Genomic DNA, 111034 nt, shown 5'->3' on the forward strand with positions numbered 1-111034 from the left:
CCAAGCTGTGGACGCGGGGAGATCGCGGGCAAAGAAAACCCCCGCCTCCTTGTGGGAGACGGGGCGTGCATAGCGGATCGGCGTTTGATCAGTTGGGGCTTGCCCCTGATCCCATCGATCGGGCCTGCTTCAGATAGTTCGCCGCCAAGGCAAGGTGCACCCGTTTGGCGGATGGATCATTCATGGTGCTGGCTTTACGGATCTCGCTCCTGGCGCGGCGCTCGTAATAGGCCTTATCCGAAATATCGCGCATTTTGCTCCTCCTTGAGTTGAACAAAAGCGGCCACATTGGGTGGCCACTATCCCGAGGAAGCGAGCCTCGGAACACGGCAAGATTTATCAGATTTGGGCGTGATTATTCAAGAGGTTGGAGCTCCGATTATAAACCGTAGCCCCGCCTCCCACCCCGGAGGCGGGGCAGCAGGAGCAGAATGACTATAGCGCCGGGCGCTGGCCACATCGATATGGCGCACGATGTATGCCGGTCGGCCGCCTGCAATTCCGGATTATATCCATAGCCGAATGTACGAATCGGGCGGGGTGGGCCATGATGTCCTTCCCTCTCCCTTGGAGGGTCCCGTAGCCCCGCATCAGCCCCCCTTCATGATGCGGGGCTAATCGTATTTCCGCCCTCTGTTTTATTCGGGCACGTCTATTTCCCTCTATTTTAGAAAAGCGGCGACAGCCCTTTGAAACCGGATGATTGTTTTTCACCTGTTATTTTATTCAGCCCGCACCATCGGCAATATCTCCGCTTCCGGCAGCACGCCCACCAATTCAATGCGTGTCACCGGACCGTCTGGCTTTTGCTGCTCGCGTGCAGCCGCCTCGCTTTTCGTCAGCGTCGGCCCGCCCACAATCTCGATGGTGTACGGCCCGGTATACGGTCCGATAATGGCAGCGAATTTATCGCGACCGCCGTCCAGCAATGGCTGGGGCAGATCGGTGTGAAGACGCTCTACATCACGCCGGGATCACCATGGGAGAATGGCTATAACGAAAGCTTCAACGGGTCGCTTCGCGACGAACTGCTCAACGGCGAGATCTTCTACAGCCTCGCCGAAGCCAAGGTGCTGATCGAAGCATGGCGGCGGCATTACAACACCGTCCGCCCACATAGCAGTCTGGGATACCGGCCACCGGCACCGGAAACGGCGACACCGCCATATCCGGCCTCCGGTTCCGCTACGCTCCACCTCCGTCCGGATATGGCGGCGATGGGCTTAATCCACTAACAAACCTATCGGTCCACTCGGTGGGGGCAGATCAGCCAAGCCCGTGCCCTTGGGCACGGCCGCGTGGCTAGGTGACTGGGAGGAATCGTTGATGTCACGTTGAACTCTATGTTGAACCAGCGTTGAAGTCACATTGAAGTCTGCTAATCGGCGGTCTGCCGTGCCCAGTAGCTCTGGGCGGCCATCCTGGATGATCTCCCGGTAGCGCTCAATGTATTCTCGTCCCTCAACATGAAGCTGTTGAAGCCAGCGCGCTGAATTGCTGGTTTTCGCACGGTATCGTAGCCGAGGAACCCCGAAAAGTTGCACCTTCCGCAGTAAGCGTTCCGCAGGCAGCAAAACCTTCGATGTGCACCTGTCCTCATAGAACGCAGCAAAATATTCCTGCTCGGAAGTCGTGTCATCATAGAGAGCGACTGCAGCACGGATCGCGTAGCTGCCTAAGATCGTCTCAAATTCCTGCCAATCGACGCCACCCTGCCGTTCAACTGCAACAGGATGAATCAACAGTGACGTGTCGGACTCATCCTCAGCCAAGTAATAGACCCATTCAATCAGCCCGGCATCCTTAAGGATGCGCAGGCGATCGAAAAACTCGACAGCATGGTTCTTGCCGTCAACAGCTCTTCAGTGATCCAGTAGTGCTTGGCACCAAAGCCATTCCCAACTCTTTGGTGGTACCGCTTCCTGAACGCCTCGATCGCGGGATTGAACTGAGCCATCATTAGCAGCGCGTCACTGACCTGCGGCAGGTCAGCATCTTCCAGCTGCGCCTGAACTCGGCATATTTCTTGACGATCACGTCGAGCGGGTCGCGCTGTTTGCTGTCGAACACCTCGACCATCTGCTCGAGATCGGCATCGGTGAGCGTCACAATCGCCTTGCGCTGACCCGACCAGAGATCAACAATCCGCTGGTTGATCGCCCTCTTCGGCTGATGCCGGGTCACGAATACCCCGAAGTTGCCAAGCTCGGCGGCGAGATAGCGGTTCAGCTGATCGACATGGGTTCGTTCCAGTTCGGCGACATTCTTCAGCTCGAACGTGATCTGGCGTGACCCGTAATCCGTGTGGACTTCTTTCAGGAACGGCGCGCGCTGGGTATTGTAGAAAATGAGGTCGCGAATGCTGACTCCGCTGTCGGTGCGTGCCTGCGCCTGCGCGAAATCGAGATTGGGATAGAGCAGGGAAGGCAGTAATTGCCCGACCGCGTTCTCATATTTGAGGTCGGCACCATCGGTCTTGCCGGTCGGCAGTTTCTTGATCTGCGCGAGCTTGCCGCGTGCCGAGCGCACCGGAATCTGCGCGAACAGCGGATCGTTGGCGGCGTCGGCGAACGATCGTTCCTTGGCCTCGATATAGGCGGCGACCACCCCGTAATTGTCGCGATTGTAGGTCAGCACTTCGACGCGGGTAAGCTCCTCGGCCACATGCGTGATGTCGTCCTGCGGGCAGTGTTTCTCGTAATAATCCTCATAATTGATCCAGGGCACATATCGCAGCCAGCGCTTGGGCACGAACAGCAACGGGCGACCATCGGTCGGATCGACCGGGAGGTCGGTCGTGATGCTTGCGAACTGCTTGCGGCGGACATCCCACACGCTGGAAATGGTCTGGCTCTGTGTCGGGATGCCGAGCCGGGTGCATTGATCGATCGTGTAATCGATCAGGAAAGACTTGAGGAAACTGCACGCGAAGTCGCTGATCCGGTCTTTCGAGATACCCTCGACGAAGAACTGCAGCTCCTCGATATGGCCAAGGCCATGGGTCGCGTAGCGGGGAATGCGGTGGAAGATGTCGAGAATCTCGCCCGCCTTGTCCCGCCCGATTCGTTTGCCCTTGCGCTTGGATGACGACCCCAGGCCGACTTCGTCGCACTCCGAGGCGACTACCAGCATGTCGATTGCCGCATCACGGCCGCCACCTTGGGCGAGTTTGCCGAGGTGGTTGAACGCCCCCATCAGCATCTCGTGCAGCGAATTGTCCTGCATCGAGGGCGACCGCCACATCAGGAACGGATCGACGTAGAGCGGAATGTCCTCGTCGAAGAACGGAATCGCGAAATCCGCGTCCTCCTGTGCGAGCGTAATGCCGTGATAGTCGGTGAGACGCGGTCGGATGAGGAGCGTATCGAACTTCATAGTAGGTCGATGCTTTCCTTCAGCATCGAAGCGAGCTTGGGCAGACCCTTGGCCTGGAGATCGAAAATGAATTCGCCCGGCGAGAATGGCGGATTGGCATAGGCGCGGCGCATGGCGCGCATCGCCCGGAATGCGTCGCCGGGGTAGAGCTCGAAGGTGCTCGACAGGAAATCATCGGCAGTCACCGCGGTGATACCGAAAGGTTCGAGCGCCCCGTCGGGGAAATCCTTCAGATTCTCGGTTACGATATGCTCGGCACCGGTGCGGATCGCGGTCGCCAGCACATGCCGGTCATTGGCATCGGGCAAATCGAGGCTGGCGATCAGCGCGTCGCCGCCGGTCACACAGCTCTCGGGAAACGCGCCTGCCATCGCCCGGATCTGCGCGTCGATACTGCCTTCGAGTTCGGGGCGCCGGGCAAGCAGACTGCGCCGCCACTCGTCGAGGATCGCCGGCGACCAGCGCGCGCGGAACAGCCCTGCCTCGGCGAACCTGAGCAGGGCGTCCCGCATCCGATAGGGGTAGAGGACATTGGCGTCGAGAACGACGACGAACCGGTCCGATACGCTCCTCAATTCCCCCCCGATTCCTTGGCGTCGAACTCCTGGCCAAGCCGCTGAAGCTCGTCGAGCGCCGCGGCGCGTTCGGCATCACGGGCGTTGCGGAACGCCAGCAGGTCGCAGGCCCGCACCCGGCGGTGCGAACCGACCTTGTGGAACGCGATCCTGCCCTCCTCCAGCATCGACACCAGAAACGGGCGTGACACGTTGAGGAGGTCGGCAGCCTCTTTGGTGGTCAGCTCGGCGCCATAGGGCACGAACGTCACCATTTCGCCGCGCGCGACATGCGTCAGCACATCGAGCACCAGCTGGCCGAGCGCCGGCGGCAGCTCGACCTCGGTCACATCACCGTTCCGGCTGACGCTGAACGGCAGGCCCTGCGGTGTCAGCGCCGTTGCCAGCGCACGCGCCGCCTCGGACGCCTGCCGGACCTCATTCTCGGTCGGCGGCCGTTCAGAGAGAGCCTGCTCGCTCATGCCTTACTCCTTACCTGGCTGCTGCTGTGCCCATATAGGGAACAGACCCAGTAAAAGCAATAAACGAATTAAGTGAAATAAGTGTCACGGCATCAACGAAGGGCCGCTTTCCTCGATCTCGGCCCAAGCCCAAACAGTTCCGTACGCCCAACAGCCCGGACCTAGGTGGAAGGGCTTAGGCTGATCCACAAATGGCCGGTGTCGGCGTAACCGGACGTTCCCGGTCGCGGCGACGAACGGCAGGATTGTCCCAGACCCAGTCAGATTTAGATGTCCACTTCGGGGCGCAATCGCACGCATTATCGCCGATCAGGCACTAATCCAGGCGTGACACGCGCAGCCCCGGCGATACTATCGCGCCTTGGGGGGAGAATGATGGCGCGAAAATCGGACAATAGCGGGTGCAGTCTGTTGGCCATATGCCTCCTGCTGATAGTCGCCATCGCCAAATGTGTCGGTGGCCCAACGCATGACAGCGACAGCACACCGGCGGCAGAATCGTCGGAAGCAATCACCGGAGCGGCTTCAGAAGCCGCTACGATGTACGTGGCCACCTCTACCCTGAATTGCCGCGCAGAACCTCAGAAGGATGCCAGGCCGGTCGAGAAACTGACCCGTGGGGCCATGGTGTCGGCCGGCGAAACACGCGGTTCGTGGGTCATGTTGGACCGCATCGGCGAAGACTGTTGGGTCGCGCAGCGCTTCCTGTCGGAGAACGAGCCGGAACCGGAGCCCGAGCCGGTGTCCGCGTCCAGACCCGCGCGATTGCTGTCGCCAGCGTCTTCAGACCCGCTGGATGCGGTGTCGTCGCGGCGATCTGGCCCCAGCTGTGGCAGCAAGTGGAAGTGCGGACAGATGGATAGCTGCGCGGAAGCGTATCACTATCTGAATGAATGCGGCGTCGGCCGGCTTGATGGAGATGGGGACGGGGTGCCGTGTGAGAGCATATGCTGACCTGCTGCGCATTAGAGCGCTGTCCATTCCGGTACGCGCTGATCCTGCAAAAGGCGCAGTCTGCGCCAATCAAGAGCAGAGTATATATCGGCAAGGTCGTCATTCCCTGCGGTCGGTAGCGCGGCGGAAACTTCGCGCCTGAATCTCGCATTCAGGGCATCGTCGGCAAGATAGGCGCCTTTCCACCAACTGATAATGCGATCCTTGCTCGCGGCAAAGATTGCCGCGGATGGCAGCTTGTCCCGCTTCTGATGCTGGTTCACCTTTCGGTCGCACGGGCCGAGATTCCAAAGATCGCTGCAGGGCCAGGCAGCCCATGGCAGGCAATGGTCGATGTCCAATCGCGCAAGAGACAGCTTCTGCCCGGTCCAGATGCATTCGATCTGCCCCTTGGTCCGAGAAAGGCGTTCAGCCGCCATACGGGCGATCGAGGTGCTGCGTAACGGTTCACGCCATTCCAAGGCGGCCTCGGACATTCCGGGAGGGACGGGCAGGCTCATCCGATCGGCATAAGCGCGAATGAGGCGGCTCCATTCGGCAATGAGCATCGGTTCGATCCAGGCGCCAAAGCGGGACAAGGCCCGCCAGAGATGGCCGGGTATCACCAGCGTCCCCCAGGTTTGGAGACGCTGGAGATCAAGTTCCAGTCCTGCCGCCTTTGCTCGACGCTGCCGGACAACTTCAAATATCCGCTGATCGGAATTTGGGAAGCGCGTGAAGTTTGCCGGCATCGCCGCGATCGTGGGCGCAGCCTCGCCCACCGCTGCGAGGATGACGGCGGCGCGCTCCTGTTCGAACACGGCGCCGACGCGTAATTCGGCCGGATCGATGCCGTCGTCCAGCAGTCTGCGAAATCCTGCCTTTGCAAAGCCAAGTCCGTCCGGTCCGCGATTCTTGGGCAGCTGGGGGAGGTCCAGCCTTACCAAGGGCAGATACATCCTGATCCAATAGAGCGCGACGAGGCCGAGCGGCAGTTCAACGGCATCCGGTTGATCGGGCGCGGGAAGGGCCGCCGCCGGCGACTGTTCCGCGACGCGTGCCACGGCGCGCAATAGTCCGAGCTTGTAGGTGGAGGATTTTTCATCGCCCAGGACGATACCCCGGACCAGGGGCAGCGCCCCGGTCCCGTCATCGGGCATGCGGAGGGCGACGCTCGTCCAGGAGACGCCATCCCGCTTCTGAATGTCGTTGGATGCCTCAACCTTCAGCACTTCCATGCCATGTGCACGCGCCAGCCCCTCAATCTCCCCGCTGGAGGTTGGATGCATTGGGCGATCGGCTGGAGCGGGGCCGGACCGCAGCGTCATGGCGAGAACGCCGCCGGGACGAAGGAGCGTCACCAGTTTGCGGAAGGCGCGAGCGCGATCGTCCGGGATGATGTGCTGCCAAACCGCCGAAAGGGAGATCAGATCGAAAGACAGCGCCAATCGGTGCACTCGATCGAGCGATGGCAGCCGATCGTCGAGCCAGCGAATGCCATCATTCTGCTTGGTCGCGGCATGGGCGCGGAATCCTTCCGCGGGCTCGACCGCAACGACGTCGAAGCCAAGACTTCGGAGCCATCGTGCATCCCGGCCTGAGCCCGCGCCAACGTCGAGCGCGAGGCCGGATGACGGAAAGAGCGGATGGAGCGCGTGAAATGCCGCATCCGCCGGCAAAGCGTCGTAGTGCTTCGCAAGGTCACGGGCCGCATCATGATAGGCGGCGATCGTCTGATCGTAGCTGTTCAGCGTCATTCCCCGTTTCGACCAGGTTCAATAGCTTGAAGCCGTCCGCACGCCAATCGGGATCTCCGGCGTTCGATCTGAGATCAGTGATGTTCGCAATAGGGTTGGCAATCGATCCCGTCGTTATCGCCATCCATATGAGGGCCATATTTTTGATGGTGGTGACGGAATGCAGATAGCGTCGGCGAGGTTGAAGACCAAATGAAGAGCTTCAGTTCCTTGGTCCGGTCGCTTTCAGCTGATCGATGCAACCGGCGATTGTCTTCCACATGGCGACGCCATTCTCATCGCCGAGCGCCGACAGTTCCGCGATCCTGTTGTCCGCAAAGGCTTTTGCCTGATCGCCATGGCTGCGCAGGAGCATAGAGGCCGCGCCCCAGGGTATTTGTTTCTGCGTCAGCGTCATTTGGCTGTGATCTTGTCAGCCGCGACAATGTCATGTCCGTCCCGCGCACCCTCGACACGCACATGGCGGCCGAGCAGATGATCCTGTTTGCCGAGCGCCAGCAGGCGCCACTGACCGCCATCGGCCATGCGCAGGACGAGTTGGCGTCCCTCGTGCATCAGCAGGCCTTCCAATATGATCGGACGATAGCGGGCCATGTGGGCGGAAGTTCCTTGCAGATATTTGGGATCAGACCAGGGCTGGACGGAGTGCATGTCAGATCGCTGATGTGGCTCCATAATCCCCGCCCGCATCATTGCTTGAAGACATTTTCACGATGCCAGGCAAGGAAATGGGGATGGGGGCGATCAATCGCACGGAGCGGCAGGTTCCCTATGGGAAGCGCTTTGGGTTTATGATTCGGCGGGACTGAAGTTGGTCACCCTGTCTTTGCATCGGCGTTGAGAGGTTAGAGGCATTCGCCCAATCTTTGCTCTGCGCATGAGGTTGCCAAGCATAGCCAAAACCGAACTTCATGCTAAAAGCCATAGTTCAAACGCGAACTCGTGGTCTGTTGACTGCGGGCCGATGCATCAGAGGTAACTCGACCTTGCCAATATGCTGATCGGGGCGACCCGGCAGTTGCAATCGGACGATGCTGGCTCACTCACGAAACTCGACCGTCTTGCCCATCTTTTGCGCAATGCGAAGGCAAAACTGGACACCTCGAAAAACCGGTGGCGTCTGACGGCTTGAGGTGATTCACTGCGCGTACGCGACAGCGGAGGCAGAGATGGCAGTACAGCCGGGTTTCTTTGATCTTTCGGACCGATACGAGGCGCTGAGCGCGGCGGGCGATCCCCTGGAACGGTTGTCCGCCGTGGTGGACTTCGAGCTATTCCGGGGACCGCTGGTGGCCGCGCTGCGACGCGGCCCTCGTAACAAGGGCGGACGACCGCCGTTCGATCCGGTGCTGATGTTCAAAATCCTGGTTCTACAGGCATTGTATTCGCTGTCCGACGAGGCGACCGAGTTCCAGATCAAGGACCGGCTTTCGTTTCAGCGCTTCCTGGGCGTTGGCCTGGAAGGCACCGTGCCCGATGCCACCACGGTCTGGCTGTTCCGCGAACGGCTTGTGAAGGCCAAAGCAATCGACCGGCTGTTCGTGCGCTTCGATACCGCTCTCAAGGATCGGGGCTATCTGGCCATGGGCGGGCAGATCATCGACGCTACCGTCGTGCCCGCGCCCAAGCAACGCAATACTCAGGAGGAGAAGGCGGCGATCAAGGAAGGCCGGATCCCTCAGGACTGGAACCCCGCCAAGACCCGACAGAAAGACCGCGATGCGCGCTGGTCGATCAAATATACCAAAGCCAAGGTCAGGGAAGGCGACGATCCTAAGGCGACAAAGCCGGTCGATCTGGCCATCCCGATGTTCGGCTATAAAAACCATATCGGCATCGATCGGGTCCACGGACTGATCCGCACCTGGGATGCGAGCGCCGCCAATGCCCATGATGGCGCGCGACTGCCCGATCTGATCAGCAAGGAGAACACCGCCTCAGGCGTTTGGGCCGATACCGCCTATCGATCCAAGAAGAACGAGGCGTTTCTCGCCAGGGGCATGTTCACCAGCAATATCCACCAGAAGCGCCTGCCCAAGCGGCCGCTGCCCGAACGGATAGCCAGGGCCAATGCAAGGCGCTCAAAGGTCCGCGCCGCCGTGGAGCATGTCTTTGCCGGGCAGAAACACCGCATGGGCCTCGTCGTCCGCACCATCGGCATCGCTCGCGCCAGGATCAAGATCGGCATGGCCAACCTGGTCTATAATTTCCAGCGTCTCGCCTGGATCGAGGGCAGAGCTGCGCCTGCATGACATGGAATTGGCGCCCAGAACTCCGCCGACACGGCGATCACCCCGCCAATGCCGCCGAAGCGGTGCCTTTCATCAGCGCCGCGTGCCCCTTCCTACGCCATCAGACCAAAATCACCCGGTTTTTCGAGGTGTCCAACTGGAAAGCGGCTTTGATCTTTCAGCAGAGGAGGTCCACCAGCTTAACGAAGCATTGGATAAGCTGACACAATAATGAAGGTGGCGATCTGTTATTTCAGCGCTATCGATTGATTGAGACAGTCGTCAATTCCTATTGTTCCGCGTCAATTCTATAGTAACGCAACCTGAAAATCAGAGGGTTTCGTGGGCATTGGAGGAGGGCGGATTGACTTTTTCTCCGTCGACTGCCATATGAGGCGGGCTAAACGTCGCCTGCGACGGAATTTGCCCCACTGGGTGCTCCTTCCCTTCTCGCGCTATCAGCTCCGCTCGTGCTTTTGCGGGCGGGTATCCTGTTTTCGTGAAAGGAAACATCCCATGCCCATCGGCATCGTCAAATTCTTCAACGCCGACAAAGGCTATGGTTTCATTGCGCCCGAGGACGGTGGCAGCGACAGTTTCGTGCACATTTCCGCCGTCGAACGCGCGGGCATGGCGACACTGCAGAAGGACCAGCGGCTGAGCTATGAGGTCGAGACTGACCGTCGCGGCAAACAGTCCGCCGTCAATCTCGCCAGCGCCTGACGGGACGGTCAAGCGGACCGTTCGCTTGACATCAATTCCCCCCGGCACGATCCCCTTTGGTGCCGGGGCTGTATTCCCCGCTTTCCTGCCCCTATGGCTGGCAAGAGTGCGGGGAATGTTCAGGGACTTGAAGGAGGGCAGGACGCCTCTCCTGTCGCCGAGCCCGATTGCGGTTTGGCGATTTCCATGTGTCGGATGACAGAAACTCGTCTCGATACATCCAGCCCGTCCTTATGAAGGAGGGCACAGGCCGCACCGAATATGCGCCATTCTCAATCATTGTGCGCCCATAGGCGTTCATCAGGATCATCATGAATTTCAAATTTCCGAATATCTGCACCCTTTCCAATCGGCCTTCCCCCTTTCGCAAGATGCGTAGGGCGGACCATAGGCCCACGCCCGCGGGTATATTGTCGGCCCCGGACCTGCGCCGCATCGTGGCCGAAATGCTCGGCTGAAATACCGCAGCCCGACTTCATCCGGGAGATTGCCCATGTCCGTCACCAGCGATTTCTATCTCGCGCGAGTCGCCCAATGCGATGGCGAGGCAAGCGAAACCGATCTGTCCAATGTGCGGGACCGCTGCCTGCGCGCAAAGGCGGCATGGCAGGCCATGGCCGACCGGGTCCTGAAAGGCGAGGGGAACCGAAAACGACAGGCCGCCGACAAGGCGGTCCACCAGGAGCGGCCCTTTGGCTAGACAATCAGGCAGACATTTCAGCGGTCCCCGCCTTTCTCCGGAACAGGCCGCACGGCAAGGCCGTATTTCCCAATTGGCCATCGCCCGGCTAGGCGCGCGGGAGGCCATCGCCTTTCTCAACGGCAATGACGAGAAACTGGGCGGAAGGCCACTCGACCTGGCCATAGAAAGCATCGAAGGTCTGCGCGCTGCGGAGCAGCGTCTGGACGAATGGGCGGAAGCCTGACGTCTTCCCGCCGGGATTTTCAGAATTCGGGCGGCAGCAAATCCTGATCGGCGTCGAGGCGCCGGTCTATCTCTTCGCCCAATTCATCGAGTTGATCGAAGGATATGCCGATGTCCAGGATCGTGCCGTCGTCCAGGGTCAGCCTCAGCCGATAACGTTCCGCCTCGGCCTCGATCGCGAAACTGGCAAGGTGGGCGGTCATGATGGTCTCCAGCAAATGGGGTTCCCAGGCGAGGAGGGAAAGATGCCCTTGCCCTTCACTTCAGGAGGCGGTGTTCCGTTTCCGCGAGAGCAAGCCTTCTTCCCGTGACCAGCGTCTGGCCGATGAAGAGGACGATCAGGATCGAACCGACCGTCCCCACGAAGAGATCGAAGCCCGACCAGCGTCCGAAGAGGCCGGGAGCCGTGCCCAGCACCATCATCATGACGGTCATTCCGATCAGCATGAACCGAAGTTCGGTCGGTCCGGCGGAAAGATAGGACAGCTTCAATTCGCCCAGCACCCGCGCCGACAGAAAGGCGTGGATCGACAGCAGCAGATAACCCGCAAGCGCGATCATGGCGACATTCATCGTGACGAACGGGCTGAGGCCGATCCCGGCAAGGATGAGCAATGTCGCCAGCCCGTCGCAGCTATGATCTATGAAATATCCGTAGGAAGGACGCTCGATACGCCGGTATCGCGCCAGGCTGCCATCCATGGAATCGCCGAACCACTGCACGGCATAGCCCGCAATGGCGAGCAGCAGCCAGGACGAGGCAATGTTGCTGGCGGCATATCCGGCGAAGATCATGACCGCGCCCGCCATGCCCGTCGCTGTCAGTCGATCCGGCGTTACCCAGGGCGGCATCCGGTGGCACAGCCAGTTGAGCACCCGCCGTTCATTGGCGGCAAGCCAGTTCTGTTGAATTCTGGAGAGCGATTGGGAAGATTGGGGCTGGATCGTCATGGGCCTTCGATCATGGTCTTGAACAACCGGCGCATCTGCGGCGCCATTGCAGGGCAAGTATCAACCGCCGCGTCCGAAAATACGCCAGCCAAGAAAAAGCAGAACGACGACCGATGCGATCAGTGCTGCCTGAAAAGAAAGATAATCTTCCTGCATGAGATGCTCCCATATATGCGGGAGCACTCAAGTCTCTCTGTCGGATCGTGCGGAAGGAAGACCCGATAGCCTTTTGTAGCAGCCCTCATGCGAACCGAACAGAATTTTCTGAAATCTGTAGACTTTTCCAGCGAGACGGGAAGGACCTTCCATGCTATTAGGCCATTATTGCGCGAAATTTGCTGCAAGCATTCGCCGTGACAGAGAGACCATCGTGCTCCCGCTTGCCAGCCGAGGAGCATCGCATGGAAGACCTGAATTATCTGCTGAAACGCGAGCAGGAGGAGTTGCTGCGCGCCCGGAACGCGCATAACCCGGCTGCACGTCGCGCCCATCAACGGCTTGCACAGGGATATGCGGCCCGTATCCGCCGTCATCCTCACCCCTACCGCTCACGGCGAGCGGATGGTTCCACCCCATTCAATCCCTTTCCCTTCAACGTGGAAGGCGGTGCGGCATGAGCAGGGTCGTCAACGTCTGGGCCACTACGGACGTCATCAAGGAGACATGCGCGAAACACGCATTCCGGATATCCGCTGTGGAAGCGCTGGTTTCCGGCGGCGCAAGGGTCGTCATGCTGGATCCAAGGGATGCCGACGCCTTCCGCATATTGATGAAGGACAAGCTTATCGAGGGCACCGTAACGCGATCCGCTTCTCACATGGCCCGGCAATGGGCCCCTTCGCTCCATCGGAAATAGGCCGTGGATCGCTTCGATTATCTCGATCGTCGCAGGCAAGCGGAACTGAATCATGCCGATCTCGCCATATGTCCTGTCGAGAGAAGGAAGCATGAAGAACAGGCGCGCGCCTATTCCAAGATCATCTCCGTTCTGCGCCGGGAGGAAGAGGCTTCACTGCACGCTCGATAGCCGGGCGAGGTTGCCCGGCTTGGTCGCGAACCAGATATTATGCCAACGCTCCGTGCTGCCGACATAGGCGGGCAGGATGATTTCATCGACGTCGAAGCCCGATTCCTCAAGCCTCCCCGCAAAGCAGTCGTCGGCATAGGACGACCAGACGGAGAGGAGCCCGCCCGGCCGTAACGCGGCGTAGGCAGCGGCCAGACCGGCATGGGAATAGAGCCGATCATTCCCGGGCGTGATGAAGCCGTCCGGCCCGTTATCGACATCCAGCAGGATGGCGTCGAAGCGATCGGATGTTTCCACGATGACATCATAGACGTCGTGCAAGCGGATGCTGACGCGGGGGTCGGCGAGGTTTTCCTTGAACAGATGCGCCAACGGCCCCTTGGCCCAGACGACGATCTGGGGAACCAGTTCCGCCACGGTCACGAAAGCATCGGAAGCCCAGGATGCAAGGACTGCGTCCAGGGTGAAGCCCATGCCAAGCCCGCCTACAAGGACGTGCCCGTCTTTCCTGGCCAAGCGCTCGCTCGTGAGGGTAGCCAGCGCCATTTCCGAGAGATGATCCTGACTTCCCATCAACTCGTCGCGGCCGAACTGGATGGAGAATTCCTTGCCGCATTTGAGCAGATGCAATTGGCCACCGCCCGGAATATCCGCGACATCCACCGTTTCTATGGGCAGACGGCTCGTTTTGGCGGTCCTGGTTTGCCGGTCATCGCTGATGCCAGTCTGTGTGGCAGAAGACCGCCTTGACGAAGCGTTGTCACGATTCATGCTGTTCCTGTCGGATTCTCGGGATCAATCGCGACGTAAACCAGTGCGGCGTCCATTGCGCGGTGACGTTGTGCAATGCCCGGCCTTCATGCCCTTTGCAAGGCCATGCAGCATAGTGGGGCGGAGAGAGGGGGCTCATCGATCAGGTGCAGGCCCATGACATGTTGCCGGATGACCTGAAAGGCAGAGATTGAAGGGCTGGAGATTGTTTGCCAGCTTTGCGTCAATCCCGGCTACTCGCGCCATGCAAGCAAAAGCAAAATTCGCACGCTTCGGGTCGGCGATATTGAAAAGTCAGTATGGCCTCGCCTTGATACGGATTATCCCCTGTTGTTCACCCGATCGTCCTTTCGTAACGGGGCACGGGGCGAAAGGTTCTGAATATTTCGCCTTTCGGTGCGCTTTACATCCTTGGTCGTGACAATGAAGAAAGGCAGGCACAAAGCCGGGGCAAAGCGCGCACTTGAACCGCACCGGATCTGGCCTTCGGAGAAGGCATCATGCGCTCAATTCAGCGCAAGGCCTCTGATCAGGGCGAGGACGCTGCTGAGCGTGGACACATCAGGCGTGCGCATGCGGTCGCCGCCAAATTGGAAATGTGTGAGCGCCACCTGCTGCTGGGGCGAAAGGAGAATCTTCGCTCCCACGATATGATCCGTGATTCGCGCGATGATCGCCGGAACCTCGCCCAGTTCCCTGATGGAAATAGTGCCTCTGTCGCCTATGCGCCAATTGCCTTCATTGGCGAAGGCTACGCCGCTTGATGAAATATCGAGCAGCCGGACCGGGGTGGCGCAGTCCCCTGCGTTGAAAAGTGCTGTTCCGCTGATGGGAGCCCGCTCTTCCGCCCTTCGCGGTGTTTCGACGCAGACGATGATGGCGATGATGCAGACGAGGACGTTGTACATGCTCCAGAGCGCCACAATGTCCTTCTGGTCCGAAAAGAAAGTCGGCGCCAGTGGAGAGCCATAGCTGAACAGCATCCCGCCGACGGTCAGCAGCAGAATGGCCGCAAAGCGCGATAACAATTTCCAGTGGACCACCGTCCGGGAACGGTCGCCGCCCTTGTTTGTCACCTTGAACGGACGCTCTCCGGGGAGCAGCAGGGTGTGGCAGGATGCGGCCACAATCTCGGGCGCGACCAGCAACTGGGACGTGTCGGTCAAAAGCGGCAGGATGCGGCCGTTGGAATACCAACTGATGGCAAAGGCTTCCACCAGGAGCCGGGGCAGCAGGAATGCAGCGAGCTCGCCAATCGGCGCATCCATGATGGTGAGGCCCGTCATCCAATAGAGGATCGGCACCAGCAGACAGGCGAGGCGAAAGGGAAAGCTGCCCATCCAGTAGAGAAGGGTTTCGAGCAGGCTCATCCTGTCGATCCAGCTCAACCCCTTGCGCGAAAACAGGCCATCGGGGCTGCGCATGATCTGCATCGCGCCGATGCACCAGCGAATGCGCTGGGTGCAATATTCGCCGATTCCCTCCGGCGCGAGCCCGAGGCTGAGCTTTTCGTTCAGATAGGCCGTGACAAAGCCATGCTCTTTCATGCGGATCGACAGCAGCATGTCTTCGGTAATGCTGTCTGTCGGAAATCCCCCGATTTCGGTAAGTGCGCTGGTGCGGACGACCGAGGACGTCCCGCAGGAAAAGGCGGTGCCCCATCCATCCTTGGCGGGCAGCAATGTGTCGAAGAAGAAGCGCTGCTCGTCGGGCAGGTCCAGATGACCCTTGATCCTGTGCTGCAACGGATCGGGGTTGAAGAAGTGCTGCGGTGTCTGGACCACCCCCACGGCGGGATCCTGGAACAGTGCCATGCAATGGGACATGAAATTGGGCAGGGCGACGAAATCCGCATCCAGTATGGCGACGAAATCCGGCATCTCGCCGCGGGCCGCCAAAGTCGCCACGCCTGCATTCATATTGCCGGCCTTGGCATGAACATTATCCGGGCGCGTCAGCCATTCCACCTCGCGACGGCGGCACAGCGCCTCGACCTCCGGCCGTCGCCCGTCATCCAGCAGATAGACCTTTGCCGGATAGTTCTGGTTGAGCGCGCCGGTGATCGTGCGGTCGAGAATCCCGATATCCTCATTATAGGTGCAGATGAAGATCGCCGCGCTGGGCCTGTGGGCATGCAGCCAGCGCATGTTGCCGCTGACGTCCTCCAAGCGGTCGCGCCTTCTCGTCAGCACGACCAGCACCAACACCCCGCCCAGCGTGGAACAGACCTCCAGGATGAAGAAGCCCACGGAAAGCAGAGCTGAGCCGGACGTATCCAGATCGAGCGTGGCGACCATACGCCATATCATATAGATGAGGATCGATCCGACCGCGGCGCCGCTGACGATCAACCGATGCAAAGGGTTGCCCGGGTTGAGTTTGGGAAACAGCAGCAGGCAGAGGCCCAGGGTGGCGAGGCCCCAGAAATAGGACGGGATCTCGACGCTGTTCATGGCCGCGTTACAGCACAACCCGGCCTGCCGTGCCGACCGGGCACTGCTTCTGGCCTTGCGCATCCAGCATGATCCGCGCGCCGATCAGATATTCGCCCGCGGCTGGACTGGGAACATGGCTGGTGACGCGGATCTGGGAAGGATCGCTCACGCCCATGTTGACGATGGTCCCGGGCCAGCGATCGCCGCTCGAAAATGCGATGAACGTCACGGGCGAACCGAGGCTGAGCTTGCTGTAGGCGCTGCGGCCGACGGTGAAATAGGCGAAGAAGGACGAACAGTCCGCGAGCATGTAGATCGGATCGCCTTCACGCAGCGCTTCCCCAGGGGCGGCGACCTTCGCCCACACCCGGCCATTGATGCTCGCCCGCAACGGAAGCTGCAGCCGCCGCATGGCGCCGACCTTGCTGCCGTCGCTCCACTTTTCCGCATTGGCGAGCGCTGCGGTGAGGTTCTCCCTCTCGCCCTGCAATTCGCTCAACGCCAGATTGAGATCGCTCAGGCGCTGGGTCGAATATTGGACGTTGCTGTAGCCGTTGTTGAGGAACAGGCCTCGACCTGCGGCGCGCGCCTCGATCAGGTTGGTGCGCCGGCGTGCCATCGCCGCATTCTGATCGGCCAGGGCGGCGCGCTGATCCTGTTCCGCCCTTTGAAGTCCGGCTGCGCTGATGAAGCCCCGGTCGGCGAGAGAGCGGGTGCGATCCAACTGCTTCTGCGCAAAGGCCAGTCGCGCCTGCGCGGCGGCCAGTTGGGCGGAGCTTTCGTCCGCGACTGCATCCATCTGTACCAGCTTTTCAGACCGATAGACACCCGCTTCGCCGCGGATGTGGTCGGCATCGGCCCTGAGAGCAGCCATGCGCCCGTCGATACTAGCCAGCTTCACCCGTAGCTGATCCACATCTTCCGATCCGGCACGGACCGCCGCCGACAAACCCACCGGAGCGGCAAAGCCTCCCAACGGCTGGTTCCGCGTCACGCGGTCCCCGACATTCGCGCCAAGCCGGTCGACTTCGCCGGACACCGGAGCCCTGACGACACCCATATCCGCCACCAAAGTTGTATTGTAACCAGCTGTGAAGACGAAGCTGCGCACTAGCACGGCGCAGGCCATCACCAACAGCAGGCCGCCGACCAGCATCCGGCGCGGCAGGTGGAACCATGGCCGCTTGGGCTTTTCGGGTAGCTGAAGTTCTTCTGCACCTTCAGTGGAAAGTTTGGTTTCTACGCTCATTTCGCCCTCGATCTCACGGGCGTTTCTTACGCGGATATGGTTAAGAAAGGCTGGATAACCCCGGCTTCCGAAAATGTTGGAGGGCAATCAAAATCAACCGCAACCGGAACGGGCCAGTTTCGGCCGATAGGTTGGACGCCGATCCATGTTCATTTCTGGGCAGCTGAATAGATGAATCAGGAGGAGTATGCGTTCCTCAGCCGGACAGACCATGCTGCTGCCCCACATAAGCACAAGGCAATATGCCCGCCCGGTCGACGAGTGGGTCACCGGAATGGGTTTGCCCAGCGCGGACGATGATCAACGACCTCGGCTCCGCCAATCGCTTCCCCGGGATTGTCCGGAAGGGACTTTACCGCGGGCATGCTCAATGCATATGGCGGTTCCATGACAGATGGTGTTTCAGAAAGCCGTGAGGCTGCGACGGTGGTCATCTTGCGCGATTGTCCTGGTTCCGCGCCTGAAATCCTGATGATGGAACGGGCATCGAGCATGGCCTTCGCGGCGGGTGCCCTGGTCTTTCCCGGCGGTGCGTTGGATGCGGGCGATCACGCCTTGGCGACAGCGATCGGCGGGCAACTGGCGCTTGACGAAGCCGCAGCGCGCATCGCGGCGATCCGTGAAACGCTGGAGGAAAGCGGCCTCGCCATCGCCTTTACCCGGCCTGTCGAAGCGGATCGGATCGTGGCCATGCGCCGGGCCTTGGCGGAAGGAATGGGTTTCGGCGAGGTCCTGAGCGTCCACGGGCTGGAGCTTGCACTGGATGCGCTCGTGCCCTTCGCCCGCTGGCAACCCGCCCCGTTCGAGATGGCGCGTCGCGTGTTCGATACCCGCTTCTATCTCGCCCGCGCGCCGGAAGGGCAGGTGGCGAGCGTCGATGCCACCGAAAATGTGAGGCTCTTCTGGAGCGGCGCTGCCGACACGCTGGCATATTGCGACCGGGGAGAGGCGCGGATCGTCTTTCCGACGCGGCGCAATCTGGAGCGGCTGGCGCAATTTGGCAGCTATGGCGCTCTGGCGGCCCACGCCTGGTCGATCCCGGTCGAGAAGGTGACGCCCTGGTTCGAGGACAGGGATGGGGAGCGGCATCTGTGCATCCCCGCCCATCTGGGCTATCCGGTGACGTCGGAATCCATAGGGACCGTCCGACGCGGCTGAGGCACGGCGACCTGTGATCGGCAGACCGGATTCGCCACGCCTGCCGTGGAAGCCTACCCCGATATCGCCTCTCGAACCGGGGGCGCAAAAGGCGTACACTCCCCCGGCCCTCAGACGGGGAGGATATCATGCCGCAATATGTGATCGAACGGGACATGCCGGGCGTCGGCCAATTGTCGGGCGAGCAGCTCAAGGGCGCGTCGCAGGGGTCTTGCAATGTCCTGCGCCAGCTCGGCCCGGACATCCAGTGGGTGCACAGCTATGTGACGGACGACAAGATCTACTGCGTCTATCGCGCGCCCAGCGAGGATCTGATCCGCCAACATGCCGAGATGGCGGGGTTCCCGGCCAACAGCATTGCCGAGGTGCGCGCGACGATCGATCCGACGACGGCGGATTGAGACCTGATTTACTGGCCGAAGCCGGATTGACGGGCCAGCGCGACCGCTTCCCGCGCCGCCGCGAGCAGCGCGCCGCTCTTCGCCTCGCATTCGCGCTGCTCATATTCGGCGGTTGAATCCGCGACGATCCCGGCGCCCGCCTGGACATGCATCACGCCGTCCTTGAGCACCGCGGTGCGCAGCACGATGCAACTGTCCATATTGCCGTCCGGCCCGAAATAGCCGACGCCGCCGGCATAGGCGCCGCGCGTTTCCGGCTCCAGCTCGGCGATGATCTCGCACGCCCGCACCTTGGGCGCGCCCGAGACGGTGCCCGCCGGGAAGCCCGCGAACAGGGCGTCCAGCGCATCCTTTTCCGGCGCCAGCCGCCCGACCACGTTGGAGACGATGTGCATCACATGGCTGTAGAATTCGACGGTATAGCTGTCCGTGACCGTCACGCTGCCCGCCGTCGCGACCCGGCCGACATCGTTGCGGCCAAGGTCGAGCAGCATCAGATGTTCCGCCCGCTCCTTGGGGTCGGCCAGCAGGCTTTCGCGGTTGGCCGCGTCCTCCACGGCATTCCTGCCGCGCGGGCGGGTGCCGGCGATCGGACGGATCGTGACTTCGCCGTCGCGCGCCCGGACCAGGATCTCCGGACTGGACCCGATGATCGCAAAGCCCGGCAAGTCGAGATAATAAAGGAAAGGCGAGGGATTGATTCGCCGCAGCGCGCGGTAAAGCGCGATCGGCGGCAGGGTGAAGGGGCTGGTGAAACGCTGTGCCAGCACCACCTGGAAGATGTCGCCCGCGACGATATAGTCCTTCGCCCTGTTGACCATCGCGGCATAGCGGCCCGGTTCCAGCACCGGCGTCACCGCGACATCGGCGATCTCGGCGGGAGCGGCCTGTGCGGGCAGGGGCGCCGCCAGCCGCGCGGCGACGGCGTCGATCCGCTCCAGCGCCTCTTCGACGGCGCGGTCGGCATCGGTGAAGCTGCCCTTCCAGACCGGCGCGACCAGAAAGAGGGCGTCGGCCAGCCGGTCGAACACCAATATGACGGTCGGCCGCACGAACAGCATGTCGGGCAGGGCCATGGGGTTTTCCGGCGGACGGGGCAGCTTTTCCACCAGCCCGACCGTTTCATAGCCGAAATAACCGACGAGGCAGGCGAGGGCGGCGGGCAGTGCCGGATCGAGCGGCGCCCGGCATTCCGCGACCAGTGCGCGCAATGCGTCCAGCGCCCCCCGGCTTTCCGGCTGGAATGCCTCCCTGTCGGTCGCCCATTGGCGGTTGATCTGCGCCACCTGTCCCTGCGCCCGGAAGACGAGATCGGGGGCCAGGCCGATCAGGCTGTGACGGCCGCGCACCGCGCCGCCCTCGACCGATTCGAGCAGGAAGTCGCCGCGATCGGCTTCGAACAATTTGAGGGCGGCGGAAATCGGCGTGTCGGTGTCGGCGATCTGGCGCCGCCACACCAGCGCGGATTGCCCCGCCGCCAGTGCCTTGCGCGCGCTGTCGATGCCATCCATTCCCGCCGTTCCGCCCGCCATCTTACTGGCCGCTGCCATTGCTGCTGGTCAGCGCGCGCTGGACGCTGGCGACGGCCGCCGGGTTGCGCTTGACGCCCATCTCCTTTTCGACGGCGCGCTCGAACTGCTGGCCATATTCCTGGCCGACGACATCGCTGAGCTGGTCGCGGACCTGGTTCAGCAGCGCCTTGTCGTTGCCCGCGTCGCCGCGCTTGATGCCGTTCAACTGCACCACGAAATAGCCGCGATCCTCGCCGATCGGCAGCATCTTCACGCTGTTGGCCGCCATCGAGAAGAGCATCGCGACTTCCGCCGGGGGGCGTTGCCCGCTGCGCATGATGTCGGCCCGGCGGCCGCCTACGGTCTGGGGTGCGGGCAGGGCGACGCCGGCCGCCGCGATCGCGTCGGACAGTTTCGTGCCCTTGGCCACCTTGGCCCGGATCTGTTCGGCGATGGCCTTCGCCTTCTCATTGCCCTGGGCCAGCTTGTACTGCATCACCACCAGCGTCCTGATCTTGGCGAGGGGCGGCGGCGCCGCGGCCTGGACGTCGCCGGGCGCGGCCAGCGCATAGCGCTGGTCGGCGGCGATCGGGATCAGTTGCGCATCGTCGTCCTGGCTCATCGCGAAGACGGGGGCGAGCAACGGCTTCACATCGGCCGGCAGCTGATAGGCCGCATCCTCGACCTGCTTGCCGGTGGACACGAGGAAGGGGGTGGTTTCCAGCTTCAGGCCATTGTCCTTCACCACTTCCTCGAAGCTGCCGCCATTGGCGATCTGGTCCTCGATCTTGCCGGTGAAGTCGCTGAGCAGCTTCTTCTCCTTCTGCGTGCGCAGCGTGGCGACGATTTCGCTGCGCACCGCTTCCAGCGTGTGGACAGGGGTCGTCTTGACCGCCGTGACGCGCAGCAGCACCCAGCCCAGCGATCCGCGCATCGGCCCCACCAGTTCGCCCTGCTTGGCGGCAAAGCCCGCATTGGCGATGGCGGCGGACGATGCGGCGGTCAGCGCCTCGCGGCTTTCGTCGCTCAGTTCCGAGACGGAAAGGCCCGCGCCCTGCGCGGCGGCGGCCAGCGACTTGCCGCCCTTCACCTGATCGGCAATGGCCTTGGCGCCCGCCTCGGTCGGAAGGATGAGCCGCTCGAAGCTGCGGCTGTCCTTGGCGGCATAGGCCGTCTTGTTCTGGTTGTAATAGGCGGCGATCTCCGCATCGGTGGGTTGCGCCGCCTGGGCGAAGCGCTCCACGTCGATCACGGCATAGCGGATGCGGCGCTGTTCCGGGATCGTGTAGCGCGCGGCATTGCTCTTGTAGAAATCATTGAGCTGCGCGTCGATCGGATCCTTGATGTCCTTGAACGCGCTGGCCGGGACCGCCGCGATCGTGCCCTGCCGTGCCTCCAGCAGCAGCGAGGCATAGGGCAGAACCATGGAATCGCTCAGCTTCACGCCAAGGCCGAGCGGCGCCAGCATCTGCCGCTCCAGTATCTCGCGGCTGATATCGTCCCGCAGCGCCTGCTCGGTGATGCGCTCGCGCATCAGCAGCTGGCGGAAATTCTCCTGGCTGAAATTGCCGGCGGCATCCTGGAAGGCCGGGATCTGCGCGATCTGCGCATCGACCAGCCGCTTGGAGATATGGATCTTCTGGTCGCTCGCATATTCCTTCAGCGTCAGCGAGGAGACGAGCTGGTCATAGACCTGTGCCGCACCGCCCTGCGCCAGGAAATCGCCGATCTGTAGGCCAGGATTGGACCGCCGCGCATTTTCGAACACACGTTGCACCCGTTCCTGCAATTCCGTCACCGTCAGGCGCGATCCGCCCGCTTTCGCCGCGGTTTCCCCGGCGCCCAGCGACGAGCCGAACTTGCCGCTGGTGATGTCCCCCAAGATGAAGGCCGCCGCGACGATTCCGAGGAAGATCAGGGCCGCGAAGGCGCCGAATTTGGAGTGGATGAAACGGCGAAAGACTGAAAGCATGGAGGAAAGTCCGTAAATGCGGCTTTGATGGCGGCCCGCTTTAAGGGCGGATCGTCGCGTGGGCAAGGGGCGCGACGGGCGCAAGGCTGGACAAATGCCCGTGCGCCGTTCATCGGCTCGGCCAACCCGGCGGTCCTGTTGGAGAGCGGCGCTGTCGGGGACCGTGCAGCAATAACCATAAGGGGAAAGATCGATGGGCAGGCGGAAGCTGGTTGTCGGTAACTGGAAGATGAACGGCCTGCGCGCCCAATTGGGCGAGGTGGAGGCGATCGGCGGCCTGGCGCAGGAGCATCCGGCGGTGGAAGTCGGCCTGTGCCTGCCCGCTACGCTGATCGCGGCGGCGGACGGCGTGAAGGGCGCGGCCTTCCTCGGCGCGCAGGATTGCCATATGAAGGCCAGCGGCGCGCATACCGGCTGCCTTTCCGCCGCGATGCTGGCGGAGGCGGGTGCAAGCTGGACCATCGTCGGCCATAGCGAGCGGCGGCAGGACCAGGGCGAAACCGACGCCGACATCGCGGTGAAGGCGCTGGCGGCGAAGGCGGCAGGGCTGAAAGTCATTCTCTGCGTCGGCGAAAGCCTGGACGTTCGCGATGCGGGCAATGCCGAAGCGGTGGTCTCGGCGCAGTTGCTGGCGTCTCTGCCGGAAGGGGCAGCTGCGGACTGGTTGGCCATCGCCTATGAGCCGATCTGGGCGATCGGCACGGGCCGAATCCCCACCATGGAAGCGGTCGCCGCCATGCATGCCGCCCTGCGCGCCGCGCTGGCGAGCCGGATCGGGGTAGAGGCCGACGCCATGCGCATCCTCTATGGCGGATCGATGAACGGCGAAAATGCGGCGGAACTGCTGGCGCTGGCCGATGTCGATGGCGGGCTGGTCGGCGGTGCGAGCCTGACGGCGGAGAAATTCGCGCCGGTGATCGCGGCCGCGGCCTGAATTAAACGCCCCATCGCAGGCGCAAGGCGCCGGGGGCGGTTGCCCCCGCGCCTCATCATCGCTATGTGCGCGGCAACGCACCCTTTACCGGACATTATTCGCTAGCCATGTTCACCTTCATCCTTGTCGTGCAGGCCATTGTCGCCGCCTTGCTGGTCACCGTCATCCTGATGCAGAAGTCGGAAGGCGGCGGCCTGGGCGTCGGCGGCAGCCCGGCGGGGTTCATGTCGGCGCGCGGCGCGGCGGATTTCCTGACCCGTTCGACCACGATTCTCGCCGGCATCTTCGTGACGCTGTCGATCGTGCTGGCGGTGATCGCTTCGGTCCAGCATCGTCCGAGCGACATCGATACGTCGCTCGTCAAGCAGGCACCGACGGCTCCGGCGACCGCTCCGGCACCGGCGACGGGCAACGATCCCCTGGCCGGCGCTGCGGGTGCGGCGAGCGGCAATGCCGCCAACGGGGCGGTTCCGCTCGCTAACTAAATCCCGTTAACGATCATTTCGATCTTTTTTCGCACGCGCGATGATTCGCGCGCTTGCCCAACTCGTTTGTAAAAGGCTAAGCCTCTCCTCCCATGGCGCGGTATATTTTCATCACCGGCGGCGTGGTCTCCTCGCTTGGCAAGGGCCTGATGGCCGCTTCGCTTGCAGCTCTGTTGCAGGCGCGAGGTTTCCGTGTTCGCATTCGGAAATTCGATCCCTATCTCAACGTCGATCCGGGCACGATGAGCCCGTATCAGCATGGTGAGGTCTATGTGACCGACGACGGGGCGGAAACCGACCTCGACCTTGGCCATTATGAGCGCTTCACCGGCGTTTCGGCGCGGCAGTCGGACAATGTGACGCAGGGCCGGGTCTATCAGACCATCATCCAGCGGGAACGGCGCGGCGACTATCTGGGCGCGACGGTGCAGGTGATCCCGCACGTCACGGACGAGATCAAGGCCTTCGCCACCGCCGACACCGAAGACCTCGATTTCGTGCTGTGCGAGATCGGCGGCACGGTGGGCGACATCGAATCGCTGCCCTTCATGGAGGCGATCCGCCAGTTGCATAACGACCTTGATCGCGGCCAGGCGATCTTCGTCCATGTGACGCTGGTACCCTATATCGCGGCGGCCGGCGAGCTGAAGACGAAGCCGACCCAGCATAGCGTGCGCGAACTGACCTCGCTCGGCATCCAGCCCGACATATTGCTCTGCCGCTGCGAACATCCGCTGCCGGAAAGCGAGCGCAGGAAGATTGCGCTGTTCTGCAACGTCCGCCCCGAAGCGGTCATCCCCGCGCTCGACGCCAGCAGCATCTATGCCGTTCCGACCCAATATCATGCCGAAGGGCTGGACGACGAAGTGCTGCGCGCCTTCGGCATCGACAATGCGCCCGCGCCCAGGCTCGACCGTTGGCACGACATCATGGACCGCCAGCAGAATCCCGAGGGCGAAGTCACGATCGGCGTCGTCGGCAAATATGTCGGCCTGCCCGATGCCTATAAATCGCTCCACGAAGCCTTGCACCATGGCGGTTTCGCCAACCGGGTGAAGGTGAACATCAAGTGGATCGATGCCGAACTGTTCGAGGAGGAGGGCGCCGACATCGCCGCCCGCCTGGAACCGATGCACGGCATCCTCGTCCCGGGCGGCTTCGGCGTGCGCGGGTCGGAGGGCAAGATCGCCTCGGTCAAGTTCGCTCGCGAACGCCATGTGCCTTTCTTCGGCATCTGCCTGGGCATGCAGATGGCCTGCATCGAGGGCGCGCGGAACACGGCGGGCATCGAAAACGCCTCGACCACGGAGTTCGGGGAAACCAGCGAACCGGTCGTCGGCCTCATCACCGAATGGATGAGCAAGGAAGGCCTGCAAAAGCGCACCGCCGAGACCGATCTGGGCGGAACCATGCGCCTGGGCGCCTATCCCGCCAAACTCACCGGCAACAGCGTCGTCGCAGGCATCTACAACGCGACCGACATCAGCGAACGTCACCGCCACCGCTATGAAGTCAATGCCGGCTATCGCGAGCCGCTGGAGAAAGGCGGCCTGATCTTCTCTGGCATGTCGCCCGACGGCATGCTGCCTGAGATCGTCGAGCGGCCGGACCATCCATGGTTCGTGGGCGTGCAGTTCCACCCGGAACTCAAGTCGAAACCCTTCGACCCGCATCCCTTGTTCGCGAGCTTCATCGAAGCGGCAGTCAAGCAGAGCCGGTTGGTGTAAGAAAACGGGGCCGGACAGGCCCCGTTTTTCGTTCGCGGTAAAGGGGATTAAACAACAACGTGCTCCTGCGAAGGCAGGAGCCCAGTCCCGCCGTCTGAATAAACACGCACCGCTTGAACTAGAGCGCGCTGCGTTAAATCGTACGCAAGCCGCGCGCTCTAAGTTTTTGTTGTCGCATCGTTTTAAGCGCAAAACCGGTTCCCACTTTGCGCACGATGCTCTAGGTTCCCGCCTGCGCAGGAACACGGGGGTCACCCCTGGGCAGGCGTCAATTTCAATAACCGCCCCTGCGACCCTTGCCCGCCATCCTCCAGCAGCCACAGCGCCCCATCCGGCCCTTGCTCCACCTCCCGGATGCGTGCGCCCATGTCCCACTGGTCGGCCTTGGCGGCATTCTCCCCATCCAGTTTCACCCGCACCAGCGACTGGCTGGACAGCCCGCCGATGAACAGCGAATCCTTCCATTTCGGAAACAGGTCGCCCGAATAATAGGCAAGCCCGCCCGGCGAGATCACCGGATTCCACCAGAGCTTGGGCGCTTCGAACCCATCGCCCGGCCTGTGGTCGGGAATGTCCCGCCCGTCATAATGGCTGCCATTGGAGGCGAGGGGATAGCCGTAATTCAATCCCGGCTTGATGAGGTTCACCTCATCCCCGCCCTTCGGCCCCATTTCCTGCTCCCACAGCCGCCCGTCCTTGTCGAAGGCGATCCCCAGCAGGTTGCGATGGCCATAGGACCAGACCGCCGGATGAAACCCCTTCGCCGCCAAGGGATTCCCAGCCGCCGCCGTGCCGTCGAGATTCAGCCGTAACACCTTGCCCAAGGTGGATTTGGGGTCCTGCGCCGGATCGAATTTCTGCCGTTCGCCATTGGCGAAGAACAGATATTTCCCATCCGGCGAAAAGGCGATTCGCCCCGAATAATGGCCATTGCCGTCGACATAGGGACTGGCGCGGAAAATCACCTTCACGCCGTCGAGCTTCGTCGTCCCGTCGCTCGCCTGATGGAAAGTGCCGGTAGCGAGCGCCACCCCCTTGCCGCCCTCGCCAGCCTCGGAAAAACTGAAATAGACCTTCTTATTGTCCGCGAAACCGGGCGCCAGCACGACATCCATCAGCGCCCCTTGTCCCGCGCTGTCGACCGCCGGAATCCCCGCGACCGGGATTTTCGTCCCGTTCTTCGGATCGAACAGGATCATCTCACCTGCCTTCTCGGTGATCAGCATCCGCCCGTCCGGCAGGAAGGTCATCGCCCAGGGAGAATCGAAATCCGCGATCACCGACGTCTTGAACGGCTTGTCCGCAGTGGCGTTTTGCCCAGTGGCATCGTCCGCCGAACAGGCGATCAGGGCCAGCGGCAGGGCGGTCAGGGCGAAATGGCGCATCTTTTCTTCTCCTCGTCGGGTGCTGCAATGCCCCACAACAAATGTTGTTGCAGCTTTGCGGCATCGCGCCTATATCGCCCTTGCTTCCTTACATCGTCAAACATGTCGGGGTCGCGAGCGGATCGCTTGCGGCGACGGGGAGGCTGCACATTTGTTTCTGGAGAATCCATGGCGGACATCGCCGAACTGACAGCCCTGATCGAACCGGAGGTGAAAGCCCTGGGCTTCGACCTCGTGCGCATCAAGCTGTTCGGGTCGGGTGACGAATATACGCTTCAGATCATGGCCGAACGGCCCGCAACGAAGCAGCTCGTCATCGAGGATTGCGCCACCATCTCCCGCCGCCTTTCGGACGTGCTCGATGAAGCCGACCCGATCGAGGAGGCCTATCGCCTGGAAGTCAGCTCGCCCGGCATCGACCGCCCGCTGACCCGCCTCACCGATTTCCTCGAATGGGCCGGGCATGAGGCGAAGATCGCCGCCACCGAAACCGTCTCGGGCCGCAAGAGCTTCCGGGGCGTGCTGAAGGGTATCGAGGGCGAAGATATTTTGTTCACCGACGCCAAGGCCGGTGAGGTGGTCATCCCTTTCGCGCTGGTCGGGGATGCCAAGCTGATACTGACCGACGCGCTGATTGCTGCTAGTATGCCGCTCTCCTCCGATGGGGCGGACGAGTTCGAAACCGAAGAATAAGGGTTTACGACCATGGCCAACGCCATTTCCGCCAACAAGGCCGAACTGCTCGCCATTGCGAACAGTGTCGCCAGCGAGAAGATGATCGACAAGGCGATCGTCATCGAGGCGATGGAAGACGCGATCCAGCGTGCCGCCCGTGCGCGCTATGGCGCGGAAAACGACATCCGCGCGAAGCTGGACCCGGACACCGGCGACCTGCGCCTGTGGCGCGTCGTGGAGGTGGTCGAGGCGGTCGACGATTATTTCAAGCAGGTCGATCTGCGTCAGGCGCAGAAGCTGAAGAAGGACGCCGTGATCGGCGACTTCATCGTCGATCCGCTGCCCCCGATCGATCTGGGCCGCATCGACGCCCAGTCGGCCAAGCAGGTGATCTTCCAGAAGGTCCGCGATGCCGAGCGCGAGCGCCAGCATGAGGAATTCAAGGACCGCGTGGGTGAGATCATCACCGGCGTCGTGAAGTCCGTCGAATTCGGCCATGTCGTCGTGAACCTGGGCCGCGCCGAGGGCGTCATCCGCCGCGACCAGCAGATTCCCCGCGAAGTCGTCCGCGTCGGCGACCGCATCCGCTCGGTGATCCTGAACGTGCGCCGCGAAAACCGTGGCCCGCAGATTTTCCTCAGCCGCGCGCATCCCGAGTTCATGAAAAAGCTGTTCGCGCAGGAAGTGCCCGAAATCTATGACGGCGTGATCGAGATCAAGGCCGCCGCCCGCGATCCGGGTTCGCGCGCCAAGATCGGCGTCATCAGCCGCGATTCGAGCATCGACCCGGTCGGCGCCTGCGTCGGCATGAAGGGCAGCCGCGTGCAGGCCGTCGTGCAGGAAATGCAGGGCGAAAAAATCGACATCATCCCCTGGAGCGAGGACACCGCGACTTTCGTCGTCAACGCGCTCCAGCCCGCGCAGGTCGCCCGCGTCGTCATCGACGAGGAAGAGGAACGCATCGAAGTCGTCGTTCCCGACGATCAGCTCTCGCTCGCCATCGGCCGCCGCGGCCAGAATGTCCGTCTTGCTTCGCAGCTCACCGGCAAGGCCATTGACATCATGACCGAGGCCGACGCGTCCGAGAAGCGCCAGAAGGAATTCGTCGCCCGCTCCGAACTGTTCCAGAACGAACTGGACGTCGACGAAACCCTCTCGCAGCTTCTGGTGGCCGAAGGCTTTGGCGAGCTGGAGGAAGTGGCCTATGTCGGCATCGACGAACTGGCCGCGATCGAGGGCTTCGACGAGGAATTGGCGCAGGAGCTGCAAAGCCGCGCGCAGGAAGCGCTGGACCGGCGCGAAGCCGCTGCGCGCGAGGAGCGCCAGGCGCTGGGCGTCGAGGACGCGCTGGCCGATATGCCCCACCTCACCGAAGCCATGCTGGTGACGCTGGGCAAGGCGGGCATCAAGACGCTCGACGATCTGGCCGACCTTGCCACCGACGAACTGGTCGCCAAGAAGCGCGTCGACCAGCGCCGCCGCCGCGAGAACAAGGAAGAGGACAAGGGCGGGATTCTCGCCGAATATGGCCTCAGCGAAGAACAGGGCAATGAGATCATCATGGCCGCGCGCGCCCATTGGTTCGAAGACGAGGAAGCGTAAGCCCAGATGCCTTTCGTCGACATCCGTCTGGCCGGAAACGCCACCAAGGAGCAGAAGGCGGCCATCGTCGCCGACGTCACCCGGTCGCTCGTCGAGCGTCTGGGGAAGTCGCCCGCTGCCGTCCAGGTGGTGATTTCCGAGATTTCGACGGAAAATTACGGGTCTGGCGGTCAGCTTATCGCTGATCGCGATGCGCCCAAAGCAGGGGAGGACGCCCATGCTGCGGTCACTTCCCGATGAGAGGTTAAGCTCCAACATCGCCGTTCGGGAAACGTGCTCCTGCGAAGGCACTCGCACGAGACGAGTGGCTCGTAAGAGCCCAGTCCCGCCGTCGCATCTTCGTGATAGCGCTGAACTGGATTCCTGCCTGCGCAGGAATACGGCGCTTAATGAGGAGGCGCGCCCATGACCGAACGCAAATGCATCCTGTCGGGCGACCGCGCCGATCCGGACATGCTGGTCCGCCTCGCTTGCGGTCCGAACGGCGAAATCCTGCCCGATATCCGCGCCAAGGCCCCCGGCCGAGGCGCGTGGATCGGCGTCTCCCGCACCGAACTCGAACAGGCGCTGGCCAAGGGCAAGCTCAAGGGCGCGCTCGCCCGCGCTTTCAAGACCGGCGACCTGCACATCCCCGACACGCTGCCTGCTCTTATCGAGGACGGCTTGCGCAAGGCGTTGCTCGACCGCCTCGGCCTGGAAGCGAAGGCATCCATGGTCCTGACCGGCTCCGAAAAGATCGATGTCGCCTGCCGCAAGGGCGACGTGACGCTGCTGCTCCACGCCGCCGATGCGGCCGCCGACGGCAACCGCAAACTCGACCAGGCGCTGCGCGTCGGGCAGGAGGCGGAGGGCACGGATTTGGCGGGCATCGTCTTGCCTGTGGACCGACACGCCCTATCTATGGCAATGGGGCGGGACAATGTCGTCCATATCGCGGTGACCGACTCGCGTGCGGCGTCACGTCTGCGCGGCGCCATAGGCCGCTTGGAAAGCTATCTGGGTTGCGCTAACGGAGCGCCGGTGCATGGGGAGCGGGACTCCGCCGGTGTGCTGGGCGCCTAACGTAATCTGTCGATAGCAGCTTATTGAATGAAGGCGCCGACGGGCCTTGCCGGTCGGGTTGATGTGAAGGGTATAGTTCAGTCGTATGAGTGACAGCAAGGAAGACAAGCCGGTTCTGGGCCGCAAGCCGCTGGGGATCAAGCGCACGGTCGAGTCCGGTCAGGTGCAGCAGCAGTTCAGCCATGGCCGCAAGAATACGGTCGTGGTTGAGGTGAAGCGGCGCCGCATCCTGGGCAAGCCGGGCGAAGCCGGTCACGCTGCGCCTGAGCCGCAGGCCGATCCCAGGCCCGTCGCCGCCGCCCCGGCCGAGCCCACGCCTGCGCCGCAGCAGACCCGCGCGCCGCAGCCTGCCGCCCCCGCGCGCCCGGCCCCGCCGCAGAGCCTGATGTCGCGTCAGGAATTGCAGGCGAAGCTGCTGCGCGAGGCGGAGGAAGCCCGCATGAACGCGCTGGAGGAAGCGCGCCGCCGCGAAGACGCCCAGCGTCAGGCCGCGACCGAGGAAGAAAAGCGCCGGGCCGAGGAAAATCGCCTCGCCGCCGAAGCCGCTGAGGCCGAAGCCGCGCGTCAGGCCGCCGAAGCCGCCGATGCTCCTGCCGCCGCGCCCGCGCCGGTCGAGGAAGCGGCGCCTGCCGCCGCGGCCGAACCGGCCCCCGCCGCCGAGGCAAAGCCCGCCGCGACGACCACCACCTCTTCCACCATGCCGCCGCCGCGCCGCTTCACGCCGGTCGCGCCGGTCAAGCGTCCCGAACCGGCCAAGCCCGACCGCGCCAAGCGGGGCGACGACAATCGCCGCCAGGCCGGCAAGCTGACCGTCACCCGCGCCCTTGCGGACGACGACAGCGCCCGTGCCCGCAGCCTCGCCGCGCTCAAGCGTGCCCGTGAGAAGGAACGCCGCGCCCATTATTCGGGCGGCGCCCAGCAGCGCGAAAAGCAGTCGCGCGACGTGGTCGTGCCGGAAAGCATCACCGTTCAGGAACTCGCCAACCGCATGGCCGAAAAGGGCGCGGATCTGGTGAAGGCCCTGTTCAAGATGGGCACCGCCGTCACGCTCAACCAGGCGATCGATCAGGACACCGCAGAATTGCTGGTCGAGGAATTCGGCCACCGCATCCAGCGCGTGTCCGACGCCGACGTCGAAATCGGTATCGAGGGTGAGGCTGACGCGCCCGAAACGCTACAGCCCCGTGCGCCGGTCGTGACCATCATGGGCCATGTCGACCATGGCAAGACCTCGCTGCTGGACGCCCTGCGCGGCACCAATGTCGTGTCGGGCGAAAGCGGCGGCATCACCCAGCATATCGGCGCCTATCAGATCAAGACGAAGGGCGGCGATCTCATCACCTTCCTCGACACGCCGGGCCATGAGGCTTTCTCGGAAATGCGCGCTCGCGGTGCCAACGTCACCGACATCGTCATCCTGGTGGTGGCGGCGGACGACGGCCTGATGCCGCAGACGGTCGAGGCGATCAACCATACCAAGGCGGCCGGCGTGCCGATGATCGTCGCGATCAACAAGTGCGACAAGCCCGAAGCCAATCCGCAGAAGGTGCGAGAGCGCCTGCTGAGCGAGGAGGTCGTGGTCGAGGATATGGGCGGCGACGTTCAGGACGTGGAGGTTTCGGCGCTCAAGAAGACCGGCCTCGACGAACTGCTCGAGAAGATCCTGCTCCAGGCCGAACTGCTCGAACTGACCGCCAACCCCGATCGCGCCGCCGAAGGCAATGTGATCGAGGCGCAGCTCGACAAGGGCCGCGGTGCGGTCGCGACCGTGCTGGTCCGCAAGGGGACGCTGAAGATCGGCGACACCTTCGTCATCGGCTCGGAAAGCGGCAAGGTCCGCGCGATGATCAACGACAAGGGCCAGCAGGTGAAGACCGCCGGTCCCTCGACCCCGGTCGAGGTGCTGGGTCTGTCCGGCGTGCCGATGGCGGGCGACCAGCTCACCGTCGTCGAGAATGAGGCCCGCGCCCGCGAAGTCGCCGCCTACCGTCAGGAACAGGCGACCAAGAAGCGGACCACGGCCGCCCCGACCAGCTTCGAACATATGTTCTCGGCGCTCAACACGACGGTCATCGAATATCCGGTGGTGGTGAAGGGCGACGTGCAGGGTTCGGTGGAAGCGATCGTCTCGTCGCTCAACAAGATCTCGACCGACGAGATCAAGGTCCGCATCCTGCATTCGGGCGTCGGCGCGATCACCGAAAGCGACGTCACGCTGGCCGCCGCCAGCCGCGCGCCGCTGATCGGCTTCAACGTGCGTCCCAATGCCAAGGCGCGCCAGCTTGCCGAGCGCGAGAAGATCTCGCTGCGCTATTATGACGTGATCTACGACCTGCTCGAAGAGGTTCGCGGCGAAATGGCGGGCCAGCTGGCTCCGGAGCGCATCGAAACCATCGTCGGCCGTGCCGAGGTGCTTCAGGTGTTCCCGGCGGGCAAGAAGGACAAGGCCGCCGGTCTGCTCGTCCTCGACGGCATCATCCGCAAGGGGTTGTCGGCGCGCCTTACCCGCGACGATGTCATCGTGTCGCGCACCCACATCGCCTCGCTCCGCCGCTTCAAGGACGACGTGTCCGAAGTCCGTGCGGGCATGGAATGCGGTGCGGTGCTTCAGGACACCAACGACATCAAGCCCGGCGATACGCTCGAACTGTTCGAGGTCGAGGAACGCGCCCGCACGTTGTAAGTGGATAAAACCCTCCCTCCGGAGGTTTGTTTTACATGATTGCCGGGTCGGCAGGTGGTTCCACCTGCCGACCCGGCAATCACTCTGGGGGAGGGAGGAATTTTGGCTATGGCTCAACAAAATGAAGGCCCCTCCGTCCGTCTGCTCCGCGTGGGCGAACAGGTGCGCCATGTGCTGTCCGACATCCTCCAGCGCGGCGACGTGCATGACGATGTACTCGCCAGTCATGTGGTGAGCGTCACCGAAGTGCGCATGTCGCCCGATCTGCGCCATGCGACGGTCTTCATCAAATCGCTGCTGGGGCAGGATGAGGCTGCGGTGATCAAGGCGCTGCGCACCAACACCGCCTATCTCCAGCGGGAGGTCGCGACCCGCGTGCGCCTCAAATATGCGGCGAAGCTCAAATTCCTCGCGGACGAGAGCTTCGACGAAGGCACGCATATCGACCGGCTGCTCCGCGATCCCAAGGTCGCCCGCGATCTGGAACAGCCCGACGAGGAATAGGGCGCTCCCCAATCCCATGCGCCACTTCCGTGCGGGCTGAGCCTGTCGAAGCCTCCCACTTCCTTATGCGGGCGCGCAAACGGAGGAGAGGGGAAGCGCTCATTCTTCCCGTCGACGGGACGGCGCGTCCGGGCTAACAGCGTCTCACCCGCAATCGGAAAAAGGGGGCAAGGCGCATGAAAGGCATCGCAATTCTCTTGGGCGGAATATTGGCTCTCGCCACGCCCGCCGCCGCCAGGGAAGCGCCGGTCCATCCCGCCGTCATCAGCGACCCCGCGCCCGACGCCGCCTATCCCCCAGGCATGAGCGCCTTCGCCATCCCCTCCGAAGACGGCGCGCTCAACGCCGTCATGTACACCGCTGCGGGTTCGGGCCTTCATCCGACGCTGCTGCTGCTCCACGGCTTCCCCGGCAATGAGCAGAATCTGGACCTGGCGCAAGCCGCCCGCCGCGCCGGGTGGAATGTCCTGACGCTCCATTATCGCGGCAGTTGGGGCAGCCCCGGCAGCTTCTCCTTCAACCACGCTTCGGAAGATGCGTGGAACGCGCTGCAATTCCTCCAGCAATCGGCCAATATCGCGCGATATCGCATCGACGCCGGCACCATCGTCGTCGCGGGCCACAGCATGGGTGGTTTCATGGCCGCCGATGTCGCCGCCGCCGAACCGCGTGTCGCGGGCCTGTTCCTGATCGACCCCTGGGACCCCGCCGAAACCGTCGCCGCGCTCGCCACCCTGCAGGGCGAAGCGGCATGGAAAGCCGAAGTCGCCGGCGACCTCCCGCCGCTGCAAGGGGCGACCTATGACAGCCTGACCGCCGAAATCCGCACCAATGGCGAGAAATTCGACCTCGGCCGCCGGCTGGTCGGTTACGGCCGCCGTCCGCTCAGCATCATCGGCGCGGAACGGGGGATCGGCGCCATGGCGCGCAAGGTTACGGCCGACGCCCAGTCGGCCAATCCCGACACGCGGCTGATGGTCTGGCCGACCGACCACAGTTTTTCCGACAAGCGGATCGCTCTGGCCGATGCGCTGGTGCGTTTCCTCAAGCAGATCGCGCCTCTGGCCCGTTGAAAGCCCACGCAGATGGCGAAGCTCTATTTCTACTATAGTTCGATGAATGCGGGGAAATCCACGACCCTGCTGCAATCGAGTTTCAACTATCGCGAACGCGGCATGGAAACCATGTTGTGGACCGCCGCGCTCGACGACCGCTACGGCCAGGGGCGCATCGTCTCGCGCATCGGGCTGGAGGCGCAGGCCCATCTGTTCGATACCGCGACCGATCTGTTCGCCGCCATCGCGACTGAACATGCCCAGAACCGCCTGTCCTGCGTGCTGGTCGACGAAGCGCAGTTCCTGGACATGGGCCAGGTCTGGCAACTCGCCGCCGTGTGCGACCGGCTCGGCATTCCCGTCCTCTGCTATGGCATCCGCACCGATTTTCAGGGGCAATTGTTCGAGGGCAGCGCCGCGCTGCTGGGTCTGGCCGACACGCTGACGGAGATCAAGACGATCTGCGACTGCGGCCGCAAGGCGACCATGAACCTGCGCGTGGATGCGCAGGGACGCCCGATCCGCGAGGGCGAACAGACCGAAATCGGCGGCAATGACCGCTATGTCGCGCTTTGCCGCCGCCATTTCGTCGAACGGCGATCGGGCCACTGATCCGCCGTACCCTGCCGCGACGACCCGATAACGGCTGACAATGGCGCACAGGACAGCTAGAGCGCGCCGCCATGCACGGCTGGATCATCCTCGACAAACCTCATGGCCTCGGCTCCACCCAGGCGGTGAGCGCGGTGAAACGCGCCCTGCGCCAGAGTGGCGCGGGCAAGTGGAAGGTCGGCCATGGCGGGACGCTCGATCCGCTGGCGACCGGCGTGCTGCCGGTCGCGGTCGGGGAGGCGACGAAGCTTGCCGGGCGCATGCTCGACAGCGACAAGATCTACGATTTCACGATTGGGTTCGGCGTCCAGACCGACACGCTGGACCTGGAGGGCAAGGAAATCGCCGCCAGCGACTATCGCCCCACGCTGGCGGAGGTGGAAGCGATCCTGCCCCGCTTCACCGGCCCGGTCGAACAGGCGCCGCCAGCCTATTCCGCCATATTGATCGACGGCCAGCGCGCCTATGACCTTGCCCGCGCGGGCCAAGATGTGGAGATGAAGACGCGCGCCGTCACCATCCACGCCCTCACGATTACGGGGCAGGAGGCGGCAGAGGACGGTCTGGCGTCCGTCACCCTCACCGCCCATGTCTCCAAGGGCACCTATATCCGTTCCCTCGCCCGCGACATCGCTCTGGCACTCGGCACAGTCGGCCATGTCACCATGCTCCGCCGCGTGAAGGCCGGTCCCTTCACCCTCGAATCCGCGATTTCGCTGGACAAATTGGACGAAGCTGCTAGGGGCGGCGACATCGCGCAGCTTATGCTGCCGTTGACCGCAGGGCTGGACGACATCCCGGCTCTCGCAGTCTCTCCCGACGATGCGCTGGCTCTCCGACAGGGGAAGGTGCTCGTGGGGAAACCGCATACCGGCTTGTTACTGGCGATGGAGGGCGACACGCCCGTCGCGCTGGTGGAGGCCAGTGGCCCTGAAATCAGGGTGGTGCGCGGCTTTAATCTCTAGTTACAGAAAGGAAGCCGATGTCGATTACTGCTGAGCGCAAGGAAGCGCTGATCAAGGAACATGCCCGCGCCGAAGGCGATACCGGTTCGCCGGAAGTCCAGGTTGCGATCCTTTCGGAGCGCATTTCGAACCTGACCGAGCATTTCAAGGGTCACCACAAGGATAACCACAGCCGTCGCGGCCTGCTGATGCTGGTCAACAAGCGCCGTTCGCTGCTGGACTATCTCAAGAAAAAGGATGCGGGTCGCTATACCGACCTCATCACCAAGCTGGGCCTGCGCAAGTAAGTCTGCTAAAGAAGGGACGGCCCCCCAGCGGGGCCGTTTCCGATTCTGGGGTTTGGAGCTGCCGTGCTCCTGCGTAGGCAGGAGCCCAGTCCAAACGTTGGAACTGGGTTCCTGCCTCCGCAGGAACACGAAGAAGGGAAGGTCGCGCAATTCGGTGTCGATTTTCCAAGGGGCCAGACGATGCCCTGAAACCGCCGCGCGCCGGATAGCGCGCAACACAGGCCCCGCCCGGCAATAGGGCCAGGCGGGCGAAGGAAAAAACCAATGTTCGATGTAAAGAAGGTATCAATCGAGCTGGGTGGCAAGACCCTGACGCTCGAAACCGGCCGTATTGCGCGTCAGGCCGACGCCGCCGTGCTGGCGACCTATGGCGAAACCGTGGTGCTGTGCGCCGTGACCGCCGCCAAGTCGGTGAAGGAAGGACAGGACTTCTTCCCGCTGACCGTCCACTATCAGGAAAAATATTCGGCCGCCGGCCGCATCCCGGGTGGCTTCTTCAAGCGTGAGCGTGGCGCGACGGAAAAGGAAACGCTGGTTTCCCGCCTGATCGACCGGCCGGTCCGCCCGCTCTTCCCCGAGGGTTTCTATAACGAAATCAACGTCATTGCCCAGGTCCTGAGCTTCGACGGCGAAAGCGAGCCCGACATCGTTGCGATGATCGCCGCTTCGGCTGCGCTCACACTGTCGGGCGTGCCTTTCCTTGGCCCCATCGGCGCTGCCCGCGTCGGTTACAAGGATGGCGAATATCAGCTCAACCCGTCGCTCGACGAAGTGAAGACCGGCGAACTCGACCTGGTCGTCGCCGCCACCGGCAATGCCGTGATGATGGTCGAATCCGAAGCCAAGGAACTGTCGGAAGACGTCATGCTCGGCGCCGTCCTGTTCGCCCATGAAGCGTCGAAGAAGGTCGTCAACGCGATCATCGACCTCGCTGAAAAGGCCGCGAAGGACCCGTGGGACGTCGCCAAGGGCGATGATCTGGATGACCTCAAGAAGAAGCTCAAGAAGCTGATCGGCAAGGACATCACCGCCGCCTACAAGCTGACCGACAAGTCGGCCCGCTCCAACGCCCTCAACGAAGCCCGCGCCAAGGCGAAGGCCCAGTTCGCGGCCGACGGCCTCGACGCCCAGACCGTCATGGCCGGCATCAAGCTGACCAAGAAGCTGGAAGCCGAAATCGTGCGCGGCGCCATCCTGAAGGACGGCAAGCGCATCGACGGCCGCACCACCACGCAGATCCGCCCGATCGAGGCGATGGTCGGCTTCCTGCCGCGTACCCATGGTTCGGCGCTGTTCACCCGTGGCGAAACGCAGTCGATCTGCACCACCACGCTGGGCACCAAGGACGCCGAGCAGATGATCGACGGCCTGACCGGCGTTCATTATGAAAGCTTCATGCTGCACTACAACTTCCCGCCCTATTCGGTCGGTGAAGTCGGCCGCTTCGGCGCGCCGGGCCGCCGCGAAGTCGGCCATGGCAAGCTCGCATGGCGCGCCCTGCACCCCGTCCTGCCGAGCAAGGACGAGTTCCCCTACACCATCCGCGTCCTGTCCGACATCACCGAGTCCAACGGCTCGTCCTCGATGGCGACGGTCTGCGGCGGTTCGCTCTCGATGATGGACGCGGGCGTTCCGCTGAAGCGTCCGGTGTCGGGCATCGCCATGGGCCTGATCCTGGAAGGTTCGAAGTTCGCCGTGCTCAGCGACATTCTGGGCGACGAGGATCATCTCGGCGACATGGACTTCAAGGTGGCCGGTACGGAAGCGGGCATCACCACGATGCAGATGGACATCAAGGTTGCCGGCATCACGCAGGAAATCTTCGAAGTCGCGCTGCGTCAGGCCAAGGAAGGCCGCGCCCATATCCTGGGTGAGATGAGCAAGGCGCTGTCCTCGACCCGCACCGAACTGTCGGCCCATGCCCCGCGCATCGAGACGATCCAGATCGACAAGTCGAAGATCCGCGACGTCATCGGCACCGGCGGCAAGGTCATCCGCGAAATCGTCGCGGAAACCGGCGCCAAGGTCGACATCGATGACGAGGGCATCATCAAGATCAGCTCGTCCGACATCGCCCAGATCGAAGCCGCCAAGAAGTGGATTCTCGGCATCGTCGAGGAAGCGGAAGTCGGCAAGATCTACACCGGCAAGGTCGTCAACATCGTCGATTTCGGTGCGTTCGTGAACTTCATGGGCGGCAAGGACGGCCTCGTCCACGTCTCCGAAATGAAGAATGAGCGCGTCGAAAAGCCGACCGACGTCGTGTCGGAAGGCCAGGAAGTGAAGGTCAAGGTCCTCGAGATCGATCCGCGCGGCAAGGTTCGCCTGTCGATGCGCGTCGTCGACCAGGAAACCGGCGAGGAACTGGAAGACACCCGTCCCGCCCGCGAACCGCGTGAACCGCGCGGCGACCGTGGTGATCGCGGCGAAGGTCGCGGCGATCGGGGCCGTGGCCCGCGCCGTGACGGCGGCGACCGTGGCGGGCGTGGTGGCGACCGTGGTGATCGTGGCCCCCGCCGCGACCGCGGGGGTGATCGTGGCCCGCGCGGCGAAGGCCGTGGCAATGGCGGCGGCGATGACGACGGCGGCAATGCCGGTCTCCCCGACTTCCTGACCCAGGATTGATCGCAAGCCATCCGGTTTGACACATGAAAAGGGCGCCCGGCTTTCCGGGCGCCCTTTTTCGATGAGTTGGGATTTTTCTGATCTCCATCAATTGGCAGCCGGAGAAGTTATGATACTGTAACAAGAAGGGTTCGGGGGGACATATGCAGCGCAGAAACGAAAGATTCGTGGAGCGCCTGCCGCTCGTCCTGCGCCGCCCCTGGCAAGCCTATTTCCTGACGACCTGCCTGTGCCTGACGGCGCTCGCCATCCGCAGCGCCGCCGAAATCGCCATGCCCATGGGCTATCCCTTCGTTTCCTTCTTCCCCGCGGTCATCCTTTCCTCCTTCCTGTTCGGCGTGCGGCCGGGCATTTATGCGGGCCTGCTATGCGGTCTGCTGTCCTGGTACTTCTTCATCCCGCCGCGCATGGGCTTCTCCTTCCAACCCAGCGTCATCCTGGCGCTGGCCTTCTACGGCGCCGTGGTGGCCATCGACGTCGCCCTCATCCATTTCCTGCAAAAGGCCAATTTCAACCTGGCGGTGGAACGCGAACGCAGCCGCGTGCTCGCGGAAAATCGCGAATTGCTGTTCCACGAATTGCAGCATCGCGTGTCCAACAATCTCCAGGTCGTGGCCGCCATGCTCTCGCTCCAGCGGCGCCATGTCGATCATGACCTGGCCCGCCGCGCGCTGGACGACGCTTCGGCCCGGCTGGCGCTGGTGGGCCGCATCAGCCGTGCGCTCTACAATCCGTCGGGGGAGGGGCAGAATATCCGCGCTTTCCTGACCACGCTGACTGCCGATGTGGTGGAGGCAAGCGGCCGGGGTGACATCAGCATGGCGGTGGAGGCGCCCGAGGACCTGATTCTCCAACCCGATGTCGCCGTGCCGCTGGCGCTGATCGTGACGGAGGCGGTGAGCAATGCGATAGAACATGGCCTGCCGCACCGGGGCGGCAGCATCCATGTCGGCCTGGATGCATCGGAGGAGGGGATCGCGCTCCACATCACGGATGACGGCAACGGCATATCGTCCGATTTCGACCATAACGGCGCCACCAACCTCGGCCTGCGCATTTCCAACGCTCTGGCCGGCCAGTTGAACGGCCGCTTCTCGCTGAAGCCCTCGGCCCAGGGCGGCGCGATTGCGCGGCTGGACCTGCCGGCCCGCCTATAGTGAACGACATGCGCATCTGCCGCTTGGCGAGGCGCATTCGCTCGGCTATGACCCGGCCATGCTGACGAAAAACATGACGCGCATCGGCGCGGCCACTGCACCGCTTCTGCTTGCCGCTCTTCTTGCCGGATGCGCCACGTCGAAGAACAAGGCCGACACCCAATATGTCGCCCGCGACGTGTCCACGCTCTACAATGCGGGCAAATACCGGCTGGATCGCGGCCAGTACAAGCTCGCCGCCGCCCTGTTCGACGAGGTGGAGCGCCAGCATCCCTATTCGCCCTGGGCGCGCCGGGCGCAGCTCATGTCCGCGTTCAGCTATTATATGAACAAGGATTATCCGGAATCGATCAGCGCGGCGCAGCGCTTCCTGTCGATCCACACCGGCAACAAGGACGCGCCCTACGCCTATTATCTGATCGCGCTCTGCTATTATGAGCAGATCGCCGACGTCACCCGCGACCAGAAGATCACGAGCCAGGCGCTGGACTCGCTGGGCGAGCTGATCCGCCGCTATCCCGACACGCGCTATGCCGCCGATGCCCGGCTGAAGCTCGACCTCGTCAACGATCACCTTGCCGGCAAGGAGATGGAGATCGGCCGTTTCTACCAGCGGCGCGGCCAGTGGCTCGCCGCCACGCTGCGCTTCCGCACCGTGATCGACAAATATCAGACGACCACGCATACGCCCGAAGCGCTGGAACGTCTGGTGGAATCCTATCTCTCCCTGGGCATCCCCGCCGAAGCGCAGAAGGCCGCCGCCGTGCTGGGCCGCAACTATCCGGGTTCGAAATGGTATGAGCGCAGCCACAAGCTCATGCGTGAACATCCCAACAAGGCGTAACCCGACCTTATTCCCCTCCCGCAAGCGGGAGGGGCTAGGGGTGGGTCGCGAGCGAAGCGAGCGTTCCGCCCTTGCGTTGAAATGCGCCGCTGGCGCGGCGCATCCACCCTGGAAGGGCAAAGGAAGTCGCGCGCCTTGCTGACCAATCTCTCCATCCGCAACGTCGTGCTGATCGAGGCGCTGGACCTGGATTTCGGGTCCGGCCTCGGCGTGCTGACCGGCGAGACGGGGGCGGGCAAGTCGATCCTGCTCGATTCGCTCGGCCTCGCGCTGGGCGCCCGCGCCGACAGCGGGCTTGTCCGTACCGGAGAGGCGCAGGCCAGCGTCACCGCCACGTTCGAGGCACCCCGCACCGATCACCGCGCAACCGACCTGCTGGCCGACAACGGCATCGACCTGGAACCGGGCGAACCGCTCATCATCCGCCGCACGGTCAAGGCCGATGGCGGCAGCCGCGCCTTCGTCAACGACCAGGCCTGCTCGGCGGCCTTGCTGCGCGATCTTGGCAGCGCCCTGGTCGAAATCCACGGCCAGCATGACGATCGCGGCCTGCTCAACCCGCGCGGCCATCGCGCCCTGCTGGATGCCTATGGCCGCTGCGACACGGGCGCGGTCGCCCATGCCTATCACGCCTGGCGCGCGGCCGCCGACCGTCTCGCGGAAAGCCGCGCCGCCGTCGAAAGCGCCGCCCGCGACCGCGATTACCTGACCCATGCGGTGGAAGAACTCACCCGCTTCGGCCCCGAACCGGGCGAGGAAGCGACGCTGGCCGAAGAACGCGCCACCATGCAGAAGGGCGCGCGCCTCTCCGACGACCTGTCCGCCGTCACCGAATGCTTCACCGGCTCCGACGGCGGGCTCGCCCAATTGCGCCAGGCCGCCCGCCGCCTCGACCGCATCGTCAGCGAATATGAACCGCTGGCCGAAGTCCTCGCCGCCCTCGACCGCGCCGTCATCGAGGCGAGCGAAGCCGAGGACCGCCTCAACGAAGCCGCCGAGGCGCTCAGCTTCGATCCCGCCCGGCTCGACGCCATAGAGACTCGCCTGTTCGACCTGCGCGGCCTCGCCCGCAAACATCAGGTCCAACCCGACGACCTCGCCGCCCTGCGCGACGAGATGGCCGCGAAACTGGCCGCCATCGAAGGTGGAGAGGAACATCTCGCCGCCCTCGAAACCGAGGTGAAGGGCAGGGCCGCCGCCTATCGCACCGCCGCCCAGGCCCTCTCCGCCGAACGCCAAATGGCGGCCGGAAAGCTCGACGCCGCCGTCGCCGCCGAACTCGCCCCGCTGAAGCTGGACGCCGCCCGCTTCCGCACCGTGGTCGCGCCGCAGGAGGAGGGGCAATGGGGCGCCCACGGCATGGACCGGGTGGAATTCGAAATCTCCACCAACCCCGGCGCGCCCTTCGCCCCGCTGGTCAAGATCGCCAGCGGCGGCGAACTGTCCCGCTTCATCCTCGCGCTCAAGGTCGCGCTGGCGGAACGGGGCGGCGCGGACACGCTGATCTTCGACGAGATCGACCGGGGGGTAGGGGGCGCCGTCGCGTCCGCCATCGGGGAGCGCCTGTCCCGCCTGTCGCAAACCAACCAGATCCTCGTCGTCACGCACAGCCCGCAAGTGGCCGCAAGAGGCGCAGGCCACATGCTGATCGCCAAATCTAGCGACGGCACCGTCACCCGCACTGGCGTCCACGCGCTCAGCGACGGCGAACGCCGCGAGGAAATCGCCCGCATGCTCTCCGGCGCGGAGATCACGGCGGAGGCCCGCGCCCAGGCCGAACGCCTGCTGGAAAAGCTATAAATCGGCCACCAGCCAAAGCCGGATATTTGCGCCCCCCCCGTCACCCCGGACTTGATCCGGGGGTTCCGCTTTTCTTCTTTCATCTACGACTGCAAGCGACCAATGACGGCCAAACTGGCGAGCTTCCAGCATTCCCGATAGCTGCCGTTTGCAATCGCCGTTATCGTCTCGTCATGGATACTGAAACGCGGTGCTCAATGATACCTGGCAGTGCAGGAAAATCGTTTTACGTCGAACCGGATTGCTGCCTGCTGTGCGGCGTTCCAGAGTCGATCGCACCCGAACTCTTCGAGACGGGAGAACAATATTGTACCGTGAAGCGCCAGCCCGCGAATGCCGCCGAGATTGATAAAATGGTGCGTGCTATGTGGTCTAGTGAAGTGGGTTGCATCCGATACTCCGGGACAGATGAACTGATCCTCAAGAGGTTGGGTAAAGCAGGGATGTCGGGATATGCTGATGATCTGAGAGCAGCCGAAGCCGTACCCCTGAAACGGGATCGCGTTACATTCATTCCACCAGCCTCCCTTGTCGAAACAACCGTAGCCGCTACGATTGCGGAGCCGTTCCGCCGCCATCTGAGGGAAGAAGGAAACATTGTTCTGCCCGCCTTCTTAGGCCGCAAAACTGTTCGATTGTCTTGGTATGGGCGCCAATTTCATTCGGTCAGATTTGAATACGCTCAAAGGGAACGGGCTATGATCGCAACCCTCAAGTCGAAGAATGCGTTGGTTGGCCTCGCATGGCTCGTTGACGCCTGGCTTCGATCTATTGGTGCCACAATGATCGAGTGGCGCACAGACGGTAGCGCCTCGAACGACGAAAACCGCTCGACCCCGATCTAGCTAAATTACAGCATGACCGCTTTTCGGTGCGCCTGCTCCGAAACCCGACCGTCTCGAACCCACCCATGCCTACCCCAACGCTCCGCCTCCCACAACCTCCCCGAATATCCGCTACCCGCCGCCAAGGCCCCGCGCTAAAGACAGCCGCATGACCGACCCCAAGTCCATGACCGAAGCCGAAGCCGCCAACCGCCTGATGCGGCTGGCGCGCGAGATTGCGCGCCACAACCGCCTCTACCACGACCAGGACGAGCCGGAGATCGCGGACGCGGACTATGACGCGCTGGTCCGCGAGAATAACGCGCTGGAAGCCGCCTTCCCGCACCTCATCCGCAGCGACTCCCCCAACGCCCAGGTCGGCGTCGCGCCCACCTCCGCGCTCAGGAAGGTCCAGCACGCCGTCCGCATGATGAGCCTCGACAACGGTTTTGCGGATGAGGACATTGCCGAATTCGTCGCCCGCGTCCGCCGCTTCCTCGCGCTCCCCGAAGACGCGCCTGTCGCCCTCACCGCCGAGCCGAAGATCGACGGCCTGTCCTGCTCGCTCCGCTATGAGAAGGGTGAACTGGTCCTCGCCGCCACACGCGGCGATGGCACGACGGGAGAGGACGTCACCGCCAATGTCCGCACCATCCCCGACATCCCGCAACGCCTGACCGGCGACGCCATCCCCGACCTGTTCGAGGTCCGGGGCGAAGTCTATATGGCCAAGGCCGATTTCGTCGCCCTCAACGAACGGCTGCTGGCCGAAGCCGACGATCCGGAGAAGGCGCGCCAGTTCGCCAACCCCCGCAACGCCGCCGCCGGTTCGCTGCGCCAGAAGGACGCCGCCGTCACCGCCAGCCGCCCCTTGCGCTTCCTCGCCCATGGCTGGGGCGAAGTCAGTGCCGTCCCCGCGCAAACCCAGCTCGGCGTCATGCAGGCGATCGCAAGCTGGGGCCTGCCCGTCTCCGACCGCCTCACCTGCGTCGACACGCTGGAATCGCTGATCGCCCACTACCGCGCCATCGAAGCCGCCCGCGCCGACCTGCCCTTCGACATTGACGGGGTGGTGTACAAGGTCGACCGGCTCGACTGGCAGCAGCGCCTCGGCTTCGTCGCCAAGGCGCCGCGCTGGGCGATCGCCCATAAATTCCCCGCCGAGCGTGCCCAGACGACATTGGAAGCCATCGACATCCAGGTCGGCCGCACCGGCAAGCTGACCCCGGTCGGCCGCCTCACGCCCGTCACTGTGGGCGGCGTCGTCGTCTCCAACGTCACGCTCCACAATGCCGACGAGATCGCCCGCCTCGGCGTCCGCCCTGGCGACCGCATCGTCGTGCAGCGCGCGGGCGACGTCATCCCGCAGGTGGTCGACAACCTCACCCGTGATGAGCCGCGCGCCCCCTTCGCTTTCCCCGACCATTGCCCCGTCTGCCATTCGGAGGCGGTGCGCGAAGAGGGCGAGGTCGACATCAGATGCACCGGCGGCCTCATCTGTGCCGCGCAACGCTTCGAACGGCTGCGCCATTTCGTCGGCCGCGCCGCGCTCGACATAGAGGGGCTGGGCGAAAAGAGCATCGAGGAATTCCTCGATCTCGGCTGGATCACCGAACCCGCCGACATCTTCCGCCTGCGGTCCCATCGCACCGACCTGCTGGGCCGGGAGGGCTGGAAGGAGAAATCGGTCGACAACCTCCTCGCCGCGATCGAGGCCAAGCGCCGGCCCGATGCCGCGCGCCTGCTCTTCGGCCTGGGTATCCGCCACATCGGCGCCGTGACCGCCCGCGACCTGCTCAAGCGCTACACGACGCTGCCGGGCATCCATGCGCTGGCCCAGCAGGTCATCGCCCTGCGCGAAGCCACGGTCCCGGCCGAAGGGGAGGAGGAAAGCCGCTTCCGCAACCGGCTCGACAAGGCGATTGCCGAACATATCGGCGTGGAGAATGTCGGCTCGGCGGTCGGCCATGCGCTGGCGGACTTCTTCCACGAACCGCATAATGTCGAAGTCTGGAACGACCTTCTAAGCGAAGTCTCGCCGCCGGACTATGTGGTCGAAACCACCGCCAGCGCCGTCACCGGCAAGACCGTCGTGTTCACCGGCAAGCTGGAAACGATGAGCCGCGACGAGGCGAAGGCCCAGGCCGAACGCCTGGGTGCCAAGGCCGCCGGATCGGTCAGCGCCAAGACCGACCTGGTGGTGGCCGGCCCCGGCGCCGGTTCGAAACTGAAACAGGCGGCCGCGCTCGGCATCGATGTCATAGACGAGGCCGCCTGGGCCGAGATCGTCAAGGCGGCGGGGTAGGGGCACCCCGCCGACCAAGACTTTTAGGCCGTCCCTTCCAGCTTGTCCTGGGTCTGCGTTTCGAAATCGCTGGCGTCATGGCGCTCGTGCAGCTGCTCTTCCAGCGGCCCGTTGGCCTTGTTGACCATCCGCCCGCGCTTCACCGCCGGCCGCGCATCGATCTGCTCGGCCCAGCGCACCACATTCCTGTAGCTCCGGGCATCGAGGAATTCCGCGGCGTCATAGGCGCGACCCAACGCCACGCCGCCATACCAGGGCCAGATCGCCATGTCCGCGATCGTATATTCGTCGCCCGCGATATATTCGTGCTCGGCCAGTTGCCGGTCCAGCACGTCGAGCTGCCGCTTCACCTCCATGGCATAGCGGTTGATCGGATATTCCCACTTCTCCGGCGCATAGGCGAAGAAATGACCGAAGCCGCCACCCAGCAGCGGCGCCGAACCCATTTGCCAGAACAGCCAGTTGAGCGTTTCCGTCCGCTTGGCCGCGTCGGTCGGCAGGAAGGCGCCGAATTTCTCGGCCAGATAAACCAGGATGGAACCGGATTCGAACACCCGGCGCGGCGGCGAGACGCCATGGTCCATCAGCGCGGGAATCTTGCTGTTGGGATTGACGGAAACGAAGCCGCTGCCGAACTGGTCGCCATCGCCGATGCGGATCAGCCAGGCATCATATTCCGCGTCCTTCCCCGCCGCCAGCAACTCCTCCAGCAGGATCGTCACCTTCTGCCCATTGGGGGTGGCGAGCGAATAGAGTTGCAGGGGGTGCTTGCCGACCGGCAGGTCCTTGTCATGGGTGGGACCGGCGATAGGCCGGTTGATATTGGCGAACGCACCGCCATTTTCCTTGTCCCAGGTCCAGACGCGGGGCGGGGTATAGCTGTTGTTATCAGTCATTCGGGCGATCCCTTGATAGGCTGCGAACGAGGCGACGGGTGGCGGGGGCGCCCATCGGCCAGCGCTAGTGGATTGATTCCAACACTTGGTGCCCGCGCCTCACAGAGGCGATAATTTCGTTTGGATCGGCCTTCCAGACGAAGGGGCGCGGGTCCTGGTTATGTTCCTTGATGAAGCGATTGATGGCAGCCTGTAGATCGACGACGGAATGAAAGACGCCGTTCTTCAGGCGGCGTCTCGTGAGCTTGGCGAAGAAGCCCTCGACGGCATTGAGCCACGAGCAGGACGTCGGAACAAAGTGAAAGGTCCAGCGCGGATGTCTGGCCAACCAGGCACGGACCTTGGGCTGCTTGTGGGTCGCGTAATTGTCGAGAATGACGTGGATGGCCTTGTCCGCGGGCATCTCGGCTTCGATGGCGTTCAGGAAACGGATGAACTCCTGATGCCGGTGCCGCTGCATATTGCGGCCGATCACGGAGCCATCCAGGACATTGAGCGCGGCAAACAAGGTTGTGGTCCCGTTACGCTTGTAGTCGTGCGTCATGGTTGCCCCGCGCCCCCGCTTCAGCGGCAAGCCCGGTTGGGTGCGGTCGAGCGCCTGGATCTGGCTCTTTTCGTCGACTGACAACACAATGGCGTGGGCAGGCGGCGAGACATAGAGCCCGACGACATCGTGCAACTTCTCGGCGAACGCCTTGTCGTTGGACAGCTTGAAGCTGCGCCACCGATGGGGCGCCAGACCGTGGTCGTGCCAGATCTTCACAACCGACGATGCCGCGATACCAATGGCTTTGGCCATCGCACGCACCGTCCAATGCGTGGCCTCATGGCTGGGCGGTTCCAGCGTCAGCGCGACGACCTTGTCGACCAAAGCCGCATCGAGAGGAGCGATCCCCGGAGGCCGGGTCTTATCGCGCAGCAGCCCATCCACCCCTTCGGCCATGTACCGTTCCTGCCAGCGCCAAACGCATGTCTTCGATTTTCCCGTCGCCGCCATGATCGCCTGGGTTCCCAAGCCCTGCGCCGTCAAGAGAATGATGCGCGCCCGCCAGACATGCTTCTGCGCCGAGCCGCGCGCCGCGACGATCGCCTCAAGCCGCTTCGTGTCCGGTGCGGTGACCTCTATCGCGATACCCGTTCGCATGCCCCATCGTCGCACGACGACGATGGCATGGGAATCCCTCAAACGGACTCATTCGTTCCGATCAATCCACTAGGTAGGGATTGCGTCCGCCCGGCACAAACCCGCCCGATCAAAAAAAAGGGCGGCCCAAGGGAGGCCGCCCTTTTTCCTTCCTTTCCCCTGGTCGAGGATCAGAACTTGAAGTTCGCCCCGACGCGGTACGTCCGGCCGATCAGACCCGGCAAGTGCCAGGAGGCCAGATAGTTGGGCTGCGACGTATAGAGCGTGTTCGCATAGAGCGGTGCCCCGGCATTGGTGAAGTTGCCGATGAAGCCGAAGAAGCTGAAATTCTCGTTCACCTCCACCGTCGCGTTCAGATCGGCATAGACGAAGGTCTTGATCTTGCAGAACGAGTTGCCGCCAGAGCCATCCTTGTAGATCGTCGCCGCGCACGAGGTGTCCAGATTGCCCTGGTCCGTCGCAACGCCCTTCATGCTGCCCACATAATAGGTCGTCGCGGTCAGCGAGACCTTGCCGACGGTCAGCGTGTTCTGCCAGTTGCCGCGCCACTTCGGCGTGCCGCCGCCTGACGAGAGATCCGCCGGGCCGACCGTGCCGACGAAGCGCTGCACCTTACCGTCGTCGAGGTGGCGATTGAACTTCAGCGTGGCCTGCAGGTCCAGACGGCTCTGGAACTGCACGTTGTCGCTGATATCGAACTGGGCATTGGCCCCGAACTGCAAGCCCGTCGTGACATCGAAGTTCGCATTCACATAAGGCGCATTGACCACCAGCAGACGCGGCAGCGCGTTGAGCGCGAACGGATCGGCGCCGTCGATGACGTTGCACGAATAACCGGCGGCGACCGCCGCCACCGCGGCGCACCCGGCGGCCGAGGCCGCATCCGCCGAGGCGAAGGTCTGGCCCGCGACCGAGTAGTAGGCTCTGATTGCATTGCCCGTAAGCGGCCCCGTCACGATCAGATCCGTCTTCTTGACGTTGAAATAGTCGGCGGTGAAGCTGATGTTCCGGGTCGGCTCGAAGACCACGCCCAGCGTAAAGCTGCGCGACTTCTCCGGCTTGATGTCGGGATTGCCGACATAGCCTCGGCCAAGCGAGTAATTGGCGATGTACGCGGCGTTGGCAGCATGGGCCTGGCGGAACGCGACGGCGTCGGGCGAAGTGCTCGGGTTGAAACCGACGAAGCCCGAGTAGGAGCTGCGCGGATCGATCTCGGCAAAGGTCGGGGCGCGGAAGCCTTTCGAATAGGTGCCACGGAACGAGATCTGCTTGATCGGGGTGAACTTGGCGCCGAACTTGGGCGAGAAGTGGCTGAAGCCTTCCGAATAGTGATCGTAACGGCCCGACGCGTTGACTTCGAGCGAATCCAGGATCGGGGCGTCGATTTCGAAATAGCCGGCCCAGACATCACGGTTGCCATAGGCCTGCGCCGTCGAAAGGCCCGGCACGTCGAGGTTCGGGTTGGCGCTCCGGTTGGTCAGCTTCTCCTTGCGATACTGACCGCCCACGGCGATCTGGAGGTCGCCGCCCGGCAGGGTGAACAGCTTGCGGCTGAGCGAGGCATCGACCGTGAATTCGCTCGAGTTGGAGAGCGAGGTGATCGGCGGCAGCACGGAATCGCGGACGGCCTGCGAATTCAGGCTCGGATTGACAAAGTTGTACGATCCGGTGTTGATCGCCTGTGTGAGGCCCGCAACATTGGCCCAGCCCTGCTGGATCAGCTTCAGGTCGTCGCGCGAATAGCCCGCCTCCAGATTCCACTTCCAGCTGTCGCCGAATGTGCCGTTGAGGCCGCTGGTGATGCGATACAGTTCGTTGGTGCGGACCGAACCCGCCTTCACGTCGCCGAACAGATAATAGATGCGCGCCGCGCCGGCTGCGGGGTTGTTGGCGAAGGCGGCTGCATAGGGGTTGTTCGGGTTCAGCGTGCGACCGGGCGTCGCCGGATCGGCGCAGTTGACGCCCGACGGACAGATCCACACGGGCAGCACGATGCCGGGATTCTGCGTCGAGGTCGACGGCGAGCCGCCGAATGCCTGATTCTGCCGGATGGCACGGGGAATCAAGGTGATGTCGACCTTGTTGTGCGAATAGCTGCCCGCGACATAGCCCTCGATATCGTCGCTCAGCCGGAAGCTGAAGCGGGCAACGCCGGCATAGCGTTCCTGCTTGGGCAGGATCTGGATATATTCGCGGGTCAGGTCATGCGCGCAGGCCGTGCCGACGCGCGTCCCCGTATTTTCGGAATATGTGCCGAATGGGCAGTTCCCGAGCGGTGTCAGCGAGGTGAAGAGCGCTGGCGTCGTGGCGTTCGCCACACTGCCCGCCAGCGGGTTGTTGAGGTCGGTCTGGGTCACGCGCGTGACGACCGCATTGGTTGTCGCGGTGCCCAGCGTGTCGTCGGCGCGGTTGTTGTCGACACCTCCTATGGCACGCAGGTCCAGCGTGTTGAACGGGAAGCCGCGCGAATTGGCCGTGACCTTGCCGCCCTTCTCATATTCGCCGCCGATATAGACGTTCCAGCCCTGGCTGTCATAGTCGCCATAGCCGGCCAGCAGGCGCAGGCGGTATTTCTGGCCGTCGCCCTCTTGCGAGATGCCGGACTCGGCGCCGCCTTCAAGTCCCGTGAACTGCTTGCGGGTGATGATGTTCACCACGCCGCCGATCGCGTCGGCGCCGTAGGTCGACGATGCGCCGTCCTTCAGCACTTCGACCCGCTCGACATTGACCTGCGGGATGCTGGCGAGATCGACATAGCTATTGTGGCCGTCGTCGCTGAGCGGGAAGTTCGCGGACCGCAGGCCGTCGACCAGCACGAGCGTCGAGGAGACGCCCAGATTGCGCAGCGAAACGGCGGAGCCGCCGGCCGAAAAGCCGCTGGTGAAGCCGATGCCGATCGAGCCCGCGCCATCGGCCGACGCCTGACGGATCGCGTCGGCCATGTTGGTGACGCCCGCGCGCGTAAGCGTTTCGGAGGTGATCACGCTGACGGGTGACGGCGTTTCCGCATTCGCACGGCTCAGCAGCGACCCTGTGACGACGATGGTTGCGCCCTCGTCGGGTGCGGTCGCGGTCTGTGGTGACGACTGGGCCAAAGCGGGCGCTATCCCGGTAGCGGCAATGGCGAAGGCAGACATGGCGGCCCCGTGGCGCAGCCCGGCGAATCTCTTCTTCATAGACTTATATGTTCCCCTGTTGCGCGCGTGCCGGTCTTCGTGTCGGTCATCGCGCGACCCCTGCGATAGGCCATATAGGATATGGCTGGGGGAAGGGTGCCTTTCTGTTTTATGCTCGTAAAGCAATATCCTCGGTCTGCTTTGAGCCGCTTGTCGCATTTTCCGCACGTTGAAGTATATCTGCAACAGTTTCCGGCGTTTGGCGGGACGGTTCCGGGCCAAGGGCGCCGTCTCCAACTCTTGATCTGACGAGATCGCGACCGGGGGCCAGACCGGGCTGGGGAAAATTTCGGCATAAAAATTCCATGGTCCCCTTGACCCTCGGTCCGGCCGATCCATATGAAACGGCGCTGGCACTCCCTGATAAGGAGTGCTAACAGGCACGGGTTCATAGGGAGAAGGATTGCGGAGTCGCCGTCCATGGCGGTTCCACCTCATCCCATTCAAACGTCGTAAAGAGGGAAAGGCACACAACATGGCATTTCGTCCGTTGCATGACCGCGTTCTCGTCCGCCGCGTGGAAGCGGAAGAGAAGACTGCCGGCGGCATCATCATCCCCGACACCGCCAAGGAAAAGCCGCAGGAAGGCGAGATCGTCGCCGTCGGCACCGGCTCCAAGTCGGAAGACGGCAAGGTCACCCCGCTGGACGTCAAGGCCGGCGACCGCATCCTGTTCGGCAAGTGGTCGGGCACCGAGGTCAAGGTCGACGGTGAAGACCTGCTGATCATGAAGGAATCGGACATTCTGGGCGTCGTCGCGTAAAGCGGCGAACCCGAAGGTCATTCCTGTTTTCCGCGATTTTCCGACACCAGCAACGGTGTGAACTTCGCAAGATTTGCAATTCTCAAAGAGAGGTAGAAGATCATGGCAGCGAAGGACGTAAAGTTTTCGCGTGACGCTCGTGAGCGCATCCTGCGCGGCGTCGACATCCTGGCCGACGCGGTCAAGGTGACCCTGGGCCCCAAGGGCCGCAACGTCGTCATCGACAAGAGCTTCGGCGCCCCCCGCATCACCAAGGACGGCGTCAGCGTCGCCAAGGAAATCGAACTGAAGGACAAGTTCGAGAATATGGGCGCGCAGATGGTCCGCGAAGTTGCTTCGAAGACCAACGACATCGCCGGTGACGGCACCACCACCGCCACCGTCCTGGCCCAGGCGATCGTGCGCGAAGGCATGAAGTCGGTCGCCGCCGGCATGAACCCGATGGATCTGAAGCGCGGCATCGACCTTGCCGTCGCCAAGGTCGTCGAAGACGTCAAGGCGCGCTCGAAGCCGGTTTCCGGTTCGCAGGAAGTCGCCCAGGTCGGCATCATCTCCGCCAACGGTGACGTCGAAGTCGGCCAGAAGATCGCGGAAGCGATGGAGAAGGTCGGCAAGGAAGGCGTCATCACCGTGGAAGAGGCCAAGGGTCTCGACTTCGAACTGGACGTCGTGGAAGGCATGCAGTTCGACCGCGGCTACCTGTCGCCCTACTTCATCACCAACCCGGAAAAGATGGCTGTCGAGCTGGCTGATCCGTACATCCTGATCCACGAGAAGAAGCTCTCGAACCTTCAGTCGATCCTGCCGATCCTCGAAGCCGTGGTTCAGTCGGGCCGTCCGCTGCTCATCATCGCGGAAGACATTGAAGGCGAAGCGCTGGCGACCCTGGTCGTCAACAAGCTGCGCGGCGGGCTGAAGGTCGCTGCGGTCAAGGCTCCGGGCTTCGGCGACCGCCGCAAGGCCATGCTGGAAGACATCGCCGTTCTGACCAAGGGCGAAGTGATCTCCGAAGACCTCGGCATCAAGCTTGAGAACGTCACGCTCGGCATGCTCGGCACCGCCAAGCGCGTCACCATCGACAAGGACAACACCACCATCGTCGATGGCGCCGGTGATGGCGAAGCGATCAAGGGCCGCACCGAGCAGATCCGCGCTCAGATCGAGACCACCACGTCCGACTATGACCGCGAAAAGCTCCAGGAGCGTCTGGCGAAGCTGGCTGGCGGCGTGGCCGTCATCAAGGTCGGCGGTGCGACCGAAGTCGAAGTCAAGGAGCGCAAGGACCGCGTCGACGACGCGCTGCACGCGACCCGCGCAGCCGTTGAAGAAGGCATCGTCCCCGGTGGCGGCACGGCCCTGCTGTACGCGACCAAGGCTCTGGATGGCCTGAAGGGCGCGAACGACGACCAGACCCGCGGCATCGACATCATCCGCAAGGCCATCGAAGCGCCGCTGCGCCAGATCGCCCAGAATGCGGGCGTCGACGGCGCCGTCGTCGCCGGCAACCTGCTGCGCGAAAATGACGAGACCAAGGGCTTCAACGCCGCGACCGACACCTATGAGAACCTGGTTTCGGCCGGCGTGATCGACCCGACCAAGGTCGTGCGCGCTGCTCTGCAGGACGCGGCTTCGGTCGCCGGCCTGCTGATCACCACCGAAGCCACCATCGCCGAACTGCCCGCCGACGACAAGGCGCCGATGGGCATGCCCGGCGGCGGCATGGGCGGCATGGGCGGCATGGACTTCTAAGTCCACCTCCGTCGCCTGCAAGCGAACCGAGAAGGCCGGTGGAGCGATCCGCCGGCCTTTTTCGCGCCCTCGATTTCCCTGTCCTACAGCGCCGCGGCTGGGCTAAGCGGAACAGGCTCGTGGATTCCTCGACCGCAATCGGCAAAGCGCAGGACATGGCGCTTTTTGTCGGCCCTGTCCCATCCAGTTCGTGACCCGGTTTCGATCGCCCCGTTCGTTGACGCTCCCCCCGCGAAGCGTAGATTGCGAGCATGGCTCCGCTTCGGCCGCTGGCGGAAAGGATGTCCCTATGACTCGCATTGCATTGCCGAGATTCCGGGCACGGCGATTGGCCCTGATCGCCATGGCGCTTTCCCTGGGCAGTGCATTTCCCGCATTCGCCCAATATGCCATCCTTCCCGAGGGCATGGCGATCCCGCTCCAGACGCGCGAGGACATCTCCTCCAAATCGGCCCGGACCGGGGATGAGGTGGAACTGGCGGTAGCCAAGCCGGTGACGATCGGCGGGGTCGTCGTCCTGCCCGCCGGAACATCTGCGGTGGGGGAAGTCACGCGAGCGAGGGATAACGGCCTGCTCGGCCGTTCCGGCAAGCTCGACATCCGGGTCGACCGGCTGAAGGTCGGGCAGCTCGACATTCCCGTGCGCGGCCAGCGCAATGCCAAGGGCAAATCAGGCACATTGGGATCGGTGGGGGCGGGGATCGTCTTTCTGCCGCTTGCCATATTGGTGCGGGGCAAGGATGTGAAGTTGCCCGCCGGAACGGTTTTCGACGTCTATGTCGATCAGGAGGTTCATATCCCCACGACGACGCCTGCGATCATGCCCGAAGCCGCGCCGCCGGCGCAAAGCCCGGCCAGCCCGATCCGCTCCGTCGATCCCAATGAGGCCCTGACGCAATGAGGCCCTGACGCAATGAGGCCAGGCTGAAGCCGCCTATCGGGCCGCGATCACCATCATGTGCATCTGCGCCCGCACCTCGAAGCCCAGCGTGCGGTACAGCGCCACCGTCGCTTCATGCGCGGCATAGGCGTGGAGGAAGGGCGTCTCGCCCCGCTCCAGCATGGCGCGGCCGACCAATTGCATCAGACCCTTGGCATAGCCCCGTCCACGATGTTCCGGATGGGTGCACACGCCGCTGATTTCGGCAAAGCCGGGGATGCGCATCCGCTCTCCTGCCATGGCGACCAGCTTGCCCTGCTCCCTGATGCCGATGAAACGGCCCAGCCGATGGGTGAGGGGCAGGAACGGTCCGGGTTTGGTCATCAGCGCCAGGTCGCGCATCTCGGCCGCATCTTCCTCTCCCAGCAGCACGCTATCGATGGTAGGCGTGCGTCCCACCATCGCTTCCGCCACCATCTGCACCAGCATGGCTTCGCGCACAATCCGCGTGCCGGGCGGCGCAACGATCGGGTCCGGCTCGACGATCCAGGCTTCGTCATTCCCCGTTATTAATGCGGCGAGCGCTGTCTGCGCCTCGGCCCTGTCATCGGCAGCCGCTGCGAAGGGGGCGTAGCGCGGATCGGTCCGCAGGGCGCGCGCATCCCCCTGGGCCAGCGTTGACCAGCCGCTGTTGAGGGCGTTCCAGACCGGGCGATGGAGCGGATGAAGCGTCATGACGACCGCATTTTCCGCCGTTGGGCCGGGAAAGCAAGATTTCCTGTCCGTCATGGCGAAGAGAGGCGGACAATTTGACCAAATTCGTAACAGATGCGTCATTATGGAGCGCTTTGCGAAGCGCGAATTTACCAAATGGAAATCATGTTTCGCCAATGGTGCTGATGACGTGTCACGCCTTGTTCGAAACCTGATCGCCGCCATGCGAGCGCGCTTTGCGCAAGACACTCAGCACAGCGCTGAAGTGCAGGCGAATCTTGTCAAAGCCCTCTATGCGTCCCCGGCATCGCTGATGAGCGGCGCGCTGGCCGGCGGCGGCGCCAGTCTGGTCGTCGCCTATAAGGCCCAACTGGCTCAAATCACAGTGGTTTCAGTCCTGATCTGCATGGTCGGGATCAGCCGTTCGATCGCTTCGCTCTATTTCCATCGCGAACTGGCGCACCAGGACCGGCCGGCCAAGCCGATCTGGGGTTTCGCCTATGAACTGGGCGCCTGGGGCTATGCGGCGCTGCTGGGGGTCCTGGCCTTCGTCACCCTGACGCTGACCAACATGTTGACCCTGCATGTTTTGAGCGTGGGCATCGTTGCCGCTTATGCCGGCGGTATTTCGGGCCGCAATGCGGGGCGAATCCATGTTGCCGTGGGCCAGACCTGCTTCTCGATGTTGCCGACCTCCTTCGGGCTGCTGCTGGTCGGCGGGCTGCCCTATACGACCCTCGGGATCATGTGCTTCCTCATGATCTTCGCCATGGCGGACATCACCCGCACCACCCATCATATCGTTCTCGACGCCTTTCAGGGAAAATATGAAAAATCGCAACTGGCGGTGAAATTCGAACGGCTGGCGCGGTTCGACAGCCTGACCGGCGTGGAAAACCGCATGGCGATGCACATGCGGCTGCGCGACTGGTTCGATTCCCGGCAATCCGAAGACGATTTGATGGCGGTCATGTGGATGGACCTGGACCGCTTCAAGGAAGTCAACGATTCGCTGGGTCATATCATCGGCGACCAGCTGCTCCGCCTGGTGGCCGAGCGGCTTTCGCATGCGTTGAACCGGCGCGGCCATGTCGCGCGTTTCGGCGGTGACGAATTCATCCTCATCTGCCCGGGCGCGGATCGTGCAATGGCGGAGGAGATAGCGTCCGACCTGCTGGCCGAATTCGTGTCCGACTTCGAAGTCGAAAATTACCATCTGAACATCACGGCATCGATGGGCATCTCCATCGCGCCGGAGGATGGCCGCGACAGCGACGAATTGCTGCAACATGCCGACATGGCGCTGTATCGCGCCAAGCATGAAGGGCGCAATCGCCATGCCCATTTCAACTGGAAGATGAAGGAACGGCAGAACCGCACCTACGAACTGGAAATGGGCCTGCGCACCGCCATCGCCAATGGCGAGCTGATGCTGCATTACCAGCCGATATTCGATGCCGCCACGGACCGCATCGCCATTTGCGAAGCCCTGATGCGCTGGGAACATCCGGTGCTCGGCCGGATTTCGCCGGCCGAATTCATCCCGATCGCGGAAAGCTGCTCGCTGATCGAGCCGATGACGCTATGGGCGCTGGAACAGGCCTGCCGCGACGCCATGACCTGGGACGAACATATCCGCGTGGCCGTCAACATCTCGCCCGCCCTGATCCGGGGCGACAATCTACCGCGCGGCGTCATGGCCGCGCTCCTGCAATCCGGGTTGAAGCCGCGCCGCCTGGAACTGGAGGTGACGGAATCGATCTTCCTGGAGGATGACGGTCGGACCCACATGATCCTCAACGAATTGCGCAGGACCGGCCTGCGGCTGGCACTGGACGATTTCGGCACGGGCTATTCGTCGCTGGGCTATCTGCGACACAATATCTTCGACACGATCAAGGTCGACCAGAGCTTCATGCGCGGCGTCGGCGAAAATTCCCGCGACCGGGCCATCGCCCAGTCGGTGGCCTATCTGGCCCGGCAACTGGACGTCGAAACCGTGGCGGAGGGGATCGAGACCGAAGAACAGCTACGCTATGCCCGCGAAACGGGCTTCACCAATGTCCAGGGTTTCGTCCTGTGCAAGCCGATACCCGCCGATCAGCTGCTGCAACGGATGCGGGGCACGACGGTCAATGAAGTCCCGACGCTGGAAGGTCGCCGGCGAGCCTGATCCTATTTGGTCAGCCGGGTCTGCGCGGAAGCGAGGCGCCGCATCATCCGCAGATCCTTGAGATCGATCTGGAGCGCGCATTCGGCCCAGTTTTCAACAATGTCCTTGAGTTCCGCATAATCGAGCGGATCGACCCGCCGTCCGGCCTCGAACACGCCGACATGGCCGGCATGATGGGCCCTGTTCGCGGCGATATAATCATGTACGGCCTGTTCGCCTTCGCCATCCTCCACCAACATGTGGACGATGCCCATGTCGTACATCGCTTCGGCGGTATAGACCTTACCGGAAAGAATCATGCGCTCGGCCATCAGCCGGCCCAGCTTGCGCGCCAGGATCGAATAGGCGCCCATGCCGGGAAACAAGCCGAACAGCATTTCCGGCAACCCGAAACGCGCGCTGCGTTCCGCGATCACGACGTCGAAGCAGAGCAGGGCTTCGAAGCCGCCACCCAATGCGTCGCCCTGCGCCAGCGCGACGGACACGACCGGCAGGTCGCCGTTGCGCCACGTCCGATGCACGACGTCGATGCAGGCATGACCATATTTGATCAGGCTGGGCAGATCGCGCTGTTCGATGCAGGCCGCGAACAGCTCCAAATCGCCGCCAAGATTGAAAACGCCCGGAAAGCGCGATCCGGCGATCATATATTTGACAGGCAGCAATCCGGCATCGAACAGCCTTTTGGTTTCCGAATACCAGGTCCGAACGTCGCGCAGCATCTGCATGCTGAAGTTGGGACGATTCGCGGGAGTCATGAACGCCCACAGCGATTGCTCGTCCGCATTCCAGCTCACATCGATCTGGCCCAGATCGAACATCGTCGACTGGCCGGTATGGGGCGTGGAAGTGAAGCTTTCCGTAGCGGTAACGAGCGCTTCATGCTCGCCCGCCGACAGAGGTGTCGAGGACAGATCGTCCATAGGCTCGTGCCTCGAATTAAATCGTCCGGAATCAATCATCTGCGCCCCCAACCTTTTCTTGGGATTGAGGTGGACAATCTTACATCCTCTGCGCAACCATCCCATAGGGTGTTGGCGGGCATTAACCATTTTTATTACGCACTGTTGCCCATAAGCCGCTGAAAAACCCTATATGTCATAGTTAACGTTGCATTAATGCAACATTTCGGGGTTAAGAAATCGGGCGAGGATCAGCGACAGGCCTTTGTTAACCTTTATTAATTAGGAAATGGGGCATGAAAACGCCCCGAAACGACATGCAGGTTGTGACCCTGCTGCTGCACGATATGCAGGGTGAGTCCTGGCGGCTGAGCCTGTCGGCCGATTGCCTTTGCTTCATAGGTAATTACCGCCGGGTGGAGGGGTTCGACATCGATGCGATCGTCGCATTTGACGGGTTGCGCAAGGACGGTTGAGGCGGTGCGCGCGGGCGGCCTTGTCTGAGGCGCCGTTCGCTCCTACAGCGCGCGCTGTGACAAATTCCCGCTTTTCCTTTTCCATAGCCGCCACCGATGGCAAGGCCCGCGCCGGCACGATCCGGATGCGCCGGGGCGACATCCGAACGCCCGCCTTCATGCCGGTCGGCACCGCCGCCACCGTCAAGGCGATGCGCCCTGCCGAGGTGCGCGCGACCGGGGCGGACATCATCCTGGGCAATACCTATCATCTGATGCTGCGTCCCGGCGCCGAGCGCATGGCGCGGCTGGGCGGTCTGCACGGCTTCATGGGCTGGGACCGGCCGATCCTCACCGACAGCGGCGGTTATCAGGTGATGAGCCTAAGCGCGCTCACGAGGATGAGCGAGGAGGGGGTCGCCTTCTCCAGTCATATCGACGGGTCGAAGCATATGCTGACGCCGGAGCGTTCGATGGAAATCCAGCGTTTGCTGGACAGCGATATCGTCATGGCCTTCGACGAGTGCACCAAAAATGGCTGCACCCATGACGAAGCGGCGAAGTCGATGGAGCGCTCCATGCGCTGGGCCAGGCGTTCACGCGAAGGCTTTGACGCGGGCGGGGAGCATGCGGAGCGCGCCGCCCTGTTCGGCATCCAGCAGGGATCGCTTGACGAAGGACTGCGGCGGATTTCGGCGGAAAAGCTGATCGATATCGGCTTTGATGGCTATGCCGTCGGTGGTCTTGCCGTGGGCGAGGGGCAGGAGGCGATGTTCGCCACGCTCGACTTTGCACCCGGCATGTTGCCGGTGGACAAACCGCGCTACCTGATGGGCGTGGGCAAGCCGGACGATATCGTCGGCGCGGTCGAACGCGGGATCGACATGTTCGACTGCGTGCTGCCCACGCGTAGTGGACGCAATGGACAGGCCTTTACCTGGGCGGGGCCGCTCAACATCCGCAATGCGCGCTTCGCCGAAGATATGGGGCCGCTCGATCCGCGCTGCGGCTGCCCGGTCTGCGCGACCTGGAGCCGCGCCTATCTGCACCATCTGGTCAAGGCGGGAGAGATGCTGGGCGCGATGCTGATGACCCAGCATAATATCCATTTCTACCAGGCGTTGATGCAGGCAATCCGCGACAGCATTGCAGAAGGCCGGTTTGCCGGCTTCGCCGCCGATTTCAGGCGGGATTATCAGCGCGCCTGACGCTCAGCCGGAGAAAACAGGCCGGAAAATCAGGGAAGCACCGTGATGGCGATGGCATAATCCCCGGCCTCCGAATCATGCTCCAGCGGCGCGCCCAGTTGCCGGGAAAGCCCGGTCAGCACCCGGCCATAGCGGTCCTCGAGCCGCTCGCTCATCTCCTGCGATGCGCGCAGGGCGGGGGAGGCGATGCGCAGAACGGCTCGATCCTCACGATCGTCCTCCAACTGCACGGAGATGTGCATCGTCGCGCGCGGATTGGATAGCATGGCCAGTTCCACCAGTTCCGTCAGCAGGAAGGCGACCGGCACCGCCACATCCTGACTGATATGCAGATTGTCGCTGTCGATCTGAATGCCGAAGCGGCGCGCTTCGGCTGGCGCGGTGGCGCGCAGGCTGGCGGACAGTTCGCTGATCAGTGAACGCACGCCCACGCCGCGATGCTCCTCCAGTTCCGCATAATGGTTGCGATGGACGACGGAAAGCGCGTCGACCCGCCGCTGGATCGTCGCATAGGCCTCGACCGCTTCGGCATCATGGGCCGACCGCGCGTGCAGGTTGATGAGGCTGGCGATGATCTGGAGGTTGTTCTTGACCCGGTGATGGACTTCCCGCGTGAGTTTGCGCTGGGTTTCCAGGCTTTCGGCCATCTCTGCTTCGTGCGTGGCGACATCCTCGCTGATCTCGCGGAAGGTGTCGCCCAAAGCGACGATTTCCTGCGCCGGGGTTCGGATGCGGCGCATCGGTTCCAGTACTTCGCCGGGGTGGTAGGTGGCCACCGACCGGCGCAGCAGCACCAGTGGCCGGATGAGCAGCCGGTTGACGACGAACCAGCCGATCGCCGCCGCCGCGAACCACATGACGAGCGGCAGGAATAGCGAGAGCATCCGCACCAGCGTCACCGGCGGGTCGCGCATCGTCATGGTCAGGATCATGTCGGACGGATCGAGCCGGGCGGAAAGGGTGGTGCTGCGGCTTTGAGGCAGGCTGGACGGCTGGGTGATGACCAGGCTGTCCCGGCCTTGACGCAGGCTGATCTGGCGGTTGGGCAGGGCGCCCGCAGGGCTGGTGATCGCCTCCAGATAGGCGCGCGGATAATAAGCGAGCGCAACGACGGTACCGTCGCGGCTCTGCACCGGATTGACGAGAAACTGGCTGCGCGGCAGCAAGTGCATCGCCCGGACGGAAAAGCGGCGCTCCGGCGCCAGCCCGTCCGGCTCGGGCTGCGGCGATCCGCACAGGCGCCGCCCGCCTCGGTCGTAGATATAATAGCGTCCGCCCCCGCGATCATGTGAAGCCAGGAAGATCGAGAGACGCGCACACATCGCGCGATCAGGCCCGGAGACCGCGAAACTGTTGGCCGTCAGCATCAGCGCAGTGCGGTCCGATGTGAGATCGGCGGACAATTTCCGCGCGCTTTGGGTGACCGCGACCCGCAGCAGCGCTTCCTTTTCCAGATCGGTCGTGCGGATTGCCTGAAGCGATGCGACCAGCGCGATCAGCCCCAGGGGCAACAGTGCCAACGTCAGGATCAGGAACATCTTGACGCCGGTGGACTGCGGCACCGCGTTCAATCTGTGCAGGAAGGAGGGTGCGGCCGCGGTCGGGCCGTCCTGCGCCGCTGGCGGCTCAAGGCTAGTGAGCATGGACCTGGTGCTGAATGGGCAGGGCCGGTTTTGGGATCGCGCGGGGCCGCTGGCAAGGGAAATCGACGCTGCACATCGCAATCCGCGCCATAGCGCCTTTCGCCTTTTTCAACGGGCCGATGATAGAAGGAGGTCAGTCCAGTTTGCTGAGGAGGTCCAGCATTTCGGCAGGAATATCTTCCTCGACTGTGCGTTGATAGACGGAACGCAGCGCATTGCCAACCTGGCCGTCATTCTTGGCCCCCGATACCCGCTTCTTGCGGGCCGCGCTGCTCTTCACGCCAGAACCCGGAGTGTTGGCGCTGACATCTTTCTTGTCCCCTCCCGTCACATCCCGTTCCGTCGTTGAAGCAACCAAAACACGCCCCTCTGCAGCCAATATCACCATGCCCGCCTGCTCTTCTTGCGGCTTTCCCCCATGACGTCAATTCAGCGTCGGGGGTATGAAAACAGAAAATTCCAAAGAAATTCGAAAAAACCGAACGCCAGTGAAACAAATTCTGTGCTTGATGGTTCCCTTGTCCGAAGCATTTTTTGCCCTGCCGGCCATTCGGCAAGGGAAATCGGACGGCGCGATCGCGTCATGGTTGGGGCCATGGCCGGGATGCACGCCTGATTTCAACAGGGGGAAAAGGGGGCTTGCCACATCGGCATCGTCCATCCATTTTCCTTCGTTGGCGAATGTTTCGAAACAGAATGTGTTGGAACAACGGCGCCCAACGGGCTGGGAGAATTTTTACAGATGTCGCTTGGTCAGCAACTTCACCCCCATCTTCCTTTTCTGCGTCGTTATGCCCGTGCGCTGACAGGCAGTCAGGCGCATGGTGATGCCTATGTCCGCGCGACGCTGGAAGCGATCGTCGCGGCGCCGGACGAATTTCCCAGCACGGTCGATCCCCGCCTGGGCCTCTACAAGACTTTTCATGCCATCTGGTCATCCTCCCACCTGGAAGACGGACCGCTGCTTTCGGGCGCCGACGGTCAGGAGGCGATTGCCCAGGCACGACTCGCCCGGCTGACGCCCTTGCCCCGCCAGGCGCTGCTGCTGACGGCGCTGGAGGGCTTCACGGTCGACGATGTCGGCTATCTGATCGGTCTCGACAGCGACGATGTCGAGGAACTGGTGAAGGAAGCGTTGAGCGAGATCGAGGCGCAGACCCGCGCCAAGGTGCTGATCATCGAAGATGAGCCGATCATCGCCATGGATATAGAGACGATCGTCCGCGACCTGGGCCATGAAGTCACCGCGATCGCCGTCACGCGCGAGGATGCGGTACGCGAAGCGATGGCGGAGCGACCCGGCCTGGTGCTCGCCGATATCCAACTGGCCGACGATTCCAGCGGCATCGATGCGGTGAAGGACATATTGGCGGAATTTTCCGTGCCGGTGATTTTCATCACCGCCTTCCCGGAACGCCTGCTGACCGGCGAACGACCGGAACCCACATTCCTCATCACCAAGCCGTTCCAGCGTTCCACCGTGAAAGCCGCGATTTCCCAGGCGTTGTTCTTCGACGAAGCGACCGCGCCAGTCTGAGCGGCTGATTATCCTGGAAAATTGGGGCGAAAACGGAACCCCGGCCCGGGGCCCGCGTTATTGATGCGTAACGATCGGGAGAAGCTCATGGTCGAGCAGGAGCAGCATATCGCCACCGAAAAAGCCCGGGCGGGTTCCACGCCGCATGTCGTGCGTTATGTGTTGGGTATTTCCCTCACACTCGCCATTATCGTGATGATCGTGATAGTGTGGGGCTATTAAAGAGCGCCTCGGTAATTTGGCCCCCGGGCAGCGTAAGGTTAGGATGCGGACGCGGATATGGCTTTGACGACTTCGGTTCATGCAGCGAGGGCGACAGCCGATGAGGGGGTTGTGTCCATGACCGATAGCGTAGGTCCGGATGGCGAGCGCGAGGCCCTGTCGGATACTGATTTCAAGCATGAACTGGCGGCCGTCATTCCGCATCTGCGTGCCTTTGGCCGATCGCTGTCGGGCAATCGCGATGTGGCCGATGACCTGGTGCAGGAAACGCTGTTGAAGGCATGGGCGGCCCGGTCCCGTTTTCAGGCGGGCACCAATATGCGGGCCTGGACTTTCATCATCCTGCGCAACCATTATCTCTCGCAGATGCGCCGTTCGCGGTTCCGGGGGGATTGGGACGATCTGGCTGCGGACCGCCTGCTGGCAGCACCGGCCGGGCAAGACAAGCATGTCGAACTGTCCGACATGCAGCGCGCCCTGCTGCAATTGCCTCAGCCGCAGCGCGAGGCGCTGATCCTGGTCGGTGCGGGCGGTTTCGCCTATGAGGAAGCGGCCGAAATCTGCGGCGTGGCGGTGGGCACGATCAAGAGCCGCGTGGCGCGTGGCCGGGCGGCGCTGGAGCAGATTCTGGAAAATGGCGAACTGCCATCGCGTCGAAGCCAGGATAGCAGCGACGTCGCGGTGCTGGACGAGATCATGGATGATGTCGACCGGCTGAGCCGCGGCCGCGAAGCGAAGGAAGATACTGACCCTGATCGGGAATAATCTATGTTAAGGTTTCGCCTTCCATGTTGGTCGCTACGACAGGAGAAGGAGAATGGCCGAGGATCGGAGAAACGAGTCCTCCACGCCCTTCGACAATTTGAATGAATCGACCCGGCCGACGGGCCGGTCGCGCGGCAGCTTGATCATCTTCATTCTGGTGGCATTGGCATTGATCCTGGCGGTTGGTTTCTTTTACGCCACCAAGGGCAATCATGATCGTGGGGCCGATGCCTTGATCGACGCCGCCGATGCGCCCGACAGTGCGGCTCGCGTGGTCGGAAATGCGGCGAAAAATGCTGCCGACAGGCTCCAGAACCACGAGTGAGGCTGAACGACCGGGGCGCATTGCGCGTCTGCGGGGGAAGGCGGCCCGGCCCGGCCCCTGAAGCGCGGCATTTTCATGCCCGATCCGTCGGCTCACTTCCAGCGTGTCTCGTTCAGAAATTCTTTGCGATTGTCGTGCAATGTGACGGCGTGTCGGATTTTCTTACAATCACTGTAAGGCGATCCGGCCATCTGTCCGCCCGCGGGGCGCAGCGGGAACGCGCGACGAATGATAAGATTGTTCAAACATTATGTGCCGCATGCGGTGCTGTTGCTCGGCCTGCTGGATTGCATGCTGCTGATCGGCGCGGCGGAGGGTGGCTGGATCTTGCGCGCGCACCAGATCGGCATGGATGTCGATCCCGTCATGACCCGCATCGGGCCGTTGGCCAGCTTCGCCGTGTCTATTCAGACGGCCATGATCGCCGTCGGCGTCTACGGTACGGAGGCGCTGCAATCGATCCGCTATGCCCTCGCGCGCCTGTTGGTGGCGATTTCGCTGGGCGTGCTGTTCCTGTCGGTCATGCATTTCGTCCTGCCGGACATCACGCTCTGGCGGTCCAACTCGCTCTATGCCATGGGCCTGGCGATCGGCCTGTTGCTGACGATCCGCCTCTTGCTGGGGTCGATGCTGGGCGGCGAGGCCTTCAAGCGCAGGCTCGTCGTGCTGGGCGCGGGCAACCGCGCCCATCGCATCCGGGAGATCGAGGAACGCAAGGGTTCGGGCTTCCTCGTCGTCGGCTATATCGCCATGAACGACGGCGCGCAGGTGATCCCCGAAGCGATCAACCGCAACGCCATCTACAATCTGGCCGATTTCGTCGTGCGTCTGGGCGCGAGCGAGGTCGTGCTGGCACTGGAGGAACGCCGCAACGCCCTGCCGCTGTCCGACCTGCTGCGGATCAAGACCACCGGCGTCCATGTGAACGAAATCTCCACCTTCCTGGAGCGGGAGACGGGGCGCGTCGACCTGGACAGCGTGAACCCGAGCTGGCTGATCTTTTCCGACGGTTTTTCCGCCGGCCGGCGCCTCTCCAGCATTGCCAAGCGATTGTTCGACATCGTCGCCAGTTCGATCCTGCTGTTGTTGACCGGCCCGGTCATCCTGCTCGCGGCGCTTCTGGTGAAACTCACCAGCAAGGGCCCGGCTTTCTACCGCCAGCAGCGCGTCGGCCTGTTCGGCGAGGAATTCTGGATCGTGAAGTTGCGCACCATGCGGCAGGATGCGGAACTGTCCGGCCAGGCGGTCTGGGCGGAGAAGGACGATCCGCGCATCACGCGTCTGGGCTATTGGCTGCGCAAGCTGCGCATCGACGAATTGCCCCAGACCTGGACGGTGCTGAAAGGAGAGATGAGCTTCGTCGGCCCGCGTCCCGAACGCCGCCAGTTCGTCGAGGATCTGGAACAGCATCTGCGCTATTATGCCGAGCGCCATATGGTGAAGCCCGGCATCACCGGCTGGGCACAGATCAACTATCCCTATGGCGCTTCGATCGAGGATGCCCGGCACAAGCTGGAATATGACCTCTATTATGCCAAGAATTACACGCCCTTCCTGGATCTCCTGATCCTCATCCAGACGCTGCGGGTCATCCTCTGGCCCGAAGGCGCGCGCTGAGGGAGGCGGGCGATGGGCACGTTGCTGCAATTTATCGGGGACTGGGGGCACGCGCTGGCGGCGGTGCTGTTCGCGGCGCTCGGCATCTTCATCCTGCGCCGCCGCGACGAGGCGCCGGAACAGCGCCTGCTGGCCGCCGCGCTGCTGCTCACATCCTGCTGGTCGCTCTATGTGTCGTTCGGCGGGGTGGACAAGCCGCTGACCGGCATCGGCGAGAATATCCGCAACGCTGCCTGGCTGCTGCTGCTGTTCGTCATGCTGCGGCAGGGGACGGCGGGACGAGCGGGATCGCTGGTGGCGATCGGTTCGGTCTATGCCGCGGTGGCGGGCCTGCTCCTGCTCCAGACCTTCACCGACATCATCTGGCGGCAACTGCCGACGGCGAGCGATCTGCACCGCGCTCTCATCCATGTCTCGCTGGTGCTGCACATGATGACCGCGATCGGTGGCCTGATGCTGGTCCATCATCTTTACATCAGCTGGCCCGCGCAGGATCGAGGGCGGGTCGCGCTGCTGCTGGGCGCGCTGGCGGCGATGTGGACCTATGACCTCAACCTCTATGCCATCGCCACCTTCGCGATGCACCGCGCGAATGAACTTTACGCCCTGCGCGGACCGATGATGGCCTTGCTCGCCCCGGTCATCGGCGCGGGTCTCCGCAACGACATGGCGGGGCGGTTGCAATTGTCGCGCACGCTGGCCCTGAAATCGCTCTCGCTGGCGGCGGTGGCGCTTTACGGCGTGGTGCTGGTGGCGGCGGCGGTGTTGCTGGAACTGGTTGCTGGTCCCTATGCCCGGCTGGTCGAGATCGGCTGTGTCTTCTTCATGGCGGTCAGCGCGCTGGTGCTGTTGCCCTCCCGCCGCCTGCGCGCCTTCTGGAAAGTGCAGGTGGCCAAGCATTTCTTCCAGCATCGCTACGATTATCGCACCGAATGGATGCGTTTCGGCGACACCATAGGGCGCCCCGGAGACAATGCCATGCCGCTCGGTGAGCGAGTGGCGAAGGCGGTGGCGGACATTACCGATTCCCCCGCCGCCATCCTGATGCTGCGGGCCGAGGATGGCGCGCTGGCTTTCGAAACGCAGTGGAACTGGACCGGCGAACTGCCCGATGGCGCCGTGGTCCCCGCGCCGCTCGCGTTGCTGATCGAGCAGAGCGGCTGGATCATCGATGTCGACCGCCCGCCGAGCGGCGCGGGAGAGGTCGTTGCGCCGGGCTGGATGAGCGAGGAGCGTCGTGCCTGGGCGCTGGTGCCGCTGATCCATTTCAACCGGCTGATCGGGGCGATCCTGCTGGCCCGGCCGCCGATCGACCGGCGGCTGGACTGGGAGGATTTCGACATGCTGCGCGCCGCCGGACGGCAGGCCGCCAGCTATCTGAGCGAGGCGCAGGGCCAGCAGGCGCTGGACGATGCCCAGCGGTTCGAGGAGTTCAACCGCCGCTTCGCCTTCATCATCCACGACGTCAAGAATCTGGTGAGCCAGCTTTCCCTGCTTGCCCGGAATGCGGAGCGTCATGCCGACAATCCCGATTTCCGCGCCGACATGGTGCTGACGCTCCAGGAATCCGTGGGCAAGATGAACGATATGCTTGCCCGCCTGTCGCAGCATAACAAGGGCAGGGTGGAAGAACCGCGTCCCATGGCGCTGGACGAGGTGACGCGGCAGGTCGCGCGTACCCGATCGCGTCAGCATCCGATCAGTGTCACGGGGGAAGCGCCCTTGGCCCTGGCCGATCCGGCGCGGGTGGAACAGATATTGATACACCTGCTCCAGAACGCCATCGATGCCAGCGCATCCGGCAGTCCTGTGGAATTGCGGCTCTCGACGGACGGCGAGGACGCGTTGATCGCCGTGATCGATCAGGGCCGGGGCATGACCGCCGAATTCATCCGCCGCGATCTGTTCAAGCCCTTCTCGTCCAGCAAGGCGGGGGGCTTCGGCATCGGCGCGTTCGAGGCGCGCGCGCTGGCCCAGGCCATGGGCGGCCGGATCGATGTGGAAAGCAGGCCCGGCATGGGGAGCCGGTTCACGTTGCGCCTGCCATTGGCGCGGACGGACATTGACAGGGGGAAGGCCGCCTAATGAGCGACACGCGACCGAAATTGCTGATCGTCGAGGACGATCCGGGCCTCCAGCGGCAATTGCGCTGGGCCTATGAGGAATATCAGCTCTTCATCGCGGGCGACCGCGAGGAGGCGATCGAGATGCTGCGCGAGCAGGCGCCCGACGTGGTGACGCTGGACCTCGGCCTACCGCCCGATCCCGACGGCACCAGCGAGGGTTTCGCTACGCTGGCCGAGATATTGCGGATCAAGCCCGACACGAAGGTCATCGTTGCTTCCGGCCATGGCGCGCGGGAAAGTGCGCTCCATGCCATTTCCGGCGGCGCCTATGATTTCTATCAGAAGCCGGTCGACATCGACGAACTGGGGCTGATCGTCCGCCGCGCCTTCCATGTCCATGCGTTGGAGAAGGAAAATGCGCGGCTGGCCGAAACCGCGCCGGAGAGCGGGCGGGTGCTGGGGCGGCTGATCACTGCCGCGCCGGAGATGATGAAGGTCGCCCGCACGATAGAGCGCGTGGCGGGTGCGGACGTTTCCGTGCTGTTGCTGGGCGCGAGCGGCACGGGCAAGGAATTGCTGGCGCAGGGCCTGCATGATGCCAGCCCGCGGCGTGAGGGGGCCTTCGTCGCGATCAACTGCGCGGCGATACCCGAAACGCTGCTGGAAGCCGAACTGTTCGGGCATGAGAAGGGGCCTTCACCGGGGCGATCAAGACCACGCCCGGCAAGATCGAGTTGGCGCAGGGCGGCACATTGTTCCTCGATGAAGTGGGTGACATTCCGCTGGCCTTGCAGGTGAAACTGCTCCGCTTCCTTCAGGAACGCGTCATCGAGCGGATCGGCGGGCGCCAGCCGATCCAGGTCGACACCCGGATCGTCTGCGCCACGCACCAGAATCTGGAAGACATGATCGCGGCGGGGACTTTCCGCGAGGATCTCTATTACCGTCTGGCCGAGATCGTCGTGCGCATTCCCGCGCTCAAGGACCGGCCCGGCGACCCGGCGCTGCTGGCGCGGCATTTCCTCCATCGCTTCGCCAAGGACATGAACCCGCAGGTCAAGGGCCTGGCGCCCGATGCGCTGGCCGCGCTCGACAGCTGGGGCTGGCCGGGCAATGTGCGCGAACTGGAAAACCGCATGAAGCGCGCCGTCATCATGGCCGACGGCAAGCATGTGACCGCCGCCGACCTGGATCTGGACGGCGATCGCACCGAGGGTGGGGATATGGTGAACCTCAAGGCCGCCCGGGAAATGGCTGACCGCCGCGCCATCCGCCGGGCCATTGCGCGGACCGACGGCAATATTTCCGGCGCTGCCAAGATTCTCGGGATCAGTCGCCCGACGCTCTACGATCTGCTCAAACAGTATCAGATGCAGAATTGAGGGCGGCCATCCGACATATCCTCTTCCGGCCCGATCCGCTCATGCTCTGGAATATCAGGCCCGTTGCATGTCCAGATCGGCGACATCGATCCCCAGCCGCCTGATCTGTTCGGCTACTGGCGGCCACACCGTGTCCAGGAATTTGGCCCGCTCCATCTCACGCAGCCGCCTCGTGGCGCCATCCGCGACGAACATGCCGACACCGCGCTTCACCACCACCAGTTCGTCATCCTGGAAACATTGATAGGCCTTGGCCACCGTCAGCGGATTGGCCCCCTGCTGCGCGGCCAGTGCGCGGACCGAGGGGAGCATGTCGCCATCGCGAAACGCCCCGTCCAGGATGGAGGCGGCGATGATCTCACGCAGGCGGAGATAGACGGGCTTGGAGTCGTCGGCCATAGTGCTTCAGTGACATAATACAGCCATTCGGGTCAAGGCTGGGAGTTTCTCAACGGGACGCTAACTGCGTAACTATCTGTCCCAGATGGAAACTACATTATCATATTCTGGCCGTGGCCGTTCTTCTTGCGCTTTGCCCGGCGTGCCGATGAAAACGAAGCCCGCGATCCGTTCATCCCCCCGCGCGAAGGCTGCGCGGACATCTTCATTATAGGCGGGCCAGCCGGTCAGCCATCCGCCCGCAAAACCCAGCGCATGGGTGGCGTGCAGCAGGTTCATGATCGCCGCGCCGGCGGACAGTTCCTGTTCCCAGACCGGAATCTTGCTGCTCGCGACCGGCGCGGAAAGGGCGACGATCAAGGCGGGGGCCTGATGCGCGAACTGGCGCATCGCTTCGATCTCCAGCCGTCCGGCGTCAGGCTTTTCGGTGCGATAGGCGCTTTCCAGCAGATCGGCGAGCGCGTCGCGCCGCTCCGACGGGACGATGACGAAGCGCCACGGCGCCAGCTTGCCATGATCGGGGGTGCGCAGCGCGACATCCAATATCGCGCGCAGCTGGCCTGCATCGGGGCCGGGCGCTACCAGGTCGCGGGGCTTGCCGGAACGGCGGGTCTGGAGGAGCGAGAGCGGGGAACGGAGATCGTTGAACATGGCGGACCAGATGGCTTGCCGCGGGACCGGACGCAAGTGCGCGGCCCTTCTTTGACAGATGAATAATTTCCGCTCTAGGCTGTGGGCATAGCGGGCAGCTTCGCGGCCCGACGATCAAATCGAATAAAAGGGGCCTGAATGGCGACCTCCGTTTCAAACGTGGCCGGGGAGGGGAAGACCTGGCTCGGCCATCCCCGCGGCCTGTTCCTGCTGTTTTTCGTGGAGATGTGGGAACGCTTCTCCTTCTACGGTATGCGCGCGCTGCTGATCTTCTACCTGACGCAGCATTTCCTCTTTTCCGACAGCGACGCCTCCTATGCCTATGGCGCCTATATGTCGCTGATCTACATCTCGCCGCTGATGGGCGGCTATCTGGCCGACCGCTATCTGGGGCAGCGCAAGGCGGTGCTGTTCGGCGGGATCGTGATCGCCGTCGGTCATCTGATCCTGGGAATGGAAAGCGACGATGCGGGCGCGATGGGTCTTGGGCTCTTCTGGCTCGGCCTGGCGACGGTGATCACCGGCACGGGCTTCCTCAAATCCAGCGCGTCGGCGCTGGTGGGACAGCTCTATCCGCGCGACGACATGCGGCGCGATCCGGCCTATACGATCTTCTACATGGGCATCAATCTGGGCGCGACCATCGGCCCGGTGATCTGCGGCTATCTCGGCCAGACATGGGGCTGGCACTGGGGTTTCGGCGCCGCGTCGGTCGGCATGATAGCGGGCGTCATCGGTTTCACGCTCAGCAAGCCGCTGTTGCAGGGCAAGGGCGAGCCGCCCGATCCCGATCGTCTGGCTCAGCGCGTCGGCGGGATCATCCCCCGCGAATGGCTGGTCTATCTTTCCAGTCTTGCGTCCATCGCACTGTGCTGGTTCCTCATCCAGCAGCATGTGATCGTCGGCTGGATGCTGGCGGTCGCGAGCGTGGCGGTGGTGCTCTACATCCTGTGGGAAGCCTTTGGCCGGATGGAACGGATCGGGCGCGACCGGATGCTGGCGGCGCTGTTCCTGCTGGTCATCAATCCGATCTTCTGGGGCCTGTACGAGCAGACCGGATCGTCGCTCAGCCTCTTTACGGACCGTTACACGAACCGGCACATACTGGGCTTCAACGTTCCCGCCTCGATGTTCCAGTCGGTCAACGCCGCCTATATCCTGATGTTCGGACCCGTGATCGCTGCGCTCTGGATATGGCTGGCGAAGCGGGGGTGGGAACCGTCGACCCCGGCCAAATTCGGCATCGCCATCGCGCTGGTCGGCGCGGGCTTCCTGATCCTGGTCGCCGGAACGGGCGCGCCCGGCACGCTGACTCCAGTGCTGTTCATCTTCCTCCTCTATCTGTGCCACACCATCGGCGAATTGTGCCTGTCGCCGGTCGGGCTGTCCGCCATGTCGACGTTGGCGCCGTCGCGCATGATCGGGCTGATGATGGGCATCTGGTTCCTCGCCATGGCGCTGGGCGAATATGCCGCCGGGCTGATCTCTGCCGCGACCGGAGGCGAGGGCGGGGCGGCCAGCCGTGACGACGTGCTGGCGGTCTATGGCAGCATCGGCTGGTGGTCGGTCGGCATCGGCATCGCCGTGATGGCCGCTGCGCCGCTGGTCAAGCGGTTGATGCACATCGGGCAGGCGCGATAAGGTGAAAGGGGAGCGGCGTTACCGCGTCGCCCCCCAGATGTCGTCGGCGCGGATGAAGCCCTTTTGTCCGCCCACATCGAACCCGCACCAGCCCTTGCCGCAGGAGGAAATCCGCCCGACCACGCCCCGTTGCGCGCGAAAGACGGTGCGGGCCTCCTCATTGGCGGATTCCCGCATCGGCGCGATCTCGGCGGTGACGATGGCGGTCGGCGCGTCGCTCAAAAGCCGGACGTGCATCCAGCCCTGCGTTCCGGTCGAATCCTCGACCTTGCGCCACAGGCCCAGCACCTGAACCACCTTCACCGGCAGGTCGCGGCGGCGATAGACCCAGTTGGAGGGGTAATCCAGGCTGGGGCCGACGCGCATCCGGGCCTCGTCATGGCTGAGGGAGGCCCAGTAAGGCACCGGCTTGACCGGGTTCGCCCCCGCGCCGCCGCTCAGGCAAATGGCGGCGATCAGCCCCGCGCCCAGCAAATAGCCCTTCATGTTCCCATATTCCCCAAGCCGAACGATACTGCATTTATAGACGCCGGGCGGCAGCCCCGACAACCGCTCTTATGCCAGGCCCGCGCCGCGGCGGAGCGTCGCCAGGTCGTGATGCGTCGGCATCGCAGCGACTTGGCGGTATAAGCGCTTGACCATCGCGCCTGTGAAGCATAGCGGCCGGATATGGCCAAGAAACCGCGCCCCGCCACGCCGCGCGTCATCGTCACGCGCCGCCTGCCTCCCAATGTGGAGGCGCGCATGGCCGATCTGTTCGACACCGTCTTCAACATCGGCGACGTTCCGATGGACCGCGCCGCGCTGACCCGCGTCATGGCACAATGCGACGTGCTGGTGCCTGCCGTCACCGACCAGATCGACGCCGCGCTGATCGAGGCGGCGCCGGAACGGCTGCAACTGATCGCCAGCTTCGGCAGTGGTGTCGATCATATCGACCTCGCCGCCGCGCGGAAGAAGGGGATCATCGTCACCAATACCCCGGGCGTGTTGACCGAGGATACGGCCGACATGACGATGGCGCTGATCCTGTCGGTGCCGCGCCGCCTGGCCGAGGGGGAGAAGCTGGTGCGATCCGGCGCCTGGACCGGCTGGAGCCCGTCCGGCATGCTCGGCCATCGCATCGGCGGCAAGAAGCTGGGGATCATCGGCATGGGCCGCATCGGCCGGGCGGTAGCCCGGCGGGCGACGGCATTCGGCCTCTCCATCGCCTATCACAACCGCCATCGCCTGCCCTTCGAGGTCGAGCAGGAACTGGAGGCGCATTGGTATCCGGACCTGGACTCGCTGCTGGCGGCCAGCGACATCGTGTCGATCCACTGTCCGCTCAATGCCGACAGCCGGGGGATGATCGATGCGCGGCGGATCGCGCTCATGCGGTCGGACGCCTATCTGATCAATACCTCCCGCGCGGAGATCACCGACGAACCGGCGCTGATCACGGCGCTGGCGGAAGGGCGGATCGCGGGGGCGGGGCTCGACGTCTATACCCATGAACCGGCGATCGACCCGCGCTTGCTGGAACTCTCCAATGTCGTGCTGCTGCCGCATATGGGGTCCGCCACGTTCGAGGGGCGCGACGCGACCGGCGCGCGGGTGATCGCCAATATCCGTAGCTGGGTGGACGGGCATCGTCCGCCCAATCAGGTGCTGGAAGGCTGGGTCTGACATGCACGGTTTTTCCGGCCGGTTCCTGGCCTGGGGAGCCGCGCATCGGCAAATCACACATCGCAACTTCGCAGATGTTTGTCACCGCCCCGCGAGAGCGCGCTGCGTTAAATCGTACGCAAGCCGCGCGCTCTAAGTTTTTGTTGTCGCATCGTTTTAAGCGCCAAACCGGTTCCCACTTTGCGCACGATGCTCTAGCCGGAACCCCACTGCCTCACCATCCGTTGGAATATGCGGGTCTTTCAACGGAAGGAGTGTCGCATGATCCGTCTGGCCATCATTTCGCTCGTGATTGCCGCTGTCCTGGCCATATTGGGCTTTGGCGGCGCGGCGGGCGCCTTTGTCGGTATCGCCAAATTCCTGTTCGTGTTGGCGATCGCGCTGTTCCTGATCTTCCTGGTGCTCGGCCTGCTGGCTGGCAAGGGTATCAGGAATGCGATAGACTGACCGTCCATGACATGGATCGGCATCACTGAGATAGGCGCTGGAGTGGACGAAACCGGCCGGCTGACACGCGATGAAGCCGGCTTCCTGCTCCAGCGTGATCTCGGCGGCACCTTCCGGCTGGTGCTGCTGCGCGTGCCTGTCGACCATGTCGAAAAGCGGGTCAGGGTACGGGGATTTTATGCCGGCGAGGGCATAGTGGAGGTCGAAGGGGTGGCCGCTGCCTGACCGCGCTGCGGCCCTGCGTGTATCAGGATCGCATTTGCCTCACGGATTGAACGAATCGCGCGGATCATAGGACGGCATGACGTCATGCGTGCGCACGAAACGGGCGCATGCGCCGAATCCGCGATTATTCTCGAGCGGCAATGCGGTTTCGCAATAGGCGCATTCCGCCATCAACCGGCCGACCATCCACTGGCTGCGGCCGCAACTGGGGCAGTGATTGGCTTCCCCCGGATGGTAGTGAATGATGTAACCCCTTAAGGCCGGGTCAAAAGACTTGCCGGTAGCGAGGCTCGAAACTGGGCGCATCGTCTCTTCCTCCTCAGACATATATTCTCGGCATCGGCGCGAAAGTGCACGAGACCCGATCACGCCTGCATTGATGCAACGACGACAGTCAGAGCGAGCGACCCATTTTCATCTCTGTGTAGCCCGCTCCTTAAACCAGAACGCGGCTGCCACCCAATGTATCCCGCGTGGAATGACCGCGTCTACAAGAAAGATTCGAAGGAATGTCCCATTTTTGCGCCTTCGCATTTGACTTGGGGCGCGCAGGCGCTATGGCGGCGCGCATCGGGACATATCCGCTTCGGCCGTGAGTTGGGGCGCATCCCGCCACCTTGCCGTCCGGTATTTTTTCGCCGTCCGGCGAGCCCCTGGTGGAATAGCGTCATCCTGCCTCCTCCTGGCCGGGCCACTGCGAGGAGACGCACGACTCATGACCGCCATCGGACAGGACACCCTTGGAACGCGCGACATCTTGAATGTCGGCGGCAAGGACATTGCCTATTATTCGTTGAAGAAGGCCGCCGCCAAGCTGGGCGACGTTTCGCGCCTGCCCTTCTCGATGAAGGTGCTGCTGGAAAACCTGCTCCGCTTCGAGGACGGCGTGACCGTCACCACCGACGACGTGAAGGCGATCGTCGACTGGCAGAACGACAAGGGCAAGGCCGAGCGTGAAATCCAGTATCGCCCCGCCCGCGTGCTGCTACAGGACTTCACCGGCGTTCCCTGCGTCGTCGACCTGGCCGCCATGCGCGACGCGATGAACGAACTGGGCGCCGACGCCAGCAAGATCAACCCGCAGGTTCCCGTCCACCTCGTCATCGACCACTCGGTCATGGTTGACGAATTCGGCACGCCCAAGGCGTTCGAACAGAATGTGGAAATCGAATATCAGCGCAACATGGAACGCTATGACTTCCTGAAGTGGGGTTCCAAGTCGCTCGCCAACTTCTACGCCGTTCCCCCGGGCACCGGCATCTGCCACCAGGTGAATCTGGAAAATATCGCGCAGGCCGTCTGGTCGAGCGAAGGCCCCGACGGCGTCACCGTCGCCTATCCCGACACCTGCGTCGGCACCGACAGCCACACCACCATGGTCAACGGCCTGGGCGTGCTGGGCTGGGGCGTCGGCGGGATCGAGGCTGAAGCCGCGATGCTCGGCCAGCCCGTCTCGATGCTGATCCCTGAAGTCGTCGGCTTCCGCTTCACCGGCACGCTGAAGGAAGGCGTCACCGCCACCGACCTCGTGCTCACCTGCACCCAGATGCTGCGCGCCAAGGGCGTGGTCGGCCGCTTCGTCGAATATTTCGGCCCCGGCCTTGCCTCGCTGTCGCTGGCCGACCGCGCGACGCTCGCCAACATGGCGCCGGAATATGGCGCGACCTGCGGCTTCTTCGGCATCGACGACAAGACGCTGGACTATATGCGCCTGACCGGCCGCACCGAAGAAAATATCGCGCTGGTCGAAGCCTATGCCAAGGAGCAGGGCTTCTGGATCGACCCCGCCGTCGAACCCGTCTTCACCGACACGCTGGAACTGGACCTCGGCACCGTCGTCCCCAGCCTGGCCGGTCCCAAGCGCCCGCAGGACCGCGTCGCGCTGCCGGAAGTCGATGACGTGTTCAACGCCGACATGGCCAACACCTACAAGAAGGCGCAGCAGCGCGTTCCGGTCGAGGGCAAGGATTTCGACATTGGCGACGGCGACGTCACCATTGCCGCGATCACCAGCTGCACCAACACGTCGAACCCCGGCGTTCTGGTCGCCGCGGGCCTCGTCGCCAAGAAGGCGAACGAACTCGGCCTGAAGCCCAAGCCCTGGGTCAAGACCTCGCTCGCCCCCGGTAGCCAAGTCGTCACCGACTATCTGGAAAAGGCCGGTCTTCAGTCGCACCTCGACGCCATCGGCTTCAACCTGGTCGGCTATGGCTGCACCACCTGCATCGGCAACTCCGGCCCGCTGGCCGAACCGATCAGCAAGGCGATCAACGACAACGGCCTGGTCGCCGCCGCCGTCATCTCGGGCAACCGCAACTTCGAAGGCCGCGTGTCGCCGGACGTTCGCGCGAACTTCCTCGCCTCGCCGCCGCTGGTCGTCGCCTACGCCCTCAAGGGCACGGTGATCGAGGATTTCATCACCACCCCGATCGGCAAGAGCAAGGACGGCCAGGACGTGTTCCTGAAGGATATCTGGCCGACCAATGACGAAGTCGCCACCACCATGGCGGGCTGCATGGACCGCCAGATGTTCCAGGCGCGCTACGCCAATGTCTATAAGGGCGATGCGCACTGGCAGGCGATCGATGTCACGGGTTCGGACACCTACAAGTGGCGCGCCGGTTCGACCTATGTCGCCAACCCGCCCTATTTCGAGGGGCTGTCCATGACCCCGGCGCCGGTCACCGACATCATCGAAGCCAAGCCGCTCGCGATCTTCGGTGATTCGATCACAACCGACCACATCTCGCCGGCCGGCTCGATCAAGGCGTCTTCGCCCGCGGGCAAGTGGCTGAGCGAGCATCAGGTCAGCCAGGCCGACTTTAACAGCTATGGTTCGCGCCGTGGCCATCACGAAGTCATGATGCGCGGCACCTTCGCCAACATCCGCATCAAGAATCTGATGCTGGACGGCGTCGAAGGCGGCATGACCCGCTATGAAGGCGAAGTCATGCCGATCTACGACGCGGCGATGAAGCACAAGGCGGACGGCACGTCGCTGGTCGTCATCGGCGGCAAGGAATATGGCACCGGCTCGTCGCGCGACTGGGCGGCGAAGGGCACCAACCTGCTCGGCGTCCGTTCGGTCATCGTCGAAAGCTTCGAGCGTATCCACCGTTCGAACCTGGTCGGCATGGGCGTGCTGCCGCTCCAGTTCAAGGACGGCGAGAACAAGGACACGCTGGGCCTGACGGGCGACGAGACCTTCACCATCCAGAATGTGTCGGGTCTCAAGCCCCGCCAGGACGTGGACGTGATCGTGAAGCGCGCCGACGGCTCGACCTTCACCTTCACCGCGCTGTGCCGCATCGATACCGTCAACGAACTGGATTATTTCCTGAACGGCGGCATCCTTCAATATGTGCTGCGCAAGCTGGCCGCTTGATCGGCTGACAGGCTGAGTTGGAGGAAAAAGGGCCGTCTCCTAAAGAGGAGGCGGCCCTTTTCTTGTGGGGGACGATGTGCCGATCCTTGTCGAAATCGCCGGCTGGCTGGGCGCGATATTGGTGCTGGGCGCCTATATGCTGGTGTCGAGCGGGCGCGTGTCGGGCAAGTCCGCGCTGTTCCAGGGGATGAATGCGTTGGGCTCGGCGCTCTTCATCCTCAACACCTGGTGGCACGGCGCCATTCCCTCGATGGTGCTCAACATCGTCTGGCTGGGTATCGGCATCGCGGCACTGGCCCGCATCGTCCGCCTGGGTCGCGCGGGGCGATAGGAGGAATATCGCCGCCTCAAGAAAGGCTGGGGTAGCGGTCCGGGCTTCCAATGGCTACCAACGCGGTAGAGATGAAAAAAGCGCTGATCGTCCGTCATGTGCCGCGCGAAGGAGCGGCGGGGTATCTCCAGCCGATCGAGGCCGCAGGCTTTGAGATCGAACGGATCGACGTCGCCAGTCCCGATTTCCTGGATGCCGACCTTAGCACGCCCGATCTGCTGATCATGATGGGCGGGCCGATGGGCGTCTATGAGCAGCATATCCACCCCTGGATTCCGCACCAGATCGAGAAGCTCGCCGCCCGGCTGGAGCAGGACCTGCCGACGCTGGGCGTGTGCCTGGGCAGTCAGATGATCGCGGCGGCGCTGGGTGCCCGCGTCTATCCCGGCGGCCATATGGAATTGGGCTTTGCGCCAGTCACGCTGAACGGGACGGGCGTCGATTCCCCGCTTCGCCATTTGCGGGATGTTCCCGTCCTGCACTGGCACAGCGACACATTCGATCTACCCGCTGGCGTGGACCTGCTCGCCTCGACCGAAAATTACGCGCATCAGGCCTTCCGCCGCGGGCGGAACCTGCTGGCGCTCCAGTTTCACGCCGAAATGGGGGAGGACCCCCGCTTCGAGGATTGGCTCACGCATTTCTGGGCCGATCTCGATATGGCGAAGCAATGCGGCATTGCGCTGCGGCAGGACCATGCCGATCACGGTCCCGGCGCGGTCGCGGCGGGCCGGGCAATGATCGGGGAATGGCTGGCGGGCCTGGAATCCTAGAGCGCGCGGCTTGCATATGATTTAATGCAGCGCGCTCTAGGGCAGCGCCTTGCTCTAAAATTCGACTTCCAATTCCTCTACCTCGTCCTTTTCCTTGCGCGCGGCGTCGATCCATTCGCGCATCAAGGGCCAGTCGTTGCTGAAATTGCAATAAGCTGCCGATTTGGCCGACAGCGGCACGGCGTAACTCAGGAAACGCTGCGCTACCGGCGCGAACATGGCATCGGCGACGGTCGGCTTCTCCCCGAACAGCCAGGGGCCGCCATAGGCATCCAGGCATTCGGTCCAAATCTCCTCGATCCGCTCGATATCCTGTTTCGCGCCCGAAAAGACCGGGAATTTCTCATGCCGGACCTTGAGGTTCATCGGCAGGGCGGATCGCAGGTTGATGAAACCCGAATGAATCTCACCCGACACCGACCGGCAATGGGCGCGGGCGATGCGATCGTCCGGATAGAGCCCGGCATGGGGGTAAAGCTCATGCAGATATTCCGCAATTGCGAGCGTATCCCACACGCTCGCCCCCTCATGGGTCAGGCGCGGGACCAGCACGGAGGGGGACAAAAGCAGCAATTCCGCCCGGTTTTCGGGATCGTCGAGCGCGATCGTCTTTTCCGCCACCTGCAATCCGGCAAGGCGGCACAACAGCCATCCGCGCAGGGACCAAGAGGAATAAGTCTTGCTGGAAATGGTCAATTCCGCGTCGGCCATGGCAAATCCTCCCGCTTTATCCTACTTTTCCATCAATCATGATGCGGTGCAATATGGAAAACCTGTATAGACCTATAATGATGGTCGAATCGGGACCGAACGAGATCAGGGCGCGTTTGATTAGATGAAGATGCTGTACAGTGGCTATCAGGCGTGGAACGACATGCTGGCTCCGGCCCGGTTCGGGGCACAGATCGCATTGTCTTTCAGGGATAAAATGGGCCCCGTGGCGGATTGGGCGATGCCCCGCCGCATGTTTGCCATGATGGATGTGTTCCAGGGCGCGAAGCTGACCCATCGCCGTCCCGCCTATGCGATTCGCCCGGTCGAAACGGGCAATGCGCTGGTTCCGGTGCGGGAGGAAGTGGCGCTGGACATGCCCTTCGGCAATCTGCTGCACTTTGCCAAGGACGATGTGGAGACCGCCCAGCCGAAGGTTCTGGTGGTGGCGCCGATGTCCGGCCATTTCGCGACCCTGCTGCGCAACACGGTGCAGACGCTGCTCCGCGACCATGACGTCTATATCACCGATTGGAAGAATGCGCGCGACGTGCCGCTCAGCGCCGGCCGTTTCGGCTTCGACGACTATGTCGACTATATCATGACCTTCATGCAGGAGCTGGGGCCGGGTTCGCACCTCGTCTCCGTCTGCCAGCCCTGCGTGCCCGCCATGGCGGCGGTGTCGATCATGTCGGAGGACAAGGACCCTGCCACGCCGCGTTCCATGACCCTGATGGGTGGCCCGATCGACACGCGCGCCGCGCCCACGGTCGTCAACGAACTTGCCAATGAACAGACGCTGGAATGGTTCGAGGACAACTTGATCAGCATGGTGCCGATGCGCTATGCGGGCCGGGGACGGCGGGTCTATCCGGGTTTTCTGCAGCTTTCGGCGTTCATGTCGATGAACATGGACCGCCATGGTGCCGCGCATCGCGAACTGTACCAGCTCTTGGCCGACGGCAAGCAGGTGGAAGCGGACAGGATCAAGACATTCTACGAGGAATATTTCGCGGTCCTGGACATGACCGCGGAATTCTACCTCGAAACCGTGGACAAGGTGTTCCAGCGCACCCTCCTGGCGAAGGGCGAACTCACCTATCGCGGGCGCAAGGTCAATCCGGGTGCGATCCGCAACACCGCGTTGCTGACGGTCGAGGGTGAGAAGGACGATGTCTGTGCCGTGGGTCAGACGGCGGCGGCCCATGCGCTCTGCACGGGTTTGCGTCCGCATCTCAAGCGCCATCACCTCCAGCCCGGCGTTGGCCATTATGGCGTGTTTTCAGGCAGCAAATGGGAAAAGCAGGTCTATCCGCAGGTGCGGAACATGATCCTGGCGATGAACTGAGCCTGCCCGGGCATTCGGGGGAAGGCGGACCTCCCCCCTTTCGTCACCCAGGGCAAGCCGGGGGTGACGAGGGCGATCACGGCTGCAAGCCGCTAAATCCGCTATTCTATTTCTCCAACGCATATTGAACGGTCAGCGTCACCGAAGACCCGACCTGTCCCGGCTCGACCGGGGTGGCGGGGGCGGCATCGGCCTTGAACCGCGCGGCCGCCATCATCGGCATGGGTGGCTGGCCGCCGCTGTTGCTCTCCGCCAGCGACACCAGCCGGGCCGAGCGATAGCCGGCCGCCTGCGCATAGAAATCCGCCTGCGCCTTGGCGCTCTTGAGCGCCGCCGCCCGTGCCTGCGCCAGCATCGGCGCGGGATCGCTGATCGAGAAGCTCGGCCCGTTCACATTGGTCGCGCCCGCCTCGACCATGGTGTCGAGCAGCGTTCCCACCTTCTTGATGTCGCGCAGCTTCACCGAAAGCTGGTTCGACGCCTCATAGCCGATGAAGCGCGGTCCCGACGGCTGGCCGTCGCGATTGCTGTAATCATATTGCGCGCTCAGATTGATGCCGCTGGTCTGGACATCCTTCTTCGGTATGCCCGCCTTCACCAGCGCAGCGATCAGCTTGTCCATCTGTACCGCATTGTCGCGCATCGCCTGGGCGGCGGTCTGCGCGCGGGTCTGGACCCCGGTGCCGACGGTCGCCATGTCCGGCGCCGCTTCGACGGTTTCCGTAACGTTCAGCGTCACGACGGGAGCGGTTTCGGCAATGGTGACACTGGTCTGCGCCACAGCCGAAACGGGCAGGGCGGCGCCGAGAGCCATCAGGGCAAGCATTGATTTCACGGGGCTTTCTCCTCAAAAAGCGATGCAGGTCTATTGTGACGGCTGCGATGAATGGACGCTGACATGCGTTGAAAGCCGTCAGACAGATTCCGGTTCCCCCTCCTGCCGCGAACCGCCGATCGCTCTTTCGTTTTCCGCATTTTTCCGGCCGTCACCTGTTCCACCCGACTTGAAAATGCTCTAGCTGCACGCCCATGGCGGCTCCCATTCTCTCCTTCGAAAATCTTGGCCTCTCGCAGGGCACCCACTGGCTGTTCCGCAATCTCGACATTTTCGTCGGGGAGAGGGACAGGCTGGCGCTGATCGGCCGCAACGGCGCGGGCAAGACCACGTTGCTGAAGCTCATTGCCGGGCAGATCGAACCGGATGAGGGCACCCGGTCGGTCCGGCCTGGCGCGCGGGTCATCATGCTGGAGCAGGACCCCGACGTCGGCAGCTTCGCCACGCTGCGCGATTTCGCGTTGGCGGGCCAGTTCGCGCCGCCCGCCCATGAGGTGGAGGCCATTGCCAGCCAGCTAGGCACCGACCTCAATCGCGAGGCCGCGACCGCTTCGGGGGGCGAGCGTCGCCGCGCCGCCATCGCCCGCGCCCTGGCGAGCGAACCCGACCTGCTGCTGCTCGACGAACCGACCAACCATCTCGACATCGACGCGATCGACTGGCTGGAGGGCTGGCTCAGCCGCTATAATGGCGCCTTCATCGTGATCAGTCACGACCGCGCCTTCCTGACCCGCCTGACGCGCCAGACGCTGTGGCTCGACCGGGGCGGCATCCGCCGCAACGAGATCGGCTTCGGCGGTTTCGAGGAATGGATGGAAGCCGTCTATGCTGAAGAGGCCCGCGCCGCCGAGAAACTCGACGCCAAGCTCAAGATCGAGGCCCACTGGCTGGAACGCGGTGTCACCGCCCGGCGCAAGCGCAACCAGGGCCGCCTTGCCAAATTGTGGGAGATGCGCGCCCAGCGCGCCGCCATGGTCGGGCCGCAGGGCGTTGCGAAGATCGCCGTCGCCAGCGACGACAACAAGACGAAAAGCGTCATCACCGCCGAGCATGTCACCAAGCAGTTCGGCGAGCGCACGGTCATCAAGGATTTCTCCCTGCGCATCCAGCGCGGCGACCGCATCGGTATCGTCGGCGGCAATGGCGCGGGCAAGACCACGCTGTTGAAGCTCCTCACCGGCGAACTCGCGCCCGACGCGGGGCAAGTCAAACAGGCCAAGTCGCTCGACATGATCTTCATCGACCAGCAGCGCAGCCTGATGCAGCCCGACAAGCGGGTGAGGGATGTGCTGGCCGAAGGTGGCGACTGGATCGACGTGCGCGGCGTGCGCAAGCATGTCCACGGCTATCTCAAAGAATTCCTCTTCGACCCCTCGCTGGCCGAGGCGAGGGTGGGGACGCTGTCCGGCGGCGAACGCTCCCGGCTCCTGTTCGCCCGCGAATTCGCTCGCGAATCGAACCTGCTGGTACTGGATGAGCCGACCAACGATCTCGATCTCGAAACGCTCGACCTGCTCCAGGAGGTGATCGCCGACTATGAGGGCACGGTCCTGATCGTCAGCCACGACCGCGATTTTCTCGACCGCACCGTCACCGTGACGCTGGGGCTGGACGGCTCCGGCACGATCGACGTGATCGTCGGGGGCTATGCCGACTGGGTTGCCAAGCGCCAGCCGAAGAACGCGCCAAGGCAGGAGAAGAAGACCGCCGCGCCGCCGCCGCAAAAGACCGCCGCGACGAAGCTCAGCTACAAGGACCAGCGCGACTTCGATCTGATCCCTAAGCAAATCGAGTCGATCGAGGCCGCCATCGCCCGCGACGAAGAGGCGTTGGCCGATCCCAATCTCTACAGTCGCGACCCGAAGAAATTCGATGCTCTCACAAAGGCGATCGAAAAGGCCCGCGCCGAAAAGGACGCGGCGGAGGAACGCTGGCTCGAACTGGCGGAAAGGGCCGAAGGGCTGGGTGCCTAGAAGGCCTTGCGCCAATCGTCTCATCTGATAGCCAAGGCAGCAGGTCAGGGGGAAGCGATGGAACAGTCCACGGCGACGCAGGATGATGACGTGATCGACGGCCATCATGCGGTCCATTATGTGAACCGAGTCGGCTGGCTGCGCGCCGCCGTGCTGGGCGCGAATGACGGCATCGTCTCGACCGCCAGCCTGCTCACGGGCATCGCGGCTTCCGGGGCGGCGCCCTCGACGATCCTTCTTTCCGGCACAGCGGCGCTGGTGGCGGGCGCCATGTCGATGGCGGCGGGCGAATATGTTTCCGTCAGCGCCCAATCCGATACCGAACGTGCCGACCTGGCCAAGGAAAAGAAGGCTTTGGCCCAACAACCTCATGTGGAGTGGGAGGAGTTGCGCAACATCTATGTCGATCGCGGCCTGACCGCGGATCTGGCGGGGCAAGTGGCGACGCAACTCATGAATATCGATGCGCTGGCTGCCCATGCGCGCGATGAACTGGGCATTTCGGACATCAGCACCGCGCGCCCGGTTCAGGCCGCGTTTACATCCGCGGCGACCTTTTCCGCCGGCGCCATCGCGCCACTGTTGGCGGCGGTCGCATATCCTTCCCATGCGCTTGTAGCTGTGGCGGTTACGTCGTTGGTTTGCCTTGCCATATTGGGTTATGTCGGTGCGCGGCTCGGCGGCGGGGGGATCATCCGTGCCGTCGCACGCGTCGTTTTCTGGGGCGTGTTCGCGATGCTGGCGACATCCGGCGTGGGCAAGCTTTTCGGCGCAGCCATATGACGGCAGAAGCCGCCGCCTATCTCCAAGGAGTGACAAGATGACCGATATCCAGCAAATCCCGCTCAAGACCATCAAGGGTGCCGACGCCAGCCTCGCCGACTATGCGGGAAAGGTGGTGCTGGCGGTCAACGTCGCGTCCAAATGCGGCCTGACCCCGCAATATGAGGGCCTTGAAAAGCTCTACCGCGATTACAAGGACCAGGGCCTGGTCGTCGCCGGTTTCCCCGCCAACGATTTCGGCGCGCAGGAACCGGGCAGCAATGACGAGATCGCGACCTTCTGTACCACCAATTTCGGTGTCGATTTCCCGATGTTCGAAAAGATCGTGGTGACCGGTCCGGAAAAGCACCCGCTCTATGCTGCCCTTACCAGTGCCCGGCCCGAAGCGCAGGGCGACGGCGCCGCCTTCCGCGAAAAGCTGCAAGGCTATGGCATCACGCCCAATCCCGAGCCGGAAGTCCTGTGGAATTTCGAGAAGTTCGTGATCGCGAAGGACGGCAGCGTCGCGGCCCGCTTCGCGCCCACTACCGCGCCCGATGACGCCTCGCTGATCGCCGCCATCGAGGCCGAACTGGCGAAATGATGGGGAGGGCCGCCATTCTCCCCGACCGGAATGGCGGCGCTCACCGTTCGTGCCTGATCCTCGGCGGGCGCGGCTGACGGGCGCCTATTCGATCCCATGCTGCCACCCGCCATCGCCTTTCATCAGATCGGCCCGGTCCTCGAAACATTGAGCATCGTCGGCACTTTCGTGTTCGCCGCCTCGGGCGCGCTCGCTGCCGCGCGGTTGCGCCAGACGCTCGTGACTTTCGCCTTCTTCGCGCTGGTGACGGGGGTGGGGGGCGGAACGGTCCGCGATCTGCTGATCGGTGCCCCGGTGTTCTGGGTCCATGATGCGACGCCCGCGATTGCCTGCATGATCGCGGCATTGCTCATCTGGTTCACGCCGCGCCGCTGGTGGAGCGACCGCGCTCTCGACTGGCTCGACGCGATCGGTCTTGCCGCCTTCGCCGTCTACGGCGCGGCCAAGGCGATGAGCTACGGCATTCCGCCCCTCGTCGCGGCGATGATGGGCGTCGTCACCGGTTGCGTCGGCGGTATCATGCGTGACCTGCTGGCGCACGAACCGTCGATCCTGCTGCGTCCGGAGCTTTATGTGACGGCTGCGGCGCTCGCGTCGGGTCTGTTCGTCTGCCTGCGCTGGTGGGGACTGGACGTACCGGTCGCCGGCCTGATCGCTGCGTTTCTGGGATTCCTGCTCCGCGCTGTCGCAATCTGGCGCGGCCTTGGATTGCCGCATTACAAGCGAGCGGGGGACTGAGGCAATTGTCGGCTTTGGGGGACTTCCGCTCCCCGCTTCGTCACCCGGATCAAGCCCCGGATGACGAGAATGGCGATGCCGGAACCGTCAGTCCGGCCGCGTCCATATCCAGGTTCCGCCGATCAGGGCGGCTCCAAGCGGAATCAGGAACCACGGGAAGGGCGAGAACAGCAGCGCGATCACCACGCTGAATGCAAAGGCTGCCAGAGCGGCTTTCTTCCCCCGCCGGCTGATCGCGCCCTTTTCCCGCCATCGCCGGATATGCGGCCCGAAATGACGATGCTCCAGCAGCCGGGCTTCCATCGCCGGACTGGATCGGGCAAAGCAGAAGGCGGCCAGGATCATGAACGGCACGGTGGGCAGCAACGGCAAAAAGGCCCCGATCGCTCCCAGGCCCAGCGAAAGAAAGCCGCAGGCAAGATAGATATGCCGCCGCATCAGGCCGAAGGCAGCCGCAGCCGGACCAGCACACCGCCCAGATCCTCGCTTTCCTCCAGCGCGACCGACCCGCCATAGATTTCCGCGACATCCCGCACGATGGCGAGGCCAAGACCCGTACCCGGCTTGCCCGAATCAAGCCTGACACCCCGGTCGAAGATGCGCGTGCGATCGGCTTGGGCTATGCCCATGCCGTCATCCTCGACCAGGATTTCGACCATGGCGCCCCTGCGCCCGACCGTCGCGAACACGCTGCCGCCGCCATATTTCGCGGCATTCTCGATCAGATTGCCCAGCATTTCGTCCAAATCCTGCCGCTCGACCCGGACGGCGGCGTCCTTCACGCCATCCATGTCGATCCGCACATCCGGATAGAGCCGCCGTACCGCGCGTTCGACCGCGTCGAGGCTGGGCCAGACCTCCGCCCGGCTCTGTGCCGCGCCGCGCCGCCCCACGGCGCGGGCGCGGGCGAGGTGATGGTCGACCTGCCGCCGCATCGTCGTTGCCTCACGGATCACCGTATCGCCAAGGTCGGGCGATTGCGCGGTCGCGGCGTTCATGATCACCGTCAGCGGCGTCTTGAGCGCATGGGCAAGGTTGCCCGCATGGGTCCGCGCCTCCTCCGCCTGCCGCTCATTATGGGCGAGCAGGGCGTTCAGTTCCTCGACCATCGGCAGCACCTCGGCGGGCATGGGTTCGGTGACCCGGTTCTTCTCGCCCGCCCGCATCCGCACGATCTCGTGCCGCACCTTGCGCAATGGCCGAAGGCCATAAATGGTCTGAAGCGTCGCCAGCACGATCAATCCCAGCGCCAGAAGTGCGAAGCTTTCGAACAGCGTCGATCGCAGCGTCTTGATCTGCGCGTCCAGTCCTTCGCGGGCCTGGGCCACCATGAACATCCAGCGTGTGTTCGATCCCGGCAGGACGATGCTGCGCTCCAATATCCGCAGATCCTCGCCGGGAAACTGGTTGCTGTCATAGATATGGGGCGCATCGTCCTGATGCTCCGGCTTCACCCTGAGCGCCCGGTCCCATAGCGACCGCGACCGCCAATCCTCATGCCCCTTGCCGCTGATCTGATAGTAGAGGCCGCTATTGGGTTCCAGAAAGCGCTGGTCGGCGGGTTCGCGATTGAACAGCACCTCGCCGTCCGGCCCGATTTCCGCCGATGCGATCATGGCGGTCAGCACATAGTTCATGCCATCGTCGAAATTGCGTGTGATCGCGTCCGAAAGCACGCGATCCAAGGCCAGCCCGCCGCCCAGCAGCAGCAGGCTGATCCACAGCGCTGCGATGCCGATCATGCGGCGGCTGAGCGATCCGGTGGATCGAACCGAAGCAGGGGCGTGGGGATCGGTCATCGCGGGCGCCGGAACCTCGGCCCCGATTACCGTCCCGGTTCGTCGAGGCTGTAGCCAAGGCCCCGGATCGTCGTGATGACGTCCGCGCCCAGCTTCTTGCGGATGCGCGTCACGAACACCTCGATCGTATTCGAATCACGATCGAAATCCTGATCGTAAATATGTTCGATGAGTTCGGTGCGGCTCACCACCTTGCCCTTGTGGTGGAGCAGATAGGACAGCAGCTTATATTCCTGCGCGGTCAGCTTCACCGGCTCGCCCTTCAGCGTCACCTTGCCCGACCGGGTGTCCAGCCGCACGTCGCCCGCCGTCAATTCGCTCGACGCATTGCCCGATGCGCGGCGGATCAGGGCGCGCAACCGGGCGATCAGTTCCTCGCTCTGGAACGGCTTGGCCAGATAATCGTCCGCGCCCGCGTCCAGCCCCGCCACCTTGTCCGACCAGCTGTCGCGCGCCGTCAGCACCAGCACCGGAAAACTGCGGCCTTCTTTGCGCCAGCGGTCCAGCACGGTCAGCCCGTCAATGGTCGGCAGGCCCAGGTCCAGCACCACCGCGTCGTAGCTTTCGGTCGCGCCCAGAAAATGCCCGTCCTCGCCATCATCGGCCAGATCCACGGCGTAACCCGCGCCCTCCAGCGTATTGCGGAGCTGTTGCCCGAGGCTAGGTTCATCTTCGACGATCAGCAGACGCATATGGCCCCGTTTCTCTTGTTATGCCGGAAGCGCGCCCTCAGCGCGCCCAGCCGATTATATCGCCTGTGCGACCGTCCGCATCAACCCATACCACCTTGCCGTCCTTCACATATTTCAGGCGGTAGCGGTTGGAGGAGGGGTTGAATTCGCTGCCCAGATAGGTGGCGCCGCCCATGGCGGCATCGACCCGACGCTTGATGACGGAAAAGGGCATGACCTGCCCGTCCAGCATCGCGCGGCGCGCGGCATCCTGTTCGTCGCGCTGGCTGCCGGCATAAGCAGCGGGATTTGCGGCGAAAAGCGCCGCCATGGCTCCCAACCCTGCTATCAGTCTGAACCACATCATTCGCATGACCTTGGCATAGCCGCGCAGCATTGAACAGGTGGTGAATGGCGATGAAGGATGGTTTCCCGCCGTTCCCATTCGTCATTCCGGACTTGATCCGGGGCGCGCGCTTCCTTTTGCACCCCGCGCCGACCCAGGGCCGCGCGGCCGCGGATCAAGCCCGTGGCAACGCGAAAGGCAATCTCTGGCCATCATCGCTACCCACCGCTCTCGCCACCCGTTTGCCAATGATCGCTTCCCAATCCCGGCAAAAATGCTAGGGCGGGCGGCATGATCAATATCCTTCTCGTCATGGCAGGCGGCGCCGTCGGATCGGCGTTGCGCTATCTGCTCGGGCGTCTCGCAGGCCAGTTATTGCCCGGCGCCTTGTGGCCCTGGGGCACCTTTGCGGCCAATATATTCGGCGGTTTCGCCATGGGCCTGCTCGCGGGCTTCCTGGCGCGCTTCAATACCGGACCCGGTGAACCGATCCGCCTTTTGCTCGCCGTGGGCATATTGGGCGGCTTCACCACCTTCTCTTCCTTCAGCCTGGAAACGGTGCTGATGATCGAGCGTGGTCAGTTGGGCATGGCACTGGCCTATGCCGCCTTTTCCGTCATCGGCGCCGTCGGCGCGCTGGCCGGCGGCCTTGCCGTGATGAGGAGCGTCGCATGAAGGGGAAATCATCCGGCCCGTCGCGCGGCGGCCCCCGCAAGCCCGGCGCCGCGCCGCAGGGCCGCGCGCGCGGTGCCGTGAAGGCTGCGCGTGCCCGTAAGCCTGACGCGCCCCGACCCGCGCCCAATCCCGCGCCCAAGGTGGCGGCGGCAAAGTCTGCACCAGTCAAGGCTTCCCCGGCCAAGGGTGTCTCGCTCGACGTCCGCCAGTTCCGCGTCGGCGCGGACGATGACGGCATCCGCCTCGACCGCTGGTTCCAGAGGCATCTGCCGGACGTCGGTTTCAACGTCGTCTCGCGCTGGGCGCGCACCGGGCAGCTCCGCGTCGACGGCGCCCGCGCAGCTCCCGGAGATCGCGTCGCGGAAGGGCAGACCATCCGTGTCCCCCCCGCCGAGCCAAAGGCCGCCGAAATCGCGAAACCCCGGCGCGTTCGCCCGCAATTGACCGATGATCAGATCGCCTTCGCGCAAAGCCTGGTCATCCATCGCGACGCGCAGGCGATCGTCATCAACAAGCCGCCGGGTCTGGCGACCCAGGGCGGCACCAAGACCGACGATCATGTCGACGGCCTGCTCGACGCGCTGGAGTTCGAACTCGACCAGCGCCCCAAGCTGGTCCACCGCCTCGACAAGGATACGTCCGGCGCGCTGCTGATCGCCCGCACCGCGCGCTCCGCGGCTCATTTCGCCAAGGCCTTTTCCAGCCGCACGGCCCGGAAAGTCTATTGGGCGATCGTCATGGGCGTCCCCTCGATCGAGGACGGCATGATCGAACTGCCCATCGCCAAGCAGCCCGGCACCGGCGGCGAGAAGATGCATGTGGATGAGGAGGAGGGGCTGCCCGCCCGTTCGCGCTACCGCGTGATCGAACGCGCCGGCAACCGCGCCGCCTGGGTCGAGCTGCAACCCTATACCGGCCGCACCCATCAGCTTCGCGTCCATATGGCGGCGATCGGCCATCCCATCGTCGGCGACGGCAAATATGGCGGGAAGGAAGCGTTCCTCTCCGGCACGATCAGCCGCAAGATGCATCTTCATGCCCGGCGCATCCGGGTGGACCATCCCGACGGCGATCGCGTCGACGTGCGGGCGGAACTGCCCGAACATTTCGCGGCCAGCCTCGTTTCGCTGGGTTTCGACCTCCATGCCGGCGACCTGCCGCTGGATGAGGAAATCGCGCGCAAGCCCACCCGCGAGGATGAGAAGAAGGTGGCGAAGGCCCATGCCAAGCAAATCCGCAAGGGTCGCAAGGGCGAGCGCCGCGCGCGCGGCGCGTCGGGCGGCGCCAAGAGCGGCGGCCCCAAGTCCGGAGGGGCTCCGCGCAAGAAATGACCAACCGTCTCGCCGTGTTCGATTGCGATGGCACGCTGGTCGACAGCCAGCACAGCATCTGCACGGCCATGATCCGCGCCTTTGAAGGCGAAAAGCTGGTCGCGCCGGACCGGGCGACGATCCTGTCCGTGGTCGGCCTGTCGCTGCCGCTTGCCATGGCGCGGCTGCTGCCGGATGCGGACGCGGCCTATCACGGCCATCTTTCCGAAAGCTACAAGCTCGCCTTCCAGCAACTGCGCCGGGAGAATGCCGTGTCGGAGCCGCTCTATCCCGGCATTGCCGATCTGATCCGCGAACTGGATGCGGATGGCTGGCTGCTGGGCGTCGCCACCGGCAAGTCCGATCGTGGCCTTCAGCTCTGCCTCACCCATCACGGCATCCACGCCCATTTCGTGACGCTCCAGACCGCCGATCGCCACCCGTCCAAGCCGCATCCCTCCATGCTGCTGACTGCCATGGCCGAAGCGGGCGCGGCACCGGAAACCACGGTGATGATCGGCGACACCAGCTTCGACATCGACATGGCGTTGACCGCAGGCACGCGTGCGCTGGGTGTGGGCTGGGGTTATCATACGCCACAGGATCTGATCGCGGCGGGTGCCCATAGCGTCGCGATGGACAGCGCGGAATTGCACGGCCATATCCGCGCCAGATGACCGACTTGCCCCCGATTCCGCCCGTCGACCCTGAAAAGGTCGCCCGTCAGCGCTTCTTCGCGCTGGGCCTGTTCCGCCTGTCGGGCGCGCTGCTGGTGATGTTCGGTTTCCTCATATTGATGCAGCGCTTTCATTGGGTTCAGGGCAACAAGGCGAAGGCGATGGGCGCGATCTTCGTTGTCGTCGGCCTGTTCCAGTTCGTCATCGTGCCCCGCCTGCTGTTGGCGCTGTTTCGAAGGCCCCCGCAATCATGAAACGCTTCTACAAGGATGTGAGCGTCGTTTCCGGCGAAAACGGCTTCGAAATCCGGCTTGACGACCGGCCCGTCCGCACGCCCGCCCGCGCGCCTCTGGCCTTGCCCAATGCCGCGCTGGCCGAGGCCATTGCCGAGGAATGGCGCGCCCAGGGCGAAACGATCGACCCGCGCTCCATGCCCTTCACCGGCCTCGCCAATGGCGCCATCGACCAGATCGCGCCCAATCGGGAGAGTTTTGCCGACGGCATCGCCCGCTATGGGACCAGCGACCTGCTTTGCTACCGCGCCGAGGGACCGGGCGAGCTCATCGATCGGGAGGCCGCAGCCTGGGACCCGCTGCTCGACTGGGCGCGCCGTCGCTATGACGTGACCTTCGCCGTGACGCAGGGCATCATTCCCGTCGATCAGCCGGGCGATACGCTGGACCGCTTGGCATCAGCGGTGGCTGCGCTTGATCCCTTCACCCTGGCGGGACTATCGACGCTGGTCACGCTTTCCGGCTCGCTCGTCTGCGGCCTTGCCATTGTCGAGGGCGGGCATGACGCCGACCTTGTGTGGACGGCGGCCGAAATCGACGAGGCGTGGGAAGTCGAACAATGGGGCGAGGATGCCGAAGCCGCCGCCCGTTCGGCGCAGCGCAGAAACGAATTTGCCATGGCGCGAGCCTTTTGCGCGCTGACCCGTGCCTGATCGGCTGGGATCGGCGGCGCATCTCTGGTCAATTGTCAGGGTGAGGCGCGGGGAGGCGCCTCGCGTCCCATATGGATGACTCTCCAAGGAGGCCCTGACCTTGATGCCCCGTTCCTTCGTTGCCGCGCTGTTGACCCTTTCCGGTCCGCTGGCATTTTCCGCCCCGGCCCTTGCCCAACAGGCCGCCGCTCCCGCCGCCGGCCAGATGACCTCCGAACAGATCGCGGCGTTCAACCAGGCCGTGACGGACTTCACCGCGGGCCAGACGGCCCAGCAGGCGGGCGACAACGGCACCGCCGCCGCCAAATATGACGCCGCGCTCCCCGCCATCCGCACGGCGGTGGAGGTTGATCCCGGCAAGATCGAGAATGTGAACTTCCTTGCCAACGCGCTTTATGCCGATGCGGCCGCGCAGGGTGCGCTCGGCAGGATGGACAGGGTGATCGCCCTCTATGGCGAGGCCGCGCCGCATTGGCGCAAGCTGGTGGAGGCGAAACCCGCCGATGCCGCCATCCGCAATATCTTCGCGGGCATATTGGTCCAGATGGGCAATCAGAAGCTGGCGACGCAGGACAAGACCGGCGCCGATCCGCTCTACAAGGAGGCGCTGACCCTGGCCCGGAAGTCGGTGTCGGAAAACGGCACGGATGCGGTGAGCCGGAATATCCTGCTCTCCGCCCTGATCGGCACCAGCCAGACCGCCAATGACCCCGCGCTCACCAACGAAGCTCTCAGCATGGGCAAGGCGATGCTCAGCGACGGCACGATCGACGCGACGAACAAGCCTTCGGTGGAAGCGATGACGGGCGCCAAGGCGGGCTGATTTCCGTTCGGGCTATGAGACCTTCGGGCTATGCGACCGGGGCCGCCCTTCAGGCTGGCGCGCCGATGATCTTGTCGGCGTATAGCATCCGTCCCGGCCCAATGAGACCGATGAACTGCGGCAGCATATGGCGGGCGAGCGCGAAACAACCCTCGCTGCGTCCGATCTTGCCCCAGGTCGCGATATGGTCTTCGCTCACATAGTCGGCGCCATGTACGACGATGGCCCGCATTTCCGCGTTGTTGTTCTGCGGGTCGAGCCCCATCAGCCGGATGGCGCGGCCATGCTGGCCCTCATAGATTTCGCCCGTCTTGAAGGCGCCTGAGCAGCTTGCCAGCGAATTGGGTTCGTTGGAAAAGCTCTGGAGCCATCCCGAATGCCCCGGGTCCGATCCTCGGCCATGGGCCACCAGATAGGAGCTGGCCTGTCCGCCGATCAGGTCGACGACATGAAAGCGTAATTCCCGTGAGGGCGCATTGAAATCGGCCAGCGCGACACGATCGCGCAGTTCGAACATATGTCCATGCTGATCGAGCGCGGCCTTCGCCCGCTCCAGCAACTTCGCGTAAGGCTGGGTTGCCAGCGGCCCGTCCGGGACGGAGCGCGGCGTTGCCGGTGCGGGAGATGTGGGCAGCGTTTCGCCAAGCGAAGCGGCGCGCCCGGCACTGTCGGCAACGAAGGAAAAGGCCAACCCGCTCAAAGCGAGCTTGGTAAAACTACGACGATCCATGAACCCTATATAGCAAATGCGTGCGCAGGCTCCAAGGGCAGGGAGAAGGGGCCCTGTCCATTCGTCCGGCGCCTGGCGGAAAAGCCGCCCTGCCGCCCGGTTTCCGGGGCAGGGCGTGGGCATGGCTTACTGCGTCGAGTTCGACGATTCGCCCGGCTCGTCCCGGCTGAGGCGGGACGTCATGCCGGTCGCCGCGGCATCATCCTCGATCTGCTGCTGCTCGGAAATGCTGGGTGGCGCGGCTGGCTGGAGCGCGGCGGCGTTGTTGCCCGGCTCCGGTGCGGGCGCTTCTTCCGGCTCGTTCACGATCACATTCTCGACCGGCGGCTCCACCAGATTGTTGGTGGGCGCTTCCTCCTCCTTCTTGCCGCAGGCGGCGAGGGCGAGCGTCCCGGCGAGGGCGATAAGGGCGAATTTGCGCATGAAAGATCAGTCCTTGGATGCGATGGTGGCGGCTGGGGCGGCAGTGGGATCGGCACGGCGGCTCGACGCCTCGATCTTGGCGGCGAGCAGCTTGTCCCAGCCATAGGGATCGGAACGGAAGCTCATCGTGCCGTTGTTGCTGGCAAAGGCGGTCCAGTAGAGCAGATAGACGGCGACCTGCTTGGGCAGCGAGACGCGTTGCGTCTTGCCCGTATCGATCAGCGACTGGATCTGCCCGGCCAGAGCGGGATCGCTTGCCACCATCAGCTCGGCCAGCGGCACTGGTTTCTCCAGGCGGATGCAGCCATGGCTTGCCAGCCGGTCATAGCTGGAGAATTTCGCCCGCGACGGCGTGTCGTGCAGATAGACGGCGAAGGGATTGTTGAAGTCGAACTTCAACCGGCCCAGCGCGCTGTTCGGCCCCGCCGGCTGCACGATCCGCTCGCCGGTTTCGGGCGTGCCGACGATCTTGTAGCCCTGCCGGATCAGCGTTGCCCGCCCCTTGGGCCACAATTCGCGCTTGGCGATGGAGGCGGGGACATTCCACGGCGGATTGACGACGATCGAATGGATGCTGGACGACAGCATCGGCGTCGCATTGTCCGGCGCGCCCGTCACGGCGCGCATCGACGTCACCGGCTCGTCGCCCTCGAACACCGTCAGCACGGCGGCGGCGATGTTCACCTGTACGCGATTGACCGGCAATTCGCGCGGCATCCAGCGCCAGCGTTCCATATTCGCCATGATCGCGGCGATACGGTCGTCGACCGGCACGTTCAGTTCCTTGAGCGTCCGGGCGTCGAGCAGGCCGGTGGGATTGAGGCCGTAGCGCCGCTGCGCCCGCTGCAACACGTCGACCAGCTTTTCGCCGGGCGTCACGCTCCTGTCCTCGATGGCGATGCGCGCCCGCACCACATCGGGCGCGGATTGCGCGGTCAGCATGGGCCAGCCGCCCGCGTCGCGAATCCGCTCGTAGTTGGCGAGGCCCTTGCGCAGTCCGTCATAGCCCGAATAGGGCGGCGTCAGGTTGAGCGCCCATTGCGGCAACCGATCCTCGCTCAGTGCCTTGGCGAGGCCGGGGCGCGGGTCGAAGGGCGCGGGACGCAGCGCCCAGATCTCCAGGAAGTCCGCCGTGTCGACGCGCCCGGTGCTGAGCGCACGCGCCCGGTCCAGCGCGGCCGACAGCAGGGCGTCGCCCTTCAGGTCGCCGGTCACCTTGCTGCGCGCCATCAGCCCCTGCTGCGTGCCGCCCTTCAGCCAGTCGTTAAGCCAGCGTTCCTGCGCGGCGGACGGCTGGGGCAGCGGAATAGGCGGCGGCGGCGTGACGATGGACGGCGGCAATATCACCTGCGGCTGGGGCGCGGATGGGGCCTGCGGTTGCGTGGGGGCAACCGCCGGCGGCTGCGCCAGCGACGGCGCCGCCATTGCGCCAAGCAGGGAAAGAACGGAAAAACGGATCAAATCGGGACGCTTCATGCTGGACCAGATAGCGCAAAGCCCGCATCGTTCAAACTCGAAGATAGCGGAAAAGATGATGCTGCACGTCGTTCACCATCCGGCCTATGTTTCTCCGGCAACAGGGGACGGTTCCTTTCGCTTCGACAAATATGGGCTGGTGATGGACGCCCTCGCCATGACAGGCGCGCCCTTTACCGTGCATGAACCCCATCCCATGCCCCGCGACTGGATCGAGGCGGTGCACGATCCCGCCTATGTCGAGCAGGTCGCGACATTGAGCGTGCCGCGCGAAAAGGAACGCCGCATCGGCTTTGCCGTGACCGATCGGGTGATGCGGCGTTCCTTGCTTTCGCCCGGCGGCACCTGGGCCGCGGCGCGGCTGGCGATGGTCCATGGCTATGCGGCCAATGCAGCCGGCGGCAGCCATCATGCGCTGCATGACAGCGGGGCCGGCTATTGCGTGTTCAACGACCTCGCCATCGCGGCCAACCGCCTGATCGGGGAGGGGGACGCCCGGCGCATCCTGATCCTGGACCTCGATGTGCACCAGGGGGACGGGACGGCGGCCCTTATGGCCGATCGCGAGGATGTCTTTACCCTGTCGATCCATGCGGAGAAGAATTTCCCGGTCCGCAAGGCGCGGTCCACCCTGGACATCGGATTGCCCGACGGGACGGGGGATGAGGATTATCTGGCGGTATTGATGGATGTGCTGCCGCGCGCGATGGACGATTTTCGGCCCGATCTCATATTATACCAGGCGGGGATCGATCCCCATGCCGACGACAGGCTGGGGCGCCTCTCATTGACCGATGCCGGGCTGGACCGCCGGGACCGCGCCGTCATGCGCGCCGCCAGGCGCCGGGCCATTCCGCTCGCCAGCACCATGGGTGGAGGCTATGGCGTCGATCGCATGGCGATCGCCCGCCGCCACGCCGACTGCATGATCCGCCTGGCGGAGGAGGCCCGTCGCGGCGAGCAGGCCTAATGCAGCGTTTCCTCATTCCCCGGTTCGGTAGGGGAAATATTCCTGCCCTCCATCACCTTCGCCGCGATCAATCCGGCCACCATAAGCGCCAAGAAATCGCTGAACGCCAGATAGAGGATATAGCCCCAGGGCGCATGGTTGAACACCGCCTGCCCGACATGCAGCCATAGCACCGCAATCAGGGACAACAGCACGCTTACCCGCGCCCGTCCCCCAAAATCTGCACCCGCGAACCGCAGCATCAGGGCGATCAGCACCCCCACTGCCAGAGCCAGGACGAGGCCGCCGACCAGTGCGCCGGTATCCGTCACCGGAAAGCCGCCGCTATTATAGAAGACTGTCGCGACAGGCCCCTTGCCGTAAAGCACCGTGCCCTGCGCGGTCGCCGGATCGGGGACGATATAGACGCCGGTTCCCGAAGGCGTCAGCGCCTGCGCCATGGCGGTCTGCAACGTGCCGCTGGCTCCGGCATCCGCGCGATGAAAGGCCAGCGCGCTGAGCGGCGTGCCCCAGAAGAGGAACCCGACGAGATACATGGCGACGCCGCCGATCAGGCCGCCCAACAAGGTCTTGATCATATGCCCTCCTGTCCTCTCCGCGGGGAAGAGGCTGACGGACAAATGCCGGATCGGCAACAGGTTTCGCGCAGATCGATCCGATGAGGATCAGTCTGCCTTGCGGGACGCCTTTTCCGCGATCCCCGACACGCCCTCGCGCCGGTCCAGTTCGTCCAGCACCTCGTCGAGCGCGATGTCGAGATCGGCCAGCAACACCATCAGGTGGAACAGCAGGTCGGCGCTTTCCCCGATCGCGCCGTCGCGGTCGGACGCCATGGCGGCGATCACCGTCTCCACGGCTTCCTCGCCTACCTTCTGGGCGATCTTGCCGCGTCCCTTGGCGGTCAGCTTGGCCACATAGCTTTGGGACGGGTCGGCCTGCCGCCGCTGGCGGATGGTCCGTTCAAGGTCGAAAAGGGTCGCACGCATGGCGCCATCAAGCGCCGCACGCGCGACCCGTCAAATGAAAACTTACTTCTTGCGGCGGCGGCCGACGAAAACCCGCGCGCCCAGCACTGCCGCGCCCAGGCCGAACAGCGCCATCTGCTCCGGTTCGGGAACCGGGGTGGGCGTGCCGCCCGAGCTGGAACCGCCCGAACTGGAGCCGCCGCCCGAGGAACCGCTCGAACCGCCGCACTTCTTGCCCCAGCACCATGTCGCCTCGGCCGGAGCCGCCGCGCCCATCAGAGCCGCTACGCCAGCGGCCAGAAACAGCTTGTTTACATTCATGATCTTCACCCCTTTGCCGGTTTAATCAGGTGGATGAAGATGTGCAGGGGCCGTGCCAGATGCGCGAAGGAACGCGTCCGACGCACGAACCATGGTTAACGTGTCTCTACGGTTCTTGGTTAATGTAAATGCAACCGACGCTTTTGCGCAAAGGCGCTTTTCAGTTCGCCCTGACGCGCACGCCGGCTGCTGCAAGTGCCTGATGCGCTTCAGCAATAGTGTGTTGACCGAAGTGAAATATGGATGCCGCCAGCACGGCGCTGGCATGGCCCTCGATCACGCCCTCGACCAGATGCTCCAGCGTACCGACGCCGCCGCTGGCGATCACCGGAACCGACACCGCATCGGCAATGGACCGGGTGAGGGCAAGGTCATAGCCTGCTTTGGTCCCGTCGCCGTCCATGGAGGTGACGAGCAACTCGCCCGCGCCCAGTTCCGCCAGACGTATCGCATGTTCCAGCGCGTCGATGCCGGTCGGTTTGCGCCCGCCATGGGTGAAAATCTCCCATCGGCCTTCGCCAACGCGCCGGGCGTCGACGGAGCCGACGACGCACTGGCTGCCGAAGCGGTCGGCGATGTCGGCCACCACTTCGGGCCGGGCAACCGCCGCACTGTTCACCGCCACCTTGTCCGCGCCTGCAAGCAGCAGCGCCCGCGCATCCTCGGGACTGCGCACGCCGCCGCCGACCGTCACCGGCATGAAGCAGACCTCCGCCGTCCGCCGCACCACGTCCAGGATGGTGCCGCGCGCCTCATGAGTCGCCGTGATGTCGAGGAAGCAAAGTTCGTCCGCCCCGGCCGCGTCATAGATTTTGGCCTGCTCGACCGGATCGCCCGCATCGCGCAGGTCGACGAAATTGACGCCTTTGACCACCCGGCCATTGGCGACATCCAGACAGGGAATGACGCGGGTACGGACCGTCATCCTATGCCGCCGCCTGCGCCACCGCCAGCGCGGTCTTGAGGTCGAGCCGCCCGTCATAGAGCGCCCGGCCCGTGATGACGCCTTCGATCCCTTCGTCCGCATGCAGGCTCAGAATGCGGATGTCCGCGATTCCCGCCACGCCGCCACTGGCGATCACCGGAATGTCGGTGGCACGGGCGAGATCGACGGTCGCTTCGATATTGCACCCTTTCAGCAGCCCGTCGCGGCCGACATCGGTGAAGAGCAGGCTGGCGACGCCGGCATCCTCGAACCGGCGGGCTAGATCGACCACCGGCATGTCGGATTTCTCCGCCCAGCCGTCGGTGGCGACGAAGCCGTCGCGGGCATCGACCGCGACGACGATGCCGCCGGGGAATTCGCGCGCCGCCGCCTTCACGAATTCGGGATCCTTGAGCGCCGCCGTGCCGATCACGATCCGCGACACGCCGAGGTCGAACCAGCGCTCCACCGCTTCCCGATTGCGGATGCCGCCGCCCAGTTGCACATGGCCCGGAAAGGCTGCGACGATCGCCTCGACCGCTTCGGCATTGACCGCGTGACCGGCGAAGCTGCCGTCGAGATCGACGACATGGAGATGCTGCGCGCCCGCTTCCGCGAACAGCAACGCCTGCGCGGCGGGATTGTCACCATAGACGGTGGCGCGATTCATGTCGCCCTCGGCCAGGCGGACCACCTGTCCGCCCTTGAGGTCGATGGCTGGGAAAACGATGAGGCTCATGGGCGCCATTCCAGAAAGCGGGATAGGAAGGAAAGGCCATAGCTCTGGCTCTTTTCCGGGTGGAACTGGCAACCGATGATCGTATCGCGCGCCACCGCGGCGACCAGCGGCCCGCCATGGTCGGTCACGGCGGCGATATGCTCATCCTGCGCCACGTCGAAATGATAGCTGTGCAGGAAATAGGCCTCGCCTGCCTCCAGCAACGGCGGATGGCCGTGCAGGGTCACGTCGTTCCAGCCCATATGGGGAACCTTGATCGACGGGTTCTTCGGTTCGATCAGCCTGACGGTGCCGGCGATCCAGCCTAGCCCCTCATGCCGCCCGAACTCCTCGCCCGCATCGGCGAGCAACTGCATGCCCACGCATACGCCCAGAAAGGGCGTGCCGCGCTTATGTACGGCTTCGTTCATGGCATCGACCATGCCGGGAATGGCGACCAGTGCGTCGCGGCAGGCGCGGAAGGCGCCGACGCCCGGCAGGACGATGCGATCCGCCTTCGCCACCAGTTCCGCATCGGCGGTGATGACGGCGTCCGTCGCCCCTGCCTTGCGCAGGGCGTTGTGCACCGAATGAAGGTTGCCCGCGCCGTAATCGATCAGGGCCAGAGTCGTCACAGCATCCCCTTGGTCGACGGGATGGCGTCGGCCTTGCGCGGATCGATCTCCACCGCCTGCCGCAATGCGCGGGCCAGCCCCTTGAAGCAGCTTTCGACGATATGATGGTTGTTGCTGCCGTAGAGATTTTCGATGTGCAGCGTGATCCCGGCGGCCTGCGCGAAGCTGTGGAAGAAATGCTCCACCATCTCCGTATCCCATTCGCCGATGCGCTGCACGGTGAAGGGGGCCTTGAACACCAGCCAGGGGCGGCCCGAAATGTCCAGCGACACGCGGGTCAGCGTTTCGTCCATCGGCGAATAGACGCTGCCGTAGCGGGAAATGCCGCGTTTGTCGCCCAGCGCCTTGGCCACGGCCTCACCGATGGCGATGGCCGTGTCCTCTGTCGTGTGGTGCTGGTCCACGTGCAGGTCGCCGACCGTCTTCACATCCATGTCGATCAGCGAGTGACGCGAAAGCTGCTCGATCATGTGATCGAGGAAGCCAATGCCCGTCGAAACGGTATAGATGCCGGTGCCGTCGAGGTTGACGGTCACGTCGATCTGCGTTTCCGCAGTGTTGCGGTGAATGTCGGCCGTGCGCATGGCTGCGCCCTATACCGAAGTGGGGGCGGCATGCAATGTGCCCTTGCAAAGTGTGGCGCGCTCTTGACCCGGGCCGCCGCGTCGTTAGGACATTGGCCCATGAGCGACGACCTGCCCGACAGCCTGATTCCCTATGACGAAATCGTGCAGGAGGCGCTGCGTGCCGTGGTCGGCCGCGTGCTGGGCGAGGTGGAGCGTTCGGGCGGACTTCCCGGTGCCCACCATTTCTATATCACCTTCAAGACCCAGGCGGCCGGAGTCGATATTCCCCGCCATCTGGTCGAGCGTTTCCCCGATGAAATGACGATCGTGCTCCAGAACAAATTCTGGGACCTGAAGGTCGGCGACGATGCCTTCGGCGTCAGCCTCACCTTCAACCAGGTCGCCGCGCATCTCTATATTCCCTTTGCCGCGATCACGGCCTTCGTCGATCCGGCGGTGAATTTCGCGCTCCAGTTCCAGGCGCAGGCCGATATCGCGCCCGAACCGCATGAGGAGGCGGAAAACGACGCGCCGCAGGTGACGAGCGAAGACGGCTCCAATGTCGTGACCGTGGATTTCGGCAAGAAGAAATAAGCTCTGGTATCCCGGGCGGGGCGTCCCCAGATTGGCGGCACTCCGGCCATTTTCAGGGAATGCCCGACTTGAGCGAGACCCGCACCGAAACGGACAGTATCGGCCCCATCGAAGTGCCGACGAGCGCCTATTGGGGCGCGCAGACCCAACGCAGCATCGAGAATTTCCCCTTCGGCGCCGATGAGCGCATGCCGATCGGCATCGTCCATGCCCTGGCGATCGTGAAGCAGGCGGCGGCGCGGGTGAATCGCGGCTATGGCCTCGACTCGGGGCTGGCCGACGCGATCGAGGCCGCCGCCGCGCACGTCATCGCGGGCCGCCATGACGACCAGTTTCCGCTCGTCATCTGGCAGACGGGCAGCGGCACCCAGTCCAACATGAACGTCAATGAGGTGATCGCGGGCATCGCCAATGAGGCGCTGACCGGCGGGCGCGGCGGGAAAATCCCGGTCCATCCCAACGATCATGTGAATATGGGCCAGTCGTCCAACGACAGTTTTCCCACCGCCCTGCATATTGCGGCGGCGCGGGCGGTGACGGGCGAGCTTCTCCCCGCGCTCGACCGGCTGCATGCCGCGCTCGACGCCAAGGCGCAGGCCTGGGCCGGCATCGTCAAGATCGGCCGCACCCATTTGCAGGATGCGACGCCGCTGACGCTGGGCCAGGAATTTTCCGGCTATGTCCACCAGCTTTATCGCTGCCGCAAGCGGATCGAACCCGCCACCATGCACGGGATGATGGCGCTGGCGCAGGGTGGCACGGCGGTCGGCACCGGCCTCAACGCGTCCAAGGGCTTCGATGTCGCAATGGCGCGGGAAATCGCCGGGCTGACCGGCCTGCCGTTCCGCACCGCCGACAACAAGTTCGAGGCGCTGGCATCCAACGATCCGCTGGTGCACCTTTCCTCCACGCTGGCGACGCTGGCCGTGGCCCTGACCAAGATCGCCAACGACATCCGACTGCTGGGCTCCGGGCCGCGCTCCGGCCTTGGCGAGCTGGACCTGCCTGCCAATGAGCCGGGCAGTTCCATCATGCCGGGCAAGGTCAACCCGACTCAGTGCGAGATGCTGACGATGGTGGCCGCGCAGGTCATCGGCAATCATCAGGCGGTGACGGTCGGCGGCCTTCAGGGGCATATGGAGCTCAATGTCTTCAAGCCGCTGATCGGCGCTGCCGTGCTGCGCTCCGTCCATCTGCTGAGCGTCGGCATGGACAGCTTCGCCGAACGCTGCGTCGAGGGGCTGGAGGCCAATGAAAGGCGGATCGCCGAACTGGTCGACCGCTCGCTGATGCTGGTGACAGCGCTGGCGCCGGAGATCGGCTATGACAATGCGGCGAAGATCGCCAAATATGCCCATGCGCAGGGGCTGACGCTCAGGGAAGCGGGTCTCGCCCTGGGGCTGGTCGACGAGGCGACGTTCGACCGGCTGGTGCGACCGGAAAATATGGTCTGATCCAGATCGACATGGCGGAACCGCCCGGCCTGCGATACATTGAGCCGCTATGAAGAAGAAAACCGCCCAGCCGCCGGTCAAGGGCAGCCCGCCGCGCAAATCCAGCCTGCTCAAAAAGGCCGCCCGCGTCGGGGCGACGGTGGTGGCGGCGCGGGTCGCCGCGGACACTGGCAAGAAGGGCGTGATCGGGTTGCTGGCGGGCATGGGCGCCAAGCGGCTGATCATGCGCTATCCTGCCGGAGCCCTGTTCGTCACCGGCGCCTATATGGCGGGTAAGCTCTATGAGGCGAAGCGGGAAGCGGACCGCAAGCGCAAGACGAACGCCCTGCCCGACAAAAGCGCGCAGCCCATATTGATCGAGGAGGCGCGCAAGGCCCGCAAAGGCTGACGCGCGCGGATTGTCCCTCTTGCAAAATCGCGTCCATGGCGGCACTAGCGGCCATGGCCGACAGCACCTCTATCGAGACGCCCGATTTCAAGCGCCGCGGCGTCCTGTTCGTTCTTTCCTCGCCTTCGGGCGCCGGCAAATCCACCATTGCGCGCAAGCTGCTCGCCGCCGAGCCGGATCTGGCGATGTCGGTATCTGCGACGACGCGGCCGATGCGGCCGGGGGAGGTCGACGGCAAGGATTATCATTTCGTCGATCTGGAGGAATTCCGGCGGATGACCGCCGATCACGAGTTCCTGGAATGGGCGCATGTCTTCGGCCAGCGCTACGGCACGCCCCGCGCGCCGGTCGAGGCGATGCTGAAGTCGGGCCGCGACGTGCTGTTCGACATCGACTGGCAGGGCGCGCAGCAGCTCCACCAGATTGCGGGCGGCGACGTGGTGCGCATATTCATCCTGCCGCCGTCGATGGAGGAACTGGAGCGTCGCCTGCGCGGCCGGGCGACCGACAGCAATGAAGTGATCGAGGGCCGCATGTCCCGCGCCGCCGGAGAAATCGCGCATTGGGACGGCTATGATTATGTCCTGTGCAATGTCGATGCGGACGATTGTTTCCAGCGCGTCCAGACCATCCTGCATGCCGAACGCATGAAGCGTAGCCGCCAGACCGGCCTGATCGGCTTCATCCGCAGGCTGAGCCGCTATCACCAGGAAGATTGAGGCTCACACCGGCTGAAATGTAGGAGCCCAGTCCTGCATTCCGAGCACGTAAATCATTATCCCTCGAAACCCGCCGGATCGGCCCAGTCCGGATGGACCCAGGCCATGGCCTTGAACAAGGTCCCCATGGCGTCGTCCGCAGTCAGCCTGTGGCGGGCGGCCTCCACCTCCTGCGCGCGGCCGGGCGCGGTGCGGCTCAACTGGTCGGCGCGGGCGTCTATGCCGAGGCGGCGCAGGAAATCGCCCTGGCCGACGGTGCGCGACACCCGCAGCCCGGCCTGACGCGCCATATTGCCGATCATGGTGAAATCGACATGGGTGGTAAGGTCGCTCTCTCCGGGTTCCAGAAAGGGGTCGGCGAAACGATGCGCCCTGACCGCCTGAAGCGTGTCGCCGGTCGCCGGGCCTTCATAACCATAGTCGATGATGATCGCCGCGCCGCCCTGCCGCGCGATGCGATGCGCCAGTTCCAGCGCAATGGCCGATCCGGCAAGGGGCATTTCCAGGATCGTGCCGTCCGGCGCATCGGCGGCCATGGCGGGAATGCCTGATTCCACCCGGCGATAACCGGGCATCGGCGCGAACCGGTCGGGCTGGTCGGGATCGGGGCGGACGACCACCCGCTCGCGCCATTCGCTGCCCGTGCGGACAAGCTGGCGCACCGGCAGGGCGTCGAAAAATTCATTGGCGACGACCAGCAGCGGCCCTTGATCGGGCAGGCCGGAAACGGCGTCATGATGGAAGACATTGGGGATCAGGGCCCTTTGCCTTTCGCGCAGGCTGGGGCTGGTTTCGACGAAATGCACACGGGGATGGAGTGCGACGCTGGCCATGGCACGCAGCGCGTCGGAGGCTAATGTGCCACGTCCGGGGCCGAGTTCGACATAGCTCGCCTCCGGGCGGCCGCCCGACCGCATCCAGATGTCGGCCAGGCACAGGCCGACCAGTTCCCCGAACATCTGGCTGATCTCCGGCGCGGTGGTGAAGTCTCCCGCGGCGCCCAGCGGATCGCGGGTGCCGTAATAATGCTGGTTCGCCTCCGCCATATAATGCGCGACGGAGATCGGGCCGCCCGCCGCGATCTGGCGGGCGAGCCGTTCGGCGAGACTCAACTCAACTGACACTCGCGCTGCCTGCGATCGGCTCCACCCTGACCCGGCGTCCCTTGGCGGTGAGGATCAGGTAGAGGCCGCCCAGGATCATCGGCACGCACAGCCACTGGCCCATGTGCAGGCCGGTGCGGGCGGCGAATTCCATGAGCTGCGCGTCCGCCTCGCGGAAATATTCGACGCCGAAGCGGAATATGCCGTAGCAGAAGAGGAAGATGCCAACGAGCATGCCGGGCTTGTAGCGGGCCCGCGTCCGCCAGAAGGCGAAGGCCAGGACCAGGAACAGCACGATGCCCTCGAAAAAGGCCTCGTAAAGCTGGCTCGGATGGCGGGGGAAGGGGCCGCCGGTCGGGAAGATGATCGCCCAGGGCACGTCGGTTTCCTTGCCCCACAATTCCCCGTTCACGAAATTGGCGAGGCGGCCGAAGAACAGGCCGAAGGGGACGCAGCAGGCGACGAAATCATGGATGCGCAGCCACGACAGCTTCTCCTTGCGCGCCATGTAGAGGATGCCGAGCGACACGCCGATCGCGCCGCCATGGAAGGACATGCCGCCGTTCCACAGCTTGAAGATGTCCAGCGGGTGCGCCAGGATTTCGGGCTGGTAGAAGAAGACATAGGCTAGCCGCCCGCCGATGATGATGCCCAGCGTCGCATAGAAGATCATGTCGTCGGCATGACGGCGCGCCATGGGCGATCCGGGCTGGGCGATCAGCTTCAGCAGATACCAGTAGCCGATCAATATGCCCGCCAGATAGGCGAGGCTGTACCATTTCAGCGTGAAGAAGCCGAGGTCGAGCGCGACCGGGCTGAGGCCGAGCTGGTCGAAGCGGATGGCGCCCGAAGCGGCGGCGGCAAGGTCAAGGATCAAGTTGTCGTTCCCCTTGGGAAATTCGGTCCCGCCATAGAGCAGGTTGGGGGGGAGATGAAAGGGGGCGTTTGATGGGCGCCGGTCCGGTCACAGTTCCGCATAATGGGGCGGCACCGGCGGCAGGGTGAAGCGGGCGATACCGCCGCAGAGCAGCAGCAGCGCGATGGCAGGCCCAGCAACGCGCCATCCGCGCAGGGCGGGGCGACCCAGGAACAGCCAGCCAAGCGCCGTCGCCAGCATCGGCCAGAGATGATAGCGCAGGTCCGACGATATGCTGATCCCGACGAAGCTGGCCTCCTGAAACAGGGCGGAGGTGAAGAGGGCCAGCGCCATATCCCTGGCACCTCCGGATGCCATGGCAAGGCTGGCCCACAGGCCCCAGAGGGCGGCTGCGGTCCACAGGATCGGCCATGCCAGGGGTGTTTCCGTCAACCATGCGGCCCATCCCTGCCATGCCGGGACCAGGGGATTGTCAGGATTTGCAAGGCCGACATCATTGGGTTCGGCCCTGGCCGGAGGCGCGGCAAGCGGCCAATGGCGCGGCACCAGCCAGCGTTCGGTCGAGTTGAGATGGACGGCGCGGTGGGTCAGATAAGCGATCGGATGGCGCGCGGCGGCCATGGCGAGTTGGAGATAGAGCGGGCCTATCGGCGCCTTCTCCATTGGGCCGATGGCGGATTGGCATCCCGGCGCGCTACCGAGCGAGTCCCAGAACAGCGGGCGGACACAATCATGTCGCCTCAGTGCCTCGATCGCCGTCATGGAAAGGCCGCTGCCCGTTCCGTCCCCCGTCCGCACGGCGATGCCCGCCAGGTCGTATAGGGGCTGGGTGCGGCGGACGCCGCTGTCCTGCGCGCCGAACAGGCCGTGATTGACCGGCTGGGAAAGGAGCAGGACGGCCGGGATGGCGGCGATCATCACGCCCAGGCGGGCGAGGCCGGATTGCGGCCGTGCAAGCAGCAGCATCGCCAGCGGCACGGTCGAGAAGATTGCATTGGCGCGGACCAGCGTTGCGTAGGCCAGGCAGAGGATGATGAGGATCAGGGCTGGCGTCGGGACGGGCTGGCGGCGCAGGCGGTAATGGCTGACCAGGCCGGTGGCGAGGGCCAGCGCGCCGATCAGCTGGCTGTCCTTGATCACGACGGCGATCCACCCGCTGAGGAAGGGCGTCGCGCCGATGGCAAGCAGGGCGATGGCCCTGCGGCCGCCAAATGTCCGGGCGAGCAGGCCAAGCCCGATCCAATAGGCGCTCAGTTGCAGCACGAACATGGGGGCGGTGCCATGCCGGGCGAAGGGGAGGGTAGACCAGAGTCGGGCCATGACCGGCGGATGCCAGTCGTCATAGCTTCCACTCAGAAGCTGTTGATATTGAACGACGGTGTCGTAACTCGCAATACCCGGCCAGAAGAGGAGCAGGAAGCAGAGCAGCAGCGCCACGGCGATGACGAGCGGCCATGGCCTGGCCGGAGGGACGGCATCCTGAGTGATGGCATCGACGCGCACGCTTCCCCCTTTGAGACCCTGATAGCTGCCCACAATCGTCATCCCTGTCGAGGGGGCGATGACGGGCATCGGATGACAGGCAGGCATTGATTTGCGCCCAGCCTGGATACCGCTCCTGCCTTCGCGGGAGCATATTGCGCTCAGCGGCGGCAATCGGCGTTCATCCGCCCTTTCCCAATCGCCACCCCGCTTGCTCGGGGATGACGCGATCAGTGCGTTCGGCTGGTGACGTTGGCCGTGCCGTCGGCCTGTATTTCGATCAGATGCGCGGTGCCGTCGTTACATTGCGCCTTCCATCCCATGACGCCGTGCCGCACCTCGGTTCGTTCCGATCGGGTGACGGTCGGGCACGCCTCGCCCGAGGCGCGGACAGCGCGCTCCAGCACGCCGTTGCGCTGGGTTTCGTCCAGTCGGGCGACCTGCGCCGCCGCGCCGCTCTCGGGTGCCGCTTGATTGTCGACAGCCGTGATCTTTTCGCTGCTTTCGCCGCAGGCCATCAGGCTGAAGACCCCGGCCAATATCATCCATTTGCGCATGTTCATCCTTTCGCCTGGGCGGCAAACCCGTCCGTCGCCCGGATGAGCGCGTCCAATATGCCGGGTTCGTTGAATGCGTGACCGGCGCCTTCGATCATCTCGAATGTCGCTCGCGGCCAGGCCCGGTGCAGCGCCCAGGCGGTTTCGGCGGGGCAGGCCATGTCGTACCGACCCTGCACGATCACGCCGGGAATGTCCGCCAGCTTGCCCGCATCGCGGAGGAGCTGGTCTTCCTCCAGCCAGCCGCCATGCACGAAATAATGATTTTCGATGCGGGCGAAGGCGAGCGCGAAATCGTCGGCCTCATGGGTGGCGGAGAGCGCCTCATCGGGAAGCAGGCGGATGGTCTCCCCTTCCCACACGCTCCAGGCCTTGGCGGCGGCGATCCGGGCGGCGCGATCGTCCCCGGTCAGGATGCGGCGATAGGCATGGAGCAGGTCGCCGCGCTCCGCCTCCGGAATGGGTGCCACGAAACGTTCCCATTTGTCGGGATAGATGCGGCTGGCGCCATGTTGATAATACCAGTCGATTTCCTGGCGACGGATGGTGAAGATGCCGCGCAGCACCAGTTCGGTCACGCGCCCGACATGCGTCTGGGCATAGCATAGGGCCAGGGTGGAGCCCCAGCTCCCGCCGAAGACCAGCCATTCTTCCACCCCCATCATCTCCCGCAGCCGTTCGATATCGGCGACAAGATGCCAGGTGGTGTTGGCCTCCAGCTCCGCATGGGGGGTGGAGCGCCCGCAACCGCGCTGGTCGAACAGGAGGACGTCATAGCGCGCCGGGTCGAACAGGCGGCGATGATCGGGCGAGATGCCGCCGCCGGGTCCGCCATGCAGGAAGACGGCGGGCTTGGCGCCGGGCGTTCCAGCGCGCTCCCAATAGATGCGGTGGCCATCTCCCACATCGAGATGGCCGGAGGCAAAGGGTTCGATCGGGGGATAAAGCGTGCGCATGAGCCAAGGTGTAGAAAGTCTGGCGGGCAATGCAATCGACAGTGGCCCGATCCGTTTGACCGCAAGCAACGGGATGACAGGGGACAGGCACGGCGCCACTCTGGCGGACATGGACCTGTCAGACCTCGACCGATACGGCGCCGTGCGCCTGCCCGCCTTGCTTTCCCCGGATCGATGCACGGAGATGATCGCATTGTGGGACCGACCGGACCTCTTCCGCAAGGAGGTGGTGATGGCGCGGCATGGTTATGGCAGCGGACGTTACCGCTATTTCGGCTATCCCCTTCCCGAACCTGTCGCGGCCTTGCGGGAGGCACTCTATCCTGCGCTCGCCAGCCAGGCGAATCGCTGGGCGGAGATGCTGGGGAGGGGTGACATCTATCCCGCGCGCCACGCCGATTTCCTGAAGACAGGCTCGCTGGGCGGGCAGGACAAGGCGACGCCGCTACTGCTGCGTTATGAGACAGGGGACTGGAATGCCCTGCATCAGGATGTCTATGGGCCGCATGTCTTTCCGCTTCAGGTGGCAATCCTGCTTTCCGAGCCCGGTCGCGACTTTACCGGCGGCGCCTTCGTCCTGACCGAACAGCGGCCCCGCATGCAGTCGCGACCTGAAATCGTGCCGCTAGGTCAGGGTGACGCGGTGGTATTCCCTGTGCGTGATCGGCCGGTGACCGGCGTTCGCGGTGTGCATCGGGTACAGATGCGGCACGGTGTCAGCCGGTTGCTTTCCGGGGTACGTTATACGCTGGGCATCATTTTTCACGATGCCGCATGATTTTTCCGATTACATTTTGCGACAAATCCTTATCGGCCTTGCCAGAATTTTGCGACAACTCCCGCCTAGAGAGGGATGCGTCAGGGTCCTGGATTTAGGGGTGAAAAGTGCGCCGTTCCTTCACATGTCTTCTGTTTCCGTTGATGATGAGTGCAGCGCCGGGCGCGTTGATGGCGCAGACGCAGGAACCGAAAGGGCCGGCGGGACAGATGGACGATGCCGACGAGATCGTCGTCACCGGCCAGCCTGAGCGCGGCGCGGTCGCCGGCAATATCAAGCCGGAACAGCAGCTTTCCCCCGCCGATGTCCGCGCTCTGGGCGTCACCTCGATCGCCGAGATGATCACGGAACTGTCGCCGCAGACCAATGGCAGCCCGGTGGTCCTGCTCAACGGCAAGCGGATTTCGAGCTTCTCGGAGATCCAGGACATCCCCTCCGAAGCGGTGGCGCGGGTCGACATCCTGCCCGAACAGGTGGCGCTCAGCTATGGCTATGCGCCGACGCAGAAGGTGGTGAACATCGTCCTGCGCCAGCGTTTCCGCGCTGAGACGGTGGACCTGCGCGCGGGCACGACCACGGAGGGCGGGCGCGACAATGGATCGGCGGAAGGCGGGCTGCTGCGCATAAGGGGGGATAATCGCTTCACCCTGAACATGCAGTACAAGACCGCCGCGTCGCTGCTGGAAAGCGAACGCGGGGTTGTGCCGACGGTGCAGGGCGATCGGGCCAACCAGCAATCGGGCCTCTCCGCATTTCTGGTCGGCGAGAACGCCATGACCGGCGCGGAACTGGCCCACCACCGCACGCTCAGCCCGGCGACCGAGAGCTTCGCCACCAATGCGACTCTGGCCCGCGCGCTGGGCAAGGTGTCGATGACCGTGAACGGGCGGCTGGAACTGTCGGACAGCGACAGCCTGCAAGGGTTCGAGGCGGAGCAATTGACGCTGGCGGCGGGCAACCCCTTCTCGCCTTTCGCCGATCAGACGAGCTTCTATCGTTATCTGCGGCAGGCGGGCGTGCTGGGGCAGCAGGTCAAGGGCACGACCGGCCATGTCG

Annotated in this window: 113 protein-coding genes and 2 pseudogenes (1 of these 115 cut by a window edge); 66 read left to right on the forward strand and 49 right to left on the reverse strand. The window is 63.8% G+C overall.

The features are described 5' to 3' along the window. Positions 1–88: 88 nt before the first annotated feature. Positions 89–253 (reverse strand): hypothetical protein, encoded by a 165-nt coding sequence (locus CAF53_RS27535; protein WP_197707403.1) that lies wholly within the window; start codon positions 251–253, stop codon positions 89–91. Positions 254–881: 628 nt separating this feature from the next. Here CAF53_RS27535 and CAF53_RS12235 point away from each other — a divergent pair. After that, positions 882–1235: pseudogene (locus CAF53_RS12235) on the forward strand (integrase core domain-containing protein); the annotation flags it as partial. On the opposite strand, the gene CAF53_RS27075 reads toward CAF53_RS12235, so the two are convergent. The 7 genes from CAF53_RS27075 to CAF53_RS12270 all read right to left on the reverse strand — a co-directional run bounded on the left by CAF53_RS27075 (position 1224) and on the right by CAF53_RS12270 (position 7695). Next, positions 1224–1772, reverse strand: a complete 549-nt coding sequence (locus CAF53_RS27075) for a hypothetical protein (protein WP_157801258.1) — start codon at positions 1770–1772, stop codon at positions 1224–1226. The pseudogene CAF53_RS12235 and the gene CAF53_RS27075 sit on opposite strands and share 12 nt — an antisense overlap. 187 nt (positions 1773–1959) lie before the next feature. Then, complete coding sequence (locus tag CAF53_RS12240; RefSeq protein ID WP_197707404.1) at positions 1960–3375, reverse strand: hypothetical protein; 1416 nt, start codon at positions 3373–3375, stop codon at positions 1960–1962. Beyond that, positions 3372–3950, reverse strand: coding sequence for a PIN domain-containing protein (locus CAF53_RS12245; protein WP_100238205.1), 579 nt, complete (start codon positions 3948–3950; stop codon positions 3372–3374). Before CAF53_RS12245 ends, CAF53_RS12240 begins: the two co-directional genes overlap by 4 nt. Continuing rightward, a complete protein-coding gene (locus tag CAF53_RS12250; RefSeq protein ID WP_100238206.1) occupies positions 3947–4411 on the reverse strand; it encodes a helix-turn-helix domain-containing protein in 465 nt (154 codons plus the stop codon). The genes CAF53_RS12245 and CAF53_RS12250 overlap by 4 nt, the downstream gene beginning before the upstream one ends. 965 nt (positions 4412–5376) lie before the next feature. After that, positions 5377–7101: a methyltransferase domain-containing protein gene (locus CAF53_RS12260; RefSeq protein ID WP_100238208.1), complete on the reverse strand. Its 1725-nt coding sequence runs from the start codon at positions 7099–7101 to the stop codon at positions 5377–5379. A 202-nt stretch (positions 7102–7303) separates the two neighbouring features. Beyond that, positions 7304–7498 carry a hypothetical protein gene (locus CAF53_RS12265; RefSeq protein WP_242443432.1) on the reverse strand — a complete coding sequence of 65 codons (195 nt, stop codon included), beginning with the start codon at positions 7496–7498 and terminating at the stop codon, positions 7304–7306. Next, entirely contained in the window at positions 7495–7695 is a 201-nt protein-coding gene (locus tag CAF53_RS12270) for a DUF5818 domain-containing protein (RefSeq protein WP_100238209.1), read from the reverse strand. The genes CAF53_RS12265 and CAF53_RS12270 overlap by 4 nt, the downstream gene beginning before the upstream one ends. A gap of 575 nt (positions 7696–8270) precedes the next feature. On the opposite strand from CAF53_RS12270, the gene CAF53_RS12275 reads away from it, so the two are divergent. The 4 genes from CAF53_RS12275 to CAF53_RS12290 all read left to right on the forward strand — a co-directional run bounded on the left by CAF53_RS12275 (position 8271) and on the right by CAF53_RS12290 (position 10981). Beyond that, positions 8271–9353, forward strand: a complete 1083-nt coding sequence (locus CAF53_RS12275) for an IS5-like element ISSsp126 family transposase (protein ID WP_100238210.1) — start codon at positions 8271–8273, stop codon at positions 9351–9353. A gap of 495 nt (positions 9354–9848) precedes the next feature. Then, positions 9849–10055, forward strand: a complete 207-nt coding sequence (locus tag CAF53_RS12280; protein ID WP_046763430.1) for a cold-shock protein — start codon at positions 9849–9851, stop codon at positions 10053–10055. A 493-nt stretch (positions 10056–10548) separates the two neighbouring features. After that, entirely contained in the window at positions 10549–10755 is a 207-nt protein-coding gene (locus CAF53_RS12285) for a hypothetical protein (RefSeq protein WP_100238211.1), read from the forward strand. After that, positions 10748–10981 carry a hypothetical protein gene (locus tag CAF53_RS12290; RefSeq protein ID WP_046763428.1) on the forward strand — a complete coding sequence of 78 codons (234 nt, stop codon included), beginning with the start codon at positions 10748–10750 and terminating at the stop codon, positions 10979–10981. The genes CAF53_RS12285 and CAF53_RS12290 overlap by 8 nt, the downstream gene beginning before the upstream one ends. A 19-nt stretch (positions 10982–11000) precedes the next feature. Here CAF53_RS12290 and CAF53_RS12295 read toward each other — a convergent pair whose 3' ends face one another. Continuing rightward, positions 11001–11183: a hypothetical protein gene (locus CAF53_RS12295; protein WP_157035731.1), complete on the reverse strand. Its 183-nt coding sequence runs from the start codon at positions 11181–11183 to the stop codon at positions 11001–11003. A gap of 55 nt (positions 11184–11238) precedes the next feature. Then, on the reverse strand, positions 11239–11931 hold the full coding sequence (locus CAF53_RS12300) for a CDP-alcohol phosphatidyltransferase family protein (RefSeq protein ID WP_197707406.1): 693 nt from the start codon (positions 11929–11931) through the stop codon (positions 11239–11241). A 401-nt stretch (positions 11932–12332) separates the two neighbouring features. On the opposite strand from CAF53_RS12300, the gene CAF53_RS12305 reads away from it, so the two are divergent. Both CAF53_RS12305 and CAF53_RS27545 read left to right on the forward strand, forming a co-directional pair. After that, entirely contained in the window at positions 12333–12548 is a 216-nt protein-coding gene (locus tag CAF53_RS12305; RefSeq protein WP_100238212.1) for a hypothetical protein, read from the forward strand. A 242-nt stretch (positions 12549–12790) separates the two neighbouring features. Next, positions 12791–12958 carry a hypothetical protein gene (locus tag CAF53_RS27545; protein WP_197707407.1) on the forward strand — a complete coding sequence of 56 codons (168 nt, stop codon included), beginning with the start codon at positions 12791–12793 and terminating at the stop codon, positions 12956–12958. Here the strand turns inward: CAF53_RS27545 and CAF53_RS12315 are convergent. From CAF53_RS12315 to CAF53_RS12325, 3 genes are all read right to left on the reverse strand, one after another. Then, a complete protein-coding gene (locus CAF53_RS12315; RefSeq protein WP_046763423.1) occupies positions 12941–13729 on the reverse strand; it encodes a spermidine synthase in 789 nt (262 codons plus the stop codon). The two genes, CAF53_RS27545 and CAF53_RS12315, sit on opposite strands and share 18 nt — an antisense overlap. A gap of 506 nt (positions 13730–14235) precedes the next feature. Continuing rightward, the gene (locus CAF53_RS12320) at positions 14236–16245 is read right to left on the reverse strand and encodes a glycosyltransferase (RefSeq protein WP_242443433.1); all 2010 of its coding nucleotides are present in this window, start codon (positions 16243–16245) and stop codon (positions 14236–14238) included. Then, the gene (locus CAF53_RS12325) at positions 16190–17413 is read right to left on the reverse strand and encodes an HlyD family secretion protein (protein WP_242443434.1); all 1224 of its coding nucleotides are present in this window, start codon (positions 17411–17413) and stop codon (positions 16190–16192) included. The genes CAF53_RS12320 and CAF53_RS12325 overlap by 56 nt, the downstream gene beginning before the upstream one ends. 387 nt (positions 17414–17800) lie before the next feature. Here CAF53_RS12325 and CAF53_RS12335 point away from each other — a divergent pair, with 387 nt between their 5' ends. Further along, complete coding sequence (locus CAF53_RS12335) at positions 17801–18571, forward strand: NUDIX domain-containing protein (protein ID WP_100238794.1); 771 nt, start codon at positions 17801–17803, stop codon at positions 18569–18571. 128 nt (positions 18572–18699) lie between these two features. Further along, positions 18700–18972, forward strand: coding sequence for a DUF4242 domain-containing protein (locus CAF53_RS12340; protein WP_100238216.1), 273 nt, complete (start codon positions 18700–18702; stop codon positions 18970–18972). 8 nt (positions 18973–18980) lie between these two features. Here the strand turns inward: CAF53_RS12340 and trpE are convergent, their stop codons facing one another. Both trpE and CAF53_RS12350 read right to left on the reverse strand, forming a co-directional pair. Next, positions 18981–20483 carry an anthranilate synthase component I gene (gene trpE / locus CAF53_RS12345; protein WP_100238795.1) on the reverse strand — a complete coding sequence of 501 codons (1503 nt, stop codon included), beginning with the start codon at positions 20481–20483 and terminating at the stop codon, positions 18981–18983. A gap of 22 nt (positions 20484–20505) precedes the next feature. Beyond that, positions 20506–22455 carry a peptidylprolyl isomerase gene (locus CAF53_RS12350; protein WP_100238217.1) on the reverse strand — a complete coding sequence of 650 codons (1950 nt, stop codon included), beginning with the start codon at positions 22453–22455 and terminating at the stop codon, positions 20506–20508. Positions 22456–22648: 193 nt separating this feature from the next. On the opposite strand from CAF53_RS12350, the gene tpiA reads away from it, so the two are divergent. The 3 genes from tpiA (at position 22649) to CAF53_RS12365 (ending at position 25601) form a co-directional block, all read left to right on the forward strand. Next, a complete protein-coding gene (gene tpiA, locus CAF53_RS12355) occupies positions 22649–23389 on the forward strand; it encodes a triose-phosphate isomerase (protein WP_100238218.1) in 741 nt (246 codons plus the stop codon). 107 nt (positions 23390–23496) lie between these two features. Continuing rightward, on the forward strand, positions 23497–23874 hold the full coding sequence (gene secG, locus CAF53_RS12360) for a preprotein translocase subunit SecG (protein WP_046763419.1): 378 nt from the start codon (positions 23497–23499) through the stop codon (positions 23872–23874). 92 nt (positions 23875–23966) lie between these two features. After that, positions 23967–25601, forward strand: a complete 1635-nt coding sequence (locus CAF53_RS12365) for a CTP synthase (protein WP_100238219.1) — start codon at positions 23967–23969, stop codon at positions 25599–25601. Between the two features lie 251 nt (positions 25602–25852). Here CAF53_RS12365 and CAF53_RS12370 read toward each other — a convergent pair whose 3' ends face one another. After that, positions 25853–26986 carry a PQQ-dependent sugar dehydrogenase gene (locus CAF53_RS12370; RefSeq protein WP_046763417.1) on the reverse strand — a complete coding sequence of 378 codons (1134 nt, stop codon included), beginning with the start codon at positions 26984–26986 and terminating at the stop codon, positions 25853–25855. A gap of 168 nt (positions 26987–27154) precedes the next feature. On the opposite strand from CAF53_RS12370, the gene rimP reads away from it, so the two are divergent. From rimP to ligA, 16 genes are all read left to right on the forward strand, one after another. After that, entirely contained in the window at positions 27155–27679 is a 525-nt protein-coding gene (rimP, locus tag CAF53_RS12375; RefSeq protein ID WP_046763416.1) for a ribosome maturation protein RimP, read from the forward strand. A 12-nt stretch (positions 27680–27691) separates the two neighbouring features. Beyond that, on the forward strand, positions 27692–29263 hold the full coding sequence (gene nusA / locus CAF53_RS12380) for a transcription termination factor NusA (RefSeq protein WP_046763415.1): 1572 nt from the start codon (positions 27692–27694) through the stop codon (positions 29261–29263). A gap of 6 nt (positions 29264–29269) precedes the next feature. Further along, positions 29270–29503 (forward strand): 4-oxalocrotonate tautomerase family protein, encoded by a 234-nt coding sequence (locus CAF53_RS12385; RefSeq protein ID WP_046763414.1) that lies wholly within the window; start codon positions 29270–29272, stop codon positions 29501–29503. Between the two features lie 165 nt (positions 29504–29668). Then, a complete protein-coding gene (locus tag CAF53_RS12390; RefSeq protein WP_100238220.1) occupies positions 29669–30325 on the forward strand; it encodes a DUF448 domain-containing protein in 657 nt (218 codons plus the stop codon). 85 nt (positions 30326–30410) lie between these two features. Further along, complete coding sequence (infB, locus tag CAF53_RS12395) at positions 30411–33008, forward strand: translation initiation factor IF-2 (protein ID WP_100238221.1); 2598 nt, start codon at positions 30411–30413, stop codon at positions 33006–33008. Between the two features lie 108 nt (positions 33009–33116). Then, positions 33117–33512, forward strand: a complete 396-nt coding sequence (rbfA, locus tag CAF53_RS12400; protein WP_046763413.1) for a 30S ribosome-binding factor RbfA — start codon at positions 33117–33119, stop codon at positions 33510–33512. Positions 33513–33688: 176 nt separating this feature from the next. Then, positions 33689–34585, forward strand: coding sequence for an alpha/beta fold hydrolase (locus tag CAF53_RS12405; RefSeq protein WP_046763412.1), 897 nt, complete (start codon positions 33689–33691; stop codon positions 34583–34585). Positions 34586–34597: 12 nt separating this feature from the next. Beyond that, complete coding sequence (locus CAF53_RS12410) at positions 34598–35179, forward strand: thymidine kinase (protein ID WP_046763411.1); 582 nt, start codon at positions 34598–34600, stop codon at positions 35177–35179. Positions 35180–35250: 71 nt separating this feature from the next. Next, the gene (gene truB / locus CAF53_RS12415) at positions 35251–36144 is read left to right on the forward strand and encodes a tRNA pseudouridine(55) synthase TruB (RefSeq protein ID WP_100238222.1); all 894 of its coding nucleotides are present in this window, start codon (positions 35251–35253) and stop codon (positions 36142–36144) included. Positions 36145–36161: 17 nt separating this feature from the next. After that, entirely contained in the window at positions 36162–36431 is a 270-nt protein-coding gene (gene rpsO, locus CAF53_RS12420; RefSeq protein WP_046763409.1) for a 30S ribosomal protein S15, read from the forward strand. Positions 36432–36695: 264 nt separating this feature from the next. Continuing rightward, a complete protein-coding gene (gene pnp / locus CAF53_RS12425; protein WP_046763408.1) occupies positions 36696–39056 on the forward strand; it encodes a polyribonucleotide nucleotidyltransferase in 2361 nt (786 codons plus the stop codon). A gap of 143 nt (positions 39057–39199) precedes the next feature. Beyond that, positions 39200–40213, forward strand: a complete 1014-nt coding sequence (locus CAF53_RS12430; RefSeq protein WP_046763407.1) for a histidine kinase dimerization/phosphoacceptor domain -containing protein — start codon at positions 39200–39202, stop codon at positions 40211–40213. A 58-nt stretch (positions 40214–40271) separates the two neighbouring features. Continuing rightward, complete coding sequence (locus tag CAF53_RS12435) at positions 40272–41057, forward strand: outer membrane protein assembly factor BamD (RefSeq protein WP_046763671.1); 786 nt, start codon at positions 40272–40274, stop codon at positions 41055–41057. A 135-nt stretch (positions 41058–41192) separates the two neighbouring features. Beyond that, positions 41193–42857, forward strand: coding sequence for a DNA repair protein RecN (recN, locus tag CAF53_RS12440; RefSeq protein ID WP_100238796.1), 1665 nt, complete (start codon positions 41193–41195; stop codon positions 42855–42857). A 173-nt stretch (positions 42858–43030) separates the two neighbouring features. Further along, complete coding sequence (locus tag CAF53_RS27080) at positions 43031–43702, forward strand: ferredoxin (protein ID WP_197707321.1); 672 nt, start codon at positions 43031–43033, stop codon at positions 43700–43702. A gap of 148 nt (positions 43703–43850) precedes the next feature. Then, the gene (gene ligA, locus CAF53_RS12445; protein ID WP_100238223.1) at positions 43851–45986 is read left to right on the forward strand and encodes an NAD-dependent DNA ligase LigA; all 2136 of its coding nucleotides are present in this window, start codon (positions 43851–43853) and stop codon (positions 45984–45986) included. A 23-nt stretch (positions 45987–46009) separates the two neighbouring features. Here ligA and yghU read toward each other — a convergent pair whose 3' ends face one another. The 3 genes from yghU to CAF53_RS12460 all read right to left on the reverse strand — a co-directional run bounded on the left by yghU (position 46010) and on the right by CAF53_RS12460 (position 51202). Further along, entirely contained in the window at positions 46010–46882 is an 873-nt protein-coding gene (gene yghU, locus CAF53_RS12450; RefSeq protein WP_046763404.1) for a glutathione-dependent disulfide-bond oxidoreductase, read from the reverse strand. A 64-nt stretch (positions 46883–46946) separates the two neighbouring features. After that, entirely contained in the window at positions 46947–48026 is a 1080-nt protein-coding gene (locus CAF53_RS12455) for an IS630 family transposase (RefSeq protein WP_100238674.1), read from the reverse strand. A gap of 170 nt (positions 48027–48196) precedes the next feature. Further along, positions 48197–51202, reverse strand: coding sequence for a TonB-dependent receptor (locus CAF53_RS12460; protein WP_046763403.1), 3006 nt, complete (start codon positions 51200–51202; stop codon positions 48197–48199). Between the two features lie 475 nt (positions 51203–51677). Here CAF53_RS12460 and groES point away from each other — a divergent pair, with 475 nt between their 5' ends. The 3 genes from groES to CAF53_RS12475 all read left to right on the forward strand — a co-directional run bounded on the left by groES (position 51678) and on the right by CAF53_RS12475 (position 54615). Next, entirely contained in the window at positions 51678–51965 is a 288-nt protein-coding gene (groES, locus tag CAF53_RS12465) for a co-chaperone GroES (protein WP_025549259.1), read from the forward strand. A 102-nt stretch (positions 51966–52067) separates the two neighbouring features. Continuing rightward, positions 52068–53714: a chaperonin GroEL gene (gene groL, locus CAF53_RS12470; RefSeq protein ID WP_100238224.1), complete on the forward strand. Its 1647-nt coding sequence runs from the start codon at positions 52068–52070 to the stop codon at positions 53712–53714. 289 nt (positions 53715–54003) lie between these two features. After that, positions 54004–54615, forward strand: coding sequence for a hypothetical protein (locus CAF53_RS12475; protein ID WP_100238225.1), 612 nt, complete (start codon positions 54004–54006; stop codon positions 54613–54615). Between the two features lie 33 nt (positions 54616–54648). Here the strand turns inward: CAF53_RS12475 and CAF53_RS12480 are convergent, their stop codons facing one another. Continuing rightward, positions 54649–55329, reverse strand: coding sequence for a GNAT family N-acetyltransferase (locus tag CAF53_RS12480; protein ID WP_100238226.1), 681 nt, complete (start codon positions 55327–55329; stop codon positions 54649–54651). Positions 55330–55573: 244 nt separating this feature from the next. Between CAF53_RS12480 and CAF53_RS12485 the strand changes: the two genes are divergently transcribed. Further along, positions 55574–57481 (forward strand): EAL domain-containing protein, encoded by a 1908-nt coding sequence (locus CAF53_RS12485; RefSeq protein ID WP_242443435.1) that lies wholly within the window; start codon positions 55574–55576, stop codon positions 57479–57481. A 2-nt stretch (positions 57482–57483) separates the two neighbouring features. Here the strand turns inward: CAF53_RS12485 and CAF53_RS12490 are convergent, their stop codons facing one another. Then, positions 57484–58443: a crotonase/enoyl-CoA hydratase family protein gene (locus CAF53_RS12490; protein ID WP_100238227.1), complete on the reverse strand. Its 960-nt coding sequence runs from the start codon at positions 58441–58443 to the stop codon at positions 57484–57486. Between the two features lie 236 nt (positions 58444–58679). On the opposite strand from CAF53_RS12490, the gene CAF53_RS12495 reads away from it, so the two are divergent. Together CAF53_RS12495 and tgt are read left to right on the forward strand one after the other, a co-directional pair. After that, complete coding sequence (locus tag CAF53_RS12495; RefSeq protein WP_046763398.1) at positions 58680–58859, forward strand: hypothetical protein; 180 nt, start codon at positions 58680–58682, stop codon at positions 58857–58859. 56 nt (positions 58860–58915) lie between these two features. Continuing rightward, positions 58916–60046, forward strand: coding sequence for a tRNA guanosine(34) transglycosylase Tgt (tgt, locus tag CAF53_RS12500; RefSeq protein ID WP_046763397.1), 1131 nt, complete (start codon positions 58916–58918; stop codon positions 60044–60046). 29 nt (positions 60047–60075) lie between these two features. On the opposite strand, the gene CAF53_RS12505 is transcribed toward tgt, so the two are convergent. From CAF53_RS12505 to CAF53_RS27085, 3 genes are all read right to left on the reverse strand, one after another. Beyond that, a complete protein-coding gene (locus CAF53_RS12505; RefSeq protein WP_100238797.1) occupies positions 60076–61584 on the reverse strand; it encodes a sensor histidine kinase in 1509 nt (502 codons plus the stop codon). Between the two features lie 238 nt (positions 61585–61822). Continuing rightward, positions 61823–62077, reverse strand: a complete 255-nt coding sequence (locus CAF53_RS12510) for a NepR family anti-sigma factor (protein WP_046763396.1) — start codon at positions 62075–62077, stop codon at positions 61823–61825. Positions 62078–62113: 36 nt separating this feature from the next. After that, entirely contained in the window at positions 62114–62350 is a 237-nt protein-coding gene (locus CAF53_RS27085) for a hypothetical protein (protein ID WP_157035730.1), read from the reverse strand. Between the two features lie 81 nt (positions 62351–62431). Here CAF53_RS27085 and CAF53_RS12515 point away from each other — a divergent pair, with 81 nt between their 5' ends. The 7 genes and pseudogenes from CAF53_RS12515 to prsR all read left to right on the forward strand — a co-directional run bounded on the left by CAF53_RS12515 (position 62432) and on the right by prsR (position 69603). Then, complete coding sequence (locus CAF53_RS12515) at positions 62432–63226, forward strand: response regulator (protein WP_046763395.1); 795 nt, start codon at positions 62432–62434, stop codon at positions 63224–63226. Between the two features lie 63 nt (positions 63227–63289). Beyond that, positions 63290–63448: a hypothetical protein gene (locus CAF53_RS27090; protein WP_157035729.1), complete on the forward strand. Its 159-nt coding sequence runs from the start codon at positions 63290–63292 to the stop codon at positions 63446–63448. A gap of 117 nt (positions 63449–63565) precedes the next feature. Beyond that, positions 63566–64213 carry a sigma-70 family RNA polymerase sigma factor gene (locus tag CAF53_RS12520; RefSeq protein ID WP_100238228.1) on the forward strand — a complete coding sequence of 216 codons (648 nt, stop codon included), beginning with the start codon at positions 63566–63568 and terminating at the stop codon, positions 64211–64213. 52 nt (positions 64214–64265) lie between these two features. Further along, positions 64266–64538 (forward strand): hypothetical protein, encoded by a 273-nt coding sequence (locus tag CAF53_RS12525; RefSeq protein ID WP_242443436.1) that lies wholly within the window; start codon positions 64266–64268, stop codon positions 64536–64538. A 228-nt stretch (positions 64539–64766) separates the two neighbouring features. After that, the gene (locus CAF53_RS12530) at positions 64767–66155 is read left to right on the forward strand and encodes a TIGR03013 family XrtA/PEP-CTERM system glycosyltransferase (RefSeq protein WP_046763391.1); all 1389 of its coding nucleotides are present in this window, start codon (positions 64767–64769) and stop codon (positions 66153–66155) included. Between the two features lie 12 nt (positions 66156–66167). Then, positions 66168–68240 (forward strand): XrtA/PEP-CTERM system histidine kinase PrsK, encoded by a 2073-nt coding sequence (gene prsK / locus CAF53_RS12535; RefSeq protein ID WP_046763390.1) that lies wholly within the window; start codon positions 66168–66170, stop codon positions 68238–68240. Continuing rightward, positions 68240–69603 (forward strand): annotated as a pseudogene (gene prsR / locus CAF53_RS12540) (PEP-CTERM-box response regulator transcription factor). The gene prsK and the pseudogene prsR overlap by 1 nt, the downstream one beginning before the upstream one ends. Positions 69604–69657: 54 nt before the next feature. On the opposite strand, the gene CAF53_RS12545 reads toward prsR, so the two are convergent. Then, positions 69658–70002 (reverse strand): GntR family transcriptional regulator, encoded by a 345-nt coding sequence (locus tag CAF53_RS12545; protein ID WP_046763388.1) that lies wholly within the window; start codon positions 70000–70002, stop codon positions 69658–69660. Positions 70003–70074: 72 nt separating this feature from the next. Then, the gene (locus CAF53_RS12550) at positions 70075–70653 is read right to left on the reverse strand and encodes a nitroreductase (RefSeq protein ID WP_100238799.1); all 579 of its coding nucleotides are present in this window, start codon (positions 70651–70653) and stop codon (positions 70075–70077) included. A 138-nt stretch (positions 70654–70791) separates the two neighbouring features. On the opposite strand from CAF53_RS12550, the gene CAF53_RS12555 reads away from it, so the two are divergent. Further along, positions 70792–72294 carry a peptide MFS transporter gene (locus CAF53_RS12555; protein ID WP_046763387.1) on the forward strand — a complete coding sequence of 501 codons (1503 nt, stop codon included), beginning with the start codon at positions 70792–70794 and terminating at the stop codon, positions 72292–72294. A gap of 18 nt (positions 72295–72312) precedes the next feature. Here the strand turns inward: CAF53_RS12555 and CAF53_RS12560 are convergent, their stop codons facing one another. Continuing rightward, positions 72313–72780 carry an SH3 domain-containing protein gene (locus tag CAF53_RS12560; RefSeq protein WP_046763386.1) on the reverse strand — a complete coding sequence of 156 codons (468 nt, stop codon included), beginning with the start codon at positions 72778–72780 and terminating at the stop codon, positions 72313–72315. Between the two features lie 183 nt (positions 72781–72963). Here CAF53_RS12560 and CAF53_RS12565 point away from each other — a divergent pair, with 183 nt between their 5' ends. The 3 genes from CAF53_RS12565 (at position 72964) to CAF53_RS12575 (ending at position 74634) form a co-directional block, all read left to right on the forward strand. Beyond that, a complete protein-coding gene (locus CAF53_RS12565) occupies positions 72964–73962 on the forward strand; it encodes a D-glycerate dehydrogenase (RefSeq protein ID WP_100238229.1) in 999 nt (332 codons plus the stop codon). A gap of 261 nt (positions 73963–74223) precedes the next feature. Then, a complete protein-coding gene (locus CAF53_RS12570) occupies positions 74224–74409 on the forward strand; it encodes a DUF1328 domain-containing protein (RefSeq protein WP_046763384.1) in 186 nt (61 codons plus the stop codon). A gap of 21 nt (positions 74410–74430) precedes the next feature. Then, positions 74431–74634: a DUF5818 domain-containing protein gene (locus CAF53_RS12575; protein ID WP_100238800.1), complete on the forward strand. Its 204-nt coding sequence runs from the start codon at positions 74431–74433 to the stop codon at positions 74632–74634. Positions 74635–74673: 39 nt separating this feature from the next. On the opposite strand, the gene CAF53_RS12580 is transcribed toward CAF53_RS12575, so the two are convergent. Continuing rightward, the gene (locus CAF53_RS12580) at positions 74674–74940 is read right to left on the reverse strand and encodes a hypothetical protein (protein WP_046763383.1); all 267 of its coding nucleotides are present in this window, start codon (positions 74938–74940) and stop codon (positions 74674–74676) included. A 409-nt stretch (positions 74941–75349) separates the two neighbouring features. On the opposite strand from CAF53_RS12580, the gene acnA reads away from it, so the two are divergent. The 3 genes from acnA to CAF53_RS12595 all read left to right on the forward strand — a co-directional run bounded on the left by acnA (position 75350) and on the right by CAF53_RS12595 (position 79123). Continuing rightward, positions 75350–78019, forward strand: coding sequence for an aconitate hydratase AcnA (gene acnA, locus CAF53_RS12585; protein WP_100238230.1), 2670 nt, complete (start codon positions 75350–75352; stop codon positions 78017–78019). Positions 78020–78095: 76 nt separating this feature from the next. Further along, complete coding sequence (locus CAF53_RS12590) at positions 78096–78350, forward strand: hypothetical protein (RefSeq protein WP_046763665.1); 255 nt, start codon at positions 78096–78098, stop codon at positions 78348–78350. Positions 78351–78421: 71 nt separating this feature from the next. Beyond that, positions 78422–79123 carry a glutamine amidotransferase gene (locus CAF53_RS12595; RefSeq protein ID WP_100238801.1) on the forward strand — a complete coding sequence of 234 codons (702 nt, stop codon included), beginning with the start codon at positions 78422–78424 and terminating at the stop codon, positions 79121–79123. 54 nt (positions 79124–79177) lie between these two features. Here CAF53_RS12595 and CAF53_RS12600 read toward each other — a convergent pair whose 3' ends face one another. After that, positions 79178–79834: a glutathione S-transferase gene (locus CAF53_RS12600; protein WP_046763381.1), complete on the reverse strand. Its 657-nt coding sequence runs from the start codon at positions 79832–79834 to the stop codon at positions 79178–79180. Positions 79835–79958: 124 nt separating this feature from the next. On the opposite strand from CAF53_RS12600, the gene phaZ reads away from it, so the two are divergent. Further along, positions 79959–81182, forward strand: a complete 1224-nt coding sequence (gene phaZ, locus CAF53_RS12605; protein ID WP_046763380.1) for a polyhydroxyalkanoate depolymerase — start codon at positions 79959–79961, stop codon at positions 81180–81182. A 106-nt stretch (positions 81183–81288) separates the two neighbouring features. Here phaZ and CAF53_RS12610 read toward each other — a convergent pair whose 3' ends face one another. Next, the gene (locus tag CAF53_RS12610) at positions 81289–82017 is read right to left on the reverse strand and encodes an SIMPL domain-containing protein (RefSeq protein WP_046763379.1); all 729 of its coding nucleotides are present in this window, start codon (positions 82015–82017) and stop codon (positions 81289–81291) included. A gap of 194 nt (positions 82018–82211) precedes the next feature. Between CAF53_RS12610 and CAF53_RS12615 the strand changes: the two genes are divergently transcribed. From CAF53_RS12615 to CAF53_RS12630, 4 genes are all read left to right on the forward strand, one after another. Beyond that, entirely contained in the window at positions 82212–83990 is a 1779-nt protein-coding gene (locus CAF53_RS12615; RefSeq protein WP_046763378.1) for an ATP-binding cassette domain-containing protein, read from the forward strand. Positions 83991–84047: 57 nt separating this feature from the next. Further along, on the forward strand, positions 84048–84773 hold the full coding sequence (locus CAF53_RS12620) for a VIT family protein (RefSeq protein ID WP_100238231.1): 726 nt from the start codon (positions 84048–84050) through the stop codon (positions 84771–84773). A gap of 37 nt (positions 84774–84810) precedes the next feature. Further along, positions 84811–85356 (forward strand): glutathione peroxidase, encoded by a 546-nt coding sequence (locus tag CAF53_RS12625; protein WP_100238232.1) that lies wholly within the window; start codon positions 84811–84813, stop codon positions 85354–85356. Positions 85357–85452: 96 nt separating this feature from the next. Further along, positions 85453–86094, forward strand: a complete 642-nt coding sequence (locus CAF53_RS12630; RefSeq protein ID WP_100238233.1) for a trimeric intracellular cation channel family protein — start codon at positions 85453–85455, stop codon at positions 86092–86094. Positions 86095–86181: 87 nt separating this feature from the next. Here the strand turns inward: CAF53_RS12630 and CAF53_RS12635 are convergent, their stop codons facing one another. The 4 genes from CAF53_RS12635 to CAF53_RS12650 form a co-directional block, all read right to left on the reverse strand. Continuing rightward, entirely contained in the window at positions 86182–86532 is a 351-nt protein-coding gene (locus CAF53_RS12635; RefSeq protein ID WP_100238234.1) for a YbaN family protein, read from the reverse strand. After that, positions 86532–87836 (reverse strand): HAMP domain-containing sensor histidine kinase, encoded by a 1305-nt coding sequence (locus tag CAF53_RS12640; RefSeq protein WP_084733096.1) that lies wholly within the window; start codon positions 87834–87836, stop codon positions 86532–86534. Before CAF53_RS12640 ends, CAF53_RS12635 begins: the two co-directional genes overlap by 1 nt. Before the next feature lie 83 nt (positions 87837–87919). Next, entirely contained in the window at positions 87920–88585 is a 666-nt protein-coding gene (locus CAF53_RS12645; RefSeq protein ID WP_044662519.1) for a response regulator transcription factor, read from the reverse strand. A gap of 37 nt (positions 88586–88622) precedes the next feature. Beyond that, complete coding sequence (locus CAF53_RS12650) at positions 88623–88961, reverse strand: hypothetical protein (protein ID WP_046763372.1); 339 nt, start codon at positions 88959–88961, stop codon at positions 88623–88625. Positions 88962–89201: 240 nt separating this feature from the next. On the opposite strand from CAF53_RS12650, the gene crcB reads away from it, so the two are divergent. The 6 genes from crcB to CAF53_RS12685 all read left to right on the forward strand — a co-directional run bounded on the left by crcB (position 89202) and on the right by CAF53_RS12685 (position 93341). Further along, positions 89202–89585, forward strand: a complete 384-nt coding sequence (crcB, locus tag CAF53_RS12660; RefSeq protein ID WP_100238236.1) for a fluoride efflux transporter CrcB — start codon at positions 89202–89204, stop codon at positions 89583–89585. Further along, complete coding sequence (locus CAF53_RS12665; protein ID WP_100238237.1) at positions 89582–90916, forward strand: RluA family pseudouridine synthase; 1335 nt, start codon at positions 89582–89584, stop codon at positions 90914–90916. The genes crcB and CAF53_RS12665 overlap by 4 nt, the downstream gene beginning before the upstream one ends. Then, complete coding sequence (locus CAF53_RS12670) at positions 90913–91572, forward strand: HAD-IA family hydrolase (RefSeq protein ID WP_046763368.1); 660 nt, start codon at positions 90913–90915, stop codon at positions 91570–91572. Before CAF53_RS12665 ends, CAF53_RS12670 begins: the two co-directional genes overlap by 4 nt. Continuing rightward, on the forward strand, positions 91569–91826 hold the full coding sequence (locus CAF53_RS12675) for a hypothetical protein (protein WP_046763367.1): 258 nt from the start codon (positions 91569–91571) through the stop codon (positions 91824–91826). The genes CAF53_RS12670 and CAF53_RS12675 overlap by 4 nt, the downstream gene beginning before the upstream one ends. Beyond that, positions 91823–92518 (forward strand): ATP12 family protein, encoded by a 696-nt coding sequence (locus CAF53_RS12680; protein WP_046763366.1) that lies wholly within the window; start codon positions 91823–91825, stop codon positions 92516–92518. Before CAF53_RS12675 ends, CAF53_RS12680 begins: the two co-directional genes overlap by 4 nt. A gap of 103 nt (positions 92519–92621) precedes the next feature. Further along, on the forward strand, positions 92622–93341 hold the full coding sequence (locus CAF53_RS12685) for a hypothetical protein (protein WP_100238238.1): 720 nt from the start codon (positions 92622–92624) through the stop codon (positions 93339–93341). 49 nt (positions 93342–93390) lie between these two features. Here CAF53_RS12685 and CAF53_RS12690 read toward each other — a convergent pair whose 3' ends face one another. The 3 genes from CAF53_RS12690 to CAF53_RS12700 form a co-directional block, all read right to left on the reverse strand. Beyond that, positions 93391–94071, reverse strand: coding sequence for a murein L,D-transpeptidase catalytic domain family protein (locus tag CAF53_RS12690; protein ID WP_046763364.1), 681 nt, complete (start codon positions 94069–94071; stop codon positions 93391–93393). 126 nt (positions 94072–94197) lie between these two features. Beyond that, on the reverse strand, positions 94198–94494 hold the full coding sequence (locus tag CAF53_RS12695) for a hypothetical protein (RefSeq protein ID WP_046763363.1): 297 nt from the start codon (positions 94492–94494) through the stop codon (positions 94198–94200). Between the two features lie 6 nt (positions 94495–94500). Beyond that, positions 94501–95970 (reverse strand): L,D-transpeptidase family protein, encoded by a 1470-nt coding sequence (locus CAF53_RS12700; protein WP_100238239.1) that lies wholly within the window; start codon positions 95968–95970, stop codon positions 94501–94503. A gap of 58 nt (positions 95971–96028) precedes the next feature. Between CAF53_RS12700 and CAF53_RS12705 the strand changes: the two genes are divergently transcribed. Next, on the forward strand, positions 96029–96940 hold the full coding sequence (locus tag CAF53_RS12705) for a histone deacetylase (protein ID WP_100238802.1): 912 nt from the start codon (positions 96029–96031) through the stop codon (positions 96938–96940). Here the strand turns inward: CAF53_RS12705 and CAF53_RS12710 are convergent. From CAF53_RS12710 to hisB, 7 genes are all read right to left on the reverse strand, one after another. Further along, entirely contained in the window at positions 96937–97518 is a 582-nt protein-coding gene (locus CAF53_RS12710; RefSeq protein WP_100238240.1) for a hypothetical protein, read from the reverse strand. The two genes, CAF53_RS12705 and CAF53_RS12710, sit on opposite strands and share 4 nt — an antisense overlap. Before the next feature lie 87 nt (positions 97519–97605). Further along, complete coding sequence (locus tag CAF53_RS12715; protein ID WP_046763360.1) at positions 97606–97926, reverse strand: phosphoribosyl-ATP diphosphatase; 321 nt, start codon at positions 97924–97926, stop codon at positions 97606–97608. 42 nt (positions 97927–97968) lie between these two features. Beyond that, entirely contained in the window at positions 97969–98226 is a 258-nt protein-coding gene (locus tag CAF53_RS12720) for a PEP-CTERM sorting domain-containing protein (RefSeq protein ID WP_046763662.1), read from the reverse strand. A gap of 160 nt (positions 98227–98386) precedes the next feature. Continuing rightward, entirely contained in the window at positions 98387–99151 is a 765-nt protein-coding gene (hisF, locus tag CAF53_RS12725; protein WP_046763359.1) for an imidazole glycerol phosphate synthase subunit HisF, read from the reverse strand. Position 99152: 1 nt separating this feature from the next. After that, a complete protein-coding gene (gene hisA, locus CAF53_RS12730; RefSeq protein ID WP_100238803.1) occupies positions 99153–99890 on the reverse strand; it encodes a 1-(5-phosphoribosyl)-5-[(5-phosphoribosylamino)methylideneamino]imidazole-4-carboxamide isomerase in 738 nt (245 codons plus the stop codon). Continuing rightward, complete coding sequence (gene hisH / locus CAF53_RS12735; RefSeq protein ID WP_100238241.1) at positions 99887–100504, reverse strand: imidazole glycerol phosphate synthase subunit HisH; 618 nt, start codon at positions 100502–100504, stop codon at positions 99887–99889. The genes hisA and hisH overlap by 4 nt, the downstream gene beginning before the upstream one ends. Further along, the gene (gene hisB / locus CAF53_RS12740) at positions 100501–101088 is read right to left on the reverse strand and encodes an imidazoleglycerol-phosphate dehydratase HisB (RefSeq protein WP_046763356.1); all 588 of its coding nucleotides are present in this window, start codon (positions 101086–101088) and stop codon (positions 100501–100503) included. The genes hisH and hisB overlap by 4 nt, the downstream gene beginning before the upstream one ends. Before the next feature lie 99 nt (positions 101089–101187). Here hisB and CAF53_RS12745 point away from each other — a divergent pair, with 99 nt between their 5' ends. The 4 genes from CAF53_RS12745 to gmk all read left to right on the forward strand — a co-directional run bounded on the left by CAF53_RS12745 (position 101188) and on the right by gmk (position 104225). Continuing rightward, the gene (locus CAF53_RS12745; RefSeq protein WP_046763355.1) at positions 101188–101664 is read left to right on the forward strand and encodes a ClpXP protease specificity-enhancing factor SspB; all 477 of its coding nucleotides are present in this window, start codon (positions 101188–101190) and stop codon (positions 101662–101664) included. Between the two features lie 68 nt (positions 101665–101732). Next, positions 101733–103118, forward strand: a complete 1386-nt coding sequence (gene fumC / locus CAF53_RS12750) for a class II fumarate hydratase (protein ID WP_046763354.1) — start codon at positions 101733–101735, stop codon at positions 103116–103118. 49 nt (positions 103119–103167) lie between these two features. Then, the gene (locus CAF53_RS12755) at positions 103168–103506 is read left to right on the forward strand and encodes a hypothetical protein (protein WP_046763353.1); all 339 of its coding nucleotides are present in this window, start codon (positions 103168–103170) and stop codon (positions 103504–103506) included. Between the two features lie 53 nt (positions 103507–103559). Continuing rightward, the gene (gene gmk, locus CAF53_RS12760) at positions 103560–104225 is read left to right on the forward strand and encodes a guanylate kinase (RefSeq protein ID WP_046763661.1); all 666 of its coding nucleotides are present in this window, start codon (positions 103560–103562) and stop codon (positions 104223–104225) included. A gap of 56 nt (positions 104226–104281) precedes the next feature. Here gmk and CAF53_RS12765 read toward each other — a convergent pair whose 3' ends face one another. The 5 genes from CAF53_RS12765 to pip form a co-directional block, all read right to left on the reverse strand. Continuing rightward, complete coding sequence (locus CAF53_RS12765; RefSeq protein ID WP_100238242.1) at positions 104282–105349, reverse strand: SAM-dependent methyltransferase; 1068 nt, start codon at positions 105347–105349, stop codon at positions 104282–104284. Beyond that, complete coding sequence (lgt, locus tag CAF53_RS12770) at positions 105339–106205, reverse strand: prolipoprotein diacylglyceryl transferase (RefSeq protein ID WP_100238243.1); 867 nt, start codon at positions 106203–106205, stop codon at positions 105339–105341. The genes CAF53_RS12765 and lgt overlap by 11 nt, the downstream gene beginning before the upstream one ends. An 87-nt stretch (positions 106206–106292) precedes the next feature. Beyond that, complete coding sequence (locus tag CAF53_RS12775; RefSeq protein WP_242443437.1) at positions 106293–107795, reverse strand: hypothetical protein; 1503 nt, start codon at positions 107793–107795, stop codon at positions 106293–106295. A 122-nt stretch (positions 107796–107917) separates the two neighbouring features. Beyond that, on the reverse strand, positions 107918–108244 hold the full coding sequence (locus CAF53_RS12780) for a hypothetical protein (protein ID WP_046763659.1): 327 nt from the start codon (positions 108242–108244) through the stop codon (positions 107918–107920). A gap of 2 nt (positions 108245–108246) precedes the next feature. Beyond that, positions 108247–109200: a prolyl aminopeptidase gene (gene pip / locus CAF53_RS12785; RefSeq protein WP_100238244.1), complete on the reverse strand. Its 954-nt coding sequence runs from the start codon at positions 109198–109200 to the stop codon at positions 108247–108249. 73 nt (positions 109201–109273) lie between these two features. On the opposite strand from pip, the gene CAF53_RS12790 reads away from it, so the two are divergent. Further along, positions 109274–109978 (forward strand): 2OG-Fe(II) oxygenase, encoded by a 705-nt coding sequence (locus CAF53_RS12790; RefSeq protein WP_100238805.1) that lies wholly within the window; start codon positions 109274–109276, stop codon positions 109976–109978. 107 nt (positions 109979–110085) lie between these two features. Then, positions 110086–111034: the start of a TonB-dependent receptor gene (locus CAF53_RS27550; RefSeq protein ID WP_197707408.1), read on the forward strand. The gene runs 1760 nt beyond the window's last position; the window shows 949 of its 2709 coding nt (coding positions 1–949); its start codon is at positions 110086–110088; the stop codon falls past the right edge of the window.

Origin of the sequence: Sphingobium sp. LB126, assembly GCF_002795205.1 — a bacterium.
GTDB classification, from domain to species: domain Bacteria; phylum Pseudomonadota; class Alphaproteobacteria; order Sphingomonadales; family Sphingomonadaceae; genus Sphingobium; species Sphingobium chungbukense.

Excerpts from the sequence above, each read along its gene's own strand:
- CAF53_RS27535 (WP_197707403.1), bottom strand. The coding sequence starts at position 253 with ATGCGCGATATTTCGGATAAGGCCTATTACGAGCGCCGCGCCAGGAGC.
- CAF53_RS12240 (WP_197707404.1), bottom strand. The coding sequence starts at position 3,375 with ATGAAGTTCGATACGCTCCTCATCCGACCGCGTCTCACCGACTATCAC.
- CAF53_RS12250 (WP_100238206.1), bottom strand. The coding sequence starts at position 4,411 with ATGAGCGAGCAGGCTCTCTCTGAACGGCCGCCGACCGAGAATGAGGTC.
- CAF53_RS12260 (WP_100238208.1), bottom strand. The coding sequence starts at position 7,101 with ATGACGCTGAACAGCTACGATCAGACGATCGCCGCCTATCATGATGCG.
- CAF53_RS12265 (WP_242443432.1), bottom strand. The coding sequence starts at position 7,498 with ATGACGCTGACGCAGAAACAAATACCCTGGGGCGCGGCCTCTATGCTC.
- CAF53_RS12270 (WP_100238209.1), bottom strand. The coding sequence starts at position 7,695 with ATGGCCCGCTATCGTCCGATCATATTGGAAGGCCTGCTGATGCACGAG.
- CAF53_RS12275 (WP_100238210.1), top strand. The coding sequence starts at position 8,271 with ATGGCAGTACAGCCGGGTTTCTTTGATCTTTCGGACCGATACGAGGCG.
- CAF53_RS12280 (WP_046763430.1), top strand. The coding sequence starts at position 9,849 with ATGCCCATCGGCATCGTCAAATTCTTCAACGCCGACAAAGGCTATGGT.
- CAF53_RS12285 (WP_100238211.1), top strand. The coding sequence starts at position 10,549 with ATGTCCGTCACCAGCGATTTCTATCTCGCGCGAGTCGCCCAATGCGAT.
- CAF53_RS12295 (WP_157035731.1), bottom strand. The coding sequence starts at position 11,183 with ATGACCGCCCACCTTGCCAGTTTCGCGATCGAGGCCGAGGCGGAACGT.
- CAF53_RS12300 (WP_197707406.1), bottom strand. The coding sequence starts at position 11,931 with ATGACGATCCAGCCCCAATCTTCCCAATCGCTCTCCAGAATTCAACAG.
- CAF53_RS12305 (WP_100238212.1), top strand. The coding sequence starts at position 12,333 with ATGGAAGACCTGAATTATCTGCTGAAACGCGAGCAGGAGGAGTTGCTG.
- CAF53_RS12315 (WP_046763423.1), bottom strand. The coding sequence starts at position 13,729 with ATGAATCGTGACAACGCTTCGTCAAGGCGGTCTTCTGCCACACAGACT.
- CAF53_RS12320 (WP_242443433.1), bottom strand. The coding sequence starts at position 16,245 with ATGCGCAAGGCCAGAAGCAGTGCCCGGTCGGCACGGCAGGCCGGGTTG.
- CAF53_RS12325 (WP_242443434.1), bottom strand. The coding sequence starts at position 17,413 with ATGAGCGTAGAAACCAAACTTTCCACTGAAGGTGCAGAAGAACTTCAG.
- CAF53_RS12335 (WP_100238794.1), top strand. The coding sequence starts at position 17,801 with ATGACAGATGGTGTTTCAGAAAGCCGTGAGGCTGCGACGGTGGTCATC.
- CAF53_RS12340 (WP_100238216.1), top strand. The coding sequence starts at position 18,700 with ATGCCGCAATATGTGATCGAACGGGACATGCCGGGCGTCGGCCAATTG.
- trpE (WP_100238795.1), bottom strand. The coding sequence starts at position 20,483 with ATGGATGGCATCGACAGCGCGCGCAAGGCACTGGCGGCGGGGCAATCC.
- CAF53_RS12350 (WP_100238217.1), bottom strand. The coding sequence starts at position 22,455 with ATGCTTTCAGTCTTTCGCCGTTTCATCCACTCCAAATTCGGCGCCTTC.
- tpiA (WP_100238218.1), top strand. The coding sequence starts at position 22,649 with ATGGGCAGGCGGAAGCTGGTTGTCGGTAACTGGAAGATGAACGGCCTG.
- secG (WP_046763419.1), top strand. The coding sequence starts at position 23,497 with ATGTTCACCTTCATCCTTGTCGTGCAGGCCATTGTCGCCGCCTTGCTG.
- CAF53_RS12365 (WP_100238219.1), top strand. The coding sequence starts at position 23,967 with ATGGCGCGGTATATTTTCATCACCGGCGGCGTGGTCTCCTCGCTTGGC.
- CAF53_RS12370 (WP_046763417.1), bottom strand. The coding sequence starts at position 26,986 with ATGCGCCATTTCGCCCTGACCGCCCTGCCGCTGGCCCTGATCGCCTGT.
- rimP (WP_046763416.1), top strand. The coding sequence starts at position 27,155 with ATGGCGGACATCGCCGAACTGACAGCCCTGATCGAACCGGAGGTGAAA.
- nusA (WP_046763415.1), top strand. The coding sequence starts at position 27,692 with ATGGCCAACGCCATTTCCGCCAACAAGGCCGAACTGCTCGCCATTGCG.
- CAF53_RS12385 (WP_046763414.1), top strand. The coding sequence starts at position 29,270 with ATGCCTTTCGTCGACATCCGTCTGGCCGGAAACGCCACCAAGGAGCAG.
- CAF53_RS12390 (WP_100238220.1), top strand. The coding sequence starts at position 29,669 with ATGACCGAACGCAAATGCATCCTGTCGGGCGACCGCGCCGATCCGGAC.
- infB (WP_100238221.1), top strand. The coding sequence starts at position 30,411 with ATGAGTGACAGCAAGGAAGACAAGCCGGTTCTGGGCCGCAAGCCGCTG.
- rbfA (WP_046763413.1), top strand. The coding sequence starts at position 33,117 with ATGGCTCAACAAAATGAAGGCCCCTCCGTCCGTCTGCTCCGCGTGGGC.
- CAF53_RS12405 (WP_046763412.1), top strand. The coding sequence starts at position 33,689 with ATGAAAGGCATCGCAATTCTCTTGGGCGGAATATTGGCTCTCGCCACG.
- CAF53_RS12410 (WP_046763411.1), top strand. The coding sequence starts at position 34,598 with ATGGCGAAGCTCTATTTCTACTATAGTTCGATGAATGCGGGGAAATCC.
- truB (WP_100238222.1), top strand. The coding sequence starts at position 35,251 with ATGCACGGCTGGATCATCCTCGACAAACCTCATGGCCTCGGCTCCACC.
- rpsO (WP_046763409.1), top strand. The coding sequence starts at position 36,162 with ATGTCGATTACTGCTGAGCGCAAGGAAGCGCTGATCAAGGAACATGCC.
- pnp (WP_046763408.1), top strand. The coding sequence starts at position 36,696 with ATGTTCGATGTAAAGAAGGTATCAATCGAGCTGGGTGGCAAGACCCTG.
- CAF53_RS12430 (WP_046763407.1), top strand. The coding sequence starts at position 39,200 with ATGCAGCGCAGAAACGAAAGATTCGTGGAGCGCCTGCCGCTCGTCCTG.
- CAF53_RS12435 (WP_046763671.1), top strand. The coding sequence starts at position 40,272 with ATGCTGACGAAAAACATGACGCGCATCGGCGCGGCCACTGCACCGCTT.
- CAF53_RS27080 (WP_197707321.1), top strand. The coding sequence starts at position 43,031 with ATGGATACTGAAACGCGGTGCTCAATGATACCTGGCAGTGCAGGAAAA.
- ligA (WP_100238223.1), top strand. The coding sequence starts at position 43,851 with ATGACCGACCCCAAGTCCATGACCGAAGCCGAAGCCGCCAACCGCCTG.
- yghU (WP_046763404.1), bottom strand. The coding sequence starts at position 46,882 with ATGACTGATAACAACAGCTATACCCCGCCCCGCGTCTGGACCTGGGAC.
- CAF53_RS12455 (WP_100238674.1), bottom strand. The coding sequence starts at position 48,026 with ATGCGAACGGGTATCGCGATAGAGGTCACCGCACCGGACACGAAGCGG.
- CAF53_RS12460 (WP_046763403.1), bottom strand. The coding sequence starts at position 51,202 with ATGAAGAAGAGATTCGCCGGGCTGCGCCACGGGGCCGCCATGTCTGCC.
- groES (WP_025549259.1), top strand. The coding sequence starts at position 51,678 with ATGGCATTTCGTCCGTTGCATGACCGCGTTCTCGTCCGCCGCGTGGAA.
- groL (WP_100238224.1), top strand. The coding sequence starts at position 52,068 with ATGGCAGCGAAGGACGTAAAGTTTTCGCGTGACGCTCGTGAGCGCATC.
- CAF53_RS12475 (WP_100238225.1), top strand. The coding sequence starts at position 54,004 with ATGACTCGCATTGCATTGCCGAGATTCCGGGCACGGCGATTGGCCCTG.
- CAF53_RS12480 (WP_100238226.1), bottom strand. The coding sequence starts at position 55,329 with ATGACGCTTCATCCGCTCCATCGCCCGGTCTGGAACGCCCTCAACAGC.
- CAF53_RS12490 (WP_100238227.1), bottom strand. The coding sequence starts at position 58,443 with ATGATTGATTCCGGACGATTTAATTCGAGGCACGAGCCTATGGACGAT.
- CAF53_RS12495 (WP_046763398.1), top strand. The coding sequence starts at position 58,680 with ATGAAAACGCCCCGAAACGACATGCAGGTTGTGACCCTGCTGCTGCAC.
- CAF53_RS12505 (WP_100238797.1), bottom strand. The coding sequence starts at position 61,584 with ATGTTCCTGATCCTGACGTTGGCACTGTTGCCCCTGGGGCTGATCGCG.
- CAF53_RS12510 (WP_046763396.1), bottom strand. The coding sequence starts at position 62,077 with ATGGTGATATTGGCTGCAGAGGGGCGTGTTTTGGTTGCTTCAACGACG.
- CAF53_RS27085 (WP_157035730.1), bottom strand. The coding sequence starts at position 62,350 with ATGGACGATGCCGATGTGGCAAGCCCCCTTTTCCCCCTGTTGAAATCA.
- CAF53_RS12515 (WP_046763395.1), top strand. The coding sequence starts at position 62,432 with ATGTCGCTTGGTCAGCAACTTCACCCCCATCTTCCTTTTCTGCGTCGT.
- CAF53_RS27090 (WP_157035729.1), top strand. The coding sequence starts at position 63,290 with ATGCGTAACGATCGGGAGAAGCTCATGGTCGAGCAGGAGCAGCATATC.
- CAF53_RS12520 (WP_100238228.1), top strand. The coding sequence starts at position 63,566 with ATGACCGATAGCGTAGGTCCGGATGGCGAGCGCGAGGCCCTGTCGGAT.
- CAF53_RS12525 (WP_242443436.1), top strand. The coding sequence starts at position 64,266 with ATGGCCGAGGATCGGAGAAACGAGTCCTCCACGCCCTTCGACAATTTG.
- CAF53_RS12530 (WP_046763391.1), top strand. The coding sequence starts at position 64,767 with ATGATAAGATTGTTCAAACATTATGTGCCGCATGCGGTGCTGTTGCTC.
- prsK (WP_046763390.1), top strand. The coding sequence starts at position 66,168 with ATGGGCACGTTGCTGCAATTTATCGGGGACTGGGGGCACGCGCTGGCG.
- CAF53_RS12545 (WP_046763388.1), bottom strand. The coding sequence starts at position 70,002 with ATGGCCGACGACTCCAAGCCCGTCTATCTCCGCCTGCGTGAGATCATC.
- CAF53_RS12550 (WP_100238799.1), bottom strand. The coding sequence starts at position 70,653 with ATGTTCAACGATCTCCGTTCCCCGCTCTCGCTCCTCCAGACCCGCCGT.
- CAF53_RS12555 (WP_046763387.1), top strand. The coding sequence starts at position 70,792 with ATGGCGACCTCCGTTTCAAACGTGGCCGGGGAGGGGAAGACCTGGCTC.
- CAF53_RS12560 (WP_046763386.1), bottom strand. The coding sequence starts at position 72,780 with ATGAAGGGCTATTTGCTGGGCGCGGGGCTGATCGCCGCCATTTGCCTG.
- CAF53_RS12565 (WP_100238229.1), top strand. The coding sequence starts at position 72,964 with ATGGCCAAGAAACCGCGCCCCGCCACGCCGCGCGTCATCGTCACGCGC.
- CAF53_RS12570 (WP_046763384.1), top strand. The coding sequence starts at position 74,224 with ATGATCCGTCTGGCCATCATTTCGCTCGTGATTGCCGCTGTCCTGGCC.
- CAF53_RS12580 (WP_046763383.1), bottom strand. The coding sequence starts at position 74,940 with ATGCGCCCAGTTTCGAGCCTCGCTACCGGCAAGTCTTTTGACCCGGCC.
- acnA (WP_100238230.1), top strand. The coding sequence starts at position 75,350 with ATGACCGCCATCGGACAGGACACCCTTGGAACGCGCGACATCTTGAAT.
- CAF53_RS12595 (WP_100238801.1), top strand. The coding sequence starts at position 78,422 with ATGAAAAAAGCGCTGATCGTCCGTCATGTGCCGCGCGAAGGAGCGGCG.
- CAF53_RS12600 (WP_046763381.1), bottom strand. The coding sequence starts at position 79,834 with ATGGCCGACGCGGAATTGACCATTTCCAGCAAGACTTATTCCTCTTGG.
- phaZ (WP_046763380.1), top strand. The coding sequence starts at position 79,959 with ATGAAGATGCTGTACAGTGGCTATCAGGCGTGGAACGACATGCTGGCT.
- CAF53_RS12615 (WP_046763378.1), top strand. The coding sequence starts at position 82,212 with ATGGCGGCTCCCATTCTCTCCTTCGAAAATCTTGGCCTCTCGCAGGGC.
- CAF53_RS12620 (WP_100238231.1), top strand. The coding sequence starts at position 84,048 with ATGGAACAGTCCACGGCGACGCAGGATGATGACGTGATCGACGGCCAT.
- CAF53_RS12625 (WP_100238232.1), top strand. The coding sequence starts at position 84,811 with ATGACCGATATCCAGCAAATCCCGCTCAAGACCATCAAGGGTGCCGAC.
- CAF53_RS12630 (WP_100238233.1), top strand. The coding sequence starts at position 85,453 with ATGCTGCCACCCGCCATCGCCTTTCATCAGATCGGCCCGGTCCTCGAA.
- CAF53_RS12635 (WP_100238234.1), bottom strand. The coding sequence starts at position 86,532 with ATGCGGCGGCATATCTATCTTGCCTGCGGCTTTCTTTCGCTGGGCCTG.
- CAF53_RS12640 (WP_084733096.1), bottom strand. The coding sequence starts at position 87,836 with ATGATCGGCATCGCAGCGCTGTGGATCAGCCTGCTGCTGCTGGGCGGC.
- CAF53_RS12645 (WP_044662519.1), bottom strand. The coding sequence starts at position 88,585 with ATGCGTCTGCTGATCGTCGAAGATGAACCTAGCCTCGGGCAACAGCTC.
- CAF53_RS12650 (WP_046763372.1), bottom strand. The coding sequence starts at position 88,961 with ATGCTGCGCGGCTATGCCAAGGTCATGCGAATGATGTGGTTCAGACTG.
- crcB (WP_100238236.1), top strand. The coding sequence starts at position 89,202 with ATGATCAATATCCTTCTCGTCATGGCAGGCGGCGCCGTCGGATCGGCG.
- CAF53_RS12665 (WP_100238237.1), top strand. The coding sequence starts at position 89,582 with ATGAAGGGGAAATCATCCGGCCCGTCGCGCGGCGGCCCCCGCAAGCCC.
- CAF53_RS12670 (WP_046763368.1), top strand. The coding sequence starts at position 90,913 with ATGACCAACCGTCTCGCCGTGTTCGATTGCGATGGCACGCTGGTCGAC.
- CAF53_RS12675 (WP_046763367.1), top strand. The coding sequence starts at position 91,569 with ATGACCGACTTGCCCCCGATTCCGCCCGTCGACCCTGAAAAGGTCGCC.
- CAF53_RS12680 (WP_046763366.1), top strand. The coding sequence starts at position 91,823 with ATGAAACGCTTCTACAAGGATGTGAGCGTCGTTTCCGGCGAAAACGGC.
- CAF53_RS12685 (WP_100238238.1), top strand. The coding sequence starts at position 92,622 with ATGCCCCGTTCCTTCGTTGCCGCGCTGTTGACCCTTTCCGGTCCGCTG.
- CAF53_RS12690 (WP_046763364.1), bottom strand. The coding sequence starts at position 94,071 with ATGGATCGTCGTAGTTTTACCAAGCTCGCTTTGAGCGGGTTGGCCTTT.
- CAF53_RS12695 (WP_046763363.1), bottom strand. The coding sequence starts at position 94,494 with ATGCGCAAATTCGCCCTTATCGCCCTCGCCGGGACGCTCGCCCTCGCC.
- CAF53_RS12700 (WP_100238239.1), bottom strand. The coding sequence starts at position 95,970 with ATGAAGCGTCCCGATTTGATCCGTTTTTCCGTTCTTTCCCTGCTTGGC.
- CAF53_RS12705 (WP_100238802.1), top strand. The coding sequence starts at position 96,029 with ATGCTGCACGTCGTTCACCATCCGGCCTATGTTTCTCCGGCAACAGGG.
- CAF53_RS12710 (WP_100238240.1), bottom strand. The coding sequence starts at position 97,518 with ATGATCAAGACCTTGTTGGGCGGCCTGATCGGCGGCGTCGCCATGTAT.
- CAF53_RS12715 (WP_046763360.1), bottom strand. The coding sequence starts at position 97,926 with ATGCGTGCGACCCTTTTCGACCTTGAACGGACCATCCGCCAGCGGCGG.
- CAF53_RS12720 (WP_046763662.1), bottom strand. The coding sequence starts at position 98,226 with ATGAATGTAAACAAGCTGTTTCTGGCCGCTGGCGTAGCGGCTCTGATG.
- hisF (WP_046763359.1), bottom strand. The coding sequence starts at position 99,151 with ATGACGGTCCGTACCCGCGTCATTCCCTGTCTGGATGTCGCCAATGGC.
- hisA (WP_100238803.1), bottom strand. The coding sequence starts at position 99,890 with ATGAGCCTCATCGTTTTCCCAGCCATCGACCTCAAGGGCGGACAGGTG.
- hisB (WP_046763356.1), bottom strand. The coding sequence starts at position 101,088 with ATGCGCACGGCCGACATTCACCGCAACACTGCGGAAACGCAGATCGAC.
- CAF53_RS12745 (WP_046763355.1), top strand. The coding sequence starts at position 101,188 with ATGAGCGACGACCTGCCCGACAGCCTGATTCCCTATGACGAAATCGTG.
- CAF53_RS12755 (WP_046763353.1), top strand. The coding sequence starts at position 103,168 with ATGAAGAAGAAAACCGCCCAGCCGCCGGTCAAGGGCAGCCCGCCGCGC.
- gmk (WP_046763661.1), top strand. The coding sequence starts at position 103,560 with ATGGCCGACAGCACCTCTATCGAGACGCCCGATTTCAAGCGCCGCGGC.
- CAF53_RS12775 (WP_242443437.1), bottom strand. The coding sequence starts at position 107,795 with ATGCCTGCCTGTCATCCGATGCCCGTCATCGCCCCCTCGACAGGGATG.
- CAF53_RS12780 (WP_046763659.1), bottom strand. The coding sequence starts at position 108,244 with ATGCGCAAATGGATGATATTGGCCGGGGTCTTCAGCCTGATGGCCTGC.
- pip (WP_100238244.1), bottom strand. The coding sequence starts at position 109,200 with ATGCGCACGCTTTATCCCCCGATCGAACCCTTTGCCTCCGGCCATCTC.
- CAF53_RS12790 (WP_100238805.1), top strand. The coding sequence starts at position 109,274 with ATGACAGGGGACAGGCACGGCGCCACTCTGGCGGACATGGACCTGTCA.